Source organism: Dorea sp. 210702-DFI.3.125 (genome assembly GCF_020560945.1).
In the GTDB taxonomy this organism is placed as follows: Bacteria; Bacillota; Clostridia; order Lachnospirales; family Lachnospiraceae; genus Dorea; species Dorea formicigenerans.
The window spans coordinates 1-86,753 of sequence record NZ_JAJCNF010000012.1 but is presented as its reverse complement, the minus strand read 5'-3'; the positions used below and the strand labels follow the sequence as shown (position 1 = coordinate 86,753).

Genomic DNA, 86,753 nt, shown 5'->3' with positions numbered 1-86,753 from the left:
TATCGACAGCACAGGCAAGAAAATGACGCTTTGCCAACTCTATGCCAAACAGAACTTACAGAGGGCAAATGTGAAGAAAAGCACACAAAAACAACGGGAACAACTCATGCGGTTATTGAAAGAGGACAAATTAGGTGCTAGGAGCATTGATACAATCAAGCCCTCTGACGCTAAAGAATGGGCGTTACGCATGAAAGACAAGGGCTTTTCCTATAACACCATTAACAACCATAAACGCTCGTTAAAAGCGTCATTCTATATCGCCATACAAGACGATTGTGTAAGGAAGAACCCTTTTGATTTTAAGTTAAGTGAAGTCCTAGAAAATGATACCAAAGAGAAAGTCGCATTGACAGAGGAACAGGAACAAGCCTTACTCTCATTTATCAAGACAGACAATGTGTATCACAAGCATTATGATGATGTGCTGATACTGTTAAAGACTGGACTTCGTATCTCGGAACTGTGCGGACTGACAGTAGCTGATATTGATTTCAAGAATGAAGTTGTAATTATCGACCACCAGTTACTAAAGAGCAAGGAACAGGGCTATTATATTGAAACGCCTAAGACGAAAAGCGGAATAAGACAAGTGCCATTAAGTAGAGAAACAATACAGGCATTTCAACGGGTTATGAAGAAACGCCCAAAGGCAGAACCATTTGTGATAGACGGACAGAGCAATTTCTTATTTGTCAATCATAAAGGCAAGCCCAAAGTTGCGATTGATTACAACGCCTTATTTGTCCGTATGGTAAAGAAATATAACAAGCACCACAAGGACAATCCCTTGCCACATATCACACCGCATACGCTACGCCATACATTCTGCACAAGACTGGCAAGCAAGAACATGAACCCAAAAGATTTACAGTATATCATGGGACATTCAAACATTAGTATCACAATGAACTGGTACGCTCATGCGTCCATAGATACCGCAAAATCAGAGGTTCAGCGTCTAATCGCATAGAAGTATTTACCACGATTTTAACCACGCTTGATAGCGAAAATATAAGAAGATAGACCTAGATATGTGAGGTTTACCACAAAAGCAAAATGCCCGTAGAGCCTATAAAATAAGGCTTTGCGGACATTTAAGGAGATATAAAAAGATAGTCAAAAAGACATATATAATTTTTAATAATCCATACCACATGCATATGCCTTTTCAATCAGCGCATGGTCATTGACAACTGCATCATAGAAGCGGAATCCACCGGAGAAGTTGTATGTTTCATATCCATTTCCTTCCAGAATACGACTGGCAATATAACTTCGCAGCCCACTCTGGCATATCAGGTAAACAGGCTTTCCCTTCTCAATTTCATTGATACGTTCCCTTAGTTCATCTACAGGAATGTTTTTGAATCCATCCATATGCCCCCTGTTAAATTCACCTACAGTTCTCACATCCAGCAACACAACACTTTTATCTCTAGAAATCTTATCCATATCTTCCAGATGCCATTGTTTTAAGGTACCTTTTGCTATATTGTCTATCATGAATCCTGCCATATTTACAGGATCTTTGGCAGAGGAATAAGGCGGTGCATATGCGAGATCCAAATCCTTCAGCTGGGTTGCCTTCAGCCCTGCATGGATTGCTGTTGCCAGCACATCAATACGTTTATCAACTCCTTCATATCCAATAATCTGAGCACCAAGCAAACGATAGGTCTCTTTTTCAAAAACCACCTTCATGGTCATCACTTTTCCACCAGGATAGTAACCGGCATGACTCATAGGAGAAAGAATTACTGTATCTACCTCTAATCCTGACTTTTTGGCATTGGTTTCATTGATACCTGTAGTGGCTGCTGTCATATCAAACAATTTTATAACTGAGCTTCCCTGACTGCCCAGGTAACGACTATCACCGCCACAAATATTATCAGCGATGATTCTGCCCTGTTTATTGGCTGGTCCTGCCAAAGAAATCAGCGCATCATTACCCGTAACATAATGTTTTACCTGAACTGCATCACCTGCAGCATAAATATCCGGTACAGAGGTTTCCATTCTGTCATTCACTATAATACTTTCCTTGATGCCAAGTTCCAGACCGGCTTCTTTTGCTAATACTGTGTCTGGTGTGACTCCGATTGCCAGAACTACCATATCAGCCTGAAGGGATGGATTATCTTTCAACAGGACCTCCACTCCGTTGTCTTTTTCTTTAAATCCTTCTACTGTATAGCCCAGTACCAGTTTTATCCCATGCTTTCTCATTTCATTATGGATCATGGATGCCATATCCGGGTCAAAAGGGTTCATCAGCTGCTTAGGCCGCTGGACAATCGTAACATCCATGCCAAGCTCCCTCAAATTTTCTGCCAGTTCCAGACCAATAAAACCGCCACCTGCCAATACAGCCGATTTTGGATGATTCTTATTTATATATTCCTTTATCCGAAAAGTGTCTTCTACAGTACGAAGTGTAAAAAGTTTATCAATACCTACTCCGGGAAGTCTCGGCTGTGTTGGCTTTGCACCTGGAGAGAGGATCAGCTTATCATATTTTTCTTCAAATATCTCACCATTCTCTAAATTTTTCACTGAAACCGTTTTACGTTCCGGATGTATGGAGATAACTTCATGATGAATTTTCATGTTAATACGGAAGCGTTTAAAAAAACTCTCTGGTGTCTGTAGTGTAAGTTCTTCCGGGTCTGTGATCACGTCTCCAATATAATATGGAAGTCCACAATTTGCATAGGATATGTATCCGGATCTTTCAAACACAGTAATTTCAGCATGTTCATTCAGTCTGCGTATTCTTGCTGCGGCTGTAGCTCCTCCGGCTACACCTCCTACAATTATTACCTTCATCTTATTTTTCCACCTTTCCTGAGTAAGCTGCAATGCCACCGATATTATTTACTTTAGAATATCCCATTCGTTGCAGTATCCCAGTTGCCTGGCGGCTTCGTGAACCGGAATAACAGTATACAAACAGTGGGATATCCTTATTCTTCGCTACAGAAGCAATATTGTCAAGTTGCTGCAACGGCACATTTTTACTTTCTGGTATATGTCCTTCCTGATATTCCTGCGGTGTACGTACATCCAGCAGAACTGCATCATCAGTCCTTTTATATTCTTCTATGCCTTGATTAATATTCGACTGTTTAAAGAGATCAAAAAATCCCATTAGCACACCTCCCTAAAGCATTTCTAAAATCGCATTCTTAGGTCTCGCCCCTGAAACCTGCTGTACAATCTTCCCATTCTTCATAACCACTAAAGTCGGAATGCTCATAATACTGAACTTATTTGCCAGTTCAGGCTCTTCATCTACATTAATCTTTCCAACTTTAATATCTCTACGCTCACTTGCAATCTCCTCTACAATAGGTACTACCATGCGGCAAGGCGCACACCAAGATGCCCAAAAATCTAAAAGAACGGGTTTATCGGAATTCAGTACTTCGTTCTGAAAATTATTTTTATTGATATTAATAGCAGACATTTTACAGTCCTCCTTATCTTTTTGTAGATTTATTATAGTCTTAATTTCATTTATTTTCCGTGATTACATCACCATACCTCATTAACTTAACTTCTTGCCATACCATCTACACTTAATATAACACCTGTAATGTAACTCGCCTCATCTGAAGCAAGAAACACAAACGCATTGGCAATATCTTCTGGCTGTCCAAGACGACGCAATGGAATTCTTTCAATCATAGGTTCGATAACTTCCTTTGGCACGGCCTTCATCATATCAGTTTCTGTAATCCCAGGTGCAACAGCATTAACACGAATACCTTTAGGTCCTAGTTCTCTTGCTAATGATATAGTCAATCCGTTTACTGCAAACTTCGATGCCGGATAAGCAACCCCACTTGGCTGTCCCGAAATACTCACCATGGAAGAAGTTGAGAGAATGACCCCCTTGCCTCTTGCCACCATACATTCTGCTGCTACACGAGTAGTATTAAATACTCCTTTTACATTTAGATCCATGACTTTATCAAAAGTCTCCTCTGTATAATCCATAAATGAGGTGTTTTCTGAAATCCCTGCATTATTTACCAGTATGTCGACACATCCATATTTTTCAGTTGCCTCTTTAAAAGCCTTTCTGACAGACTCCATGCTTGCCAGATTTGGACTAATTCCAGCAACTATTGCATTGGGATATTTTTCTTTTAATTTATCTACAGCAACATCTGCCGATTCCTGTGAACTTGCTGCCAACACAACTGAAGCACCTTCCTTCAAGAATTTATCAGCTGTAGCAAATCCTATACCACGGCTTCCACCCGTAATGATTGCAACTTTATCTTTTAATCTCATTTAGACTACCTCCTTACTTTGTTTGTAGTTACATTATAAGCAAAAGGTAAATCATTTTCTGTGATATCATCACAAACTATCGCAATAAAAAACCCTGTTGCTCACGCACCAGGGTTTTGGTTTATCCATCCGTATTTAACACAAGATTAGGCTTCTATTCAACTTCTGAAAACTGATCTTTTCCAACATTACATAATGGGCATTCAAAATCTTCCGGAACATCCTCCCACTTTGTTCCTGGTGCAATACCACCTTCAGGATAACCTTCCTCTTCATCATATTCCCATCCGCAAACGTCACATACATATTTCATTAGTTTGTTCCTCCTTATAAATATATTAATACACAGCATATATTACTGTTGTATTTGTGTTGTTCTGTAACCTTAATATGTATAAATGCTTTTAGCATTTCCATAATCCATGCAGGTTACAATATGCATATACTTCTTCTACCTGTTCACCATCGCAGAGGCAAAAATCCGCTACCGGCTCCTGACCTGGATTTAACTGTTTTCTGTATATTCCCTGGTTTGTATTTAATGTAATCCACTCAATGAAATGTTCTTCAAGCATTGGATGTTTTGTCTCTCCGACCACGACATGAACATGACTGCCTTCTACCGTATATACAGGTACATGCTTCTCAACAGCAGCATCTGTCACTCCGGCTTTTAATTCCTGCATAGGTTCTCCGCAACAAATTACAGGTACACCCTTATCCTTTACCTTTTCAACAATGTTTCCACAATGCTTACAAATACAGTACCTTACTTCCATGACTTTTTCTCCTTCCATGTGTAAAATTTATAATTCAATTGTCTCAATAATCTTTTTCAATGAATCTGCAGATTCCTTAAGCTTTAACGCTTCCTCGCCACTTAAATTAATAGGTATATCCGACTCAATACCATCTGCACCTACAATAGCTGGCATACTTAACGATACTCCGTCAATATCATATACTCCATGAATCATGTGTGATACAGGAAGTATTGATTTTTCATCTCTCATAATCACTTCGCAGATTCTTTTTACAGACATTGCAATTCCATAATATGTAGCGTGCTTTTTGTTTATAATCTCATAAGCACTGTTCTTGACTGCTGTAGCTATTTCTGCCGTGTCTTCCTTGTGCTTGTAATGTCCACGCATTTCACACATTTCACTTAATGGAACACCAGATACATTGGCTGATGACCATGCTACAACTTCGCTGTCTCCATGCTCACCTACTATAAATGCATGAACACTCCTGCTGTCCACAGATAAATGCTCACCAAGCTTATATCTTAATCTGGCACTATCTAACACAGTACCCGATCCAATAACCCTGTTTTCTGGAAGTCCTGATAACTTTATGGCTACCTGAGTCAGGATATCTACCGGATTCGCAACTACAAGCATGATACCTGCAAAATCTCTCTTTGCTATTTCAGGAATGATTAACTTAAATATTGCTACATTTTTATTTACGAGATCAAGCCTTGTCTCTCCCGGTTTCTGTCCCGCTCCGGCAGATATGACAACAATTGCAGCATCAGCCACATCATCATAATCTCCGGCATATATTTTCATCGGACTCGCAAATGGAATACCATGACTGATATCCATCGCTTCTCCTTCTGCCTTGTTCTTATCTGCATCGATAAGGACAATCTCTGTAAACAAGCCACTCTGCATCAATGCAAATACCGATGCAGAACCAACAAAGCCACAGCCTATCATTACTGCTTTTTTTGAATTAATCACTTTCCTCTTCGTAATAATCTCATCTCCTTAATAATTCTCTTCATGTACTTCAAAATAGCTCTGTGGATGATTGCATACCGGGCATACCTCTGGAGCCTTTGTTCCGACTACAATATGTCCACAGTTACGGCATTCCCATACCTTCACTTCGCTCTTCTCAAACACCTGAGCAGTTTCAATGTTCTTAAGAAGTGCACGATATCTCTCCTCATGGTGCTTTTCAATTTCTCCTACTGCTCTAAATTTTGCTGCAAGCTCAGGGAAACCTTCTTCCTCTGCTGTTTTAGCAAAGCCATCATACATATCTGTCCACTCGTAGTTCTCTCCTTCTGCTGCAGCAGCTAAGTTTTCTTTTGTATCACCAATTCCTGCTAATTCCTTGAACCACATCTTAGCATGCTCTTTCTCATTATCTGCTGTTCTTAAAAATAATGCTGACATCTGCTCGTAGCCTTCCTTTTTCGCTACGGATGCAAAATAAGTATACTTATTTCTTGCCTGTGATTCTCCTGCAAATGCCTCCTGTAAATTTTTTTCTGTCTGTGTTCCTGTGTACTTGTTAGCAGCCATCTCTTTTACCTCCATTTTCTTTACTACTTTTTCAAAATCTCATACCATCATTTGCATAAATGCTTAATAGATTTGCCCATCCTTTATCTTTTTCTGGCATTTCGGACAAATACCTTTAAATAATATGTCATATCCTAAAAAGTCCGTTCCATGTGTATCATGAATTTTTTCTAGCAAGCCCAATATTTCATCCATATCCACATCTGAAATCTCACCGCAGTTTACACACCTCACATGGTAATGGTTCTTTAATGTAAGGTCGAACCGATTAGGTCCATCCGGAACTTCCACTTTTCTCAAATCACCTTCTTCTACCAATATGTCGAGATTTCTATATACAGTCCCTTTGCCGATTGTAGGACAGAATTCTTTTACAAATTCATATACTTCATTTGCCGTAACATGTCTTTTCATTTCACATACAGCGTTTCTTACAAGATCTTTTTGAATGGTATTTCTTCTACTTGTCATCAGCTCTCCTTATTAGAACTAGTTCTTAATAAGGATTATATACCACTATCATCCTGTCGTCAATAAAAATAGTAATAATTCTCATTATTATAAAAACTGTCAAACTGAACATCTTTTACCTGAATAACTATTTTATTTTGCGTTCAAATACATATTCGGAACCTGAAGATAAATCAGACCTAAACGAATATCCGAGTCTGTCAAATTCCTGAATCTCCACCGGATTTTCAATATTATTTTCCGCTATGAATCTGACCATTTCACCACGAGCCATCTTGGCATAGGTACCTTTTGTTACCAATTTATCTCCGGATAACTCACAAAATACAATCGTAATATATCTGTCCTGTGGTGTCAGATATTTTTCTATGCATTTAGAATATTCTTTTGATGCCAAATTGATTATAATCCTACTGTCATCAATCACTGAACGGTATAACAAGTTTCCCCAGTACTCATACAAATTTTTTGCATCTCCAATTCCGACCCTTGACTGCATTTCTAAACGATAAGGCGTTACTCCGTCCATCGGTTTCAGAACACCATAAAACGCAGACAAGATTCTTAAATGATTTTGCAAATACTCAAACTGCTGGATTTCAAACACAGATGGTGCCATATATTGAAATGCAATCCCTTCATATGCTAAAACAGCCGGAGTAAGCCTGTTATAAAGATCCATATTTTCCAATCTGTTAAAGTTCTGCTCTGCAATCTTGTCATTACATTTCCAGATAGCTTTCAGTTCTTCTTTTGATTTGCTTTTCATCCAGTTTAATACTTCTGCTGTCTTATCAATATAGACAGGCAGTTCAACCGGTGCTAAGTTATCGGTATCTACAATCATCTTTTTTGCAGGTGATAAAATAATCTTCATTATACCAATTCCTTAAGCATATTTTCAGGATCATCTGCAGCCTTGACTTTATCATTTGCCTTTATAATAATCCCCTGTTCATCAATAAGATATGTAGTTCTTACTACTCCCATAGAGACTTTGCCATAATTTTTCTTTTCTTTCCATACATCATATGCTTCAATAACTTCCCGCTCTGGATCTGCTAAAAGTGTAAATGCCAATCCATATTTTTCCTCAAATCTCTTATGAGAAGATACAGAATCCTTACTGACTCCGAGAATAACAGCTCCCTTCTCAGTAAACTGTGGATAACGCTCAGAAAAGCCACATGCCTGCTTCGTACATCCTGGTGTATTATCCTTTGGATAAAAATATAAGATCACTTTTTTTCCTGCATAATCCGATAATCTATGTGTTTTCCCATTTTGATCTGGCAACTCAAAATCAGGCGCTTTAATTCCTACTTCCAGCATTATTTATTCCTCCCTCTCTGTAACTTTCTCTTTTTTCGTCTTTTCTTTCCTATTCCCGGTAATCATTTTATGACCTGTATATATCACCATTACCATACATAACATGGAACTAAAAGCAAAGTATTTGTGACTTGATTTTAGCTTTTTATATCCAGTGTAAAAAGTCCCAATCATTGTGATCAAAGCTACTACTGACCAATATTTATGTGCTTTCATGTAATTTCTCCATTTTTCAGTGTATTCAATTCTAATTATACGCTACCACATTCCTATGTCAATTTGATAATAGAGCATTCCTATAAAATTTTTCTGCTCTTTGATCGGAAGTTTTTCAATCTTTTCTGTCAGCTCATTGGTAACACCTGTAACTGAATGTGCCACAACATCAATTAAAAGAGTATCTGCTGAAACATCTAATGCATTTGCAATTGCAACAAAGGTATCCAATTTTGTAACTTTCAAGCCTCTCTCTATTACACTCACATGCGTTGGACTTAAATTTACTAATGCAGCCAGTTCCTCTTGCGTGAGATTTTTTGCTTCTCGTGCTGATTTGATTCGCTGTCCTACTACTTTCAAATCCATCGTAACACCTCCTCCAGAACGAATAATCGTTCTGAATTTAGTATACTTGTGGATATCTTAAATATACAGAATCGCAAAACCAAGTTCTAATTCTATAGAACTATATTCAAAGTTTTTCTTTGCATTTTCGTAAAAAAGCGTTATGATTGAATCAGTTAAATCAAAGGAGGTATCAAATCATGAAATCACATAAATACTGGTCCTTAGGCGCACTTTTCTGTATGTTGGGATGCATTTATTCTGGAATCAAAAAATCTATGACTGCACATAAATACTTTGCCTATTCTTCATTGCTTTGTATGGGCATGTCCATTTATTCCGGTCACAAACTGGTTTCTCCAAAGAAGGAAAAAATCACTAAATCAAATAATAGTGAGAATAGTTAAATAAAAAATTGACCTTTATTCATCAAAGACAAAGTTGCTGGAGAATATTTTTTTCTCCAGCAACTTTCTTTATCTTTAAGCCATTGAAATACAATACTGTCCAATCAGCTTCATCCAACTATTATATTTATTCTTTTCACACACTTTTCGGCAAATTTCATTTTCCATCAATACACAGAACATCTTATCATAATCAAATGCAGCATTTTCTTTCCGCACAATAATATTTTTTCAAAGTAATCCTCTAATATAGTTGGCTCCTTTAAATGTTTCTCTCCCAATTCTGCATATCCAATGATTGCATTCATAGGGGTACGAATATCATGAGACATATTAAACAGAAATGTTGATTTTGCTTTATTAGCTGAATCGGCCAGTCTTGCAGCTTCCTGCAACAGTTTTTGCTGTTTCTGCTCATTTTCTTTTTGCTTCTTATATACAGAATATCCACAGGTACATAATATTAACAAAATACACGCTGTAATGCATCCCAGTACAATACTTAACTTATTCGTCTTCTCAACCATTCCATACGCTTTCTGCATATCCATTTCTATGCAGAAAGCACCTATCACTTCATTAGATTCATCATCCGCTGTCACAGGATAACAGGCTGTAAAAATAGGTCCCCATGTTGTATCAACAATATCCTGAGAATATACTGTTTTTCCAGAAAGTGCTTTTTCTATATAAGGAACCATCTCCTTTTCAATCGGATCACCTGGATGTCTGACGTCACCAGCCGATGGATCCAGTCCGTCTACAACGTAAATCAATCTACCGTCTTCATTTCTGTTTGCTGTGTAAATATATCTCGTAGAATTCAGCGTTCTGATTTCATTCATATATGTCGACATATTCTTGAATAGTTCTGTATTCTCATCAGCTTTACTTTTTATTTCATTAAAATCTTTTCGTCCCAGTCTGTCATTTACCAGCTTATGAACCGCATCTGCACTGGAAATATCTCGTTCAATTTCTGTTTTCAGAGCAGTTTGGGTATATGCTTGTTGTAAAATAAAAGTATATGCAACAACAGCCAAAATCACCATTGCCAGAAGGAATACCAACCGTCCCTCAAAAATTTTCCAATGATTTACCGGATTTTGATCTTTTCTTTTTTGTTTTATATAGCTATTTTTCATCATCGTATTTCACATGCCTTTTGCCTCATAATCATTCATGACAGGCATTTTGCTTTCTCAACTCTTCGCTTATGGTCTGCTTAATTTTTTTATCATCCAACGGCTTTGCAAGATGTGCGTTCATTCCTGCTTCCATACACCTTTCGGCATCTTCCCTGAATGCATTTGCAGTCATAGCAATGATAGGGATTGTTTTTGCATCTTGCCGTTCCAGGTCTCTTATTGTTCTTGTAGCAGTAAGACCATCCATCACCGGCATCATAACATCCATTAAAATAACATCGTATGTTCCCGGTTCGGAAGCTTCAAAATGCTGAACAGCTTCTAACCCATTGTTCACTGTTTCTACTTTAGCTCCATTTTCCGTCAGCATAAATTCTGCTATTTCCACATTCAGCTCATTATCTTCAACCAGCAATACCCGGATATCTGATATATCTGCATCAAAATCTTCTTTTTCTTCTGACCGTGCATTCGTATCAATTTTAAATGGAAGTATTACAGTAAAACAGCTTCCTTCACCAAGCTTGCTTTCAACTGTTATGGTTCCGCCCATCTTTTCTACAAGTTGTTTCACAATAGGCATTCCCAGACCTGTCCCATTATAATCAGAACGTGGGGAATTATCTGCCTGTACAAATGGAGTAAACAATTCATTTTTTATAAATTCTTCTGACATTCCAATTCCATTATCTTTTATTTTAAATTCACATGTCATGTGATCTTCTAATCTTTCAATCGTTCTCATACTCATGTAAATAAAACCATTCACCTTATTGTACTTCATACTGTTTGTAAACAGATTCATCAATATTTTTTTCAGATGAACTGCATTGCTCCAAACATATATACCACTGTAATCATCATGTTCTCCTATAACATGAAGTCCTTTTTCTTCTGCCTGAAAAGATAGTGACTCCGTGATTTCCTGACATACCTGATCCAGATTGATGGATTCATCACCAAAAACCACTGTATCTGATTCTAACTTTGCCATATCTAAAACATCATTTATCAATGATAGTAGCAGCTTCGATGACTCATATATTTTATTCATGCAATCCTTTGCCCGCTCAGCATCATTTCCGCTTTTCTCAAGAATCGTAAGCATGCCAATAATACCATTGATCGGTGTTCTGATATCATGAGACATATTATTTAAAAAGGAGGTCTTAGCCTTATTGGCACTTTGCGCTTCTGCAAGTGCATTATGTAATTCCTGCTGTTTTTCTTCAAGTTCCTGATTCAGCTTCAATGCCTGCTCAGCAGACTTCTTGGATTTTTCTTCCGCACGTTTTGATTTTTTCAAAGAATCAAGAATGATACACAGAACAACGAAAAAAGAAATTCCAGCGATAAGTGAAACTGTCAGTAAATTGTCCTGAACAAAATCCTTCGCTGTAACTTTTCGTGAGGAAGCATTATACGAAACTACTGCACCTGAAAACTGAGTTGTAGGCATAGATGTCAGTGTTTTATTCAGAATGGACAAAAGAACCGGTTCTCCCTGCTGAACAGCAAATGGAACATCAGCTTCTTTTGTCAGGAAAACACTATGAAGCTTATTATTTTTCAAATAGTCTGAAACAGTACCTGAATTGCTTACAATACAATCCGTCTCCCCTTTCTGCATTGCTTTTACTGCTGCATCTGATGTTTCATATTCCACAACCTTCCATTGCGGATAATTGTATGAAAGATATGCTTTCAATGCAAAATCATCTTTTTCAACGGCAACTATATTCTCTTTATTTTCATCAAAAGAATCCTTTGCCGTAATTGCTGCCATATTGAGAGTCAACAGCGTATCCGACAAAGCAAATCCATTTGTTTCTGCAAAGTATGGATTCTGGTTTGCATGAAAAATCAGGTCTATTTTTCCATCCTGCAATGCCTGAAGCAGTTCACTTCTTGTCTCATATCCATTTAATTCAAATTCCAGAGTCTGACCTTGCAGACAGTTTTCTGCAAGATCCACATAATCTGTAATAACACCTGTCAGTTTACCTGTTAATGGATCTACACTGCTGATACCTCCATCCTGATTCAGATACCCTATCCGGATTGCACCATGCTGCCCGATCCACTCACTTTCTTCTTTTGAAAGAAACGAGCTGCTCTGTGCAGAAAGATAACGCCTGTAGAGATCATCTGTGTAAAATGGATTGTCATCCTTGATTCTGCGCATAGCACTATCCAGTGCTTCTTTGATATCCGGACGTTTGGGATTTATGGCAAAATAGATTTCTGTCTCTCCAATACTTGTAACAGGCGAAATATCAGATTCTTCCCAACGGGATTCTTCTACTGAAACGAAGCAGTCAATTTCATGTTTCGACAGTTTGTCCATAACTTCTGCGGTATTAGAAACATTGATATGCTTCGTATGCAGACCATATTTTGATTCCCATTCATTAAGCACATCCTCCACTATATTATCTTTAGACACACCAATATTTTTTCCCTCAAAAGAATCCAGATTTCCTGCTGTAAGATCCTTATTGGATGCATCCGTATAGATGTAATATTTCTCTTCCCCCATAGGCATATCGGAAAAAAGCATATTTTCAGCACGTTCGTCTGTATAGGAAATGCCACCAAGAATATCAATCTCTCAATTTTCCAACTGTGTAAAGCAGTTTTTCCAATCACTTGTTATGTATTTATATGTCCATCCTGCATAACCTGCAATATCTTGAAGATACTCATAACCATAGCCGCTTCTTTCTCCCTTTTCATTGACTACATTATAAGTTTCCTCAAAAGATCCTACCCGGATAACATGATCCGAATTTTCTTGAGCAGATGTGGAAACAGGAAAAACAACCAAGCATATCATTGTGCAAAATATAAAATAACAAAATTTGAAATTTCTTATATTCTGTACTAATTTGCGCTTCTTCATCTTTCTCCCACCCTCCAGTCTACAGTCGCTTGCTTGCAGATTTTAATTTTACATTCATTAATGTTCAATACCCCACAACATTTTTATAAATATCTTTGCGACAGCTTCTGCTGTACTTTTACTATAATTATACTCTACAGCCAACTTGTTTCAATTTACTAACAGAGTAATTACATTCTTTTACTCTTTATTATATAATTCAATTGTATGTTCACAAATCGTTTTTTTCACTTTTTCAATATCCAAAGGTTTAGCTAAATGTGCGTTCATTCCTGCATCTAAACATCTTTGTACATCTTCTGCAAAATCATTGGCGGTCATTGCAATAATCGGAATTATTCCTGCATCTGGTCGATTTAATGCCCGGATTGCTTTAGTCGCTGTCAATCCATCCATTACCGGCATCATAATATCCATAAGTATTGCATCAAATGTACCCACCGGATTATTATTAAATAATTCGACAGCCTGCTGTCCATCATTAACCATTGTAATTATTGCACCTTCATCTTCTAAAAGTATTTCTGCAACCTCGGCATTCAACTCATTATCCTCTACTAACATGAGATTTAAACCGTGAATGCTATTCTCTTTATCCGCCTCTTCTTTCTTAGATTTTTCTGGTGCAGCTCCCATCTCAAAAGGCAATTCAACTACAAAAGTGGATCCCTTTCCCACTTCGCTGGTAACAGAAATCGTGCCTCCCATTTTATCAATCATTTTTTTCTCAATAGCCATGCCAAGTCCGGTTCCATGATAATTGCTCCGGGCATCAGCTCTTTCTTGTGCAAACGGTTCAAAAATATTTGTCGCAAATACAGCGGATTCGTTATAACGTACGGATGTACCCAAATACTATCTTCTGAAAAATCCACTGAAATTCCCTTATCCAGAGCACTTCCATCTATAATAGCTTTCATATCATAGAAAACATCAGGTAAACAGACTAATTCTGATGATAATTCTTCCCTGCCATCCTCCAATTTACTCATTTGTAAGACATCATTAATCAAAGATAACAGATGGTTTGTCGCCTTTTCCATTTCTTTGTAATTTTCACGTACTTCATTTTAGCTTTATAATTTTATTCATGAAATTATTTTTTCTCATCTATAATATCTCCCACTGATGCAACATACTTCTTATTTCGATATATCCAAAAATAATATCACCAATCAAGAGAGATATCCGACAATTCCTATATATCCATCTTTCTTTAAAGGAGACCATAAGGTATGCAGTTTCAGATCATACATCTGCCTTTTATTTTCCACCTTTGCCATTAACTGCAATGAGATTTCTGTATTCTGTATTGATGTCTGGTCCAGTAACGCTCTGATATGTTGAATATCTTCACTGCTTACTTCGAACAGTTTGAATATATCAAACTTCGGATCATCTCTCTGACACAGTATCTGCCGGTTTCCGTTAATTATAATCAGCCGACCTGAAATTGCATTATACTCAATGGAAATTTTGCCACTGTCCATTTTAAAAAACTCTATCTTTTCCTGCATAAGCTTAATGACACACTGCGAATAATTTTTACGGGGTAAAGACTTTTCCTTTAGTATTTCGTCAGAGAGCCTCTGTGCTTCATAATACTGTTTATTATCATCCGTTTCATTCGTATACATCTTGGAAAACTGAAGGCTTAGTTCTTTCAGGCACTTAAGAAGAACCGGATTGAACTGCCCGCATTGCCCGTCCAGAATCATCTTGATTGCGGTATCATGCTCAAATGCTTTCTTATAACATCGTTCACTGGTAAGAGCATCATAAACATCCACAATAGACACCACCTGTGCAGAAATTGGTATTTTTTCACCTTTCAGACCATCCGGGTAACCCTTTCCATCCCATCTTTCATGATGCCATCTGCAGACTTCCCATGCGGTATGTACCAGTGGATGATCTTGTAAAAAATGCATGTCCCGGATCATGGATGCTCCAATCTCACTATGGGTTTTCATAATTTTAAATTCTTCATCGGTCAGTCTTCCGGGTTTATTCAGTATTTCTTCCGGAATGCGTATTTTACCAATATCATGAAGCGAAGATGCAGTTGTAATTATAGCAATATCGGTCTCCGTCAGATGATATGCATCCGTTGTTTTTACCAGTTGCCTCAGCATCATTTCCGTCGCAGTCCGGATATGTAAAATATGTTCGCTGCTCTCACTGTTGCGTGATCCTAATACATTGCTCAGAATCCTGATCATAATATTATTATTTTCTTCTTTTTCATAAACCTGATCAACGACCACATTGATCAGGCGCTTTTGATTTGCATATAGCCCCAAAGTATTTTGAACTCTCTTTTTTACGATAACAGAGTCAAATGGCCGTGTAATATAATCTGTGATTCCCATCTCATATGCTTTACGCATAGTCTCAACAGATTCTTCCGAAGATATCATAATTACAGGAGTTTCTTCAATGCATTGGCTTAGTTTCATCCATTTCAGGACTTCAAATCCATCCATCTGTGGCATATTGATATCTAAAAGCATCAGATCAATTCCAATATTTTCTCCTATCATCTGGATTGCCTGATTTCCATTTTCAGCTTCCAGATAATCATAGGTTTCTCCAAGAAATTCTTTCAATATATCCCTGTTAAACTTTGCATCATCGACAATCAGTATTTTTTGTCTTTTATTCATATTTTCTATTTCCTTTATTCTTGTGGTCTTTAGAAATCCTATAAATTAAAAAAGACACTCCCTATCGATAGTTTTTTAATCACTTTCCTTAAGAAGGCTAATTATATTTCTTGCATAACTGTTTATTTTTATACATATTAGCATCTGCATCATCCAATAACATCTGCATTGTACACGACATATTATCGGAGGATAATGCCCATCCGCATGCATAGTCGATTGGTATTTGATTTTCATAACTATTTAATCTATCTTTTTCTCTGTACAAGGATTTCAATATTTCCTTAATTTCCGCCTCACTTGTATGATGAATGACTGCTATAAACTCATCTCCGCCATATCTTCCAACAAAATCCTTTTCTGGAATAACACTGCGCAAAAGCTTTGAGAAATTCATTATTAATTGATCTCCTGCGGAATGTCCCATTGTATCATTTACAGTTTTTAGATTATTTAAATCAAACATTATGCATGCTGTAGAATCTGTAATTATATCTTTTTTATTAAGAAGCTCTTTACAGGCATTTTTATTTGGCAGCCCAGTATGGGCATCTACGAATGCTTTCTGTTCCAGCAGTCTGTTTTGCATTGCCATCTGCATTGCCTTTAGAGTCTGCATAATAACCAATATCACCAGAATCAACATATCAAGTGCCGACAAAAGCTCTATAGTACGAATCTTTATAGCGATCTTTTCTGAATAGCTTTCTGCGGCAGAGACAGTTTCATCTGCCATCGTAAAATATATTTCACTCATATTAACAATGTCTGTATTTTCGTATCCCTTATTTCTTACTGCTTCAATTTCTGTTTTCAATTTATCCCAGTAATCACTCTGGATTTTCAATTTCCCCTGATATTCTTCGTCATTGAGTTTTACCAGATTATAATGTCCATCCTGATATCTCAATCCAAGAAGAATATCATCCAAATATTTAATTAATTCATCATTTTGGTTTCCTGTAATTTCTAATTTTACTTCGCGCTGTGTAGCTCCACGTACCAGACCTGCATAATTTATTACGCGTGCCGTCCCCTGCAGCCTGCTAATCTGAATCATCATAAAAATAACAAGAACCACTAATATCAATATAAGGAAACTCTGTATAATACCTATTATATTTTTATTTTTCTTGTTTGTCTGCATTTCACAATTTATCCCGAATCTCAAATAATATTCATTTCAATAACTATGCTATTCATTTACTTTCTCCCTATATTAGGAACAAATACTTTTAATAGTCTTTTTCATCTTTTCAATATCCAAAGATTTCGCCAAATGTTTCCGTTCAAAAGCGCCACACGCATACCGTTGTAAGTGCTGTAATTGCCGTCCACAATCGTGCTGTTGTCACTGCGGACGGTCAGCATCCCATGATTGGTTCCGATTGGACGTGAAAAATCAAACTTTTCTTCTCTGTCCGGTGTTTTGCGGGCAGATGTTACCATGTCGATCTCGCCATCTTCAAGCATCTGCTGCATAGCATCCGAGATAAGCTGTTTCTGGATTCTCCCTATATTTTTCATAGACTGCAGCTATCTGATTAACATCGGTACTTTTTTCATATGCTCCCATATCATGAAACTCATCACATTCTGTGGCAAAATATTCCAGATAAGGTTCTTTCTTCGGTGGCATATTGTTGAGGACGTTATCAATCATGTTATAATTCGCCCTTCGACTAGCTCTTTGATCGCCTTCGGCAGGATTGCAGAGGTGCGCAGTAGAAGTATGTCATGCAATTGCATGACGCGCACCTCGCAGCAAGAATGCCGAGGCATTCTTGAATCTGACACTAATTCAAAATAATCCACATGACTTCTTTTGCTCCCTATGTTATACTTGCATCTGGTGATTTCATTTTAAGAGAGGATTTTTACAAATGATACGAAAATTATACTCATTTTTCCAGAAAGAGACTGTTTTATCTATCTCTGTGATTCTGGCTGTTTTTTCGATGTTCTGGATAAAACCGGACCACACTTATATTTCTTATATTGATTTTCGAACCCTCGGTCTTTTATTTTGTCTGATGACAATTGTAGCAGGGCTGAAAGAGATTGGCGTTTTTGATTTTCTGGCAGAAAAAATGTTGTTAAAAGCCCACGGAACAAAAGCAATTGTAACACTGCTCGTACTGTTGTGTTTTTTCTTTTCTATGGTAATTACAAATGATGTTGCTCTGATTACATTTGTGCCTTTAGCACTCATCATGTTGCATAAATTACCGGAAGAACTGACCGAATACTGGCTTATAAAAGTAGTTGTCATGCAGACGATTGCTGCAAATCTCGGAAGTATGCTGACTCCTATCGGAAATCCACAGAATCTTTATCTTTACGCCCAGGCTGATATGTCTGCTTTCGCATTAATACGATTAATGCTTCCTTATTCTGTCGTTTCCTTGATATTGTTACTGTTCTGGATTAGGTTTGCCGCATCCAAAGCTCCAAAAATGAGCAAAAAGAACGATATATCCCTGTCATTTTCTAATACTTCCGAACATCATAGGGAAAATATTCTGAAAAGTACTGCAAACCGAAAAACAGAATATCTCGTTGCATACTTGTTACTTTTTGCAGCCTGTCTCCTGACCGTTGCACATATTCTCGACTTTCGGATTCCGCTCCTTTTGGTTGTTCTTTATGTCATAATTCGCAACCACACTTTGCTTGGGAAAGTCGATTACTCTCTTCTGGCAACCTTTACTGCATTATTTATTTTTATTGGAAACCTTGGACGTATTTCTCAGTTCAGCCATTTTCTCAGCAGTATTATGACCGGACGTGAGACAATCACTGCAATTCTGGCAAGCCAGGTCATGAGCAATGTGCCAGCTGCGATTCTGCTGTCTGGTTTTGCAAATAACTACACATCCTTGATCATCGGCACCAATATCGGCGGACTTGGAACACTGATTGCCTCTATGGCAAGCCTCATTAGCTTTAAATACATTGCAAAAGAGAATCCTCACCTGCGTGGAAAATATTTCACTTTATTTACAGTTGCAAATATTCTATTCCTGGCAATTTTACTTTTGCTAATCAAATGCCTTACAGCATTTTAAGCCAGCTATTTTGAATCTTATACTTTTTATTTCGCCGCCTTTGTTGAGCAGCTACCATAATTTTTCACTTTATTTTTCTTTATATTTCTCTGTCAGTTCTGCTACTTTTTTGCTGTAAGCATCGCCCTGTTTCTGCTGTTTGAGCTGGCTCTTGATCTGTTCTTTCACCTCGTCAAAGCTGGATTCTGCCGCATCTTTTTTCTCCTCAACTTTAATCAGGTGATATCCGAACTGTGTTTTCACAGGTCCGACTACATGCCCAATCTCTGCTGCAAATGCTGCATCCTCAAATTCCTTGACCATCTGTCCTTTGCCGAATTCTCCAAGGTCTCCGCCTCTCTGTCCGGAAGGGCATGTAGAAAATTCTTTTGCTGCGTCTTCGAATACTTTCTCACCGCTTACAATAGATTCCAGAATCTGATTACATTTTTCCTCGGAATCTGTAAGGATATGCTTTGCGTGAACAGTTGCCCCTTTTTTAAACTGAGACTTATTTGCTTCATAATAATCTTTGACTTCCTCGTCAGTCACTTTCACACTATCAAATAACTGCTTCATAGCAAGGCGTGCAAGAATATCTTTTCTTGCATTCTCCATTACACTCTTGTATTCTTCCGTCTCATCTAACTTCAGATCTTCTCCGTATTTTGCAAATGAATAAAGTGCTTCCAACTGCTCCTGGCACTGTGCACGGAACTGCGGATTAGATGCATATGCCTGCTGCTCTCTCGGAAGGCTCTTTATAAATGCATCGACCTCTTTATCTGTAATTTCGTGTCCGCCTACAACGGCTAATACTTTCTGATCCATAATCTTATATTCTCCTTTTATCATGTCAAGGGTCTTATTCATAATTTGTCCGCCGCCCCTGACATTTCATTCATGTACGTAAAGCGGACAACTCCTGTATATTATACTACATACCCGTACCTGAATACCAGTCTAATTTTCCACCACTGCTCCTCACGCCACAGCTCCTCTTTGCACCAGCCAGGACATCCACAGAAGCACTGCCACGCCTAACAGTGCACAGAACAATAAGGAAAATCAAATACATAGTACTGTGAAATCAAAGTAAATATTTCTATCAACAGAACCTTTTATGACAACATCTCTTTCACACAAGTACTCCGATAATCACTCGGTGATATTTTATATCTTTCTTTAAATACTCGGTTAAATGTCCTCTGACTTTCAAATCCACTATCCAGACAAATGTTTGTAATAGAATCACTCGTATTTTCCAAACGATGGCATGCATAGTTCAGCCTTGCATCGTTAAGATATTGATTAAAGTTTCTGTGGAATGTTTTGGAAAAGAGTCTGGATAAAACATATTTGCTCACCCCCAGATCTTTTGCCATCTCTTCCAGAGAAAACTTCTTCTTAAAATTTGCTGATATATAGGAAACTGTCTGGTAAATAAGATCATTGCTCCCCACACTACTCTTTTCTACCAAATTTAATTTTCCTATGCAGCGTGCCAACACAATTTGAAGATATGCCTGTGCAACAGTAATATCCGACTGTTCTGTCTCTAAAATTGCATTTATAACCCTATATACCTCCGGTTCAACCTTTTCCGCTTTGATGATTGGGTATTCAGGAGCCATGGATTGCATGATATCTGCAAATTTGACTATCGTAAATGGCGATGCAATCAGATAAGTCGCTTTATTTACACCGGGTGTCAGTACCTGATAGTGATGAATAACATCTGGAAATACAAAGCCTATATCTCCTTTTTCCATATGGTATAGTTCCTGTCCGACACCAAGTTCTAATGCCCCACTTGTTACACAAACGATCTCCAGTGCATTATGAAGATGTGGTTCAATATGTTTTGACTTCCTATTTATTGCTATAATCTCCTCTTTTGTGTCAACATATTTTAACTGCATGAAATACTCCCCTTTGCAACATTTGTCTATATCTTCTTTCGATTTGGCAAGCAATTCTTTTACACCTATCTTATAATCAACTTGTAAATAAGGAAAGGAGGAATTGCAAATGAGCAACCTAAAAAAATATCTGAATGACCTTTTAGTATTCTACACTGAATATTTTGAGCATCCTTACCATGTATAAATACTAAAAGGACTATTTTGTGAAAACTGTATATTTTCTTAAGGCCATTTCACAAAAATGAAGTGGTCCTTTTTTATTTTCAAAATACAGTTCAATCACTTTATATATAGAAAAAAGCATTGTCTCATCGAGCAATGACCAGACAACGCTTTCTCCTGTCAATTCTAATTTATGTCTGATGCATCTGTTATTTCATCTGCAGCAATTCCTTTTTCTGCTTTCAGTTTTTTATTTGCATCTTCTACATTCATTCTTGAAAGTACAAACATAATCAATACATCAAAGATTAACGGAAGCCAAAGATACATAAACTGCATCATATCAAGTGCAGACTGCGGCTGAGTTGCATTTGTTCCGATATATCCACTGAACTCAAGCAGCCATCCAACAACAGCGGTTCCAATACCTCCACCGATTTTTACGCCAAGAGAAGTACAAGAGTACATCGTTCCGTCAATTCTCTTTCCCTGTGTAAGATAAGTGTATTCAGAGCAGGATGCGATAACTGCATTCATATCTCCCTGCCATGGTCCCTGACCTAAGGCTGCAAGAGCTGTAAATGCCATCATCAGCGGAACACTGCCCATATATCCTGCAACAACAACAAGTGCTCTACCGATGACTGCTAAGACATAACCTCTTAAGTTCAGTTTATACATACCTTTCCACTTACCAACTAATGTCGGTGTGAAAATCAGGGCAATGATCAGTGGAATATTTACTGCCCATGCAAATTGTCCAAACAAATTCTTATTTTTCAGTACCCATGTCATGTAATAAATGCCAGCTCCAATCATGGCACCATATAACTGCTGTAAAATATATGTTCCACAAATCATCATGTAATATTTGTTTTTAACAAGAAGCTTGAATGCCTGTACCATTCCGTACTTTTCATTATCATCCTTTACTGCTCCTTCGTTAAGTTCTTCCTCAGGAAGTTCCTTAACAGAAAGTGCTGAAATCGTATTTACGACAAGACCAATGATTGCATAGATAATAGCAACCGTTCTCCATGCTGCAGCATCTCCACCACATTTATCTACAAATCCAACTGTAATTGCCTGAATCAGAAGACTTGTTGAAAACGCAAAAATAAAACGGTAAGATCCCATCTGCACACGCTCTTTGCTGTTCTTTGTAATCAGTGACGTAAGTGCTGAATAAGCAATATTGTTTGCTGTATAAAACACACCATTTAACAGTGTGTAAGAGATAAAGAACCATGCATATTTAGCCGTTGTTCCCAAGCTGACTGGTACTGCAAAACAGCAGACCAGCGTAATGGCACAACCAATATATCCATATAGCATCCAAGGTTTCGCTTTTCCCATTTTACTGTGTGTTTTGTCAATCATTGATCCAAAAAATATATCCGTAAAACCATCAAATAGTTTTGATACGGCAATCAGGGTACCTACGACACCTGCAGCAAGTCCTACTGAGTCCGTCAAATAGACCATCATAAAAGATGTCAGGAACGCATAGACTACATTACCTGCAATATCGCCTGATCCATATCCAATTTTGTTATACCATTTCAAATACTTTTTTTCTTCCATCGAATTTCTTTGCTCCTCATCTTCATCGCACTTAGAATTTCAAGATGTCTAACAGAGTATGATGTCTAATTCTAATTTTTTCTCTGTTTTTGTCTGATTGCTCTGTATATCCGGACTTTACATTGCAATCAGACTATCCTTCTTTGTTTACGAGTTACATGAAACTTTATTATCCCTTTACATACGGTATCAGCGTAAACTGGAACCGGAATAATACATCATCAAATCGGTACTGATCCAATACAACTGGACCACAACTATTAGAACCAATGCCATTTAATGCGTAGTCAACGCAAAATACTACACTATCTGATTCTGTCAGTTCATAATTATGCGTTTTCTCCTCAAGTTCTTCCTGCGTATAATAAGAAGCATTGAATGAAAAGGCATTTTCCGAAGAGACCACAATTCCATATCGGCTGTTGTTAAGCTCTACACATTCACAATCATAATGGCTTCCATTTTCCTGTGGGCGAATATAATCCTCATGCAAATCATCTACATTTGCCTGATACAAACCGTGGCTCGCAGCCTGATGTTTGTCACAATAGCTTTCCTGTGGTCCCATTCCAAAGTATCGTACAGCTGAAAGTTTTTTATCCAGGAACATCCTCACACCAAATCTTGGCAGGTCCGGGAATTCATCATCTTTTGTTACTTCAATATCTGCATCAATCTTTCCAGCAGCTTCTATTTTCCATGTGATCGTCACATCAAGAATCTTCTGTACTGTCTCTGCCACAACGGATGCACGGCTTGTAATTTTCACACCATGCTTTCCCTGCACGACCTCTGTCGTGTAAGCTCTTGTATAAGCTTTATCATAATGGGCTTTCTTCCATTCAGACTTGATGTACATATCGTTATCTGTTGGAGCTCTCCAAATATTTAATTCCATTGGATGGTTCAAGTATTCCCGCCCTGCGAATTTCATCTCTGTAAAGAGTGCAGTACGTTTGTCTATGGTATAAGCAAATTCACGCCCCTTGATATGGATCTGTGTATCATTTTCATTTACCTGTAACTCAGAGTCCACTGCTGTTTTTTGTAGCCATTTCTCAGCAAGTTTACATTTTGCACCGTCTTTGCTTACCTCAATTTCATCGAATCCAAGAATATGGTCTTCATCCAACAGTGGCAATTCCTTTTTCAGATGGTAAATAAATTTTAAATAACATTTTCCACTCTCTGGCACATTGATTTTAAGGTTTATTTTTCCTTCACTGTGTGGTGCTGCTGAAACTTCTGGAAGTTTACCTTTGCTGATTACAAGCCCGTCCTGCGTCAGTTCATAACTGATCTTCACATAATCTTTCAAGTCATCAAAATCCATGTAGTTATGAAGCACCAGTTCTCCGCTTTCTTTGTCATAGGAAATAACCCTTGCCGGGCGATAAACATTCTTGTATTCCAAAAGTCCTGTATGTACCGTTCTGTCCGGATATACTAATCCATCCATACAGAAGTTGCCATCATGAATTCCTTCGCCATGGTCGCCCCCATAAGCATATATAGTCTTTCCATTCTCAGCAGTTCCATGAGCAATCGCATGGTCACACCATTCCCAGACAAAGCCGCCGCACATTTTATCATTATCCTGAATCATCTGGAAGTAATCTTCAAAATCTCCAGGTCCGTTTCCCATGCTGTGACAGTACTCTACCAAAAGGAAGGGTTTGCTTCCATCTTTATCCAGATATTCCTGAATTTCGGAAAGCGCTGGGTACATCCGGCTGTACACATCCAGATTGCTGTAATCATATGTTTCATCATAATTACGGTATCTTGCACTCTCATATTGTGTGATGCGGTCTGGATCAAAATTCTTTGTCCATTCCAGTGCTTTTTCAAAGTTGCAGCCATAAGCACTCTCATTTCCCATTGACCACATAACAATACAGAAACGGTTTTTGTCACGTTCCACCATGAGTTTTACGCGATCAACGATTGCCTCTTCCCATGCCGGATCATCTGCAATCATCTCATTCCATCGTTTGAACCGATTGTAATCGGTGTCTTCTTTTCTGTAAATCATAAATGGACCATGAGCTTCAATATCTGCTTCATCTATCACCATGAATCCATACTTGTCACACATTTCATAGAAAAATGGTGCGTTCGGATAGTGGCTGGAACGGATTGCATTAAAATTATACTGCTTCATTAACGTAAGATCGGTTGTGAGCTGTTCCAGACTGATTGTAAATCCAGTAACCGGATCGGAATCATGTCGATTGACACCACGGAATTTAATCTTCTGTCCATTTAGGTAAATGACCTGGTCTTTAATCTCTATCTTTCTTAATGCAATGTGATCTACAATTACTTCATTCTCTGTTTCAAGAATCAGTTTATATAGATATGGATTTTCTGTATTCCAAAGTTCCGGACTTGCAATTTCTAATACAGCTGTTCCTTCTTCAGCAATACTTCCTAGTGCTACAACTGCTCCGTTTCTATCTTCAATCGAAATTTTTACATTTAAGGGAGAGTAGAATTTCATTTCAATTTCTACTTTCGCAAGCATATCCTCAATTCTTGTTTTAATATGATAATCACTGATTGCCTGTTTTGGGCGTTTCAAAATGTACACATCCCGAAAAATACCACTCATACGGAATTTGTCCTGATCTTCCAAATAGGAACCATCACACCATTTCATTACCAACACTGCCACCGTATTCGTTCCATCCTGAAGTACATCGGTAACATCAAACTCACTGGTCATATGGGAAACCTGGCTGTATCCTATGTAAGAGCCATTGATCCATACATAAAAGCAACTGTCCACTCCTTCAAAGTTCAAAAAAGCTTTTGATGCTTTCTCATCTCTGCTGTACTCAAAAGTATGTACATAAGCTCCACACGGAATATCCTGTGGCACATATGGTGGATCAAACGGAAACGGATACCGGATGTTTGTATACTGGTGTGTATCATATCCTGCCATCTGCCATACACTTGGAACCTGAATCTCATCAAAATTTTCTGTATCATAATTCTTCTCAAAGAAAGAATCCTGAATGTCATAGATGCTGTTAAAATACTGGAATTTCCAAGTTCCATTCAATAACTGCATACGATCTGATTCTTCTCTGTGTTCCACCAAGTTATCCATTCTTTTGGATGCCGGAATATAATAGGATCTGGCTGGCATTGTGTTTTCGTGCAGTACGCTTAGATTTTCATAATAACGTGGTACGATCATAAATAGCTCTCCTCCAATACATATACTTTTTTGTTCTTTGTTTCCCTAAAGCAAACCTTATACTTTACTTTTTTGTTTACGTTCCTTAGTTATACTATATATAGCTTATCCTAATCCGCAAAATATGTCTATGAATTGGATTAGACAAAATATGCACTAAATGATACAATGATAAAAAGTGCGAAAAGAGGTGCTGTCCTATGTATTTGAACACCGGTTATTTGAACCACTCACATATGGATTTCAAAGACAAAAGTCGTCCGCTGATTGTAGGTAGCTGTGGTACTTACCGTCTTTCCAGACATTCCAAACTTCCTACCTACCGTCCAAGGGGGCGTCTAGATTATCAGATTATCTATATCACTGCTGGTTGTGGACATTTTCATTTTGATAATGTAAATAACGAAACGATTGTTCCAGCCGGCAACATTGTACTGTACAGACCGAAAGAACTTCAGAAATATGAATATTACGGAGAAGATAAGACAGAAGTATACTGGATTCACTTCACAGGAAGCAATGTGAAAAATATCTTACGTCAATATGGGTTCCCGGATAAAGAACGTGTCTTTCAAGTGGGTACGTCTAATGAATATGAACATATTTTCAAACGTATCATTATCGAGCTCCAACGCTGTCAAGATAATTATGAGGAAATGCTTGTCCTTTTGCTACGTCATCTTCTGATTAGTTTCCACCGGGAACTGACAAGAGAGCACATATTAAAAAATGAATATCTTGATCATGAGATGGATAATGCTGTTACCTTTTTCAGTGAAAACTACAATCAAAATATCAATATTGATGATTATGCTGCCTCACGAGGCATGAGTGTCAGCTGGTTTATCCGAAATTTCAAAAAATATACCGGTTCTACACCAATGCAATTCATTGTGGGAATCCGTATCAACAATGCTCAGATGTTACTTGAAACAACAACTTATTCCATCAATGAGATTTCTAAGATTGTCGGATATGATAACCAGCTTTATTTCAGCCGGCTTTTTCACAAGCTGAAAGGATATTCGCCAAGAGAATACCGAAAAATAAGAAATAAGTTATGAAATCTATAATGTCATAAAAACTAAACGCAAAAAAACCTTGAATCATCCCATTTTCATAGGAAATTCAAGGTTTTTCGTTGATTTACATGATAATAATACGGTTCAAATTCTTATGCGAACTGTAAGATTATGCGTTCATCTGAGCTGCAACTTCTGCTGCAAAGTCCTCATTCTTTTTCTCAAGACCTTCACCAGTCTCGAAACGAACGAATCTCTTAAGCTCTACAGGTGTTCCAACTTCTTTGGATACCATCTCAAGATACTTAGCAACTGTCTCTTTGTTCTCAGCTTTTACATACTCCTGCTCTAACAGGCAGATCTCTTTGAGCTCTTTTGCAAGACGTCCAGTAATCATCTTCTCGATGATGTTCTCTGGCTTGTTCGCATTCTTAGGATCATTCTTAGCCTGAGCGATAAGAATCTCTTTCTCGTGCTCTTTGTACTCTTCCGGTACATCATCAGTAGATACATACTTCGGATTCAGAGCTGCTACCTGCATAGCAACGTTCTTAAGAGCCTCTTTAACTCTCTCGTCATTGTTCTCTGTCTTAGCTTCTACTAAAACACCAATCTTTCCTGCTGCGTGGATGTAAGATACAACGATTCCATCCTCAGATACGATTTTCTCAAATCTTCTGATGTTCATGTTCTCACCAATCTTAGCGATCATAGCTGCAAGTTTCTCATCTACTGTCATAGATGTATCAAGTGCCCATTTTTCAGCCTTGAATGCATCGATATCAGCTGCATCTGTGTTTGCTGCCTGCTCAACAACTTCTTTAACAAATGTCTGGAATACTTCATTCTTTGCTACGAAGTCTGTCTCAGCATTAACTTCTACGATTGCTGCAACTTTATCACCATCTTTGATAGTTGTTGCTACAAGTCCTTCAGCGGCAATTCTTCCTGCTTTCTTCTCAGCAGTAGCAAGTCCCTTCTCACGAAGGAATTCAATAGCTTTGTCAAAATCACCATCTGTTGCAGAAAGTGCCTTTTTGCAGTCCATCATTCCTGCTCCGGTCATCTCTCTTAATTCTTTTACCATACTAGCTGTAACTGCCATCTTTTTTGTCCTCCAATTAATTAATGTAATTAATCAATATTATCTGGTTCTTACTCTTCTGTTGCCTCTGCTACTTCTTCAGCTGCTTCAGCTTCCTCGTATACGTCAGCGCCAGCCTCGCCCTGATTAGCTTCGATAACAGCATCTGCCATCTTAGAAACGATCAGTTTTACTGCACGGATTGCATCGTCATTTCCTGGGATAACATAGTCAAGCTCTTCTGGATCACAGTTTGTATCAGCGATACCGATAAGTGGAATTCCAAGTGTGTGAGCCTCCTGAACACAGATTCTCTCTTTCTTAGGATCTACTACGAAAATAGCATCCGGGATTTTCTTCATCTCTTTGATTCCGCCAAGGTTCTTCTCAAGTTTCTCCCACTCTTTTTTGATCTGGATAACTTCTTTCTTAGGCAGTACATCAAATGTTCCATCCTCAGACATTCTCTCAATCTCTTTGAGACGGGCAATTCTGCTCTTGATTGTCTTGAAGTTTGTAAGCATTCCTCCAAGCCATCTCTCATTTACATAATACATTCCGCAGCGCTCTGCTTCTACTTTGATTGCATCCTGAGCCTGTTTCTTTGTTCCTACGAAAAGGATTGTTCCGCCCTGTGCTGCAATATCAGATACTGCATAGTAAGCCTCATCAACTTTTCCTACAGATTTCTGTAAGTCGATGATATAGATACCATTTCTCTCTGTGTAGATGTAAGGAGCCATCTTAGGGTTCCATCTTCTTGTCTGATGTCCAAAGTGAACACCTGCTTCTAAAAGCTGCTTCATTGAAATAACGCTCATGTTTCTTTCCTCCAATTGGTTTTTTTACTTCCGCACCGGTATACGTCCTTGAAACCAGTCTCTTTCTTTTGACTGGCACCGTCTCAGACAGCCATGTGCGTGCTTTTTTGCGACCTTAAAATGATATCATAAAACCCTTGCGAATGCAAGGGTTTTTCAAAAACATCATATCGGATTTTTGCATGTTTTATATTTTATATTTTTACAATATCCGTAATTTTTACTACCAGTAACGTCTTACAGCAACAATCATTCTGTAATATGCGTTGGACGTTTTTATTCCACCTGCCGGATAAGGTTTACTGTTGGAAGCATGTACAATCTGTCCTCCACCAATATAAATTGCGACATGCCCCTCATAACAGACCACATCTCCCGGCATCATATCTGAAACAGCTACAGCTTTTCCGCCATAACGAAGTGATGTGGAATTTCTCGGTGTAGATATTCCAAATTTTGCATGAATCTGCTGCACAAACCCAGAACAGTCAATTCCATTCGTCAGACTGTTTCCTCCATATACATACGGATTCCCTATGTATTCACAGCCTTTGTTGGCAATCTTCTGTCCAGCAGATGCATTGTCCGGCTTGCTTGTATTAGAAGAATTTCCTGTTGACGGCTTTGTCGTTGTCCCTGTATTTCCGGTCGTTGGTGTGGCCGTACCTGTATTTCCGGTTGACGGTGTTGTCGTACTTACATTTCCAGTCGATGGCGTCGTTGTATTCCCCGTTGACGGTGTTGTATTTCCTCCGGTTGGCTTTGTCGTGCCTGTATTGGCTGCTGGACCCACCTGATTAGCCGATGAAACATTTCCCGTCTGATTTTCACTCTTACTCTGAGCTATTTGCTGCTCTTCCTGCATTCTTGCTACTTTTGCATCTGCCTCTGCCTGCGCACTTGCAAGCTGGCTGTCAAAATCTGCGATCTGGGCACGCATCTGGGTTAAAGTTGATTCTAAATTTGCCTGTTGTGAACTCATCTCCTGCGCCATGACTTCCATATCTGCCTGTTCACCTTCAAGTTCTGTTTTCAAATTCGCAACTTCTTCTTTTGTCTGCACATATTCCATTAGTTTGTTTCGGTCATAACCATGAACTTTCTCGACATACTCAGACTTATTGACTAAATCCGAATAGGATGTTGCAGTCAGAATAGCCTCTGCAAATGATGCATCACCATTTTCATACATATATTTTATACGAAGCTTCATATCTTCATATTGCTTTTGCTCATTCTCTTGCGCAACTGCAAGGTCTTGTCCAACCTCACCAATTCTCACCTGCTGATTCTCAATGTCTTGTTGCAGCGCCTTATAGCTGACCAACAATGAAACCAACTGGGAATTGATACTATCTGCCTGTGCCTCAACCTCACTTTTCTGATTTTCCAGTGTTTCCACCTGATTCTCCGGTTCCGCAAATACTGGTGTTACAAACACTGTCGTAACAAATAAAGTGCTCACTGCAGCAGAGGCAATAAGCGCCCGAGCAACTCGTACTTTCATTTTCTCACCCTTCCTTATTAATTACCCTTTTACATTCAGGTTTCTCCCCCGCCCGAATGTTATACTCCTCATTTGCCTTATACGTTCAGAATACAATAATTTTACTGAATTATCAATAATGAAATTGTTTTTTTCAGACATTTTCAAATGTGACTCACCTATGGTTCAAATATGACTCAATTCAAGAATGCCTCGGAGTTTTTATATCATGGAAATTGTAATTTTCTAAAGATGTTGGGGGCAAAAGCCCCAACTATGATGCCTACGGATTGTTTCGTGCTTTGCACTCCCACTGGCATCATGATATTAAAAATGCCAGGATTCAAAAGAAATCCTGGCAAATAAATTCAATATTCTTTTATTAAGGACGTACGATTCTCATATTAGAAGGGACACTTGCTACTTTTACTACATCACCTGTATGTGGTGCATGGATCATCTGACCATTTCCAATGTAAATTCCACAGTGTCCGGATCTTACACACACATCTCCAGGCTGTGGGTTACTCACTGTCGGAAGGGCATTCAATGACGCTGATGTGCAGGAACGTGAATATCTACCTGTCAGGCAGAAACCTACAAGACCTGAACAGTCAAAGGAATTCGGTCCTGTCGCTCCCCATACATACGGTTTTCCAAGTGCAGATTTTGCACGGGACACTGCGTCTCCTGATACATAACTTGGAGCATTGTTGCTTGTTCCTTTATTGGAACTATTTCCCTTATTGCTATTACTTGAGCTATTGCTTGATGAGCTGGAAGAATTATTCCTGTTCGATGCAGCCTGCTGTCTTGCTGCTTCTGCTGCCTGTCTTGCTGCTTCTTCCTGCTGTCTCTTCAGCTCTTCTTCCGCCGCCTTACGCTCAGCTTCTTCGATCTGCTGATCCAGATCAGACACCTCTGCCTGCTTAGATGCGATCAGGTTATCAAGTTTCGACTCCTGTGACTCATACTCTGTCTGCATACTTTCAAGCTGTGACTGTTCTTTTTCCAATTGATCTTTCAGATCAGAAATCTTCTGCTTTGTCTCTACGTACTCCTGTAATTTCTGTCTGTCGTAATTATGTACATTACTTACATATTCCGCTTTGTTGACCATATCAGAGAAATCCTCTGAACCAACTAAGCTTTCTACAGCACTCTGATCACCAGCTTCGTACATATACTTAATACGAACCTTCATATCTGCATACTGTTTCTGTTCTTCTGCCTCGGCATCTTCCAGATCTGACTGTGCCTGAATAATCTCTTCACCTTTACTGCTAAGTTGAGACTCCAGCTCCGTAATCTTTCCCACTACTGTATTAAGCTGGGTCTGGAGTGAACTTACTTCATTCTGTGCGGACTCTTTGCTCTTTTTCAAATCGTCAACAGATGGATCTGCAAAAACCGGTGTCACAAGTACAGAACTGGCAACTGCCGCCGCCAGAATTCTCTTACCTATTTTGTTCATATTCATCTTCCCTCTTTTAATTATTTTTCTTTCGAAAACGCCCCATCGTTATTATACACATTTTTCATAGTTTACGCAACCCGCTACAAATTTGACGCAATCTTTATCATTTTGTGTCCATTTTTTTACCATTTCAGATACAATTCCATCAAAGATGTCTAGATATGCTCTTGTATATGACAAATGCCAGTCCTTTCAAAAAAGAACTGGCATTAAATTATTCATTTTCTTATATACTTTATGGACGAACGTACCACATATTAGATGGTACTGCAGATATTTTCACTACATCTCCTGTGTGTGGTGCATGAATCATCTGACCTCCACCTATATAAACACCTACATGCCCAACTCTTACACAAATATCTCCTGGCTGTGGATTACTTACCTTAGTCAATCCAACGAAATCACTGGAGCTATATGTATGTGAATATCTTCCTGTCAGACAGAAACTTACAAGTCCGGAACAATCGAAAGAATTCGGTCCTGCCGCTCCCCATACATACGGTTTTCCAAGTGCTGAATATGCACGGGATACTGTACTTCCGGATACGTAACTACCAGAACTGCTGCTTGATGATGAACTGCTGTTTCCTTTGTTACTGGAACTGCTTGAATTCGAGCTGCTGTTGCCTTTATTACTATTGGAGCTGCTTGAACTATTGGAGTTGCCAGAATTACTATTCGTTGTTGTACTATTCTGAGATGCTGCCTGAAGTTGTTTCTGTCTTTCCTCTTCTGCTTTCTTCTGACGCTCTTCCTCTTCTTTCGCTGCCTTCTCTGCCGCTTCCTGAATCTGTGAATCAAGATCTGCTACTTCTGCCTGTTTTGAATCAATCAGAGTTGTCAGATTAGACTCTTCTGTCTCATATTCTGTCTGCATGCTCTCAAGCTGTGACTGCTCTGTCTCAAGCTGATCCTTCAGATCAGCAATCTTCTGCTTAGTTGCAACATATTCTTCCAGCTTGTCGCGATCATATCCATGTACACTTTGAACATACTCAGCTTTACTTAACAGATCCGAAAAATCTTCTGAGCTTACCAGTGATTCAAGCGCTGTTGCATCACCAGCCTCATACATATACTTGATACGAAGCTTCATAGCCGCATACTGTGTCTTCTCGTCTTCCTGTGCCTGCTCCAGATCTGCCTGCGCCTGAATAATCTCTTCACCCTTTGTTGTAAGATCAGCTTCCAATTGAGTAATCTTACTTACAATACTCTGAAGCTGTGACTGAAGTGAGTTTACTTCACTTTGCGCTGATGCCTTACTCTTCTGAAGATCATCTACTGAAGGTGCTGCCAAAACCGGTGTAACTACTAAACTGCTCGTAATTAATGCTGCCAGTATTCTTCTTCCAAATTTATTCATATAAAAACTTCCTCACTCAAATGTATACAATTTTATATAGTTTTGCTACTACATCTAGATGTTATTATACATGAGTCAGTACATATTTGCAATATTTTTTAACATTTTTGTAACATTTGGATCAGTCAAGCCATGCAGGAAATTCAAGTCGAACGTCCGTGAGACAAATTTGCTATTACTCACCACCTGAAGGTGGGAGTCTTCTCGACTGAGATAAATATGGGGTGAGAAATCAAGCTTGTTTGAAGTTCTCACCCGATACTTATTTTGTTACTGTACATTCATATTCGTATATCCCATCAGGCTGACATCGATTTCCTGTGCGGCTTCTCTTCCTTCGCGGATTGCCCATACAACCAGTGACTGACCTCTGTGCATATCTCCCGCTGTGAACACCCGCTCCACATTTGTATGATACTCACCTGCCGGTGTTGCCACATTTGTACGCGCATTGACTTCCACGCCAAATGCTTTTGTCACATATTCTTCACTTCCAAGAAATCCTGCTGCAATAAGTACAAGATCTGCCTGTACTGTATACTCAGTTCCCGGTATCTCAGTCATCATCATGCGTCCGGTTTTCTCGTCTTTCTTCGGCTCCAGCTTCACAAGTGTGACCTTGCAGAGATTTCCTTCCTTATCTTTGATGAACTCTTTGACCGTTGTCTGATATACACGAGGATCATGTCCGAAGACTGCCGCTGCTTCTTCCTGACCATAGTCTGTTTTGCAGACTTTTGGCCACTCCGGCCACGGGTTGTTATCTGCACGAGTATCTGGTGCTTTGGGCATCATTTCTACTTGAAGAACAGATTTTGCGCCATGTCTCATAGAAGTTCCGATACAGTCATTTCCCGTATCACCTCCGCCAATAACGATAACGTGTTTTCCCTTTGCAGAAATGTATGTGCCATCCACCAGTTTCATATCATTTGCCCACAATGCTTTTGTCGTGGACTTCAGGAAATCGACTGCGAAATAAATTCCTTTTGCGTCCCGTCCCGGTGCTTTGATATCTCTTGGATGAGAAGCTCCACAGCAGAGAACTACACGGTCAAACTCTTTTAATATAGAAGAAGCTTTTTTGTCTTTACCGATATTGCAATTTGTTACAAATGTAATTCCTTCTTCTTCCATAATATTTACCTTACGGTCAATATACTGTTTTTCCAGTTTCATGTTTGGAATTCCGTAACGAAGAAGTCCTCCGACTTTGTCTTCCCGTTCAAACACTGTCACGCTATGTCCTCTGCGGTTCAGCATATCTGCCACAGCAAGTCCGGACGGTCCTGATCCCACAACAGCTACTTTCTTTCCGGTTCTGACTTTCACCGGTCTTGCCGCAGCGTATCCTTTTTCGTAAGCATTTTCAATAATACTGTACTCATTCGCTTTTGATGATACTGCATTTCCGTTGAGTCCACATGTACATGCTGCCTCACAAAGTGCAGGACATACCCTGGAAGTGAATTCCGGAAAATTATTCGTCTTTTTTAACCTATAATAAGCCTCTTCCCAGTTGCCGTGGTAAATCAGATCATTCCACTCCGGCACCAGATTATGGAGAGGGCAGCCACTTGCCATCCCCATAATCATCTGTCCTGCCTGGCAGAACGGAACGCCACACGCCATACATCTTGCACCTTGGCGCTCCTGTTCTTCTTTTGACAAAGGTGTGTGGAATTCGCGGAAATGCTTGATTCGCTCCTTCGATGACTCTGCCGGCTTATCCTGTCTTTCATATTCCATAAATCCTGTTGGTTTTCCCACGTTGTCCGCCCCCTATCTTCTTCCTTCTTTAATTGCGTAAAATGCTTCAATTCTAGCCTGCTCACTGCTCATGCCCTGTTCTTCCATCTGAACGATAGTAGAAAGCATTTTCTCGTAATCAATCGGAATGATTTTCTTAAATTTCGGCAGATAATCGGTAAAGTGGTCCAGAATTTCTTTTCCGCTCTCAGAATTCGTATAAGCCACATGCTCTTCGATCATTTCTTTCAACTCGTTGATTTCAAACTTCGAAGTTACTCGTTCAATATTTACCATCTGCTTATTAATATTCTTATAAAGATCACTGTTCAGATCCAGTACATAAGCGACACCGCCGCTCATTCCGGCTGCAAAGTTCTTTCCAGTCTTGCCAAGAACAACAACGCATCCTCCGGTCATGTACTCGCATCCATGATCACCAACACCTTCTACAACTGCTTTTGCGCCAGAGTTTCGGACTGCAAAACGCTCACCTGCCACACCATTGATAAAAGCTTTACCACTGGTTGCTCCGTAAAGTGCAACATTTCCTATTATAATATTCTCTTCGTGTTTAAATGTAACACCCTTCGGTGGATACACGATCAGTTTTCCGCCTGAGAGACCTTTACCAAAATAATCATTGCCGTCTCCTACAAGTTCCAGTGTCAGACCCTTTGGAATAAATGCACCAAATGATTGACCGCCTGCTCCGGTACATTTGATCACATAACTGTCTTCCTCTACGCCTTCCGGATATCTTCTTGTAATTTCTGATCCGAAAATTGTTCCAAATGTACGGTTGGTGTTCGTGACATCGACTTCCAGGCTTCTCTTCTGATGCTTTTCAAGTGCCGGAAGCAGTTCTTTTACAAGGACTCTTTCGTCCAACGTCTTCTCCAGTTCGAAATCATAAATCTTCTTTGGATTATAAGTCATTGGTGTCTTTGTTCCCTCATAAGGGTTTTGCAGGATCTGGCTTAAATCCAGTGTTGCTGCACGATCAGATGTCGGCACTTCTTTGACTTTCAGAAGGTCAGTCCTTCCAACCAGTTCATCAATCGTACGAACACCTAATTTTGCCATATATTCGCGCAGATTCTGTGCGATGAATCTCATAAAGTTGATGACGTATTCCGGTTTTCCGCGGAAGTTCTTGCGGAGTTCCGGATTCTGTGTTGCCACACCAACCGGACATGTATCCAGATTACACACCCGCATCATAACGCATCCCATAGTTACAAGTGGTGCTGTCGCAAATCCAAATTCCTCTGCTCCAAGGATTGCTGCAATTGCCACGTCACGACCACTCATCAATTTCCCATCTGTCTCAATACGGACACGTTCACGCAGTCCATTTTGGATCAATGTCTGATGTGTTTCCGCAAGTCCAAGCTCCCAAGGAAGTCCTGCATTGTGGATAGAACTCTTAGCCGCTGCTCCGGTTCCTCCATCATATCCAGAGATCAGGATCAGTCCGGCTCCTGCTTTTGCGACTCCGGCTGCGACAGTTCCAACACCTGCTTCAGATACAAGTTTTACAGAAATCCTTGCGTCTTTATTTGCATTTTTACAGTCATAAATGAGCTGTGCCAGATCCTCGATAGAGTAAATATCGTGATGCGGTGGTGGTGAGATCAGGCTGACACCTGGCGTAGAATGTCTTGTCTTGGCAATCCACGGATAGACCTTTCCTCCCGGAAGATGTCCACCTTCTCCTGGTTTTGCACCCTGTGCCATTTTAATCTGAATCTCTTTTGCGCTGACAAGATATCTGCTTGTTACACCAAATCGTCCGGAAGCGACTTGCTTAATTGCAGAACATTTTTCTGTATCCAGACGCTCGATTTCTTCACCGCCTTCACCGCTGTTGGATTTACCATGCAGACGGTTCATGGCGATTGCAAGCGTCTCATGTGCCTCCTTGGAAATGGATCCGTAGGACATAGCACCTGTCTTGAATCGCTGAACGATTTCATCCACACTCTCTACTTCTTCAATCGGAATACCTTTCTTCGGATAATTAAAATCAAGCTGACCTCGCAGATTAATGTGGGCACCTTCTTCATTTACCATATCTGTGTACTGCTTAAACATTTCATAATTGCCAAGTCTTGTAGACTGTTGAAGCATATGAATCGTACGTGGATTGTACAGATGTTCCTCGCCACAGCTTCTGGATTTGTGTTGTCCGAGACTGTCCAGTGTCAGATCTACTTCCAGTCCAAGTGGATCAAACGCCTGAGAATGTCTTGCAAGATAATCCTGTGCAATCTCCTCAATGCCGATGCCGCCAACACGGCTGACTGTATCTGTAAAATATTTATTAATAAATTCTTCTTTTAATCCAATGGCCTCGAAAATCTTTGCTCCCTGATAAGACTGAATTGTGGAAATACCCATTTTAGAAGCAATTTTTACAATGCCGCTTAAGATTCCGTGATTGTAATCATCAACTGCAGCGTAATAATCTTTCTGCAGCATGCCTGTATCAATAAGCTGACGGATTGTCTCATGTGCAAGATATGGATTGACTGCGCATGCTCCATATCCAAGTAATGTCGCAAAATGATGTACTTCTCTTGGCTCTCCGGTCTCAAGAATGATTGCAACGGAAGTTCTCTTCTTTGTGCGCACCAGATGCTGTTGCAGTCCGGACAATGCCAGAAGTGACGGCATAGCCACATGATACTCGTCAACACCACGGTCAGAAAGGATCAAAATATTCGCTCCGTCACGGATTGCACGATCTACTTCGATAAACAGGTAATCCATTGCTTTTTCCAGACTGGAATTTTTATAATAAATAGTCGGAATCTCTGCAATTTTGAATCCATCCTGTTTCATGTTCTTAATCTTCAGAAGGTCAACATTTGTAAGGATCGGATTATTGACCTTGAGCATCTTGCAGTTTTCTGCTTTTTCTTCCAGAAGATTTCCGTCTGCTCCAATGTATACAGTCGTGGATGTTACCACTTCCTCACGGATTGCGTCAATCGGCGGATTCGTAACTTGTGCAAATAACTGTTTAAAATAATTGAACAGGTTCTGATGCTTATCCGAAAGTACTGCAAGTGGTGTGTCAATACCCATGGCAGCAGTTCCCTCTCCACCGTTGAGTGCCATATTTTTGATAGAAGTTTCTACTTCCTCATAAGAATAACCAAATGCTTTCTGAAGTCTCTTAAGATCCTCTGGTCTGTAGGTCGGTACTAACTGGTTCGGAATTTTCAGATTCTTAAGCTCAATCAGATTGCTGTCCAGCCACTCACCATAAGGCTGTCTGTCCGCATACATTTCTTTCAGCTCTTCGTCTCCGATGACACGTCCCTGAACCGTATCAACCAGAAGCATTTTACCTGGACGAAGTCTTTCTTTTACTATGATTTTCTCTGGTGCAATATCCATAACTCCGACCTCAGATGATAAAATCAACTGATCATCGTCTGTAATGTAATATCTGGACGGACGAAGTCCGTTTCTATCAAGAACTGCTCCCATACAATCTCCATCACTGAACAGAATTGACGCCGGGCCATCCCATGGTTCCATCATTGTTGCATAGTACTGATAGAAATCTTTCTTCTTCTGGGACATGCTCTTATTATTTGCCCACGGCTCCGGAATAGAAATCATAACTGCCAGTGGAAGTTCCATGCCACTCATGACCATAAATTCAATGGCATTGTCAAGCATAGCGGAGTCAGAACCTGTGGCATTGATTGCCGGAAGGACTTTGTGAAGTTCTCCTTTTAAATCTTCAGATTCCATATTTTCCTCTCTTGCCTGCATCTTATCCCGGTTACCACGGATTGTATTAATCTCGCCGTTGTGTACAATAAAACGGTTCGGATGTGCTCTCTCCCAGCTTGGATTCGTGTTCGTACTGAATCTGGAATGAACCAGTGCAATGGCAGATTCATAATCCTTATCCTGAAGATCTGCAAAAAAGAGACGTAACTGATCTACCAGAAACATTCCCTTATAAGCAATCGTTCTGCTTGACAGTGAAGCTACATAAGTATCATCGCTGCTCTGCTCAAAGACACGGCGTACCACATACAGACGTCTGTCGAAGTCAATTCCTTTTTCAACCTTTTCCGGCCGCTTGATAAATCCCTGCATGATGCATGGCATACACTCTACTGCACGACTTCCAAGCACATCCGGATGTACCGGTACTTCTCGCCAGCCCAGGAATTCCATTCCTTCTTTTTCCACAATCACTTCAAAGATATTCTTTGCCTGATTTCTTTTCAGTTCGTCCTGAGGGAAGAAAAACATACCTACGCCGTAATCTCTCTCAGAACCTAAAAAGATGCCGAAAGGTTTACAGACTTTGGAGAAAAACTTGTGAGAAATCTGTAACAGAATTCCTACTCCATCACCTGTCTTACCTTCGGCATCTTTGCCCGCTCTATGTTCTAATTGTTCTACAATCTTTAATGCATTCGCCACGGTATCGTGACTTTTCTGGCCCTTGATATTGACGATTGCTCCAATACCACAGTTATCGTGTTCAAACGAAGGACGATACAAGCCAGCATTTTTCTGTCGCTGTTGCCCGTTCATAATATCTGAGTCCTTTCTTACATTTTTTATTTTTTCCTACTATACACCCATTTTTCAAATTTGTAAATAAAAACTTCTTTTTAAATCGTCGGATAATTAGGCATTTTACAATTGTAAAAGGAGTAGTCTGATAACTACTCCTCGTTTTGGCTATTATTTTTAGTTGTATCCGTGTTCAATCTCTGAATCATAACATAAATACTTGATGCAATAAATGCACATAACACTGTTGAAATTCCGACACGCATCGGATCTTTGAACAACCAGTCGAACCATTGGAACTGCGTTCCAACCACTGACAGGATATTCGCTGTAATATGTGCAAGTACCGGTGCCTTCACAGAACCATATTTTTCATATACATAACAGAACATCATGCCCATGATAAAACCATAAAGCCCCTGGACAAGATTGCCATGAGTAAATGCAAATACGAGTGATGAATACATAGCCGCTGCCCAAAACGGTGAAGTATAACGTAATCTTTTATAGACAAGTCCTCTGTACACCAGTTCTTCACATGTCGGCATCAAAATTCCAAGCACGAGAATCTGCACTGAAAATCCCTGACCGTATAAAGTCTGCATGGTATCGGAATAACTTTCACTCGCTGCTGACAGATTACTTAAAAATATCAGGTTATTAAGTCCAAGCGCCATAACTGCAAACATCACTATAATTGCAATATATTTCCAAATTGGTGCTCTTTCCGTTATAATCCCAAGCTCTTTTTCTTTTCTGCTGTCTCTGTGAAATAAAAATAACATGACAGGAATCGTAATCAGCGCTGCCACACCCTCAATATAAACAGCCCAGTTCATTAGCTCATTTGTAATCTGATCGTATAATTTGCCGGACTGTGCTGTACTCTGCGCAATCTGCATCATCGCATCTGCATCTCCACCTGTCATCTGCATCAGATGTACGCCTGCAAGAAGTGATACCGCCGCCATATATACAAGATATGCAATTCCCAGTTTGATAAGCACAGATCCCCAGATATACCAGAAGCCTCTCCCGCCTCTTGTTTTCTGTTCCATCTATTTACTTCCTTTCCTTTTGCTGCTGATCCACTTTTCATTGTACCTTCACCGAAAACTCCTCTATTCGGCACGATGTTAATTGTACTTCTTTTCTACAGCATATGCAATTAAAAAAGTATGAAATCTTCCAACGCTTCCCGGCTGGCACTGTCGTAATCTGCCATACTCTGAGATTTCCGGATCCTTTTCAGCGCCTTCTTCGCTTCCGGAGCGTTCTGTCCCATATATGCCCACAGCTCTTTTAACTTAAATAACGTATTTTTCTCACCCATTCCCACTTCCAGATAATCACATTTAATCTGTTCAAGAAATGCATGGATTTCCTTTTTATATCTGTCTGCACTCTGCATTTTTCGTGACGTTTCTTCTTTTTTCCACTCAGTCACATCTATATCAGTTGTCTTTTTCACATCTGTTTTTTCTCTCATACGTATAAGATCAAGCAGAGCCGGATTCATTAAAATCCCTCTTCCAAGCATAAAGGTATCTACCTGCGGAAATTCCCGTTTCATCTCTTCATAACTTTCTGGCGTAAAAATATCTCCGTTATAGCAAAGCGGAATCTTACTTTCCTCCACCGCATCATGAAACGCAGCAAGATCCGGTTGATTTTTATAAAAATCCTTCTGCACCCGCGGATGAATAATCAGTTCCTCTACCGGATACTGATTGTAAATATCAAGAAGCCGCGCAAATTCTTCCGGATCATCTTTTCCAATTCTTGTCTTAATAGAAATTTTCACATCACATTTTTTAAAAATCTCATCCAAAAACCGATCCAATCCATCCGGATCTGCAAGAAATCCAGAACCACGCCCTTTAGACACAACTGTCTTTGAAGGGCAGCCCAGGTTCAGATTCACCTCTTCATAGCCATAGACCTTCAGTTTCTCAACCGTATGTAAAAATGAGTCCGCCTGATTGCTCATAATCTGTGGCACAAGATTCATGCCCGGACTGTGCTCTGGCATCACATCATTCTTCTCCTTCGTACTGAACCCCTTCTTCGTATGTGGTACCAGAAAGGGCGTAAAATACTTATCCATCGGTGCAAAATGCTGATGATAAGCCCGACGATATATATAAGTTGTAATCCCCTCAAGCGGAGCAAGGTAATACTTCATAAAAAATCCTTCCCATTTTTATTCACAATGCACAAAGGTGACATCGCCAATCAATGATGGGGACGTAGTACTTTAACATTTCACTACATCCTTTGTTAAATAATTGCCCATCTCATTTTTGTGCATTTTGCGCGTGGATTTCTTGCGCATTCCTGTGCTGATGGACGAATCACGTCTTTACAGATTTCGCTGTAAATTCCTGCTTTTTTTCCTTCTTTAAAAGCTCGTTTCACAAGTCTGTCTTCCCCGGAATGAAAGGTCAGGATTGCAATTCTTCCACCTGGGTTCATGACTTGTGGCAGTTTATCTAAGAATGCATATAACACTTCAAATTCCTGGTTCACGTCGATGCGAAGTGCCTGGAATGTTCTCTGACATGATTTCTTGACCGCCTCTTTTTTCTCTTTCTCCGGAAGAAATGTCAGAGCTTCTTCGATTGCTTCTTTTAATTCTGTTGTAGTTTCCGGAGATTTCCCGTGTTTTCTCCAATTCATCAGCACTTCTGTTATCTCTGCTGCGTATGGTTCATCAGAGTTTTCCACCAGCATTCCTTCTATTTCTTCTGCGTCCATGCTTTTCAAACGCTGTGCCGCGCTTTCTCCTTTTTGTGGGTTCATGCGCAGATCCAAAGGTCCGTCAAATTTGTAAGTAAAACCGCGTTCCGGGTTATCGATCTGCATAGAGGATACACCAAGATCTGCCAGTACAAAGTCAAACTTTCCATGTTCTTCTGCCACTTTGTCAATGTCTGCAAAATTGCATAATTTCACAGTCAAAATATCTTCTCCATATCCAAGATCACGCAGTCTCTTTTTTGTCTTCTCGGACTCAATCGGATCTACGTCAAGACCATAAATGTGACCATGTCCTTCCAGCTTTTCCAACATCTTTCTTGTGTGTCCGCCATAGCCAAGTGTTGCATCCAGTCCATGCTGTCCCGGTTTGATGTCCAGAAAATCCAGAATCTCCTGCACACAAATGGAAATATGCATACCTGCCGGAGTGCTGCCCTTTCCTATGACCTTTTCAATCGTATCTCCATATTTTTCAGGATTTAATTCCTTATATTTTTCTTCGTACTTTTTCGGATGCGTCCCGGAATAACGCTTTCTTCTCTTATGAGGCTTTTGCCCCTGTTTTCCTGATTCTTGTCCGTTTTTTTGTTCTTCCATATTCACATTCTCCAACAAACTGTTACTTTCCCTAAAATCAATAAACACTACAAAACGGGGGTCTTCAAAAAAGGGTTACCCTCTTTTAAAAACCCCCGTCCAACAAACTCAAAATCTACTTCTTTGCTTTTGGCAGAGTTAAGTTTAACACAATCGCTACGATAGTTGCAAGAACTACCGGTGATTTTCCAAATATAGTCGTTACCCAGTCCGGGAACTGTGCCAGTGATGCACTTGCCTGAGTCACACCCATGCCGACTGCAACTGCAAGTCCAACAACTGTTGTATTGCGGAAATCCATCGGCTCTGTTGTAATCAGCTTCATACCTGTCATTGCAATTGATGCAAATACAGAAATTGTTGCTCCTCCCAGCACGCAATAAGGAATCGTAGTCAGTATTGATGAAAATTTCGGGATCAATCCGGCCGCCATCAGAATTGCAGCAGCAATTCCAAGCACTCTGCGGCTGATAACTTTTGTTGTAGATACAATACCTACATTCTGGCTGTAAGTTGCTGTCGGAAGTCCACCGAAAAATGCGCAAAAAATATTGCTGATTCCATAGCCTACAATACCACCGGATAATTCCGTATCTGTCGGCATACGATCCATAGAACCTGTTGTAGTTGCAGAGAAATCTCCAATTGCCTGCACAGAGTTAATAGCAAACAAAATACCAAGTGCTACGCAAGATGAAGGCTCAAACTTAATTCCAAAATGCATCGGCTTCGGAAGCTGGAAGATTGCCGCTTGTGCAACGGAAGAAAAATCTACCATTCCAAAACAAAGTGCTACAATATATCCACCAATAATTCCAATTAAGATAGATGCCAGTTTCCAGATACCTTTTCCAAAATGATTAAGTGTCGTTACAATAATCAATGTAATAATTGCTACGAGCCAGTTCTTCCATGAACCGTAATTTTCACTGCTGGCTCCTCCGGCCATATAATTGATCGCGGTCGGATACAAAGATAATCCAATAGAAAACACTACCGTACCGGTAATAAGCGGCGGGAAGAACTTGCGGATCCTCTTAATATTTAATCCCACTAAAAGTGCAACGATACCACCAACAATCTGCGCTCCAAGAATCGTTGCAATATCAAAATCCGCAGCAATTGCCTGCATACTTGGCACATATGCGAAACTGATTCCCATCATGACCGGAAGTCCTGCTCCGATAGTGAACCATTTTGTCTTAATAAACGGAAATAACTGAATCAATGTCGTCAATGCAGACATCACAAGCGCTGCCTGAATAAGAATCACAGAATCTTCCTGTGAAAGACCTGCTACGCCTGCCACGATAATAGAAGGCGTTACGCAGCCGACGATCATAGCCAGTACGTGCTGTATCGCAAGTGGCAGTGATTGTCCAATGGAAGGCTTCCCGTAAAAATCAAACAATGCTTTGTCCATCTGAACAGACTGTTTTGCTTCTTTTGTATTCATTCTTTTCCTCCTGAATCATTTTTTCAACTTATATATTATATAATGTAACGCTTCTATTTGGACACCCTCTGGCTCATTACTTTTTTTAATGTTATTTTTTAGTCATACTTATTTTTCAATTACATTATCTGTCATACGCCTTTACATAGACAAAATTATCATTGGTACGCTCCATACTATATTCCGGATTCAGAATTGCCTCGACAAAATCTCCTCCTCCAGATTCTATTGGAATAAGCCGCATTCCGAGCTTCTGTTCCACGTCTTCCACAGTCCAGTCATCCAAAAATACCCTTTCTCCGGTACGAAGCATATTACATGGAATAATGAGATTTTCTCCTAATCCATGCACATTTTTATCAGCACTTCCTATGTTATCCACAAATTTCTTCGCATCAGAGATTTTTTCCACAAAATGTTTCCTACTATTCTCCTGGTACTCTTTTATCTGAGCAGTCAGATCCTGTCCGGTAATCAGTCCGGATACGGTAATTGTCTCACCAAAGAAATCATTCCTTATGGCAAATACATGGATCTGAAGTCCCGGAAATGCCTCCATCATACGCTCTGCAAATGAACAAATGGTTGCGTAAGTCAATTTTCCGGTCGCGATTGTGACCGTGCGCTTCACTTCTTCACGCATTTTGAGATATCCAGGATTGCTTTTCACCTGCTCAAGCGCTTCCGTGAATTCTGTAATGAAAAGCCGCATCATACCGACACCATTTTCCAACTGGATATATCCGTCATACCGTTCTTCTTCCGGAAAATCACGTCCAGCGGTAATATACCATTCATCGCTTGCATGCATAAAATGAAGTCCATATTCTTCATAATATTTTTTCTGACGGCTCTCGATCATATCAATAATCTCTCCTGCCTCTTCTTTCGTAAAAAGTTCCAGCGGATAAAGATTGTCTCTGTACTTCGTGATACCCGCAGGCACAACAGAGACACTGCGCATAAACGGAAGATATTTTGACAGATCGTCCATCGTGCGTTCCAGCTCTTTTCCATCATTCACACCTTTACAACACACGATCTGACCATTCATCTCCACATGACCTTCATAAAGCTGATCTAAAAATTTCAACTTTTCTCCTGCAAATCGGTTATTCAGCATTTTACAACGAAGTTCCGGGTTCGTAGTCTGCACGGAAATGTTGATCGGCGCCAACTGCATCTTGATAATGCGGTCTACGTCCTTTTCTTTCATATTAGTCAGCGTAATATAATTTCCCTGTAAGAAAGAAAGTCTGGAATCGTCATCTTTAAAGTATAAGGTCTCTCGCATATTCGGCGGCATCTGATCAATAAAACAAAAAATGCATTTATTGCTGCATGATTTGTAATCACTCATCAACTGATTCTCGAATTCGATACCAAGATCGTCATCGTAATCCTTGTCGATTTCCAGAACCCATTCTTCTCCATCCGGTTTGCGAATAAGCACTTCTATATATTCGTCCTTTATCATATAACGATAATCAAACACATCTTCAATTGACTGATCATTGATCGACAGAAGCACATCTCCCGGTTCAATCTCCAATTCTTCTGCGATGGAGCCCGGATAGACTTCCTTAATCAAATGTTCTACCTTCTTCATCTGGATTCCATCCTCCTTTCTTCGTTATTTATCATTTATAATCTGTTATCAACGTTTATCTTTTCATTTTCAGCTTTCGCATTTCTTGCACTTTTTATGTGCTCTGCTTCGTTGATCTGCTTCAGAGCCCTTACATATCCGCCAATCAGCATCAATGTCATAAAAATCCAGATAATCGGCTCTGTATAGATAACTCCAGTGTATCCCAAAACTGGCACGATCCAGATCGTGGATACTATTTTCAACACAAGTTCCAGAATACTGGACGCCACCGGAATGACTTTATGTTCCAGCCCCTGAAGAGAACAGCGCAATACAAACAGTGGACCAAGCACAAAATAAAATGACGTATTTCTTGTCAGATAACGGTATGCCGTATCCAAAATATAGGTATCATTACTGCTTGTGATCCAACGAATCAATGGGTGTCCAAATATCCAGCAAAATGTGGTAAATATAACTCCCTGCACAAGTACAATCACAAATGCCTGATGGATTCCCTTTTTTATCCGGTCATATTCTCCTGCCCCCAGATTCTGGCTGGCATAAGTCGTCATAGCCATGCCTGTACACAGCATCGGAACATTGGTCAGTTCCTCGATTCTTCTTGCCGCAATATGCGCCGTCACAATCTTCGTACCAAGTCTGTTTACTGCAGTCTGGAAAATCACGGTACCGATACTCACAAAACAGGACATCATACCAAGTGAAATTCCAAATACGGTCATCTCCTGATACTTTCTTCTCTGTACCTGCCATTCCTGCCCCTTTGGCACAAGTTCCCGGAACCTAAAAAGCAAGTATGCCATACACAGAACTCCTGCAATACACTGGGCAATATTGGTCGCATGCGCTGCACCGCGAAGTCCCATGGAAAATGTATGCACAAAAAGAATATCCAGAAAAATGTTCAAAATGACTGCAACTGCAAGGCATAAAAGCGGAATCCGGCTTTCTCCGACCGCTCTCAATATATTGGCACTGTAATTGTAAAGAGAAATGAATGCTGTCCCCATAATAATAATGCGGATATATTGAAGTGCCTCTTCCATAATATCTGCCGGTGTGTCCAATATATGCAAAAGCCCTTCTATCCCAAGAAGCGCACCTACTGTAAGAATCAGCGTCATTGCAACTGTCATAATAAAACTTCCTGCCACATAACGTCGCATATTCTTATAATCTCCTGCTCCAAAACATCTGGATATCGGAATTCCAAATCCCTGGGTCACTCCATTCACAAAACCAATAATCAGATTCGCAATAACTGCTGTTGCACCAACTGCTGCAAATGCCTGTGTCCCTACATAAGTGCTGACAATTTTACCATCTGCCAGATTATATAATTGTTGTAAAAGATTTCCAAAAATAATGGGCAGGGCAAAGGTCATTATGACCTTTGCCGGACTGCCCTTCGTCAATTCCCTCATAGAATAACATTTACTCTTTCTGCTAAAACCAATGTATGAACTATCTCTGAACTCTTGCTCCTGCACCACCCATGATAGCTTCTACTTCTTTCTTGCTAGCCATAGTTGTGTCTCCAGGTGTTGTCATAGCAAGTGCTCCGTGAGCTGCTCCGTAGTTAACTGCAAGCTCTGCATCCTCTGTTGTCATCAGTCCATAGATAAGTCCTGATGCGAAAGAGTCTCCTCCACCTACACGGTCCATAATCTCAAGTCCCTTGTAGTCTTTTGCTTTGTGGATTTCTCCATCTGCCCAGCAGATAGCGCTCCAGTCGTTCACTGTAGCTGTCTTAACCTCACGAAGAGTTGTTGCAACAGCTTTAAAGTTCGGGTATGTCTTAGCTGCTTCATTGATCATCTTCTTGTATCCGTCAAGGTTAAGCTGCTTGAGATCTTTGTCGTTACCCTCAATCTCAAATCCGAGGCATGCTGTAAAGTCTTCCTCGTTACCAATCATAACGTCTACATATTTTGCGATCTCTTTGTTCACCTCCTGAGCTTTCTCCTGTCCACCGATTGCACTCCACATAGAAGGACGGTAGTTCAGATCGTAAGATACGATTGTTCCATACTTCTTAGCTGCCTTGATAGCTGCAAGTACAGTCTCACATGACTGCTCGGAAAGAGCTGCATAGATTCCGCCTGTATGTAACCAGCGAACTCCAAGCTCACCAAAGATATAATCAAAATCAAAATCTTCCGGTGTTGCCTGAGCGATTGCCGTATTCGCACGGTCAGAGCATCCTACAGCACCACGGATACCAAATCCACGCTCTGTAAAGTTGATACCATTTCTGCAGATACGTCCGATTCCGTCTGTCTTCTTCCAGTTAATTAAAGATGTATCTACTCCACCCTGAAGAATAAAGTCCTCCATCAGTTTGCCAACTTCGTTATCAGCAAATGCTGTGATAACTGCAGTCTTCATACCGAAACATCTTCTAAGTCCGCGGACAACGTTGTACTCTCCGCCGCCTTCCCATGCACGGAAGTTTCTTGCTGTACGGATTCTTCCCTCACCCGGATCAAGACGAAGCATAACCTCACCTAATGATACTGCGTCAAACTGGCACTCCTCTTTTGGTCTTAAATTCAGATTCATTTTCATTTCCTCCTAGGATTAAATTATTAAAATTATAAGTAATCCATATATCATCATCGGTACTATTATACAATCAACACTCTGGAAAATCCAGCACGAAATACTCGAAAATAGGGAAAACCTGCAAAAACCGTAAATTTCTATAAAAATTAATGCTTTATAGCAAATCTTGACAGCAGTTTCTTCTGCTCTTTGTAATCCGGCATATACTTCTCCACTTCTTTCCAGAATGCTTTCGAATGATTCATAAATCTGCGGTGTGCCAGCTCATGGATTACTACATAATCCACGATCCGGTCCGGCACAAACAACAGTCTGCAATTAAAATTGAGATTTCCTTCACTGCTACAGCTTCCCCATCTGGTCTTCTGATTCCGCATAGTGATCCGTCCGTAACTGACACCCATAACAGATGCGTAATACGACACCTTTTCTTCTATAAATGTCTGTATACGCTCTCTATCGCTTTCTTCTGTCACTTCCGGAAGATACACAATATCTGGGCGGTTGTCTCTTGAAAGAACCAGTTTTCTCTTCTTAAATATCCAATCTGCATGTCCCTCAATAAATTCCTGCACAGCATAATCCATCACCTGCATCGGAACTCTGGCACAGACCGTCCCATCTGCTTTCACCTGAAGTCCCATCGAACGTCTGGATGAGCGGATGATCTGTACCTCTACCGGTTCTTCATTTTTCTGTTCTACCCTATATATTTTCATTTGATCCATAATTCACCACCATATATCAGTTTCACAATCGCACAACACGTCTATCGTCTTCCTTTTATTATTAAGATAAGGTTCTCTTTTTCTTCTCATAATCATACCAAATCTGACATTAATTAACAATTGTAGGATAGATTATCTTTTCATATCATGGTATGATTATGATGCCTGATGGGATTGTAAAAATCCATTCAAGAATGCCGAGGCATTCTTGCTGCGAGGTGCGCGTCATGCAATTGCATGACATACTTCTACTGTGCACCTCTGCAATCCTGCCGGAGGCTAGCTACATACATAATTTTTGAATTATGTATGCTGTATTGATAAAAGAAAGGAGCACTAAGATTTTGAGACCTATAGAAAAACTCATTGAAAAAAGAAAAGAAGAATTCATCCGCAACAATCTGATGTCGGATGAGTTTATTGATTTTATACAGAAGAACAAAAAACCAATGGACAAACTGCTCTCTTACTATGCCTGCGCAATTATGGAAGTAGAGACAAAATTCCGTGTTCTGGATCATCAGTATTCTCTGGAATACGACCGCAACCCGATTGAAGACATCAAATCCCGTGTCAAATCCTGGGAGAGCCTTATAAAAAAAGTCCGCCGGAAAGAAATCCCTCTGACACTCTCTTCTATCGAAGAGAATATTCACGATATTGCCGGAGTACGCGTCGTCTGTTCTTTTCCTGATGACATCTACATGCTTGCCGACTGCCTGTTAAATCAGGATGACATCACACTGATTGAAAAAAAGGATTACATAAAAAACCCAAAACCGGGCGGATATCGAAGTCTTCATCTGATTATCAGCGTGCCAATCTTTCTTCAGGACGAAAAGCGCATGGTTACTGTAGAAGTTCAGCTTCGAACCATAGCCATGGATTTCTGGGCAAGTCTGGAACACAAGATCCGCTATAAAAAAAATATTCCGGAAGACAAAGCTCTCTATCTCCAAAATGAGATGCTGGAATGTGCCGAAATCAGCGCCGACCTCGACCGCCGTATGCAGAATGTCCGTGATGTTATCTCGAAAAATGTACCAAAAGAAGAAAAAATCCCATTTCTCGGAGAGCTGATTTAGACTTGATTTCTCCAAATGATTCCGATTACCTTTATATCATAGTTGGGGGTTTTGCCCCCAACACCATTTAATTGTTCAAATATTATTCATCCATCCCTTCAATTATAGTTTTATCCTATATCCAGATATAATATTTATTAATATCGCCAATATGTTATCTAGTATTATTACACAAATCTATTTGATATTTTTTACTTTTCCCTGTACAATATGCCTTGCATTAGAAAAACGCGTTTTGATCAAGACTACTTTTTAAACAACAACAAAATAAGGTTATTTTAAAGGAGAATTATAAAATGGAACCAAATCAGAAAAAAGCGAACGGTCTGGCTCTCATTCCTTTCGCAGTATTTGTAGGGGTTTACCTGGCCACAGGAATTACCTTGAATGCGATGGGTGTTGAGATGGCATTCTATCAGCTGCCTACTCCAATTGCTTCATTTATCGGTATTATTGTTGCTTTTGCTATGTTCAAGGGAAAATTTGATGACAAATTATCTGTTTTCCTTCACGGTTGTGGAGAAGAAAATATCATGATCATGTGTATGGTCTTTTTGTTTGCCGGAGCATTTACATCTGTTTCTTCCGCAATGGGCGGTGTTGACTCCGTTGTAAATCTGGGTATGACTTTCATTCCTCCACAGTTCATCGCTGCAGGTGTTTTCGTGATATCAGCATTCATTTCCATCTCAACAGGAACTTCTGTTGGAACGGTTACTGCTGTAACACCAATTGCACTTGGACTTGCACAGGCCGGTGGACTCAATCAGTTCCTCGTGGTAGGTGCCACGATCGGTGGATCTATGTTTGGAGATAACTTATCCATGATTTCCGATACAACCATCGCTGCCACACGAACACAGGATGTAGAGATGAAAGACAAATTCCGTGCCAACTTTAAGATTGCTCTTCCTGCTGCACTTGTAACATTTGTTTTATTACTGATTTTCGGTCGTCCGGAAACTTTACCTGCAGTACAGGAGTACTCTTACAATATTATAAAAGTTCTGCCATACATCTTCGTACTGGTTGCATCACTGCTCGGTGTCAATGTATTCGCAGTTCTGACTGGTGGAATCCTGTTCTCCGGTGCCATCGGTCTTGCAACCGGAAGCTTTTCCGCACTGGAACTTGCCAACAATGTTTATAACGGCTTTTCCGGAATGTTCGAAATCTTCCTGTTATCTATGATCACAGGTGGTCTTGCTAAAATGGTAGAAAAAGAAGGCGGCTTAGAATGGCTTCTTCAGAAAATCAGCAAAGTTATCAAGAACCGTCAGACTGCAGAGCTCGGTATCGCTGTCATGACTTCTCTGACTAACATTGCAACAGCCAATAACACTGTTGCAATCCTGATTGACAGTACAATTGCAAAAGATATCAGTAAAGAATACGGTGTAGATCCAAAACGTACCGCCTCCCTTCTCGACATCTTTGCCTGTGCTTTCCAGGGAATCCTGCCATATGGTGCACAGATTTTATTTGCCTGCGCTCTTATGGAGAATCTGAACAGTCCGTTCCAGGTAATCACGCAGTGCTGGTATCAGTTCATCCTGATGGCATTTGCAATCCTGTCCATCTTCTTTGCAAAAGGTGTAGATACGAAAAAAGCAACAAACTAATATGTGAGGTTATTAAAAAATATGATAGAACAGTACTTAAAAGATCTGAAAGTTCCAAAAGATGAACTGACCGCAATTGAACGTAACAAATTGCTAAACGAAGGAAAAGACGTAGACCGGATTATGTGCTGCATAGATTCAGGGGAGACATTGGCTCCCCTGATTGGCTGTACTCTTCCGGAATATTACTTTTCTGCCGAGAAAATGTGTGAACTCGAGGAATATATTTATAATAAGTTCCACTCTGACGGAGCCGGTCTGTCCACAACCTTGCGCGGCATGGCAGAAGCTATGGGATCAAAAATCAAATATTCTGATTACAACATTGCCCAGCTTGAGACTCCTGCCATTTCAAGTCTGGATGAAGTAGACAAATTAAAACGGATAAATGTAGATGAAGACGGACGCCTTCCTATTATTTTAAAAGGTCTGAAAATGGTCAAAGAAAGACTTGGAGACAAAGTACCTGTGAGCGGGACTGTCACTGGACCATTTACCGTTGCCTCAATGCTTGTTGGAACAGAAAATCTTCTGAAAGGTATGGTAAAACAACCGGATAAAGTCCTTCAAATGATGGACATCATTACAGAAAATAATAACCGTTACATCCAAAGACTCCTGGACATGGGCGTAGGAGTTGGATTTGCAGATCCGGTAAGCTCCACCTCTCTTCTTCGTGTGAAACAATATGAGAAATTTTCACTTCCATTTTTCCAAAAGAATGTAGACTTTATTAAAAGCCAGGGTGGGGGATGCGGTCTTCATATCTGTGGTACAAGCCGTAAATTATGGGAACTTCTGATTCCTACCGGAATCGGTACATTTGGTCCGGACAATGTCGAGGATATGGCAGAAGCCAAGGAAGTCCTCGGACCATATATGTGCATTCAGGGAAATGTCCCTCCTGTAGAAGTCATGCGTCTTGGAACTCCTTACGATGTTCTTCGCGCATCCAGAGAAAGTATCCGGAAAGCTTACGACTCCCCGAAAGGTTTCGTGCTGACATCCGGATGCCAGACTCCAATGTTCACACCAGAAGAAAATATGACTGCACTTATGGATGCAGCCCGTATCTTCGGGCATTATCCAATCAATCAGGATTTATTATGGATGGAGGATTAATCCTCCATCCTTTTAAAATTCAAAATCTGCATAATCTTCCGGCAGGAATCTGTGATAAATGATATGACAGTCTTCATCTTTAAAGCAATAATAGTATCTGTCCTCACTTCCCTCTGGAAATCTCACATAAAAATCAAACTCTCCGTTATTCATCTCTTCTGTGATTGTGTTTTCACTGTACTGACCAAACAATTCCAGAATCTTTTTCTTCGTGCAGCCATGTTCTCTCACCAGTTCAATCAGTTCTTTGATAAATTCATTTTCAGCAGTATGCTCATGCACATACTCACTTCCCTGCTCCGGAATATGGAAGCAGAAACGATCTTTTTTATGTGTTACAGCAATTTCTCCAAGTCTTGCTTTCATATCTTCCGGTAAATGTGTCAGTCTCTCTGCCATCTCCTCCACTGTATCCTCAGTATCAAAGAAATGATTCAGCGTGCTGAGTGGATAATATAATCTTACATCTTCTTTTCTATATCCCAGCTTTGCCTGCTCTTCCTTTACAATATCAATCAGGCTCTGTTCCAAACGTTTATATTCCATCTTACCAATCTCCTTTTTACTGCTTTATTTCTTATCAGACACATAGTTGTTCCTGCCTGCTTTCTTCGTATATAAATGATACTTACGGAACATTTCGCACTTCCACAATCCCGGCTCATTATACTACATCCACCTGTATTGTACCATTCTTTCTATAACATTTCTGGATGAACTGCAATTATTTCCATGAAGTTTGACATGAACCCTGTCTATCCCTTATACTAATTTACAGAAATATTCCCGGTATTCCATGATGCCTGTAAACTCATTTATTACATTTGAAAATATGTCGGGAATGATACGAAATTCATACATGACAGGAGGATAATGATCATTATGATTATAAAAAATGGACTCGTCGTTGATCCGGCTTTGGGACTTTCCGAAAAGATGGATCTTGCGATTGAAAATGGAACAATTCTAAAAATAGGAAAAAATATTGATACAGATCAAGTTTCAAATGATACCGAAATCCTGGACGCCACAGGACTTGTCGTTGCTCCGGGACTGATTGATACTCATGTACATTTCCGCGATCCGGGATTTACTTATAAGGAAGATCTTCATACCGGTGCACTTGCTGCTGCAAAAGGCGGATTTACAAGTGTCATCTGCATGGCAAATACTTCACCTGTCGTTGACAGTCTCCCTGTGCTTAAAGATCTGATTGACCGCGAGAAAAATGAAGACATCCGTATCTTCCAGGCAGCTGCCATTTCCTGCTCTCTGAAAGGAAAAGAAGCTGTCGATATGGAGGCTATGAAAAATGCCGGTGCATGTGGCTTCACCGATGACGGAATCCCTCTCCTGGACGCTGATTTCTGTTACCGTGCTATGGAACATGCCGCAAAATTAGGTGTACCTGTAAGTCTCCATGAGGAAGATCCTTCTTTTATTCAGAATAATGGAATCAATCACGGTACTGTATCTGAAAAGCTTGGCGTCTATGGTTCCCCTTCCATTGCCGAGGAATCGTTGGTTGCCCGTGATTGTCTTCTGGCACTTCGCTCCGGCGCAGATGTTGTTATCCAGCATATCAGCTCTGGTGTCTCTGTAGAAATGGTCCGCACTTTTAAAGCCCTCGGTGCTAAAATTCACGCAGAAGCAACACCGCATCATTTTACTCTGACTGATGAGGCACTTCTGACTTACGGAACGCTGGCCAAAATGAATCCGCCACTTCGCACCGCAAAGGACCGCCAGCAGATCATCGAAGGTCTTGCAGACGGAACCATTGACCTCATTGCCACCGATCATGCTCCACATAGCATGGAAGAAAAGAATAAACCTCTTACAGAAGCACCAAGCGGAATCACTGGTCTTGAGACTTCTCTTGCACTTGGCATCACAAGTCTTGTAAGACCTGGGCACCTGACTCTGTTACAGCTTCTGGAAAAAATGACTGTCAATCCGGCAAAGCTTTACCATCTCCCATACGGACAGATCAACGAAGGTGCTGCTGCCGATCTGGTTATCTTTGATCCGGAAGAATGCTGGAAACCTGGCGATTACGCTTCCAAATCCTGCAATACCCCGTTTACCGGACAGGAACTTTTCGGAAAAGTAAAATATACGATCTGTGGCGGTAAAACTGTTTATTCTGATAAATAATATAAATAATCACTTCATAAAAGTCAAAAGACAGGAAAAAGAACTTCCATACTTACACAAAAAGTTCTCTATCCTGTCTTTTTAATAATCACTTTGATATTAAATATCTTCCATCAAGTGCTTTAGCGATTTGCCCCCCCCCCCACAGAAATATTCTCTGTTTCTGAACGATGGCTGCCCGCCAGCTCTATGTTATCTTCTGCATCAAAATTATCTACAAAGTCCGAATCCACAACTTCTTTCAAATGATCCTGAATATCTGTCAGACATTCCAAAAGAACCGGATTAAACGCACCACATTCTCCATTCAGAATCATCTTCACAGCCTGTTCATGAGAATAAGCTTTCTTGTACACACGGTCACTGATCAACGCATCATAGGCATCCGCCAGTGATACGACCTGAGCAGAAATTGGAATTTCCTCTCCCACAAGCCCATCCGGATATCCTTTTCCATCATAACGTTCATGGTGCCAGCGGCAGATCTGATAAGCAACTTCCAACAGTATCTCTCCTTGATACATCTTGAGATTCTCAAGCATGGTAGCTCCGATCAGTGTATGTGTCTTCATAATATCAAATTCTTCTTTTGTAAGCTTACCCGGCTTATTCAGAATCTTCTCATCAATTCCTATCTTACCAATATCATGAAGCGCAGATGCCATAGAGATCATATACTGCTCAGACCATGACAATCCGTACTGTCCCGTCTTTTGGACGAGACGCTCCAAAAGTAATCTCGTCAAAGTCTGAATGTGTAATACATGAGGTCCACTCTCTCCATTACGAAATTCCACAATCTGGCTTAAGATTCCGACCATCATCCGGTTATTCTTCTCTTTCTCATAAATCTGGTCAGCAACAAGAGAAATCAATCTCCTCTGTTTTGCATAAAGCTTAATGGTATTAAACACTCTTTGATATACGATTTTCGCGTCAAATGGACGTCTGATATAATCTGCGATCCCCATCTCATATGCCCGGCGTATATAATCCTCAGATCCTTCACTGGAAATCATAATGACCGGGATATCATCCATCCAGTGCTCTCTTGCCATAGCCGCAAGGACCTCGAAGCCATTCATGACCGGCATCACAATATCCAGCAACATCAGTGATATGCCCGTACCATACTGCTTAAGCATCTTCAATGCCTCTTCTCCATTCTCAGCTTCCAAAATTCTGAAATCGTCCTGAAGCATCTCTGTAAGGATTTCCCGGTTCATCTCCGAATCATCCACGATTAAAATCTGCTGCTTAACTTTTAATGCTTCAAGTGCAGTTCCATCCTCACCTTCCTTATTCGCAAAATCTTTTTCTGTAACGACTGTGTTCTTTCGATTCTTCGCAAGATACATAAACTTATCCGCTTCCATTACCGTCTCCTCGACAGTTCTTCCTGCAGACATGACTCCACCGATACTTGCTGATAACTGAAGCCTTGAATATGTCGGAACATTTGCATTATAAATTTCTGTCCGGATCTGCTTAAGCTTTTCTCTGAACATCGTCTCGCTGATTCCCTGCAATACAAGGAGAAACTCGTCCCCTCCATAACGGATCAGAGTATCGTTCTTTCGGATACAACGACGAATTGCTTCCACTGTGGTGATAAGTGCCAGATCACCGGCATTGTGTCCATATGTATCATTATAGATTTTAAAATCATCCATATCAATCATGGCGACCCCGACAGATGCTGTCATCTGCTTGATTCGATCCTCGTAATAGCGGCGATTATATACACCGGTCAGCGCATCTTGATACAGCTTTTCATTATATCCGCTCAACTTCTCCATTAAACGGTCACGATTCTCCAAATCAACCAGGAATTCCTCATCCATCTTCCTGAGCAGCTCCATAACGTATGGCTGTCCGTCAATCTCCACATAACGCGCTGTCACTTGATAAATATCTGAATCCAGGTATTCCAGCTTTGTCCGCACTGACTTCTCCTCGAATGCCCGGGCAGCAATACAATTCTTACATGGCTTTTCCTTCTTCCAGAAATCATAACAATGGCATAATTCCATGTCTCCGCCTGGATTGTCGTTCTCTTCCAGCCGGAACTCCCGCTTATCCAACAGTCTTACTACCGTAAAGACCTTTTTATACAATTCCATCTCCATCTGAGCCTGCTGCATTGTCATAATATAATCTGAAGACATGATTTTAATCCTCCTGCACGATTCAAAAATCCGCGCTTTATCGCTCTGTTAAACACATTTATTTTACCAAATATAAATAAAAACTACAAGTTGTTTAACCAGAAAGATTGTCAAAACTTTGTCCTACTTATTCAGCTACGTTTATACTGACAACTGCTAGTTTTATTGCAGCCATTCTGAATTTTATTTTTGTGGGCGGCAAATGGGTGGCAAATTCACTGAATCGCACTGAACACAGTCAAGAAACCTCCTATTTACGCGATAGTGAGCAAACAGTTTCGACAGTTGTTTCAGTTTCCAAGGGAAGTTCTTTCACTTCCTCACCATCAACAGGCACAGGAAAATTGAATACGATCTTCTTTATCCAGCTTCCGTCTTTCCTTTTCTCCGGGAACATCTCAATTCGCTCGATAAAGGCCTTCATAAACTCCTTCTGCTCCGCTTCCGTTGCGGAATGGTAGACTTCATCAAATGCCAGCAACAAGCGATAGATATTGTCTCCGGAAATCTTCTCCTGCTGGATGCTGCGGATCTGACTTTGCAATTCGCCAATCTGAACTTCGATTTCCTCTATGGTGTCATACTGCTCATCATAGCGGCGCTGCAAGTCCAAAATCTTTCTGTCATAGTGGGCATCATTGATGTCCAAGGTATCCATCTGACGCTCCAAGCGGCTTTTCGTTCCAAAGGCTTGCTTTAGCCGCCCTTGTAGGACAGCAATCTGCCGTTCCATATCTTCTGTATCAACTGCTGTTCCGATTTTCGCCTGAATCGCTTCTACAAACCGTGGATTGTTGACCATAGCGGAGATAACCTTCGCCACAAATTTGTTGATTTCCGTCTGCTCGATATTCAGACGGAAACTGCACTCATGCCCGGTAGGTGTTACCGTATTTTTGCAGTAGTAATAATACCGTGTTTTCTTGTCCTTGCTGTGCGCCTTGGCGATATTGCCGTACATACTCTTTCCGCAGCATGGGCATTTCAAGATACCGGACAGGATGTGTGCGTGGTCTGGATTGTTAACCTTTTCCCGCTTAAAAGAATTGATCTTGCGCTTTTCCTGTGCCAGATACCAATCCTCTTCGGAAATGATAGCTTCGTGTTGTCCTTCATAAACCGGGAACTCCGACTGCTCAACCACGTGCATCTCGTTTCTTGTACCCTGTTTCTTTTCTGTTCTTCGTCTGCCGTAAGCAATCTTTCCCATATAAACAGGATTGTACAATACATTTTTCACAAAATCTCTTGAAAATCCCGGAATGGTATTATTCTGTCTTAGTTTCTTAGTATAACCATTGCGGTTCAGATATTTTGCAACTCCTGCAACACCCTCATTAGTGTGAATGTAGCGGTCATAAATGACACGAATTACTTCCACTTCATCCTCTGCAATGACAAGGTTTCCATTTTCCAGTTTGTATCCATATGGAGCGAAACCGCCGTTCCATTTGCCCTCACGAGCCTTTTGCTCACGTCCTGCCATTGTCTGTGTGCGGATATTTTCTCGCTCAATCTCTGCCACCGCAGACAGCACAGAGATCATCAGCTTTCCTGCATCCTTGGAGCTGTCAATGCCATCCTCCACGCAGATCAGATTGACACCGAAATCCTGCATGAGTTGCAAAGAATTCAGAACGTCCGCTGCATTTCTGCCAAATCGGGACAGCTTAAAGACCAACACATAAGAAACATCATCTTTGCCGTCCTGGATGTCATTCAGCATCCGTTGAAACTCCTGCCGCCCTTGAATGTTCTTTCCGGAAAAGCCCTCGTCAGAATACTCCCCGGCAACGATCATATCCTCGTATGCCGCATACTTCCGCAGCTTGTCACGCTGGGCATCCAAGCTGTATCCGTCAACCTGCATCGAGGTGGACACTCTTGTATAAAGATAGCATTTAAGTTGTTTCTTTTTCAGAATCTCCACCTCCCTCATTCCTTCCTTTTACCATAAGTCCCTCGTTGCGGATATAATACTCCAAAAGCCACAGCACATAATCCGGTGCATGGCGGTTGTCCAATTCCCATTCAGTCATAGTCCGGTAAGGAATATGGACGAGCTTGCAAAAATCTTTCCGATTCAGTCCTGTGCTTTCACGCAACTTTATAATTCTGTTTTTACAATCCATCCGTCTTTTCTCCACAAAAGCAAAAAATACACGTTGCGTAATCATTATAGCATAGCCATAGCGAATACGCAACGTGTAAATTGCAAATTTTATGCAGCCTTATCCGTCAGAAGCTGCGCTTGATTACTTTCCTCGGAATGCTCCACTCCCTGCGGTGCGTCCTGTTCCAATTTATCCAAAACCTGATGTCCATATTTCTGGAGCATCTGGCTCATAACATCCACACAGCGGTCAAATGCCGCATTATATTTCGCTTCCTCATAATATTTCTTCAATAGGCGATTCCTCCATCAAAGTTCCATATCCTGTCCACGCTTCCGGGCAGGGTGTTCGTGTTCCTGTGTTTGCTTTCCTCTGATGAGGATAGAATTGATAAAAGCCCGAACCTTTTCGGATGCGATTTCCAGTGCATCCAGAAAGGGTTGGGCTTTCTGTTTGAGTTCCATATATTTTTCGTTTACCGCTTCATACCGCTGCTTCCAGATGGAAACCGTCTTTTCTGCGGAAGCCAGTTTTTCTTTCAGACGCTTGTTGTCAGCATTGGCGATAATGCCATTGACCGCATAGCGTTTGAGTGTGTCGCATTCATCCGGTGTCAGCGTGATATTGTTTCCGAATGTGGCTTTTTTGCCCATTACTTCAATGTCCTGCACTGTCAGCGCAATGGTCTTTGCCGCCTTGGTTTCCTTTTGCAAAGATTCCAGTTTCTTTTTCTGTTTTGCTGTGGCAGCTTTGGCATCCTCCAAATTCTGTTCTGCCTGTGCCACCTGCCCGGTCACAGCTTCCAGCCGCTGCTGTTCTGCCTGCACCTTGAACTGGGTCACAGTCAGATGTTCCTCGGTGCTTCCACGTTCTCCACGCTCCACATCGGTATAACCGGCGTTTCGCATGAAATTGAAAAAGTCATCCTGCAACACACTGTAGGATGACTTCAAAATCTTTTTCCCTTTTGCGTTGAGCATGGGATTTCCGTCCTCGCCAAGCACCGGCTTGGACTCCCATTTCTTACTGCGGCTGACCTGTGTGATGACCTCCTTAACGGTTCCCCGGAGGGCTTCATCCTTGCATCGCTTCGACCAAAGGATCTGCTTTTCCACCACCGGGATATAAACCACATGAAGGTGGTAGTGGTACACCTCCTCGCCCAGAGCTTCGGACATTGCCCGGTTGCGCTCATCGGCGTGCATCACAGCGGAGAGGATATACTGTTCACCGCCCACGATCTCCACGGCGGCTTTGTAGGCATCGGCATAGAACTCTTTTGCAAATTCATAGCCACCGTGGTTGTAGAAGTAAGCGGAGTTCACATCGAAGATCAACTCGCCGTATTTGACGGCATCCGGTTTCAGACCTCTGGTGGAGATCACGCCGTCTTGTTCCATCTGCTCAAACATTTTTACATAATCGTCCATGGGTGCTTTGAAATGAACGTTCAAAGAAGTGCGTTCCGGCACGATGTCCTGATTGCTGTAGCTGTCCTTTTCACGCTCATTGTGTTCCTGTACCTTAGCCACATCAGCCGGTGTTTCCAAGTCCTGATTTCTGGCTACGGTACGGTCTATTCCATCATTTCTTGCCATTGGATTTTTCCTTTCTTTGAGATTTGCAGACAGCGGAGGGCTGGAGAACGGCACTTTTTCAAAGTGTAATAACCCACTATGACACTTTCATCCATACTGGCTGCAAAGTGCCGTGGGCTCTCCGAGGGCTCTCCCGAGGGGGAATGCGGTCACTGCGGTGACCTCTGCTGACCAAGGCGAAAATGTCTGCGCCTTTTCCCATGGTCAGCCCGTCTGCATGAAGCTGTTCTGTGTCAACTTCCTCTTGCAGTCGGTGTCCACAGACACTTTTTCAAAAGCCTGTGGACATAGAAACAGCCCGAACGAGAGGATGTGTGCTGTTTCTATAACAAGCGTTTTACGCTCTTTTGCTGCGTACATACATACCAGCAATGGGATTTACTCGACCTGCCGCCATTCCTCCGGAATGTCCTCCGGTACGTACGTACACGGCGAATCTCCGTAAAACCCATTTATATGAGGTCGTGCAATGGCTTCCACTCCCATGAATCCCCACACCCGCCGTCCGGCTGAGTTGGTGATGTTGTTGCAATGCTCCAGATTGAATTTCTTGGCATTGGCAATCATGGCGTCGCTGAAGCTGCGGGCTTTCAGCGGAGCAAGAGAATTTTCCTCGCACCACATCCGATAGATTTCATAGAAATCCTTGGAGCTGATGGACGCATCCGCTTTACGCCGGATGTATCCCTCGGAATCCATGAAATCAAAGATATTGTTGTTGTCACGTTTGACCGCTTCCCGGTTTTCCCGGATACGGTCACTCTCCGTAAACTTAAAGTTGTTGGCAACAAGCCGCTGCAAGCCTTCAAATGCCCACAGGAAGATACCCTCGGCTTCAGCTTTCATCTTCTCTGCAAGATCAGGATCGTCAGCTCTGTCCACCGGCTTTTCCTTGGTGGTCAGCACAAGCTGTCTGCGATAAAATCCGTCACTGCGGTCATACAGGGCTTGCAGATCACCGTTACTGAATGCCAGCAGCCGGGCGAACATCCAGCCCTGATAACTCTGCTTGCCTTTACGTTCCAAATCCATCTTGCCTTGTGCTGTCACGATGGATTTTACATAGTTGGTCTGGCGCAGAGCTTCCATCCGCATATCATCATCTACGCACAGCAGGATGTGCTCCAGATCGGCACGGGCAAAGCGGTTTTCAGAAATCTTGCCGATGCTGCCGTCCTTCATGTTTGTGCCAAAGATAGCCGAAAGCACCGCACCGATTTGGGATTTACCCTCGCCACCGTTGCCCTTAATCACCATCATGCGCTGTCCTTTGTTGGAGGGGATCAGGCAATAACCGATAAACTCCTGCAAGGTGGGAATGTCTTCCGCATGGAGCAGTCCATTCAAAAAGTTCAGCCAGATCACGGGCGCAGGAGCATCGGGATTGTAGACAACAGGCAGACGGCTTCGCACGATAGCCGGTCTGCCCTCGGTAAATGTGCCGTTCAATAGCAGCGTACCGTTGAACACATGGATGCGATCCTGCTCCGGTGGGAAGTCAGGCACTTGCGCTTCCAGTTTCAGCACTTCCAGAATGTTGGTGATCTTCCGGGGGATGTTGTTCACGGCACAGAATTTCAGCTTGTCGTAAATCTCCCCACGCAGTGGGAGATCGTCCGTCACTCGACCATCGGGCGTAAAAAAAGCTCCGTTTGCGAAGATGATTCTGCGCTCATGCAGAAATTCTTCACAAAACAGAGCTTCGTTGATGTTCTGCCCATCAAACCAGACAGGCAAATTCATATCAGGCGTTTTCCGGTTCTTCGCCATGGTGCGCCACCTCCTTTTTCTTTCGTGTGATGTACTCTTGCAGAAAAGTAATTTTTCCCTCCTTCATCAGCTCGTCCACCAATGCCACCCGCTCTTCCAGATCACCCACGGTCAGCACATCTGCCATATATTCGATAGGACAGTGCATCTGGCAGGCTTCCACAAAACGATCATCCAGAGCCTCCTCCGGTGTTTTGGGTGCATACCGCACTTTCCAATCTTCCAGCAGATGCAGATAATCCGTCAGCACCCGGAAACACAGCATTTCATCCTCCCGGAACTGACGGATATAAGGACGCTTTGGCTTGACCATAGCTGCGACAGTGGGCGGTTTCGGGTCAAGTCCGAAGTCCGAAGCCAGCTTTTGCGCTGCTTCATAGCTGCTCATATTGAACAACCTTGCCACAAGGTCGATCACATCTCCCTTTGCTCCACAGCCGAAGCAGAAGAAATAGTCCTCATTCAGCTTCAAGCTCGGATGCCTGTCATTGTGGAACGGGCAGCAAGCCATACCGTTTCGGTTGACTTTCAGCCCGTAGTGTTCGGCGGCTTGCTTGACACTGATTGCCGCTTTGATGGTTCCATAGATTGTCATAAAAAAACCTCCGTTCATAATATTCTGGAAAGCACGAAGCACCCGCAGTGATTGGCAGGTGCTTCGCTCCTTCTATTATGGTTATGACGGATTTCTCAAAAAACAGGCTAATCGGAGGACAACTCCGTTTCAAAAAACAGGACAACTTATTGATAGATGTAGATTTCTTTACATTAGCATGATACAATTAAGAAAGTGAAAAAACAGGACAGGAGGTAAGCATGAACCAAGAATTGATGACATTGGACTTCTGGCAGGATACGGTCATATATGAGGGCAAAACATTCCCTGTCGGCACGCTTGCCTGTGATGCACTGAATGTTCCTGCGGATACTATTACAAAAATGAACGAGCAATGCGAGAAAATCAATCTGCTGCTCGGGATGCTGAATGCCGGACAGGATACTTCTGCACTCTTTCCAATGGCAAAGGAAGCTGCATTGACAATGTTAGAGATTCTCAGCAAAACGCCGCCGTTCTCCTATATGGATATACCAAAGCACCGGGAACGAATAGAAAGGGTCTTTACTGCGGACAATGCTCTGAAATATGTGGAGTTCGCCATAAAAGCCGTAACCAATTCTTTACCGTTCGAAGAAGTTCCGAAATATGCTGATGCGGTGATGCTCCAGCGCTATACCGCTGTATGCGGGCATCTGGCTTACTCCCTTGAGGAATACCAAAAGGCGATGCTTGATTTTGCAGAACAATCGGACGGAAACGAAGCAGACCGCACCGCAGAGGGCTTTGCGAAAATGTTCGGCACCTATTTCCCACCGGAGTTTTCTATCACAGAGGGCAATGCCTGGATGTCTACCCTGAACAATTCCGTTCAGTATATATCGGTCATCCGTCCCGGCGAAAAAGTTGCGAAGCTGGTCAAGCGGATGCACTATGTATCCTTTGTAGGGATGTTCCGGTCTGATCTTTTTGAGGGCTTATGTGTTGGTCATGCCCCGAAAAAATGCAAAATCTGCGGCAAGTGGTTCCTCACCACCAACGCAAGGCACACCAAATACTGCGGCGGCTATGCACCGGGGGACAAGCTGCACCGCACTTGCCGGCAGATCGGCAATCTAAAAGGCAGAGAACAGCGAGAGCTTGCAGACGATCATCCGATTATCCAGATATATGAAAAGAGGCTGAACACCATAAATCGCTATGTAAAGCGTGGTACTCTGGACGCTGACCTTGCGGAGGTCATGAAGAAACTGGCAAAAGATAAAGAACTCCGGGCAAAAAGTGATGTTGCTTATGCCAAAGGAGCTTATGAAAAAGAAATGGAACAGGCTGCTTTGCTTGCAGAAGCTAAGATACATATTTAGTGGGGGAACAATATGAAACAAATATATGTGCATGGATTAGGACAAACATCTGACAGTTGGACAAAAACAATAGATATTTTGCAAACTACTGATTACAGCTTGTGTCCGAATCTTCCTGATTTAGTTCATAGCAAAGAAGTGACCTATGATAATCTATATGCTGCATTTTCAGATTACTGCAATCAATATGATGAGCCTATTGATTTGTGCGGTTTATCGCTTGGGGGCGTATTAGCTCTGAACTATGCTATACAATATCCGAAAAAAGTTCGCTCCTTGGTGCTTATCGCCACACAATATAAAATGCCCAAGAAGCTTCTGAAATTTCAAAATCTTCTCTTTAGATTTATGCCTAAATCCATGTTTCAACAAATGGGATTTAGAAAAGCTGATTTCTTACTTCTATGCGAAACCATGATGGAGTTGGACTTTAACAACTCTCTGCACAAAATATCATGCCCTACACTATTGTTATATGGCGAGAAAGATACTGCGAATAAAAATGCTTCTATTGAATTGGCAGAATTGCTTAAGAACGTGGAATTAAAAACGATTATTGGTGCCGGACATGAAGTTAATATTGAATCACCGCAGGAATTGGCAGAAATACTTCATGCTTTTTATGAAAGAATGTCTTAAGGGATTCTTATAGAAATGAGAAGGGAGGTGCGCTATGCTGAGTGATTTTACATGGAATATGACCGGATACATACCGAAACACCAAGTCAATCCGCACGGTGATGGTATCATTCCCTATGTGGCAGAGCGCATCTTCCAACTGGAACCTGAGCCGCCAAAGGTAGGCAGTCTGAACGAATATATCCTGTCTGCCTTGCAGGAAAAGAATTTGATACATTTCTCATTCTTCCTACACCACTACGAGCCGCAGCTTAACAAGCGCATCAAAGACTTTCTCGGTGTGGATGGCGGCGATTTGTACGACACAGACCGATTTATAGATATAAAGCTCTCCTGCCGGGAACAAATGCTCCAAAAACTGATGGACTATGACCTTACCAAGGGCGCAGAGTATGCTACATACATCTATCCGTTCATCCGGGATGCTATGCTCCGTTTTCGCATGGGCGAAGAAAAATGGTCGGTATCCTCTCTGACTAATTACAAAATGGTGCGGTCAATGGCTTGGCTGTACCACAATACCAAGGATGCGGTCAACGAGTTTTCCAAGAAATACAACTGTGATCTTGCTCTTGCCGAAAACTATCTGAAAGTTGTGCGAGGTATCCGCAATCAGCAGCCTTTCTATGTCACAGACGAGGACGGCGAAGAAACAGGCGAGGATGTAGCCCTTGACGATAGCTGGAACTATACCGATATCCTCTGGAACGGCATACAGGCAGAAAAGGTGCAGCGGGCATTTGAGAAACTGAATTACCGGGAACAGACCTTGCTCGAAAAACGATTAGCAATTTGCATGACCTGTGGGCGTGTCAGCTCATGGAAAGACCGCCCCACCTTTGAAGAACTGGCGGTTATGTTTGAGGGCAGTACAGCCAGCGGTGCAGAACGAGCCTACCGAAAAGCAGTGGACAAGTTGACGGAATTTTTGGTTGCCGAGGGCGCAATCCATGCAGTCCGGCTAAAACAGAAATCCAAGACCAAGCGAAAAAAGAAAATCGCCGCCGCAATCTACGAATATCAGGCAGACTGCGACGGCGAATGGGGCGAAATATCATTAGATTTTGAGAACGGCAAGGCAGAGGTCATTTTGCTTGCCGATTGGGATACAGTGAAAACGAACAAATTTGCAAGCAGAGCAATCGCCTATCTTCTGAACTGTGAGAACGAAAAATTACCCAAGGAAATAATGGTGGCCTTTGAATAACGAGGGAGTGAGATACATGGAACAATTATTGATTATTGAAGATGATATAGGGTTGAATCAGGGTTTAAGTAAAGCACTGAAAGCAGATGACCGTCAGATTATATCCTGCCAAGACCTAAAAACGGCGAAGGAACAGCTTCTTTGCGGCGGTGTATCCCTGATCCTGCTGGATATAAATCTGCCGGATGGCAGCGGGCTCGAGCTGCTCCGGGAGGTCAAGGAAAACACACCCTATATTCCTGTTATTCTGCTGACTGCCAACGACACCGATCTGGACATCGTAGACGGACTGGAGAGAGGCGCTGATGATTATATTACCAAGCCCTTTTCTCTTTCGGTTTTGCGTGCAAGGGTGAATACCCAACTGCGAAAGCAAGCGTCAAACCATAAAAATGCGCCGTTCCATATGGATCTATTTCACTTTGACTTTGAGGCTATGACCTTTTATGTGGGAGATTCAAAAGTGGAATTGAGCAAAACAGAACAAAAATTACTGCGTCTGCTTGTTGAAAACCGAGGCCGAACCATGACCCGTGGAGACCTTGTCGACCGGATCTGGACAGATGGCGCAGAATATGTGGATGAAAATGCTTTGTCTGTTACGATCAAGCGTCTGAGGGATAAGCTTGGCGCACAGAAATACATTAAAACCATCTACGGAATCGGTTATAGCTGGGTGACAAAAGATGAATAAAACCGGCATTGTGATCATACTGCTGTGTTTTCTGGCGGCGGCAGCTGTTGTGTTATGGGAGCGGAGAAAGACCAGAAAAACGATGGAAGAAATCGAAAGGATGCTGGACGCTGCCATGACCGGCTCCTTTTCTGAAACCAATTTTGATGAAAGCCAGCTGTCTGCATTGGAAACAAAATTTGCACACTATCTTTCTGCCGCAGAAGCATCTTCTCGAAATGTAGCGCAGGAAAAAGACAAAATCAAAACCTTGATTGCGGACATTTCCCACCAGACGAAAACGCCGATTGCAAATCTGCTGTTATACAGCGAGCTTTTGATGGAGGAAACTCTGCCTGCATCGGCGAAGGCAAATGTGGAGGCACTGTACAAACAATCGGAAAAGCTGCGTTTTCTGATCGATTCTCTCGTAAAGCTTTCCAGACTGGAAAACGGGATCATTTCACTCTCCCCCCAGCCGACAGCGCTGCAGCCGCTGCTTGAAAGTGTGGTAGAACAATATACTGCCAAGGCTTCTGAAAAAGGATTGTCTTTGCAAATGCAGGATACAGATGCTTTTGCTGTATTCGACTTCAAATGGACAGCGGAAGCGCTGGCTAATATCGTAGACAACGCCATCAAATATACAGAGCATGGCACCATTACTATTTCTGCCGTAAGCTATGAAATGTTTGCAAGGATCGATATATCGGATACCGGTTCAGGCATCCCGGAAAGTGAGCAAGCGAAGATATTTGCTCGCTTTTACCGCTCAAATAGTGTGCAGAAACAAGAAGGGGTCGGCATCGGCTTATACCTTGCCCGACAGATCATATCCGGCGAGGGCGGTTATATCAAGGTTGCTTCCGTTCCGGGAAAAGGAAGTACGTTTTCCATATTTCTGCCGAAATAACAACAATTCTATCAAAACTGTTAGATTTCATTTTCCGCCGGAAAGAATGTGGAAAGATTCCTATGCGATAATCTGTATGTATCAAAGGATCATTTCCTTTCATACATACAGATTTTTTCATGGAGGTACTCATTTATGGAAGTTTTACAGGCAAAAAACCTGAAAAAGATTTATGGCTCCGGCAATAACGCAGTTCATGCGTTGGATGGAGTTGATTTAAGTGTAAAGAAGGGCGAATTTGTTGCAATTGTCGGCACATCCGGCTCCGGCAAATCCACGCTGCTGCACATGCTGGGCGGGCTGGATCGCCCTACAAGCGGCACGGTCATGGTGGACGGACAGGATATTTTCTCCCTAAAGGAGGAAGCGCTGACCATCTTCCGCCGCAGGAAAATCGGCTTTGTGTTCCAAGCATATAATCTTGTTCCGGTGCTGAATGTGTATGAAAATATTGTTCTACCCATTGAGCTGGACGGTGGCAAGGTCAATAAGGATTTCGTACAGCAGATTGTACAGACCCTTGGGCTAGATGACCGTCTGGATGCGCTGCCCAATCAGCTCTCAGGCGGTCAACAGCAGCGAGTAGCCATTGCCCGTGCGCTGGCGGCAGCACCCGCTATCATTCTGGCAGATGAACCCACCGGCAATCTGGATTCCAAAACCAGCCAGGATGTATTGAGCCTTTTGAAAGTCACCAGTCAAAAGTTCGCCCAGACAATCGTAATGATCACTCACAACGAAGAAATTGCGCAGATGGCAGACCGCATTATCCGTATCGAAGATGGTCGGATCGTCTCCCAGAACTAACGGGAGGTGGCTACGATGAATGTCAAAAACAGAAAATGTATTCGAAAGCTCAGCTTAAAATCTCTTTATGCGAACCGTCGCCGCAATCTGATCGCCATTTTTGCCATTGCGCTGACAACGCTGCTATTTACGTCCATGTTCACCATTGTCTTGTCGTTGAACGCCAGCTATGAAACCTACCAGTTTCGGCAGGTAGGCGGCTATGCACACGGCACCTTTAAGGATGTTTCCCCCGAGCAGGCGGAACGTATCGCCGCCCACCCGAAGGTAAAGTCTGCGGGGGCACGGAAGGTGATCGGCATCACTGCGGATGGTGTCTTTTCCAAAACGCCGGCAGAGATCAGCTACATGGATGCCAACTGCACCAAATGGAGCTATGCCACCCCTACTACCGGACGGATGCCCGAAAGCGGCAAAGAGGTGACCATGGATACGGCAGCGTTGCAGCTGCTTGGCGTGACGCCGGAACTGGGCGCAGAGGTCACGGTTTCCTATTCCATCACGGACAAGGATCAAACCGCCTTTACTGTAACAGATACCTTTACGCTGGTGGGCTATTGGGACTATGATGAACTAATGCCTGTTCATTACATCAACATCAGCCGTGATTACGCAGATGATATCGAAGCGCAGGCAGTGAAAACAGGTTTACAGCCCTTCCGCACTGACCTGAATGTCATGATGGCTTCCAGTACAAACATTCAAGGGCAGATGGAGCAGGTGGATACCGATCTCGGCTACACATGGGACAGCTATACCGATCCCAACAGCGTCCGGATCGGCGTCAACTGGGGATATACCTCATCCCAGCTGGAGTCGCATCTCGATCCGGAACTTGTGATCGCCATAGCAGCTTTTTTGCTGCTGGTGATTTTCACCGGGTATCTTATCATCTATAACATTTTCCAGATCTCTGTTGCGGGGGATATCCGGTTTTACGGGCTTCTGAAAACCATTGGCACAACGCCCCGGCAGCTCAAACGCATCATTCGCCAGCAGGCACTTCTGCTTTGTCTGATTGGCATTCCGGCGGGGCTGCTGTTGGGCTATGGCATTGGCGCTGTTCTGGTGCCTGTTGTCTTGCGCTCCACCCAGTTGGATGCGGGCATCACCACCATCAGCACTTCGCCTGTGATCTTTGTTGGCTCCGTGCTGTTTGCCCTGCTGACGGTGCTTTTGTCCTGCTCCAAGCCCGGGAAAATGGCAGCCAGGGTTTCTCCGGTGGAGGCTACCAAATATACAGATGCGATGCAGACCAAGAAAAAACAGCGCAGCACCCGGGGAGCGAAGCTCCATCAGATGGCCTTTGCCAATCTGGGACGAAACAAAAAAAAGACGGTGCTGGTGGTGGTGTCTCTGGCACTGTCGGTGACGCTGTTCAATGCACTGTGTGCCTTTGTGGGCGGCTTCAGCATGGAGAAGTATGTATCCTTCATGACCTGCGCCGATTTTATCGTCAGCACGCCCGACTATTTCCGTTACAACCCGGCGGATGAATTCATCACGCCGGAACAGATCGAAGAGATCGCAGCAAACACAAAGTCCAGTCTTTCCGGCACGGGATATGCTGTGCGAAAACCCGTATATCTTTGGATGACGGAGGATGCTCTGCGGCAGGACTATGCAAGGTACGAAAGTGCTGAGCAGTTGGACAGCCATATGAGCCGCATGGAGCACCGGGGCGATATGGTGATGGGAGATACCAGAATCGAGGCTCTGGATAACAGCCTGTTTGACAAGCTGCAAGTGTTCGACGGAGATATTTCTCCTATGCTGGAGCCAAACAATAACGCTATTGCCATTGCGGTTTCCTTAGATGACTACGGTAATCTGCCCAATCCTGAATACTACCCCAAGGTGGGAGACACGATCACCGCCACCTATGCGGACGATGTGAAATATATCGACAGCCGCACCGGGGAACTCCGCACCGAAGATACACCGGAGGAGTACTTTCAGGAAAAACTGTATGGAGCCAGAGATGTAGAGTACACGGTCTGCGCCTTGGTAGAGCTTCCGTATTCCATGAGTTATCGTTATGGTGGTATTGGATATGAGACAGTTTTGTCTGTGGATACCGCACAGAGGGACAGCGGCGGTGCGGCCATTCCGATGCTCTACCTGTTCGACACAGCAGACGACGCAGACGAGGCCGAAGCAGAGCAATATCTATCGAAGCTCACTGCCGGTGAGTTTTCACCCTTGATGTATGAAAGCAAGGCCACGGCTCGCTCTGAGTTTGCTCAGTTCCGGCAGATGTTCCTTCTGGTAGGTGGTATCCTCTGTGCTATCATCGGGCTGGTGGGACTCTTAAATTTCTTCAACGCCATGATGACCAGTATTCTTTCCCGCCGCCGTGAATTTGCTGTGCTTCAGGCTGTAGGAATGACGAACCGGCAGCTCAAAATCATGCTGATCTACGAGGGATTGTTTTACGCAATGTCCTCCGTATCGGCGGCCTTTATTCTGTCGCTGGCGGTGGGACCTCTTGCAGGAAAAATGCTGGGCAGTATGTTCTGGTTCTTTGAGTATCGATTCACCATTCTGCCTGTCCTGCTGACAATTCCGGTATTTCTTCTGCTGGGGTGGCTGATTCCTTGCATGATGTATGACAATGCAGCGAAATGCAGTGTTGTAGAGCAATTAAGGGATGCTCAATAACTGTTAAGCAAAAAACGGCCCTCTGCCAAGGAAAAGGCAGAGGGCTGAGTTTTAATCTAAGGGTTTACATTCAGTTACAGTTTTTAGATAAATTTCGGGATCACCGTTCAAGATCAAGTCTGCATATCCAACCGGATCATTGTAGATTAGATAATCCAGTTCTGACCGTTGATACATATTGTCAGCAACCTCATTCTCCACGGCGATGGTATCAATGGCAATCATGCTGCCATCTAAAAATTTCAGTTCCACACAAGCGGTATCCATGTTAAACTCACAAGAAATCAATCTATCCATAAGAAACCTCCATTTTGCGGGATGTTAGATCATCCCAAAATATTTGAATGCTTCTCGGATTGCTTTCTCTTTTTCCTGCGGACACTGGGGCTGTCTGGAATCCTCGGACTTCGGCAGATTATAGTTCTTACCAACCCCAATCCCACATTTTCGTTTAATCTGTGAGATATAGAGGTTGGACACCTTTAACCCGGTATGCTCCAACACATACTCCTTGATCTGCGGATAGGTTGCCCCATCCTGAAATTCGGACATATCCATATCTTCCAAAGAGAACTCAACCCGAATCTTTTTCGAGTCGACCTCACCCTTGGAAAGCAAGACAACCGTCTCGCAGTGATCGCAGAACGGGAACATATCAACCGGCTGAATCTTTTCCACCTTATAATGATGTTTTGTCAAATATTTCAAATCTCTTGCCAACGTCTCCGGATTGCAGGAAATGTAAATGACTTTCTTCGGAGATAACTTTACAACAGAAGATAAGAATCTCTCATCACTTCCGGCTCTCGGCGGATCCATAAATACCACATCGGCTTTCTCACCTTTCGCTGCCATCTCAACCATAAATCTTCCGGCATCTCCCTGATAAAATGCAGCATTCGTAATCTTGTTCTCTTTTGCATTGATCCTGGCGTCTTTTACTGCATCTTTGTTTAGCTCCACGCCAATCACCTTACCGGCTTTCTTCGCAGCAATCAGCCCAATCGTTCCAATTCCGCAATACGCATCAATCACCGTCTCTTTTCCTGTCAGGCCGGCATAATCGATGGCAGTCTGATATAAAATCGCTGTCTGCACCGGATTGACCTGATAAAAGGACTTCGGTGAAATACGAAACATACAGCCACATAATCTGTCTTTAATAAACCCCGGACCGAAAATCGGCTTTTCCCGGTCTCCCAAAACCATGCTTGTCTGTCTGTCATTTACATTTAACACAACGGTCGTAATCTCCGGATGCGCTTTTCTAAGCGCTTTCACAAAATTATTTTTCGACGGAAAAATCGGTGAACCTGTGACAAGGACGACCATAATCTCTCCTGTAGAAAAGCCTCGGCGGATCAGCACATGACGCAGAAGTCCATAACCTGTGTCCTCATCATATGTCCGGATTTTAAATGATTTCAACATTCCACGAATCGTCCGGATAATCTCCTGACTCTTTTCGTCTTCAATCAGGCAATTCTCCACCGGAACTACTCTATGCGTTCCTTCTTCGTAAATACCGGAAATAATATTTCCTTTCCGGTCACGGTCAAATACCGCATGCACTTTATTCCTGTAATAATATGGATTCTCCATTCCGATGATTGGACAGACCTTCCCGTACGCTCCAAGAAGACTCTGTTCTTTTTTCTGCTTTTTCTTAAGCTGCTCTTTATAAGGAATACCCTGAAACTGGCAGCCACCACATTTCTTCGATATATTACATTTCATAATTTCTTACTTACCTGTTACCATTCATATATATTCTGACAGTAACTCTCCTCTTTCATCTATAACTGTTCAGAACCCCACCACACAAATTCGCAAAACCGCACGATACTCGTGCTTTCCCACTGCTACGCAGCTAATTTTGCTCATATGTGGGGTGGTAACTCTATTCGAGTCACCTTGAAATAAGAAAAACCGCTACTTACATGCAAGCATGACGCATCAATTTTTCTTATTTCAAGGGGTTCTGAATAGTTACCTTCTATTATAAATTGTGGACATTTTCCCCGCAACCTTTTATAATCAAATCATGTTTTTATTTAAAGGAGATATCAAATGAGTACTAATCAACACAATCGCGAATCTTTTGGCAGTCGTTGGGGCTTTATCCTCGCCTGCATCGGCTCCGCCGTCGGCATGGGAAATATCTGGATGTTTCCAACCAGAGTGTCCCTTTACGGAGGCGGCTCTTTCCTGATTCCTTATATATTTTTTGTTGCCCTCATCGGCTTCACTGGAGTCATTGCAGAAATGAGCTTTGGCCGTGCTACCAGATCTGGTCCGGTCGACGCATTTGGCTGCGCCTGCGAGACAAACGGCAAACGAAAACTCGGAGAAGCCCTTGGCATGATTCCAGTTCTCGGTTCCCTTGCAATGGCAATCGGATACACCGTCGTTATGGGCTGGATTTTCAAATATGCAATCGGTACCCTGACCGGTTCGACTCTTGCCCCAGATAATGTAGAAGAATATGGAAATGCTTTTGGCAGTATGGCTTCTGCATTTGGAAATAATGGATGGCAGATTGGCGCTTTGATTATCTGCATGTTAATCCTCATGCTCGGTGTCGGAGGCGGAATCGAACGTGCCGGTAAAATCATGATGCCGCTTTTCTTCTGCCTGTTTGTTATTCTGGCAGTTTACGTTGCATTCCAGCCGGGAGCCATTGACGGATACCGCTACATTTTCCGGGTGGATCCGGAAATGCTGGCATCTCCGTCTACATGGATATTTGCTCTTGGGCAGGCATTTTTTTCCCTGTCTGTTGCGGGAAATGGAACTCTGATTTATGGTTCCTACCTGTCAGATAAGGAAAATATACCCGCTTCTGCCGCAAAAGTAGCACTTTTTGACACCATCGCCGCAGTCCTTGCAGCCCTGGTCATCATTCCAGCTATGGCAACCACCGGAGCACAGTTAAATCAGGGAGGACCGGGACTATTATTCATCTTCCTGCCGAATCTGATTCGTTCCATGCCGGGAGGCCGGATCATTGCAATCATTTTCTTTGCAGCCGTATTCCTTGCAGGGATGACATCACTGATCAACTTATACGAAGCACCAATTGCAACGGTACAGGAAAAACTACATTTATCCCGCGTACCTGCATGCGGTGTCATTGCAGCAATCGGAATCATCGTTTCACTTCTGATTCAAGGCATCGTCTCCACATGGATGGATATTCTTTCTATATACATTTGTCCACTGGGCGCGGGACTCGCCGGAATCATGTTCTTTTGGGTATGTAAGAAAAGCTACGTCGAAGAACAAGTCAATAAAGGCCGGGAACGGAAATTCACCAAATACTTCATTCCTGTCTGCAAATACATCTATGTACCAATCTGCTTTATCGTACTGATTCTTGGAATCGCACTTGGCGGGATTGGCTAACAAAAAAATCGGGATACTCTACATGATAGAATATCCCGATTCTTTTTCTACATATCAAATTCTATGATGCGCTTTCTGCTTTATCTCCAACTCGAAATCTTGCCATGCAGATCAAAGTCGCCACTGCCACAATCACTCCACCTGCAAATCCTATATCTTTCAGCGAAATCTTTGTATACACTGTTCCGCCAAACCAGGTTCCGCAGCCAATTCCCAGATTGAAAATTCCTGAGAAGATTGCCATAGCAACAGATGATGCAGCCGCAGAGACACAACCAATCAACTCTGCCTGAAAGCTTACCTGAAATGCCATAATCGCCAGTCCCCATCCAGCACATACCAAAATCACGGTATACATATTGACAGAAGCTGGATATAAGAGCAGCAGAGCTGCCACAACACCAATCATAACAGTCTGAACAAAAGCATACCGATGATCATCATAATATCTTGAGAACAAATAGCTTCCTCCAAGCCCCGCTACTCCGAATAACATCAATGCCATAGTTACCCAGTTACTCGGAAGCCCTGCTACCTTCTGCAAAAACGGCTCGATATAACTGTAGCTTGTATAATATCCGGTCGCCACAAGAAATGTAATTACATAAATGCTCATCAATCTTGCATTTTTGAAAAGCTCCGGAAGCTGGCCCACGGAAAATGATTCTGTTCCTTCCAGCTTCGGAAATACAAATGCCAGATAGCCAAGTACCAGAAATGAAACTATCGCCACACATAAAAATGTCATTCGCCAGCCGATCTGAAGTCCGATCATTCGGCCAAGCGGCATTCCTATTACCATGGCAATTGACGTTCCAGTAATAATTGCACTAAGATCCTTTGACTGATGCTCTTTCGCCACAACCCGAACTGCAACCGGTGATGCGATCGCCCAGAAAATGGAATGTGCACACGCCACACCAATACGTGACAATACAAGAAATGTAAAGCCACTTGAAATTACCGACAACACCTGACATACCGCAAACACACTTAACGTTCCAAGCAGCAATTTCTTCGGCTGTATCCTGCACACTAACAACATCAGCGGCAGCGACAATAACGTCACAGTCCAGGAATAGGCTGTAATCATCACGCCCGCCTGAGCCTCCGTCATATGAAACTCATTAGAAATATCCGTTAAAAGCCCAATCGGCATAAATTCCGAAGTATTTACCAAAAACGCTGAAATCGTCATACCGATCAACGGGAGCCACTCCCGTAAAGTCATCTTCGTCTTCATCTATATTATCCTTTCCAATTATGTTAAAAATCATTATTTGCCCGCGAACAATTATAGTATAAGGCGTTGCACAGTGTCAATAAAGTATATATCTAAAATAGTTGAACCTAAAATGAATTTCTAAATTCCATGCCCCTCTTTTTTCTGGACTTTTCTTTTTTCACACCCCTTTTTACGTACAGTACATCTAATTTGAGATTATAGTGACAGATTACTATACAAAAACATAATACCAAAAACATATTATTAGCATAAAAACAATTGTATAAATATATCATTCATGTTAAAATAGGTAAAATATATTATTATAAATAATGGGAGGAATGATATATGAAACGCGAAAAACAAACAACTAGCTTAAATAAACTTATTATTAAAGTGAAAGAAGGCGAAAGGATACAAAAAAATATTGGAAGAATATTTCGAAAATATAACATTATAGAATATAAAGAACCAGGCGAAACTTTGACAATTAATGATTTTTACAAAGGCTATGGCGATGGCTGTTTTTATTTATCCAATATAGACTTGGAAAGTGATATACAACCGAAAGAATTAACAATTACATTTATTAGCAATTCTTATCCGGATAAAATGATTCGGCATTTGAAAAATTTCCGAAAACTTGAGGTCGAATTGATGGAACCAGGAATATATTATGTTACAGGAGATGTTATTATATTTCAGATAATCGTAATAAATGAACTGAATTCGCAAGAAAATAAGGCACTGTATGCATACGGTGAATATTAAGTTACTTTTTAATCATATCCAAGATAATATAAACAATAAGAAAGCTTACATTCATGAATACTTCATCATTTATACACTTTCTATTAAAACACTTCAAAATTGAATATACAAAACATGAGCGTTCTGGGATTTATGGTTTTATCCAAGTTTTAATGGCATATAACTCCAACAAAATTGAAGGAAGTACCCTGACCGAGGAACAGACCGCCTCTCTCTTTGATACCGGAGTCCTCCCAAAATCTGAAGACTATTACCGTGCAAAAGATGTAGAAGAAATGAATGGTCATTTCCTAATGTTCAATAAAATGCTTGATACTCTGGACCTCGAACTCACAGAAGAACTAATTAAAGCTTTTCACTATGAGCTAAAAAGCGGGGTATTCGAAGATCGCGCAAATGGCTACGCAATCGGCGATTATAAAAAACGTCCTAACATGATAGGCATATATGAAACAGTACTTCCAAGCCAGGTATCCGATGAAATATCACAATTATTAGCCTGGTACAATAATCAGGATATTTCCCTAGAAATACTTGCCGAATTTCATGCCCGCTATGAAAGTATTCACCCATTTCAAGATGGAAATGTACCATTGAGATACCAACAACAAATAGTGGCATAACAGCAGCAAACAACTTCATATCACATAAATACAGTTAAATAACATATAGAATTAGGAATACTTGAAAAACGGTATTCCTTTTTTATTTCCAGACGTTCAGAAATGAGCGTCTATTTTTTTACCCAAATGAAAGGAGAATCAAAAAATGAATAAGATATTGAAACGATTGCTTACAGGTGTTCTTACTCTCGCAACCGTCTTTACTGCTCTACCCACAACTGCTGTCCATGCTGCGGAAACACAATACTGGACAGAATCGGAGGAACGTGTCGGCATTGTTGAGAAAGTAATGAATGATGGTTCTATCGGCTCTACATTTAATGAGGGGCATATGACCGTTGAGGGCGAGGACGCTTATTGTATCGACATCAACACAGGCTTTAAGAATGGATATAAGACCAGAAGTGACGCAAGTACACGCATGACTGCCTACCAGATAGAGGACGTTGCTTTATCTCTTGAATACGTCAAACAGTATACGAAAAGCCATACAGGATTGAGCAGCCAGCACGCCTACCTTTTAAGCCAGCTTGTAGTCTGGCAGAGATTGAGCGTCCATCTTGGGTGGAGCTGTGACAATGTACGAGCTTCCTATGATGAAATCTCAAAATCCGTGCAAGATGAAGTATTCGCCGGAGCGAAAGCCTTTGTAAGAGAAAATAAAGGACGCTATGACTGTTACGGTTATATCTACACTGGTGAGGGGCAGAATTTAGGACAGTTCTTCGCAGAGCTGGCTGTCGGCAATGGCAAGATTCAGAAATCTTCCAGTAATACCACAGTCACAAACGGGAATGACTGCTATTCTCTCTCTGGTGCGACTTATGGTGTCTATTCTGATAAAGGCTGCACGAAATCTGTTGCCACACTTACGACAAATGCCAATGGTAATACGGACACTGTGGAATTAAGAGCTGCGACATACTATGTGAAAGAAACGAAAGCTCCAAAGGGATTCCAGTTAGATAAGAACGTCTATACTATGACGGTCAAGGTTAATGAAACTACGACTTTAAAAGTCAGCGACAAATCAAAAGTCACTGACACTTTGGTTGAGCTTTTCAAGATTGATATGGAAATTTCCAAAGCTACGCCACAGGGTAACGCTTCTTTAGAGGGTGCGGAGTTCGTCTGGAAGTATTATGACGGTTACTATACAAAAGACAATCTTCCATCAGAACCAACACGCACATGGACGACAAAGACAATCGCTGAAAAAGACAGCAACAATGAAGTCCATTACATCACAAGATTAGCCGATTCCTACAAGGTATTGGGTGACAGCTTCTATACACAGAATGGTACTATCTGCTTGCCGCTTGGTACTATCACTGTAGAAGAAAAGACAGCTCCAAACGGTTACTTATTGGAGGGTGCTTATATGCAGGCTGCCGGAAGTTCTGAACAGATAAAAGGTGTCTATGTGGCACAGATTACAGAAGATGGTGAGCTTGCAGCGTTAAGCGGCAGCAACCAGTATTCCGTATTAGACAAGGTTATCCGTGGCGGTGTCAAAATCCAGAAACGTGACCTTGAAACCAAAGATACAAAAGCACAAGGCGGTGCGACTTTGAAAGATACTGCCTTTGAAATCATTTCCTTAAATGATAACGCTGTCTTGGTAGATGGCAAGTTATACAACAAGAATGAAGTCGTCAAAACAATCCATACTGGCGTTGACGGTATCGCTACAACTGCCGCCGATACATTACCATACGGAAAATACCGTATTGAGGAAAGCAACGCCCCAGAGGGATATTTGACGGACGGTGCAAAACCGATTGAATTTGAAATCACAGAAGATGGAAAAATCGTGGATTTAACAGATGAAGCACATTCCATCTACAACCAGATTAAGCGTGGAGATATTGAGGGTGTAAAAATCGGTGCTGGCACTCACAAGCGACTTGCGAATGTTCCCTTTAGGATCACAGGCAAGACGACTGGTGAGAGCCATATCATTGTGACAGACGCAAATGGTCAGTTTTCCACTTCCTCTGATTGGGTATCTCATAAGCAGAATACCAACGCCGGAAAGACCAGTGAGGACGGTATCTGGTTCGGTACTTCCACACCAGACGACAGCAAAGGTGCATTGCTCTATGATACTTACACAATCGAAGAATTACGCTGCGATTCCAACAAGGGAATGACGCTAATTCCGGCATTTGATGTAGTGGTGTCAAGAAATAAAGTAGTCGTGGATTTAGGTACGCTTACAGATGAATACGAGCCAGAAATCACTATCCATACGACTGCCACAGATAAGGTGACAGGTGAAAAATCAATCGTTGCTGGAAAGAACGTGACTATCGTTGATACTGTGACTTTAGATGGTTTGACAAAAGGCACAAAATATCAGTTGAAAGGCTGGCAAATGGTGAAGTCTGAAAACGCACAGCTTTTGATTGGCGGTGAACCTGTAGAAAGTGACTATACCTTTACTGCAAAAGATTCTAGCATGGAAGTCCAGATTGCCTTTACATTCAATGCCAGTGAGCTTGCAGGAAAAGACCTAGTAACATTCGAGGAATTATACGATTTATCCAATCCAGACGAGCCTACAAAGGTGGCAGAACACAAGGACATTGAGGACGAAGGGCAAACAGTGACGATTACGGAACGTATCATCACTATGCACACAATCGCTACCGATAAGGCAACAGGTGAAAAGACGATTGAAGTAGACGACAAAGTAACTATCGTTGATACGGTCACTTTAGACGGTTTGGAAAAAGGCGTGAAATACACTCTTAAAGGTTGGGAAATGGTGAAGTCTGAAAATGCAGAACTTCTAGTGAATGGTAAGCGTGTAGAAAATGACCTTACCTTTACTGCCGAGGATTCTAAAATGGAGGTTCAGATTGAATTTATATTCAATGCTTCGGAGCTTGGCGGCAAAGAGCTTGTGACCTTTGAAGAATTATATGACGTAACCAATCCAGACAATCCTATCAAAGTAGCTGAACATAAGGACATCAAGGACGAGGGGCAGACGGTAACTATCAAAGAGAAGCCAGAATCCCCTACGACACCAGAAGAACCTAGCACACTAACAAAGACAAGCGATTCACCAAAAACAGGTGATAATACGCCATTTGTCGCATTATTCGCTATGATGGGAATTTCTGCTGTTGGTCTTATCTTTGCCGGATATAAGAGATTCCGCAGAGTAAAGAAATCTGACTGATACGGGAGGTAACAGCTTATGAAAGCAACAACCCGTTCACCGCCTATGATGGAAACGTCAGTCTGTGGCTGACATTATATCTAACTTCTGCTTGATTACGATTTATCTTTCTGAATGGGGATTGTCAAGGGCGCTTTCAGCACAACGCTTGCCCTTGATAATTCACAGGCAGACAGATATTATCTCGATAGCAGAATGACACTATATAACAAATCAATCAAAATCAAAAAGAAAAGAGGTAAACAATTTATGGAATTAAAACACGTTATCCCAAACATGGAAAAGACATTCGGGAACTTAGAGTTTGCAGGTGAGAATAAGGTGGAACAGCGTAGGATCAACGGACGTATGACGGTTGTTTCCCGCAGCTTCAACCTTTATTCGGACGTACAGAGGGCAGATGATATTATCGTGGTGCTGCCTGCTTCTGCTGGTGAGAAGAATTTTGAATCAGAGGAAAAAGTAAAACTTATCAGTCCCAAAATCACCGCAGAGGGTTACAAAATCGGTACAAGAGGATTCACAAACTATATCTTATCGGCTGACGATATGGTGAAAGCATAAGGAGGTAGAAACATTATGAGATTAGCAAACGGAATCATCATTGACAAGGAAAAGACTTTCGGAGTATTGAAATTCTCCGCATTAAGACGAGAGGTACATATCCAGAATGAGGACGGTACGGTTTCTCAAGAAATCAAGGAACGTACCTACGATTTGAAGTGTACGGAGCAAGGACGCATGATACAGGTGAGTATTCCGGCTTCTGTTCCGTTAAAGGAATTTGACTACAACACAGAGGTGGAAATCATCAATCCTGTAGCTGATACGGTGGCAACCGCTACATTTCAAGGTGCAGACGTTGACTGGTATATCAAAGCAGATGATATTGTCTTGAAGAATAAGAACGGTCAGCCAGCCGGAAATAACCACGCTCCCAACAATCCGCAGCAGCCACAGCATAAAAAATAAGGAAAGGATTTAGCCTATGCCACAATTCAATAAACGTAGGAATCGTATCAGAGCCAGTGACAAATCGCTGGTTTTTCGTTTCTCGGCTGGTTCGTTGCTCCTGCTGTTCCTTGCGGTGGTTATGCTGCTGAACCTAAAAACAATCATCACTACGGACTGGAAAGTAATCTCGCTTTTTCAAGATGGCAGTGTCCATCTGACGGTCACACCATATAGGATAATGACTATCGTTTTGGCAGCTTTGGTCTGTGTACTGGCTACCCTTTTCTATCGCAGATTCCAGTATGACAGAGTGAAACAGCTCTTTCACCGTCAAAAGCTGGCTCGTATGCTGTTGGAAAATGGCTGGTATGAATCGGAATCCACACAGGATAGCGGATTCTTCAAGGACTTGCCAGCTACTACTAAAAAAGAGAAAATCACCTATTTTCCAAAACTGTATTACCATATGGAGCATGGACTTTTATATATCCGTACGGAAATTACATTAGGGAAATATCAAGACCAGCTTTTACACTTGGAAAAGAAGCTGGAAACAGGCTTATACTGTGAGTTGGTTTCCAAAGAATTGAAAGACAGCTATGTGGAATATGTGCTGCTCTATGATACGATTGCGAACAGAATCACTATCAATGAGGTACAGGCTGAACATGGCAGCTTGCGTCTGATGAAAAATGTCTGGTGGGAGTATGACAAGCTCCCACATATGCTAATTGCTGGCGGCACTGGTGGTGGTAAAACCTACTTTATCCTTACTATCATTGAAGCTCTGCTCCGCAGCAATGCGGTCATGTATATTTTAGACCCAAAGAACGCCGACCTTGCGGATTTGTCCGTTGTCATGCCGGAAGTCTGGTACAAGAAAGACGATATAACCGCCTGTATTGACAGATTCTATGACGGTATGATGGCAAGAAGTGAAGCAATGAAGCTCATGGAGAATTACAGGACAGGTGAAAACTATGCCTATTTAGGACTATCGCCCCACTTCCTTATTTTTGATGAATATGTGGCGTTCATGGAAATGCTCACCACAAAGGAAAATGCTGCTGTTCTTAACAAGCTGAAACAGATAGTCATGCTCGGACGACAGGCAGGATATTTTCTCATTCTCGCCTGTCAGCGTCCAGACGCAAAGTATCTCGGTGATGGAATCCGTGACCAGTTCAATTTCCGTGTGGCTCTTGGGCGTATGTCGGAGCTTGGGTACAGTATGATGTTCGGTGAAGTAGACAAGGACTTTTTCTTGAAGCAGATTAAAGGGCGTGGCTATGTTGATACGGGAAACAGTGTCATATCCGAGTTTTACACTCCCCTTGTACCCAAAGGACATGACTTTTTAAAAGAGATAGGAAGATTGTCACAAAACAGGCAGGACGGACAGGCGGCGTGCGAAGCGAAAGACGCAGGTACGGACTAGCCTGTGTTGGGGTGGCGTAAGCCGCCCCAACCATCTGCCCCCGTTATCTAACAGGGGGGCACAAATTATCTGGAAACAGTCAATTACATATCAAAAAGTCCTTGAAAACAGAGGACTTTTCAAACATTCAAAGGAGTGTGACAAAATCGGTAACTGTCACATTTCTTTTTCGATTGGAGGGATTGAAACTGAATGATACCGATTGGATAAACGATTTTAAGGAAAAACGGACGCAGTACGGCGTTTCCCAGAATCGTCTTGCGGTCATGGCTGGTATCAGTCGTGAGTATGTCAGCAGGATTGAATCTGGAAAAGTAGCCTTGACAGAAGAAATCAAGGGGAAATTCACGGACGCTCTGGAAAAGCTGAATCCAGAGAATCCGTTGGAAATGGTCTTGGATTACGTCAGAATCCGATTCCCCACACAGGACGTTCGGCACGTTGTTGAAGATATTCTGCAATTAAAGCTGGATGTAATGATACATGAGGACTACGGATTCTACTCCTATGCGGAATATTATGTGCTTGGTGATGTGTTCGTGCTGACATCACCCGATAAAGAGAAAGGCACACTGCTGGAGCTGAAAGGCAAAGGCTGTCGGCAGATGGAAAGTTATCTGCTGGCACAGCATAGGAGCTGGTATGACTTTCTCATGGACGCTCTGATGGAAGGAGGTGTGATGAAACGTCTTGACCTTGCCATCAACGATATGGCAGGAATCTTGGATATTCCAGAGCTGACAGAGAAATGCAACCGTGAAGAATGTATTTCCGTATTCCGCAGCTTCAAGAGTTACCGCAGCGGTGAGCTGGTGAGAAGCAATGAACAGGACAGATACGGAATGGGAAATACGCTTTATATCGGTTCGCTCAAATCAGAGGTTTATTTCTGTATCTATGAAAAGGACTATGAGCAGTATGTGAAATACGATATTCCGATTGAAGATACGAAAATCAAGAACCGTTTTGAAATCCGGCTGAAAAATGAGCGAGCCTATTATGGGGTGCGTGACCTGCTGACCTACCATGACGCAGAGCGTACCGCTTTTGACATTATCAACCGTTATATGCGGTTCGCTGACAAGGAGGTGGAGAAAAGACGCAGCGAATGGAAGACCAATGAGAAATGGGCGTACTTTATCGGCTCTGATCGTGGGCGTTTGAAATTGACGACCAAACCAGAGCCTTATATGCTCACTCGGACGCTGAACTGGATAAGCAGACAGGTAGCTCCCACTTGGAAAGTCTTACAGAAGATTGACAGTGCCAATGGCACAACTTATCTCAAAGACATTTTAGACCATGCGAAGCTCACCGAGCGTCATAAAAAGCTGATTGAACAGCAGACAACTTCCACAGAGGAAATGATTACAGAAACGGAGGAATGACAACATGAAGCATATCTTATTTGATTTATTCCTGTTCTCACTTGGAGCAGGTGTGGTGTTGATGTGTCTGGTACAGGCAGGAGCAGCCGCAGAAAGAGAAATTGAAATGATGGAAAGGAGCAGAAAATAATGAATTTCGGACGGAACTTATACAACTGGTTTTTATCTAACGCACAGAGCTTAGTACTCATGGCAATCGCTGTTATCGGCGTGTATCTTGGATTCAAGCGTGAGTTTTCCAAACTTATCGGATTCTTGGTGATTGCCTTAATCGCTGTCGGCTTGGTGTTCAATGCTTCTGGCGTGAAAGACGTACTGTTGCAGTTATTCAATAAGATTATCGGGGCGTAATGCTCTGATAATCGGAAATGGAGGACAACATGAAAAAAGATATTTTTGAGGATATGAAAGACTATATCGGCTGCAATGATGTTTCCGACCTGCCTTACCGCAAGCGTGAAGTGTGGGAAGAAATCAAACGACAGCTACCGCTTAAATATCCTAAAGAACAGTTAGAAAAATTCTCTCATTATGTGTTCGGTGTAGATTATGCTGTTATAATGGGAATACTGGATATGATGAAAGGAAGTGACAGACCATGCAGGAAATGCGAATCTACCTGTTAAACAATACAAAACCGTATCGTGAGGGTGACGAAGAATATTCCGGTGCTTGGTTCAACTGCCCTGTGGACTTTGAGGAAGTCCGAGAAAAAATCGGCGTAGAACATGAAGAACAGATTGAGATTGCAGACTATGAGCTGCCCTTTGACTTACACAGTGATATGCCACTTTGGGAAATCAACGCCAACTGCCGCATGGTGCTGGAATTGGAGGGTACGCCTATCGGCAATGAAATGAAAGCCATTCAGCAGAAATGGTTTTCCAGCTTCGAGGAATTTATCGACCACAAGGACGAGATACGCTACTATGATGTGGGTGACGGTGCTGCTCTGGCAGAATACCTTATCCGTGAAGAATATGTTTTTGGTGAGATTCCTCACGAACTGTTGAAACATATCGACTATCACTCCTATGGTAGTGAGCTGGAAATGGACGACAGATACTTATTTACCACAAGCGGCGTATTCCGCTATCAGTAAAGGGGTGATGTGGTATCGAAGAAATGCGAATCTATATCGCCAATCTTGGGAAATACAACGAGGGTGAGCTTGTGGGTGCGTGGTTTACGCCGCCCGTTGATTATGACGAGATGGCAGAACGTATCGGCTTGAATGACAGATGCACAAGCTCACAAGGCTTGTTTCCATGACAAGTAAGAGCAGTTCGGGGATTTCCATAGCGTCAAGCCCGCTTTGCATGGAAGCAAGGGCGGCGGCAACATCAATCTCTGTGCTGCCGCCGATTACCCCCGCCGCGCCGGAAACAACGTGCTGCGCCATATCGAACACCGCCATAGTGATGTCAAAGGTGTGCGTCACAAGGTAGACTGCCACAAACGCCTTGAACACCCACTTGAAGAACATGGAAGTGTCAACGTCGTGCATATTGTTCTTTTCCGTTACCATGCTGATAAGCTCATAGCATAGGACGTAGGTAATGACAAGCCCCGCAATGGGTACGATTACATTCTCACTAAGCGTCTGTATCATGGAGAATATATTTGCGTTCCACCCTTGCGGGGTCTGCCCTACCTCTGCGGCGATAGTGCCGACTTTCTCGTTCACGTCCCCGAACATAGTTGACAGATTACCGTTTATGGCTCCTATGAGGATTTCCTTTATCCATTCGTTAATCGCGTCAAGTATGCTCTGCATAAGCCTTTACCCGCGCTTCTTAACCGAACAGCCCGGAAAGCAGCGGTACAAGGGTCATGCCAATAAGGGCAACGCCGCCGCCCGCCATAAGCTGTTTTATCCCCAACTAGGTGTAAAACTCTGCTCGATGGCGGGCGGCGGCGTACAAAAATCTATATGGTGTTTTTAAGAGAACCGTCCCGGCGGGACAGGTCAGGCAGT

Annotated in this window: 78 protein-coding genes and 4 pseudogenes; 29 read left to right on the top strand and 53 right to left on the bottom strand. The window is 41.8% G+C overall.

Annotated features, from left to right (window positions below; translation table 11 throughout):
* Positions 1-973, top strand: a 973-nt coding sequence (locus LI164_RS07735; RefSeq protein WP_255642293.1) for a site-specific integrase, incomplete at its 5' end; no start/stop codon positions are given.
* A gap of 167 nt (positions 974-1,140) precedes the next feature.
* Here the strand turns inward: LI164_RS07735 and LI164_RS07730 are convergent.
* From LI164_RS07730 to LI164_RS07670, 13 genes are all read right to left on the bottom strand, one after another.
* Positions 1,141-2,832 carry an FAD-dependent oxidoreductase gene (locus tag LI164_RS07730; protein ID WP_227079408.1) on the bottom strand — a complete coding sequence of 564 codons (1,692 nt, stop codon included), beginning with the start codon at positions 2,830-2,832 and terminating at the stop codon, positions 1,141-1,143.
* A 1-nt stretch (position 2,833) separates the two neighbouring features.
* The gene (locus LI164_RS07725) at positions 2,834-3,154 is read right to left on the bottom strand and encodes a rhodanese-like domain-containing protein (protein ID WP_005421613.1); all 321 of its coding nucleotides are present in this window, start codon (positions 3,152-3,154) and stop codon (positions 2,834-2,836) included.
* Between the two features lie 12 nt (positions 3,155-3,166).
* Entirely contained in the window at positions 3,167-3,472 is a 306-nt protein-coding gene (trxA, locus tag LI164_RS07720) for a thioredoxin (RefSeq protein ID WP_005421612.1), read from the bottom strand.
* Positions 3,473-3,558: 86 nt separating this feature from the next.
* A complete protein-coding gene (locus LI164_RS07715) occupies positions 3,559-4,305 on the bottom strand; it encodes an SDR family NAD(P)-dependent oxidoreductase (RefSeq protein WP_227086966.1) in 747 nt (248 codons plus the stop codon).
* Positions 4,306-4,459: 154 nt separating this feature from the next.
* Positions 4,460-4,618, bottom strand: coding sequence for a rubredoxin (locus tag LI164_RS07710; protein ID WP_005339874.1), 159 nt, complete (start codon positions 4,616-4,618; stop codon positions 4,460-4,462).
* Positions 4,619-4,709: 91 nt separating this feature from the next.
* Positions 4,710-5,084 carry a desulfoferrodoxin family protein gene (locus LI164_RS07705; protein WP_040015226.1) on the bottom strand — a complete coding sequence of 125 codons (375 nt, stop codon included), beginning with the start codon at positions 5,082-5,084 and terminating at the stop codon, positions 4,710-4,712.
* Between the two features lie 27 nt (positions 5,085-5,111).
* Positions 5,112-6,056 (bottom strand): L-lactate dehydrogenase, encoded by a 945-nt coding sequence (locus LI164_RS07700; protein WP_118146154.1) that lies wholly within the window; start codon positions 6,054-6,056, stop codon positions 5,112-5,114.
* 27 nt (positions 6,057-6,083) lie between these two features.
* Positions 6,084-6,626 carry a rubrerythrin gene (rbr, locus tag LI164_RS07695; RefSeq protein WP_147567402.1) on the bottom strand — a complete coding sequence of 181 codons (543 nt, stop codon included), beginning with the start codon at positions 6,624-6,626 and terminating at the stop codon, positions 6,084-6,086.
* Between the two features lie 63 nt (positions 6,627-6,689).
* The gene (locus tag LI164_RS07690; RefSeq protein WP_005330428.1) at positions 6,690-7,097 is read right to left on the bottom strand and encodes a Fur family transcriptional regulator; all 408 of its coding nucleotides are present in this window, start codon (positions 7,095-7,097) and stop codon (positions 6,690-6,692) included.
* Between the two features lie 127 nt (positions 7,098-7,224).
* Positions 7,225-7,974, bottom strand: a complete 750-nt coding sequence (gene yaaA / locus LI164_RS07685) for a peroxide stress protein YaaA (protein WP_117495571.1) — start codon at positions 7,972-7,974, stop codon at positions 7,225-7,227.
* Positions 7,974-8,429, bottom strand: a complete 456-nt coding sequence (gene bcp / locus LI164_RS07680) for a thioredoxin-dependent thiol peroxidase (protein WP_227086965.1) — start codon at positions 8,427-8,429, stop codon at positions 7,974-7,976. Before bcp ends, yaaA begins: the two co-directional genes overlap by 1 nt.
* Positions 8,430-8,432: 3 nt before the next feature.
* Positions 8,433-8,645 (bottom strand): DUF6219 family protein, encoded by a 213-nt coding sequence (locus tag LI164_RS07675; protein ID WP_117495569.1) that lies wholly within the window; start codon positions 8,643-8,645, stop codon positions 8,433-8,435.
* Between the two features lie 42 nt (positions 8,646-8,687).
* A complete protein-coding gene (locus LI164_RS07670) occupies positions 8,688-9,014 on the bottom strand; it encodes a helix-turn-helix domain-containing protein (RefSeq protein ID WP_117495568.1) in 327 nt (108 codons plus the stop codon).
* A gap of 179 nt (positions 9,015-9,193) precedes the next feature.
* On the opposite strand from LI164_RS07670, the gene LI164_RS07665 reads away from it, so the two are divergent.
* Complete coding sequence (locus LI164_RS07665; protein ID WP_117605920.1) at positions 9,194-9,400, top strand: DUF6219 family protein; 207 nt, start codon at positions 9,194-9,196, stop codon at positions 9,398-9,400.
* A 167-nt stretch (positions 9,401-9,567) separates the two neighbouring features.
* On the opposite strand, the gene LI164_RS16315 is transcribed toward LI164_RS07665, so the two are convergent.
* The 8 genes and pseudogenes from LI164_RS16315 to LI164_RS07625 all read right to left on the bottom strand — a co-directional run.
* Positions 9,568-9,708, bottom strand: a complete 141-nt coding sequence (locus LI164_RS16315) for a hypothetical protein (RefSeq protein ID WP_242995266.1) — start codon at positions 9,706-9,708, stop codon at positions 9,568-9,570.
* Between the two features lie 868 nt (positions 9,709-10,576).
* Positions 10,577-13,108: a response regulator gene (locus LI164_RS07655; protein WP_255642290.1), complete on the bottom strand. Its 2,532-nt coding sequence runs from the start codon at positions 13,106-13,108 to the stop codon at positions 10,577-10,579.
* Positions 13,109-13,159: 51 nt separating this feature from the next.
* Positions 13,160-13,450: a transporter substrate-binding domain-containing protein gene (locus tag LI164_RS07650; protein ID WP_227086964.1), complete on the bottom strand. Its 291-nt coding sequence runs from the start codon at positions 13,448-13,450 to the stop codon at positions 13,160-13,162.
* A gap of 180 nt (positions 13,451-13,630) precedes the next feature.
* The gene (locus LI164_RS07645) at positions 13,631-14,302 is read right to left on the bottom strand and encodes a response regulator (protein WP_227086963.1); all 672 of its coding nucleotides are present in this window, start codon (positions 14,300-14,302) and stop codon (positions 13,631-13,633) included.
* Positions 14,303-14,625: 323 nt separating this feature from the next.
* Positions 14,626-16,116, bottom strand: a complete 1,491-nt coding sequence (locus LI164_RS07640) for an HD domain-containing phosphohydrolase (protein WP_227086962.1) — start codon at positions 16,114-16,116, stop codon at positions 14,626-14,628.
* Between the two features lie 97 nt (positions 16,117-16,213).
* Entirely contained in the window at positions 16,214-17,263 is a 1,050-nt protein-coding gene (locus LI164_RS07635) for a GGDEF domain-containing protein (protein WP_173793768.1), read from the bottom strand.
* A 101-nt stretch (positions 17,264-17,364) separates the two neighbouring features.
* Entirely contained in the window at positions 17,365-17,565 is a 201-nt protein-coding gene (locus LI164_RS07630; protein WP_319637992.1) for a transporter substrate-binding domain-containing protein, read from the bottom strand.
* 34 nt (positions 17,566-17,599) lie between these two features.
* Positions 17,600-17,791, bottom strand: a pseudogene (locus LI164_RS07625) (hypothetical protein); the annotation flags it as partial.
* Between the two features lie 208 nt (positions 17,792-17,999).
* Here LI164_RS07625 and LI164_RS07620 point away from each other — a divergent pair.
* The gene (locus tag LI164_RS07620; protein WP_117657154.1) at positions 18,000-19,184 is read left to right on the top strand and encodes an SLC13 family permease; all 1,185 of its coding nucleotides are present in this window, start codon (positions 18,000-18,002) and stop codon (positions 19,182-19,184) included.
* A gap of 69 nt (positions 19,185-19,253) precedes the next feature.
* Here the strand turns inward: LI164_RS07620 and LI164_RS07615 are convergent, their stop codons facing one another.
* From LI164_RS07615 to LI164_RS07600, 4 genes are all read right to left on the bottom strand, one after another.
* Complete coding sequence (locus tag LI164_RS07615) at positions 19,254-19,994, bottom strand: peptidylprolyl isomerase (RefSeq protein ID WP_040015193.1); 741 nt, start codon at positions 19,992-19,994, stop codon at positions 19,254-19,256.
* A 290-nt stretch (positions 19,995-20,284) separates the two neighbouring features.
* Positions 20,285-21,085, bottom strand: coding sequence for an AraC family transcriptional regulator (locus tag LI164_RS07610; protein ID WP_092069620.1), 801 nt, complete (start codon positions 21,083-21,085; stop codon positions 20,285-20,287).
* A gap of 351 nt (positions 21,086-21,436) precedes the next feature.
* Complete coding sequence (locus LI164_RS07605; RefSeq protein WP_173793770.1) at positions 21,437-22,834, bottom strand: MFS transporter; 1,398 nt, start codon at positions 22,832-22,834, stop codon at positions 21,437-21,439.
* Between the two features lie 169 nt (positions 22,835-23,003).
* Entirely contained in the window at positions 23,004-26,042 is a 3,039-nt protein-coding gene (locus tag LI164_RS07600) for a glycoside hydrolase family 2 TIM barrel-domain containing protein (protein WP_117657156.1), read from the bottom strand.
* 200 nt (positions 26,043-26,242) lie between these two features.
* Between LI164_RS07600 and LI164_RS07595 the strand changes: the two genes are divergently transcribed.
* Complete coding sequence (locus LI164_RS07595; RefSeq protein WP_117657157.1) at positions 26,243-27,106, top strand: AraC family transcriptional regulator; 864 nt, start codon at positions 26,243-26,245, stop codon at positions 27,104-27,106.
* A 127-nt stretch (positions 27,107-27,233) separates the two neighbouring features.
* On the opposite strand, the gene tsf is transcribed toward LI164_RS07595, so the two are convergent.
* The 15 genes from tsf to LI164_RS07520 all read right to left on the bottom strand — a co-directional run bounded on the left by tsf (position 27,234) and on the right by LI164_RS07520 (position 49,325).
* Positions 27,234-28,169 carry a translation elongation factor Ts gene (tsf, locus tag LI164_RS07590; RefSeq protein WP_117657158.1) on the bottom strand — a complete coding sequence of 312 codons (936 nt, stop codon included), beginning with the start codon at positions 28,167-28,169 and terminating at the stop codon, positions 27,234-27,236.
* Between the two features lie 50 nt (positions 28,170-28,219).
* The gene (rpsB, locus tag LI164_RS07585) at positions 28,220-28,969 is read right to left on the bottom strand and encodes a 30S ribosomal protein S2 (RefSeq protein WP_022278765.1); all 750 of its coding nucleotides are present in this window, start codon (positions 28,967-28,969) and stop codon (positions 28,220-28,222) included.
* 223 nt (positions 28,970-29,192) lie between these two features.
* Positions 29,193-30,476 (bottom strand): NlpC/P60 family protein, encoded by a 1,284-nt coding sequence (locus tag LI164_RS07580; RefSeq protein ID WP_227086961.1) that lies wholly within the window; start codon positions 30,474-30,476, stop codon positions 29,193-29,195.
* 361 nt (positions 30,477-30,837) lie between these two features.
* Positions 30,838-31,929, bottom strand: coding sequence for a C40 family peptidase (locus LI164_RS07575; protein ID WP_117657195.1), 1,092 nt, complete (start codon positions 31,927-31,929; stop codon positions 30,838-30,840).
* A gap of 238 nt (positions 31,930-32,167) precedes the next feature.
* Positions 32,168-33,301: a C40 family peptidase gene (locus LI164_RS07570; protein WP_005335675.1), complete on the bottom strand. Its 1,134-nt coding sequence runs from the start codon at positions 33,299-33,301 to the stop codon at positions 32,168-32,170.
* 270 nt (positions 33,302-33,571) lie between these two features.
* Positions 33,572-35,071, bottom strand: a complete 1,500-nt coding sequence (locus LI164_RS07565) for a glutamate synthase subunit beta (RefSeq protein WP_147567411.1) — start codon at positions 35,069-35,071, stop codon at positions 33,572-33,574.
* A 12-nt stretch (positions 35,072-35,083) separates the two neighbouring features.
* The gene (gene gltB, locus LI164_RS07560) at positions 35,084-39,622 is read right to left on the bottom strand and encodes a glutamate synthase large subunit (protein ID WP_117605933.1); all 4,539 of its coding nucleotides are present in this window, start codon (positions 39,620-39,622) and stop codon (positions 35,084-35,086) included.
* Between the two features lie 134 nt (positions 39,623-39,756).
* Entirely contained in the window at positions 39,757-40,662 is a 906-nt protein-coding gene (locus tag LI164_RS07555; RefSeq protein WP_117605934.1) for a CPBP family intramembrane glutamic endopeptidase, read from the bottom strand.
* A 110-nt stretch (positions 40,663-40,772) separates the two neighbouring features.
* Complete coding sequence (locus LI164_RS07550) at positions 40,773-41,789, bottom strand: tRNA-dihydrouridine synthase (RefSeq protein ID WP_117605935.1); 1,017 nt, start codon at positions 41,787-41,789, stop codon at positions 40,773-40,775.
* A gap of 95 nt (positions 41,790-41,884) precedes the next feature.
* Positions 41,885-42,961: a 16S rRNA (cytosine(1402)-N(4))-methyltransferase RsmH gene (gene rsmH, locus LI164_RS07545; RefSeq protein ID WP_227086960.1), complete on the bottom strand. Its 1,077-nt coding sequence runs from the start codon at positions 42,959-42,961 to the stop codon at positions 41,885-41,887.
* Between the two features lie 115 nt (positions 42,962-43,076).
* Positions 43,077-44,417 (bottom strand): uracil-xanthine permease family protein, encoded by a 1,341-nt coding sequence (locus tag LI164_RS07540; RefSeq protein WP_118145984.1) that lies wholly within the window; start codon positions 44,415-44,417, stop codon positions 43,077-43,079.
* A gap of 124 nt (positions 44,418-44,541) precedes the next feature.
* Entirely contained in the window at positions 44,542-46,026 is a 1,485-nt protein-coding gene (locus tag LI164_RS07535) for a DUF512 domain-containing protein (protein WP_227086959.1), read from the bottom strand.
* 35 nt (positions 46,027-46,061) lie between these two features.
* On the bottom strand, positions 46,062-47,456 hold the full coding sequence (locus tag LI164_RS07530) for an MATE family efflux transporter (RefSeq protein WP_227086958.1): 1,395 nt from the start codon (positions 47,454-47,456) through the stop codon (positions 46,062-46,064).
* Positions 47,457-47,496: 40 nt separating this feature from the next.
* Complete coding sequence (locus tag LI164_RS07525; RefSeq protein ID WP_040015662.1) at positions 47,497-48,594, bottom strand: sugar kinase; 1,098 nt, start codon at positions 48,592-48,594, stop codon at positions 47,497-47,499.
* A gap of 149 nt (positions 48,595-48,743) precedes the next feature.
* Positions 48,744-49,325, bottom strand: a complete 582-nt coding sequence (locus LI164_RS07520) for a M48 family metallopeptidase (RefSeq protein WP_117495719.1) — start codon at positions 49,323-49,325, stop codon at positions 48,744-48,746.
* A 344-nt stretch (positions 49,326-49,669) separates the two neighbouring features.
* On the opposite strand from LI164_RS07520, the gene LI164_RS07515 reads away from it, so the two are divergent.
* The 3 genes from LI164_RS07515 (at position 49,670) to LI164_RS07505 (ending at position 53,154) form a co-directional block, all read left to right on the top strand.
* Positions 49,670-50,410, top strand: a complete 741-nt coding sequence (locus LI164_RS07515; protein ID WP_227968854.1) for a GTP pyrophosphokinase family protein — start codon at positions 49,670-49,672, stop codon at positions 50,408-50,410.
* A 296-nt stretch (positions 50,411-50,706) separates the two neighbouring features.
* Positions 50,707-52,032 carry a Na+/H+ antiporter NhaC family protein gene (locus tag LI164_RS07510; RefSeq protein WP_117495717.1) on the top strand — a complete coding sequence of 442 codons (1,326 nt, stop codon included), beginning with the start codon at positions 50,707-50,709 and terminating at the stop codon, positions 52,030-52,032.
* Between the two features lie 21 nt (positions 52,033-52,053).
* The gene (locus tag LI164_RS07505; RefSeq protein ID WP_005335652.1) at positions 52,054-53,154 is read left to right on the top strand and encodes a methylcobamide--CoM methyltransferase; all 1,101 of its coding nucleotides are present in this window, start codon (positions 52,054-52,056) and stop codon (positions 53,152-53,154) included.
* 12 nt (positions 53,155-53,166) lie between these two features.
* Here LI164_RS07505 and LI164_RS07500 read toward each other — a convergent pair whose 3' ends face one another.
* On the bottom strand, positions 53,167-53,700 hold the full coding sequence (locus LI164_RS07500; RefSeq protein WP_005335651.1) for a DUF3877 family protein: 534 nt from the start codon (positions 53,698-53,700) through the stop codon (positions 53,167-53,169).
* Positions 53,701-54,036: 336 nt separating this feature from the next.
* Between LI164_RS07500 and LI164_RS07495 the strand changes: the two genes are divergently transcribed.
* Entirely contained in the window at positions 54,037-55,311 is a 1,275-nt protein-coding gene (locus tag LI164_RS07495) for a dihydroorotase (protein WP_227086957.1), read from the top strand.
* Between the two features lie 122 nt (positions 55,312-55,433).
* On the opposite strand, the gene LI164_RS07490 is transcribed toward LI164_RS07495, so the two are convergent.
* The 7 genes from LI164_RS07490 to LI164_RS07460 form a co-directional block, all read right to left on the bottom strand.
* Entirely contained in the window at positions 55,434-57,479 is a 2,046-nt protein-coding gene (locus LI164_RS07490) for a diguanylate cyclase (RefSeq protein ID WP_227086956.1), read from the bottom strand.
* 250 nt (positions 57,480-57,729) lie between these two features.
* Positions 57,730-59,400: a recombinase family protein gene (locus LI164_RS07485; protein WP_304515603.1), complete on the bottom strand. Its 1,671-nt coding sequence runs from the start codon at positions 59,398-59,400 to the stop codon at positions 57,730-57,732.
* Positions 59,381-59,611: a DNA-binding transcriptional regulator gene (locus LI164_RS07480; protein ID WP_015540908.1), complete on the bottom strand. Its 231-nt coding sequence runs from the start codon at positions 59,609-59,611 to the stop codon at positions 59,381-59,383. The genes LI164_RS07485 and LI164_RS07480 overlap by 20 nt, the downstream gene beginning before the upstream one ends.
* 89 nt (positions 59,612-59,700) lie before the next feature.
* Positions 59,701-59,886: a hypothetical protein gene (locus tag LI164_RS07475; protein ID WP_021683581.1), complete on the bottom strand. Its 186-nt coding sequence runs from the start codon at positions 59,884-59,886 to the stop codon at positions 59,701-59,703.
* Between the two features lie 15 nt (positions 59,887-59,901).
* Positions 59,902-61,191, bottom strand: a complete 1,290-nt coding sequence (locus LI164_RS07470; protein WP_055195120.1) for a plasmid recombination protein — start codon at positions 61,189-61,191, stop codon at positions 59,902-59,904.
* A 378-nt stretch (positions 61,192-61,569) separates the two neighbouring features.
* Positions 61,570-62,961, bottom strand: a complete 1,392-nt coding sequence (locus tag LI164_RS07465; RefSeq protein ID WP_055189204.1) for a phage/plasmid primase, P4 family — start codon at positions 62,959-62,961, stop codon at positions 61,570-61,572.
* On the bottom strand, positions 62,936-63,556 hold the full coding sequence (locus LI164_RS07460; RefSeq protein WP_055058964.1) for a CHC2 zinc finger domain-containing protein: 621 nt from the start codon (positions 63,554-63,556) through the stop codon (positions 62,936-62,938). Before LI164_RS07460 ends, LI164_RS07465 begins: the two co-directional genes overlap by 26 nt.
* 355 nt (positions 63,557-63,911) lie before the next feature.
* Between LI164_RS07460 and LI164_RS16495 the strand changes: the two genes are divergently transcribed.
* The 8 genes from LI164_RS16495 (at position 63,912) to LI164_RS07420 (ending at position 71,781) form a co-directional block, all read left to right on the top strand.
* A complete protein-coding gene (locus tag LI164_RS16495; protein ID WP_117554473.1) occupies positions 63,912-64,172 on the top strand; it encodes a hypothetical protein in 261 nt (86 codons plus the stop codon).
* Between the two features lie 7 nt (positions 64,173-64,179).
* The gene (locus LI164_RS16490) at positions 64,180-64,881 is read left to right on the top strand and encodes a DUF6076 domain-containing protein (protein WP_117554472.1); all 702 of its coding nucleotides are present in this window, start codon (positions 64,180-64,182) and stop codon (positions 64,879-64,881) included.
* A 12-nt stretch (positions 64,882-64,893) separates the two neighbouring features.
* The gene (locus LI164_RS07445; protein ID WP_055058962.1) at positions 64,894-65,520 is read left to right on the top strand and encodes an alpha/beta fold hydrolase; all 627 of its coding nucleotides are present in this window, start codon (positions 64,894-64,896) and stop codon (positions 65,518-65,520) included.
* A 34-nt stretch (positions 65,521-65,554) separates the two neighbouring features.
* Positions 65,555-66,727, top strand: a complete 1,173-nt coding sequence (locus tag LI164_RS07440; protein ID WP_055058961.1) for a hypothetical protein — start codon at positions 65,555-65,557, stop codon at positions 66,725-66,727.
* A gap of 16 nt (positions 66,728-66,743) precedes the next feature.
* Complete coding sequence (locus LI164_RS07435; protein ID WP_006858251.1) at positions 66,744-67,421, top strand: response regulator transcription factor; 678 nt, start codon at positions 66,744-66,746, stop codon at positions 67,419-67,421.
* Positions 67,414-68,313 carry a sensor histidine kinase KdpD gene (locus LI164_RS07430; protein ID WP_227086954.1) on the top strand — a complete coding sequence of 300 codons (900 nt, stop codon included), beginning with the start codon at positions 67,414-67,416 and terminating at the stop codon, positions 68,311-68,313. The genes LI164_RS07435 and LI164_RS07430 overlap by 8 nt, the downstream gene beginning before the upstream one ends.
* A 135-nt stretch (positions 68,314-68,448) precedes the next feature.
* Complete coding sequence (locus LI164_RS07425; RefSeq protein ID WP_006858253.1) at positions 68,449-69,120, top strand: ABC transporter ATP-binding protein; 672 nt, start codon at positions 68,449-68,451, stop codon at positions 69,118-69,120.
* Positions 69,121-69,135: 15 nt separating this feature from the next.
* Complete coding sequence (locus LI164_RS07420; RefSeq protein ID WP_227086953.1) at positions 69,136-71,781, top strand: ABC transporter permease; 2,646 nt, start codon at positions 69,136-69,138, stop codon at positions 71,779-71,781.
* Between the two features lie 51 nt (positions 71,782-71,832).
* Here the strand turns inward: LI164_RS07420 and LI164_RS07415 are convergent, their stop codons facing one another.
* Positions 71,833-72,078, bottom strand: coding sequence for a DUF6061 family protein (locus tag LI164_RS07415; RefSeq protein ID WP_021683568.1), 246 nt, complete (start codon positions 72,076-72,078; stop codon positions 71,833-71,835).
* Positions 72,079-72,102: 24 nt separating this feature from the next.
* Complete coding sequence (rlmD, locus tag LI164_RS07410) at positions 72,103-73,518, bottom strand: 23S rRNA (uracil(1939)-C(5))-methyltransferase RlmD (RefSeq protein WP_227086952.1); 1,416 nt, start codon at positions 73,516-73,518, stop codon at positions 72,103-72,105.
* A 333-nt stretch (positions 73,519-73,851) separates the two neighbouring features.
* Here rlmD and LI164_RS07405 point away from each other — a divergent pair, with 333 nt between their 5' ends.
* Complete coding sequence (locus LI164_RS07405) at positions 73,852-75,186, top strand: sodium-dependent transporter (RefSeq protein WP_005335636.1); 1,335 nt, start codon at positions 73,852-73,854, stop codon at positions 75,184-75,186.
* A gap of 61 nt (positions 75,187-75,247) precedes the next feature.
* Here LI164_RS07405 and LI164_RS07400 read toward each other — a convergent pair whose 3' ends face one another.
* Positions 75,248-76,429, bottom strand: coding sequence for a sugar transporter (locus LI164_RS07400; RefSeq protein WP_227086951.1), 1,182 nt, complete (start codon positions 76,427-76,429; stop codon positions 75,248-75,250).
* 330 nt (positions 76,430-76,759) lie between these two features.
* Between LI164_RS07400 and LI164_RS07395 the strand changes: the two genes are divergently transcribed.
* The 12 genes and pseudogenes from LI164_RS07395 to LI164_RS07340 form a co-directional block, all read left to right on the top strand.
* Positions 76,760-77,182, top strand: coding sequence for a hypothetical protein (locus tag LI164_RS07395; protein ID WP_117605942.1), 423 nt, complete (start codon positions 76,760-76,762; stop codon positions 77,180-77,182).
* A 53-nt stretch (positions 77,183-77,235) separates the two neighbouring features.
* Positions 77,236-77,805, top strand: coding sequence for a Fic family protein (locus LI164_RS07390; protein WP_117605943.1), 570 nt, complete (start codon positions 77,236-77,238; stop codon positions 77,803-77,805).
* A 145-nt stretch (positions 77,806-77,950) separates the two neighbouring features.
* Complete coding sequence (locus LI164_RS07385; protein WP_227086950.1) at positions 77,951-80,995, top strand: VaFE repeat-containing surface-anchored protein; 3,045 nt, start codon at positions 77,951-77,953, stop codon at positions 80,993-80,995.
* A 249-nt stretch (positions 80,996-81,244) separates the two neighbouring features.
* Positions 81,245-81,559: a YdcP family protein gene (locus LI164_RS07380; RefSeq protein ID WP_117605945.1), complete on the top strand. Its 315-nt coding sequence runs from the start codon at positions 81,245-81,247 to the stop codon at positions 81,557-81,559.
* Between the two features lie 15 nt (positions 81,560-81,574).
* Positions 81,575-81,967 carry a YdcP family protein gene (locus LI164_RS07375; protein ID WP_005335625.1) on the top strand — a complete coding sequence of 131 codons (393 nt, stop codon included), beginning with the start codon at positions 81,575-81,577 and terminating at the stop codon, positions 81,965-81,967.
* 16 nt (positions 81,968-81,983) lie between these two features.
* Positions 81,984-83,387 carry an FtsK/SpoIIIE domain-containing protein gene (locus LI164_RS07370; protein ID WP_227086949.1) on the top strand — a complete coding sequence of 468 codons (1,404 nt, stop codon included), beginning with the start codon at positions 81,984-81,986 and terminating at the stop codon, positions 83,385-83,387.
* 137 nt (positions 83,388-83,524) lie between these two features.
* Complete coding sequence (gene mobT, locus LI164_RS07365; RefSeq protein WP_117605947.1) at positions 83,525-84,775, top strand: MobT family relaxase; 1,251 nt, start codon at positions 83,525-83,527, stop codon at positions 84,773-84,775.
* A gap of 4 nt (positions 84,776-84,779) precedes the next feature.
* A complete protein-coding gene (locus LI164_RS07360) occupies positions 84,780-84,905 on the top strand; it encodes a DUF3789 domain-containing protein (protein ID WP_117605948.1) in 126 nt (41 codons plus the stop codon).
* Positions 84,905-85,126 carry a hypothetical protein gene (locus LI164_RS07355; protein WP_227086948.1) on the top strand — a complete coding sequence of 74 codons (222 nt, stop codon included), beginning with the start codon at positions 84,905-84,907 and terminating at the stop codon, positions 85,124-85,126. Before LI164_RS07360 ends, LI164_RS07355 begins: the two co-directional genes overlap by 1 nt.
* A 29-nt stretch (positions 85,127-85,155) precedes the next feature.
* Entirely contained in the window at positions 85,156-85,401 is a 246-nt protein-coding gene (locus LI164_RS07350) for a hypothetical protein (protein ID WP_117605949.1), read from the top strand.
* On the top strand, positions 85,383-85,877 hold the full coding sequence (locus LI164_RS07345; RefSeq protein ID WP_005335613.1) for an antirestriction protein ArdA: 495 nt from the start codon (positions 85,383-85,385) through the stop codon (positions 85,875-85,877). Before LI164_RS07350 ends, LI164_RS07345 begins: the two co-directional genes overlap by 19 nt.
* 23 nt (positions 85,878-85,900) lie before the next feature.
* Positions 85,901-86,014: pseudogene (locus LI164_RS07340) on the top strand (antirestriction protein ArdA); the annotation flags it as partial.
* Position 86,015: 1 nt separating this feature from the next.
* Here the strand turns inward: LI164_RS07340 and LI164_RS07335 are convergent.
* A pseudogene (locus LI164_RS07335) lies at positions 86,016-86,552 on the bottom strand (VirB6/TrbL-like conjugal transfer protein, CD1112 family); the annotation flags it as partial.
* Positions 86,553-86,571: 19 nt separating this feature from the next.
* A pseudogene (locus LI164_RS07330) lies at positions 86,572-86,655 on the bottom strand (Maff2 family mobile element protein); the annotation flags it as partial.
* Between the last annotated feature and the right edge of the window lie 98 nt (positions 86,656-86,753).

Coding starts and splice junctions, on each gene's coding strand:
- LI164_RS07400 (WP_227086951.1), bottom strand. CDS start 76,429: ATGAAGACGAAGATGACTTTACGGGAGTGGCTCCCGTTGATCGGTATG.
- LI164_RS07615 (WP_040015193.1), bottom strand. CDS start 19,994: ATGGATCAGAAAGTATTAGCCGTTGTAGGCGGACACGAAATTACAGAT.
- LI164_RS07570 (WP_005335675.1), bottom strand. CDS start 33,301: ATGAATAAATTTGGAAGAAGAATACTGGCAGCATTAATTACGAGCAGT.
- LI164_RS07415 (WP_021683568.1), bottom strand. CDS start 72,078: ATGGATAGATTGATTTCTTGTGAGTTTAACATGGATACCGCTTGTGTG.
- LI164_RS16490 (WP_117554472.1), top strand. CDS start 64,180: ATGCTCCAGCGCTATACCGCTGTATGCGGGCATCTGGCTTACTCCCTT.
- rsmH (WP_227086960.1), bottom strand. CDS start 42,961: ATGGAAGAACAAAAAAACGGACAAGAATCAGGAAAACAGGGGCAAAAG.
- LI164_RS07380 (WP_117605945.1), top strand. CDS start 81,245: ATGGAATTAAAACACGTTATCCCAAACATGGAAAAGACATTCGGGAAC.
- rpsB (WP_022278765.1), bottom strand. CDS start 28,969: ATGAGCGTTATTTCAATGAAGCAGCTTTTAGAAGCAGGTGTTCACTTT.
- LI164_RS07480 (WP_015540908.1), bottom strand. CDS start 59,611: ATGGATTGTAAAAACAGAATTATAAAGTTGCGTGAAAGCACAGGACTG.
- LI164_RS07580 (WP_227086961.1), bottom strand. CDS start 30,476: ATGAAAGTACGAGTTGCTCGGGCGCTTATTGCCTCTGCTGCAGTGAGC.
- LI164_RS07490 (WP_227086956.1), bottom strand. CDS start 57,479: ATGTCTTCAGATTATATTATGACAATGCAGCAGGCTCAGATGGAGATG.
- LI164_RS07350 (WP_117605949.1), top strand. CDS start 85,156: ATGAAAAAAGATATTTTTGAGGATATGAAAGACTATATCGGCTGCAAT.
- LI164_RS07670 (WP_117495568.1), bottom strand. CDS start 9,014: ATGGATTTGAAAGTAGTAGGACAGCGAATCAAATCAGCACGAGAAGCA.
- yaaA (WP_117495571.1), bottom strand. CDS start 7,974: ATGAAGATTATTTTATCACCTGCAAAAAAGATGATTGTAGATACCGAT.
- LI164_RS07420 (WP_227086953.1), top strand. CDS start 69,136: ATGAATGTCAAAAACAGAAAATGTATTCGAAAGCTCAGCTTAAAATCT.
- LI164_RS07425 (WP_006858253.1), top strand. CDS start 68,449: ATGGAAGTTTTACAGGCAAAAAACCTGAAAAAGATTTATGGCTCCGGC.
- LI164_RS07405 (WP_005335636.1), top strand. CDS start 73,852: ATGAGTACTAATCAACACAATCGCGAATCTTTTGGCAGTCGTTGGGGC.
- LI164_RS07395 (WP_117605942.1), top strand. CDS start 76,760: ATGAAACGCGAAAAACAAACAACTAGCTTAAATAAACTTATTATTAAA.
- LI164_RS07575 (WP_117657195.1), bottom strand. CDS start 31,929: ATGAACAAAATAGGTAAGAGAATTCTGGCGGCGGCAGTTGCCAGTTCT.
- LI164_RS07535 (WP_227086959.1), bottom strand. CDS start 46,026: ATGAAGAAGGTAGAACATTTGATTAAGGAAGTCTATCCGGGCTCCATC.
- LI164_RS07705 (WP_040015226.1), bottom strand. CDS start 5,084: ATGGAAGTAAGGTACTGTATTTGTAAGCATTGTGGAAACATTGTTGAA.
- LI164_RS07390 (WP_117605943.1), top strand. CDS start 77,236: ATGAATACTTCATCATTTATACACTTTCTATTAAAACACTTCAAAATT.
- LI164_RS07640 (WP_227086962.1), bottom strand. CDS start 16,116: ATGAATAAAAGACAAAAAATACTGATTGTCGATGATGCAAAGTTTAAC.
- LI164_RS07355 (WP_227086948.1), top strand. CDS start 84,905: ATGAATTTCGGACGGAACTTATACAACTGGTTTTTATCTAACGCACAG.
- LI164_RS16495 (WP_117554473.1), top strand. CDS start 63,912: ATGCGAGAAAATCAATCTGCTGCTCGGGATGCTGAATGCCGGACAGGA.
- LI164_RS16315 (WP_242995266.1), bottom strand. CDS start 9,708: ATGAATGCAATCATTGGATATGCAGAATTGGGAGAGAAACATTTAAAG.
- rlmD (WP_227086952.1), bottom strand. CDS start 73,518: ATGAAATGTAATATATCGAAGAAATGTGGTGGCTGCCAGTTTCAGGGT.
- LI164_RS07440 (WP_055058961.1), top strand. CDS start 65,555: ATGCTGAGTGATTTTACATGGAATATGACCGGATACATACCGAAACAC.
- LI164_RS07370 (WP_227086949.1), top strand. CDS start 81,984: ATGCCACAATTCAATAAACGTAGGAATCGTATCAGAGCCAGTGACAAA.
- LI164_RS07435 (WP_006858251.1), top strand. CDS start 66,744: ATGGAACAATTATTGATTATTGAAGATGATATAGGGTTGAATCAGGGT.
- LI164_RS07540 (WP_118145984.1), bottom strand. CDS start 44,417: ATGAATACAAAAGAAGCAAAACAGTCTGTTCAGATGGACAAAGCATTG.
- LI164_RS07630 (WP_319637992.1), bottom strand. CDS start 17,565: ATGGTAACATCTGCCCGCAAAACACCGGACAGAGAAGAAAAGTTTGAT.
- tsf (WP_117657158.1), bottom strand. CDS start 28,169: ATGGCAGTTACAGCTAGTATGGTAAAAGAATTAAGAGAGATGACCGGA.
- LI164_RS07430 (WP_227086954.1), top strand. CDS start 67,414: ATGAATAAAACCGGCATTGTGATCATACTGCTGTGTTTTCTGGCGGCG.
- LI164_RS07445 (WP_055058962.1), top strand. CDS start 64,894: ATGAAACAAATATATGTGCATGGATTAGGACAAACATCTGACAGTTGG.
- LI164_RS07665 (WP_117605920.1), top strand. CDS start 9,194: ATGAAATCACATAAATACTGGTCCTTAGGCGCACTTTTCTGTATGTTG.
- LI164_RS07655 (WP_255642290.1), bottom strand. CDS start 13,108: ATGCTTTTTTCCGATATGCCTATGGGGGAAGAGAAATATTACATCTAT.
- LI164_RS07375 (WP_005335625.1), top strand. CDS start 81,575: ATGAGATTAGCAAACGGAATCATCATTGACAAGGAAAAGACTTTCGGA.
- LI164_RS07460 (WP_055058964.1), bottom strand. CDS start 63,556: ATGACAATCTATGGAACCATCAAAGCGGCAATCAGTGTCAAGCAAGCC.
- LI164_RS07530 (WP_227086958.1), bottom strand. CDS start 47,456: ATGAGGGAATTGACGAAGGGCAGTCCGGCAAAGGTCATAATGACCTTT.
- LI164_RS07675 (WP_117495569.1), bottom strand. CDS start 8,645: ATGAAAGCACATAAATATTGGTCAGTAGTAGCTTTGATCACAATGATT.
- LI164_RS07605 (WP_173793770.1), bottom strand. CDS start 22,834: ATGGAAGAAAAAAAGTATTTGAAATGGTATAACAAAATTGGATATGGA.
- LI164_RS07595 (WP_117657157.1), top strand. CDS start 26,243: ATGTATTTGAACACCGGTTATTTGAACCACTCACATATGGATTTCAAA.
- LI164_RS07470 (WP_055195120.1), bottom strand. CDS start 61,191: ATGGCAAGAAATGATGGAATAGACCGTACCGTAGCCAGAAATCAGGAC.
- LI164_RS07715 (WP_227086966.1), bottom strand. CDS start 4,305: ATGAGATTAAAAGATAAAGTTGCAATCATTACGGGTGGAAGCCGTGGT.
- LI164_RS07725 (WP_005421613.1), bottom strand. CDS start 3,154: ATGGGATTTTTTGATCTCTTTAAACAGTCGAATATTAATCAAGGCATA.
- LI164_RS07345 (WP_005335613.1), top strand. CDS start 85,383: ATGCGAATCTACCTGTTAAACAATACAAAACCGTATCGTGAGGGTGAC.
- LI164_RS07710 (WP_005339874.1), bottom strand. CDS start 4,618: ATGAAATATGTATGTGACGTTTGCGGATGGGAATATGATGAAGAGGAA.
- LI164_RS07730 (WP_227079408.1), bottom strand. CDS start 2,832: ATGAAGGTAATAATTGTAGGAGGTGTAGCCGGAGGAGCTACAGCCGCA.
- LI164_RS07555 (WP_117605934.1), bottom strand. CDS start 40,662: ATGGAACAGAAAACAAGAGGCGGGAGAGGCTTCTGGTATATCTGGGGA.
- LI164_RS07690 (WP_005330428.1), bottom strand. CDS start 7,097: ATGACAAGTAGAAGAAATACCATTCAAAAAGATCTTGTAAGAAACGCT.
- LI164_RS07635 (WP_173793768.1), bottom strand. CDS start 17,263: ATGCAGACAAACAAGAAAAATAAAAATATAATAGGTATTATACAGAGT.
- bcp (WP_227086965.1), bottom strand. CDS start 8,429: ATGCTGGAAGTAGGAATTAAAGCGCCTGATTTTGAGTTGCCAGATCAA.
- LI164_RS07525 (WP_040015662.1), bottom strand. CDS start 48,594: ATGAATCTGAATTTAAGACCAAAAGAGGAGTGCCAGTTTGACGCAGTA.
- LI164_RS07610 (WP_092069620.1), bottom strand. CDS start 21,085: ATGCAGTTAAAATATGTTGACACAAAAGAGGAGATTATAGCAATAAAT.
- LI164_RS07385 (WP_227086950.1), top strand. CDS start 77,951: ATGAATAAGATATTGAAACGATTGCTTACAGGTGTTCTTACTCTCGCA.
- LI164_RS07520 (WP_117495719.1), bottom strand. CDS start 49,325: ATGGATCAAATGAAAATATATAGGGTAGAACAGAAAAATGAAGAACCG.
- LI164_RS07465 (WP_055189204.1), bottom strand. CDS start 62,961: ATGGCGAAGAACCGGAAAACGCCTGATATGAATTTGCCTGTCTGGTTT.
- gltB (WP_117605933.1), bottom strand. CDS start 39,622: ATGAACGGGCAACAGCGACAGAAAAATGCTGGCTTGTATCGTCCTTCG.
- LI164_RS07600 (WP_117657156.1), bottom strand. CDS start 26,042: ATGATCGTACCACGTTATTATGAAAATCTAAGCGTACTGCACGAAAAC.
- rbr (WP_147567402.1), bottom strand. CDS start 6,626: ATGGCTGCTAACAAGTACACAGGAACACAGACAGAAAAAAATTTACAG.
- LI164_RS07500 (WP_005335651.1), bottom strand. CDS start 53,700: ATGGAATATAAACGTTTGGAACAGAGCCTGATTGATATTGTAAAGGAA.
- LI164_RS07360 (WP_117605948.1), top strand. CDS start 84,780: ATGAAGCATATCTTATTTGATTTATTCCTGTTCTCACTTGGAGCAGGT.
- LI164_RS07550 (WP_117605935.1), bottom strand. CDS start 41,789: ATGAAGTATTACCTTGCTCCGCTTGAGGGGATTACAACTTATATATAT.
- LI164_RS07620 (WP_117657154.1), top strand. CDS start 18,000: ATGATACGAAAATTATACTCATTTTTCCAGAAAGAGACTGTTTTATCT.
- LI164_RS07505 (WP_005335652.1), top strand. CDS start 52,054: ATGATAGAACAGTACTTAAAAGATCTGAAAGTTCCAAAAGATGAACTG.
- trxA (WP_005421612.1), bottom strand. CDS start 3,472: ATGTCTGCTATTAATATCAATAAAAATAATTTTCAGAACGAAGTACTG.
- LI164_RS07495 (WP_227086957.1), top strand. CDS start 54,037: ATGATTATAAAAAATGGACTCGTCGTTGATCCGGCTTTGGGACTTTCC.
- LI164_RS07650 (WP_227086964.1), bottom strand. CDS start 13,450: ATGAAGAAGCGCAAATTAGTACAGAATATAAGAAATTTCAAATTTTGT.
- LI164_RS07510 (WP_117495717.1), top strand. CDS start 50,707: ATGGAACCAAATCAGAAAAAAGCGAACGGTCTGGCTCTCATTCCTTTC.